Here is an 83,870-nt window from a genome sequence, read left to right on the forward strand (position 1 = left end):
GTGACGCCTGGAACATTATTTAACCGCGTTTGCAATCGTTCTGATACCGATACCGTCATTTGGCGTCACCTCCGTTATTTCTGTTTTGGCTTTGCTTTCGGTTTTTCCGGTGCTGGTTTTTCTTCTGACTGAACAAACGGCTTTGCTTTTTCTAGCGCCTCGATTACCTTTTCATCATTCGTAACAAGCACGCCCTCTCCGTTAAATAATGCATACACTCCATCGCGATTGTATTCATAGTTAGGAATAGCTTTAAATTTCGCTGTTTTCATTAGGCACTGCCTCCTTCTAAGACCGCGATTTTAGCCGCTAACGATTCCAGGACAGCTTGCACATTTGCGCCGGTTACACCGCTAATTGCTGTAGTAGATACTTGGCCTGCGTTGTGTGCGTGATTTCCGGCTGCTGCAGTACTTGCCGTTGAACCAATCGCTAAGCTAGACGTTCCTGCGCCGATTGCTGTTCTTGCGGCTGCCGCGTCTTGTGCAGAAAGCACGCCTCGACCTACTGTGGACGCGTCACTAATTTGAGACGCCGTATGGGTATGCGTACTTGGTGGAAACGTGCTCGGTTTACCGGTAACATCGCCCCAAGCTACAGCAGTGCTTCCGTCGCCAGTATTCTCTTGTAAGTCTTTTATGATATCGCCCAACTTAACGTCATTAGCGACGGGCATAGACAAATTTAGTCGTTCTTTTTCCGTTTCATTAATCGGCATATTTTCGGTTCCTCCTTAAGAAGGGCGCCCGAATGGACGCCGTTAATTATGCAATAGTTTTAGAGATATTAGATAATACTGCAACGGATTCTTTAGCGTTCTTGATTTCGAAGCCAAGCTCACCGCGGATAACACGAGCAAAGTAGTCAGCGCCCGGGTTTGTTGCATCCTGGTCGTAGAAAGATTGAAGGTAACGGGCTTTGATGTTGTTTACATCTAGTAATAGCGCGCGATCCTTCGGCATATTTTGGTCAACTACAACGCTGGAAACTGTACCGCCAGGAAGATCACTCATGAATGACATGATTTGATGTCCTACAGTACCTTCTCCGCGAGTTGTACGGATTGTGTCGCTAGCAAGCTTCGTAATCTGACGAGCTACGTTTGGAGCACACACGATTGTGTCAACGCGACCGCCGCGTTTGAATGTTTCTTCGATAGCATCATTCAGTTTTTTCGCGCCAATTTCTTCGCCACCCATATCGAACTTCGCAGAACTCTGTTCTTGTGCGAATGCAAATAATCCGCCAGTTGTACGTGGGTTACTTTCGCCAGCACCTGGGTACTTACGTCCATAGATTAAAGTGGTGTTAACTTCGCGAATCATTTCTTGTAGACGAAGGTTAACTTGGTAATCCAATTCGTTAGACACACCGTAAGTGTTTACTTGTTGTTGAGAACGTGATACTTTCGCAAAGCGAGAGAAGATTTGCGAATAGTTATGAGATACAATTCGATCATTAATCTCGTTATGACGGAAGGCTTCTTCACCTTCTGGACGCGGGCGTGAAATAACTTTCAATTCAGCATCCGCAGTGATTGCTTCCGGCTCAGTAGCGTCATAACCACGTTGAACAGTAATTGAATCACCGTTTACCGCAGTAACCTTTAATACTTCAAGACCATTTTGTACAAGAGCATTAACAGTAAACTTACGCCCTTCTCCATCTTTCAAAACGATAGCCGTTGCGTCAGCCGCTGCTGCCGATTTTACATCGCCTGTATCGCTATTTAGGTAATCGTTCTGCCATTCGAACTTAGTTTGCGTTAACGCTTCTCCTGTGCCGATTAATCCGAAAAGAACCGGAGCCTTAGTTAAAATTAAATCTACATTCGCTTGCATTTGGCGAACTTGTTGTTGGAAATCATAAGTAGTTGCTACGTTCATTTTTCATATCCCCTTTTTGTTTGGTTTTGTAATAAAAAAAAGCCGCCGGCTGGCGACTGGATTACTTCCTTTGTCTTAATGCAATAAGCTCGTTATAGATACGTGTAACTGTTCCCATGAATCGGCTATCCTTAAGCGCTTTTTCTTGAGCATCCGCAAGTTCTTTTTCTTTTGCGGAAATCTCATTTACACTAGGATTCTTCGCCGGATTTGAACCGCCCACTGCATCTGCGCCAAGTGACTGCTTAAACATCCAAGGCTTCGCTTCTTTTAGCGTATTAACAGCTTCATCGACGCCTTTTACGTTGCCTTCGTCGTCTATTTCAATGGACGACTTATCAAGTAATGTAAGCACGTCATTCAAATCATTCGCATTCAGCGATCGTGCTATCGATTTGATTTCCGTATTAACGATCCGTTGATTAGCAGATTCTTGAGCTTTCTTTGCTTGCTCCGCAGCTTCTTCGGCTTTCTTGGACGCTTCTTCTTTCTCTGCCTTCAAACGTTCTGCTTCGGACATTGCCGCCTTTTTACGTTCCTCTTCCGCCTGCTCGTATTCCTCAAGCTTTTTTAACTTGTCGGCCGTCTCTAATTGCTTCTTCTTTTCACGGGCGACTCTATCAGCGAGAATTTTATCGAGTTCGGCTTGCGTAAAAGTTTTCTCGGACTGTTCCTCGGTTTTCTTTTCCGGCTCCGCAGCCGTTGATTGTCCGTCTCCACCTTCGCCACCTAAATCTGCGGAAAACAACTGTAAATTTATCGGTAAAAATAATCGTTTAAACATTGTATACCTCCAACCGGTTTAGAGCCGTCGCTCATAAAGTTGCGAATATGAACAACCGTTTAGTTTATAGCGTCTTAACGTTCGGACAGTGCGTTCATTATTCGCTTGGTTCTTGATACGGGTCTTGTGATTGGCGTTTTAAATTACGCTCTTGCAAGATTTCCATAAACTTCTGCTCCGGATTGTCTTTCCCACTCCGTGCGATTGCGCCCTTTATCGATTCCATTTCCGATGCAATTTCTTCGGATAATTGTTCAACTAACGCTTTTTGGTCTTGCGGCGTAGGTAGTCCGAATACAATCCTGCTGCTGTAGTAGCCGTCAACTTTGGACAGCCACTCCTTATCGTATTTAAAACGAGGATCATCTTGGCGCGCTTTCATATAGCGCAAAATGTACTCATTAAGCGTTTGTAGTCGCGACTGCCAAATAATCCAATTTCGCTGCGTCTTCGATATGATTGCGCTGAACATCATTTGTACCGCCATGTCGTTAATACCGCCAGTGTTCATGTCCGCAGTGTTTACGAGTGGTACCTCGACTTTTTCGTGAAGTCGTTTTTGCAGCCTGTCAAGATATGCTTCGATTGTTTCTTTAAACTTAAATCCGCTTTCTAACTTCGCTGCCTTCGGTTCCCCTAGTTCCTTGTCGCCGTCACCCAAATCCCAAAGACCGCCCGGCGCAACTTGATAAGGATTTTTAGGGTCTGCGTCAACGTTTGATAGCAGCGTAATAGCAAACATTTCGAACCTTAGTGCGTCGGAGTAGTCGGACATCTTTCGGTCAATCTCATCCGCAATCTCAATCGTCTTTTCTAATTCGCTATAGCCTTCTGTTTGTCCGCTCAATTTCTCTGTCGGTACATGGACAACGGGTATGAAATCCAGCCCCATTGACTGCCGCACTACACGTTCCGTCTGTTTAGTTACGAATCCGTCGTATACTGCTTCTTCAATTTCGCAATCATATACGCCAGTATCTTCGCGCCATACGAGATAATAAGAAAGCTTCCAAAGCTTCGTCTGCTCTTCGTCTAGCCACGCCGTAAAATGAACTTCATCTAACTGGTCGACATCCCATTCGTTGTATACTGCGATAACCTCCGTTGAAGGGTGCCAAAGTATTTTTATTTCACCGCGTCGATTGTCGTAATGTAAACGGGCATATACGCCGCTCCTTGTAATCGCACGGTCTTTAGCAGCCGCCAATAATTTCTCATGCATCCGATTGTCTTCCCAAACCCACGTTAGCAAACGTTCTTTTGCTTTAGCTCGACTGTTTTCCGCTTCCTGTTCGCTGCTCGGCGAATAGTTAGGCTTGAGCATTAAAGCCGGATCATCGAGTACATCAGGAGGCACCGTCACTTTCGGCTCTTTTTCGAATTGCCATGCCGCAATTGTATCGACCATTTTTCGCGGGTAATTAATAGTTAATAGAGTCGGGTCATAATCGATTTTGTCCGGCTTAATGTAATCAGACCATACGTTTAAATCGCCTTCATAGCGTCTGTACAGCCTCATTTCATCAAGAATACGATGCCACTCCGATTGTCCTAATGCCTCACGCATCGGTATGATAAACTCAATCGGATTCATTAAGTTTCGGTCAACTTGCATTCGACCACCTCCTTAGTATCTGTAATTTCCGGCGTTGCCGCCTTTTCTTCGCGTCGACTTAACGACTGTCGATACCGCCATTTGCAGCGAGTCAGGACCGTCATCATTTGCGCCTTGACCGTATCGTTCGAACTGCTCAAGCAATAGCGTATGCTTTTTATTAAAGCGAATCGTGCCGTTTTCAATGTCCGGTTTCATTGCTTCAATCCGCAGCTCCTTTTTCGTCCGGTTCTTTATTTTCTTTAATCGAGTGGTTGCCGGATAACCTTCCGCATCTAACCTTTTCGTTAGCTGATCCGCGATGAACTCCTGCGCAACGTTCGCATCAGCAGCGATAACATCCGGTTGCCAAAGTTTAACCTTATCGACAATTACTTCGAAATAATCATCTATTGGTAAACGTTGCACAAATGAATCTATAACGTAGATGGTGCCGTTCTCTTTATGTCTTGCAACAACGTGTAGTGCCGAATAATCTCCGCGCTCTCTTCCGAAAGCAAAGTCGAGTCCCATCGATATGAGAAATTCGTCCGATAGGAAGTTATATAGCTTTCCACCTTCGTTCCAATAAGTAAAAGTATCCGGATTAAAAATCATCGATTCTTCATCGATTGGATTATTCATGTACTCCGTATTGAATGCTTTGCTGCCATTGTCCCATTTCCACGTCATCAACTTCCATAACGGCTGTACTTCCGGCCATAGCACGCGACTACCAGCCAGCATTTCCGCCTCGTTATCCGCATAAAACGCCAACGCATCAGCAAGCCGATTCGGATTTTCTCGGTCAATATAAATAAGCCGGCACTGTTCCCAAAGGTCAGCCCGACTCGGTTGATCGATTATTGCGCGATATACTTTCGATTGAAAGTCCGAGCGATTGTATAAAACTTGCATTAAAAGTGCGTCAAAATGGACGGTAGTCCCCATGTAGACGAAGGCTGTCCGCTTGCCTTTCGGATCACCTAACGGAATGACGGTCTGCGAAAACCAATCGCGCAATGACTGTCGTTGTTCGGGCGTAGATGCGTTCCCTCCTGGTCGTGCGTCCTCTAAGTCATCAAGGACGATTAAATCCGGACGTGAGCCATTCCAGTTACGTCCACGCAGCGCTTGACCAGTCGAAGCCGCTTCAACTAACGCCACTTGCTTGCGGTAATCACCGTCAGTATAATGCCATGCGATAAATCCTTCGCCGTTATCCTGGATGTTCGACTGATCCTTCGGCGATAGCAAGGGACCGAAATCCTCGCGTAGCTTTCGATTAAACTTAAGCTGATTACGAATCCATTCCATGTTTGCCTTCGATACTTTCGGCGTTTCTGAAATGATTATTACGTATTTACGCAAGCGATAAACAAGCTCATGGACCGGAAAGGCTTTCGATAAGTAAGTCGACTTTGCGTGCGAACGAGGTGCTGCCGCAGCAATCTTCGCGTTGACATGATCAGTTGAAACTACGTTGATGATGCTCGCTATCTCTTGGTGAAAGTCGGGCGCTTCGTCAACGCGAGTTATATCGAAGCCTTCCCAATTGCCGTCGTTATCAGGATTACGCGCATCGCTGAAATATTCGATTGAAAACTCGAGTAAGTTTCCTTCGCAACGGTTAATACGGTTAAGCCGTTCTAGTTCGCTCGATTTATCGAAATAAGTAATCGCTATGTCTTCCGGCATATCAAGAACATCCGGATGATCAGCGTCAAGCTCCGCCAGGAATGATTCGTAAGTATCTATTAATTCCGCACGCTCTTTCCGTGCAATCCATCGATTATTAACCCACGCCAAATTGTCGCCCTCCTTTCGTTTATTTACGTTGACTTTCGTTTTCACAGCGTTTATAATGAATGTAACAAAACAATGAGGTGATTACATTGAGTAACGCGGTGGATGCGATTAAAACAAAACGCGATATTGAGCGCATGAAAAAAGCCCTTCACGGGCGAGATCGTTTGTTGTTCGTTATAGGTGTATCTTTCGGTTTGCGTATAAGCGACTTGCTTACGTTGAAGATTGGCGACTTACGTAATAAAACGCATTTGACCGTCGTTGAGAAAAAGACGACTGGTACACGTAAGCAACGAAAGCCCCGCCGCATTAAACTGAGCCAAACGGTGGTTGCCGAGGTTAAAGCGCTTGGCGGTCATAACGACGATTACTTGTTTCAATCGCGCAAAGGCGTCAATCAGCCAATCAGCCGCGTCCAAGCTTACCGCATACTCAACGATGCTGCCGAACGTGCTGGCATTGACGTGAATATTGGAACGCACAGCTTACGGAAGGCGTTCGGCTGGCAATTGTATAACAAAGGCATCGACGTGACACGTATTATGGAAATCTTCGGCCATTCAACGCCGGCAATGACGCTTAAGTATATCGGAATCACATCGCAAGAAATTGACGATGCATACGAAGCTATCGAGGTTTAAGACCCTCGGCGGCTTTTTATTTTGCGTAAACACAATAAAGCCGGCAACAGGGCGGTTGTCAGTTTCGTTCTGATTACGCTTTATTACGATAAAGCCAAAGTGAAAATTTGATTCGCGTATTTAAAAACCACTAGGGCAGATGTTTTTAGTCTGACCCACCCCCGGCCCTATTTTCCTCGGGTTTATTCTGAATATAATATACATACTTTCGAATATTAAATGTATCGTTTATTACTTTTGTTACGTTAGGCATTCGCAACAAACAGCGTCGCATCAACATTCGTAGCATACTCAGGCATATCATTCGCATACATACGTTTATGCATCGATAAGAATCGCGATATAGCAACGTTTGGCAATCATCCATATCCGCAACCCCTTGCATAGAATCCTGCATAAAGTTAGCGATTAATATCTGCGGAATCAAAGCGAAGAGAGGGTCACGCGCCAGCAGTGCGAGGCTAGTAAATCAACGCCCTAAGTCCGAATTAGTCCGTAACTATTTACGCAATCTATCCGCATTCTTTCTTATTTATATAACCTACGATTTTACTTATCGGACTGCCTTCGCTGCCTCATCGCTTCAATTTGCGCTTTCATAGAATCAATATCCGTTTGACTTCCGTTTTTATTATCGACCTCTACTTTCTCCGTCAACATTCCGTGCATTTGCAATATCGTTCTAAATGCCGCTGCGTTTCCGGTTTCAATAATATTATCGAGCATAGAATCGAACATTTCCGGCAGACGATCCGTTGTCTTGCGCACAACTTCCTTCTTAAGCGCGTCGTTAAATTCGTCTTGCTTCTTCCATTCGAACAGCGTCGACTTTGCGATTCCGACTTCCTTTGCGATTTGCTCGTATGTTAAGCCTCCGCGTTTAGGCACGCTCAAATACTCGATAGCAGCGATTTGCTTCTCGCTCAATTGTTTCGCCATTTCTCATCCTCCCTTCGTTTATTCAACGCAAATAAAGACGCCCTATTGGACGCCCTCCTGTTCCGCTATCCATTCAGTCCGAGTTCTTTAGCTTCCAACATCAGCGCAACCCATTCCGCCTCCACTAGCGTCCTCCTCTCGTTTACAATAAATTACCTACAACGATATATCAACGAAAATAAAGACGAATACGATACGCTTAAGCCTTGATATAAGCTCCATAACGCTCTAAGAACTCAATAACGATTGACCTCTCGTCGGCATTGCGGCTAAACAAGCAATCCTTAGCAAGTGCTTCGGGCAATCCGTACTCCTTCAATGTTTCTACGTACGCCTTCTCTTCCGGTAAGTAATCTAACAAATAGGTTCCTCCTTCCTTAATTCCCGTTAATGGGAGTCGGGCGATAGCTGGTACGGAAATCGTACCGATGGTTATCGCTTTGTTATTCTCTATCGCTAACGCTCTTTCTTTTGCGTCAAATACTTATATTAATAAATCGTGGCGACATATATGAGCGTAAGCGAATATGTGGCGCAATGTTTATAAGGCTTTATTATTAATGCTTTATAAGTAAAGATATATAGAGTACACTTATCGTACTAGGGTGGTACGGAAATCGTACTAGGGTAGTACAGAAATCGTACCACCTACCGCTATAATAGCTCCGCCAACTCTTCCGACTCGTCCACAACGGCTTCTTTACGCTGATACCTCTTCGCCAGCTCAACGCCAAACTTACGATAAAACGCGTCCTCATCATCGATCGGCGGCTTGAATACGTAGCAATTGTTGTCCCAGCCGTTATCATTCGCATGTGTCACGCGCTTTATCAACTCAAGGTGTTCCAGCGCCTTCAATGCGTTGCTGACCGTCCCTTTAGAGCCGATTCCTGTCTCGCGCATGATAGAAGACCAGCTCGGCCAAGCGTAGCCATAGTCGGCATTGTGACGCTGTAATAAATAACGATATACTCGCTCGGCTGTCGGATTGAACTTCGGATGCCTTACATATAGAGTGCATACGGCTGTTGGAATCGCCGCAAATCCTTTTGTCGTATCGAATGGCAATGCTCGCTTCTGTTCGCTCATTTACTATCGCTCTCCTTCGTTCACTAATTGACGCATCTTAGCGCTCTAATAATTCCGCTTTTGCCAACGCTTTACGCGCGTCGTATTCGTCTAAATATCGTTTTAATTCGTCTGTACGTTCGAAAACCCACATCCGATTGCCCGTGCGTTTGTGTAGCGCTGTATATTTATAGCGAAGACCATTCGCCTTGAGGAAGTGCATTAATGTCGTTGAATAGCAGAAAAACTCGATCATTTATCTAACCTCCGTTAAATTATCGTTAGGATTCGCATGACAGTCGTATACATATTCGCGATATTCAGCGAAGGTCATTCCGTTAAGCCCCGCAATGTATTCAACAGCTTTATTGAATAACTCCGGTTTAACTTCGAATCGGTCACCATTGTCCTCGTACCATTCAAATAAATTTCTTGCGTTTTTAGATGAGTTAATGCGCTGCCATATAGGAAGCATATTTGCTTTAGTAGTTCCTCCGTGTCCAACCGCTAATGGGATTATATGGTCGAAATGTAGTGGAACGTCCTTACCAGTAAACGCACATTTACCTTCGAATTTTTGAAGAACTTCCTCTCTGTCATCACCTGTAAAATCATTAACCAAGGCTAATAGACGACTTCTCCTTCTTCTTGAGCATTCGTAGTCTTTTCGAACTAAATAGTCAGGGTTATTGATAAATGATTGTTGGTGGTATAGCTTAATAAGTAGTTCATAATTATCTAAGAGACATAGTTTATTAGCGTTCAACGTTAGTATAGTATTACCCATCCCAACGGTTTTCTCTAGATACCTTTTCGCCAATAACTCGGATAAAATACTGTCTGACGCACTCTTTACTTTTATAGAAAATGAAGGTACAGTAAAATTAGCCAATGCAACTCTTAATAAATCTATAGACTCGGGCGTCAAGTCATCTATCGAACTTAGTAAACTGTCTACGAATATAGGAGACTCTCGCTTTCGTAAAGCTTCTATAAATCCTTCATATCGCGTAATTTTACTTTGACAACGAGGACATTCAAATGTTCCCTCTCGGCTATTAAACGTCTCTCCCTCGTGAGAATTAAACATCATCCATAATATAGGGTATGTTGCGTAGATATCATCGCAAATATTACAATATTCAATCTCTCCATTGATCGCCATAACTAAAACCACTCCCTCTTTAACTAACTAGGACTACCATTTCGGGTGTATTAAACCTTTTCGTAAGTCTGCTCGAATATGTCCGGCTTGCACGGATAAAACTCGCCAGCAACGCCGCGAATAATATAGTCGCCAACTTGCGCTGACATAAGGCCTTCTAGCGTGTCTATCACTAGTTCAGTCGTATCGCTATTGCTATAACGAACGACTAGCACATTGTCAGCAAAATCGGATATTTGCGTTATAGAATCCGCATCATCAGTAAATTGAATCGCCTCTACTTCAACGGGCTTTTTACGATATCTCATTTTACACCACCGTCCTTAAACCACGCGCGAGGCTGTGTCCGATTACTAGTCGTTGTCACGCTTCCGCTACCAGTTCCGTATTTCCTTACGTGTTCGGGGATGTCTCCCGCCGTATTCGGATGAGTCATTATAGGGGCAAACACATAATCACTGCCGTCAATAACGTCGTCAACGTTTTCGTACGGAAATACATGACCGCCTTTGTGACGTCCTTGCATAATCGCTTGGACAACTTTCTCGGCATCCTCGGAACTGATCGGCAAATAGTTCGCCATTACTTCCGCAACTTTCGGTTGCTGCGCCGCTTCTAACTCACGCAACGCCTTCGTTGCTTCACGCGCCTCACGCTGAACGGCTTTAAGTCCCGTTAATGCTTCGGATACGTCCAAAGATAATTTATACGTCAACTCTCCGATATCTTTCGTCTTCTCTGCGACAACTTCGATACCATCTGTGCGAGATTTACCCCAATTTTCTGCCGTCACAACTTCGCGCTTTTCTTCCGCCATGTTCATCGACTCCTTTAAAGTAAAATTGCCGCCCCGAAGGACGGCTATGTAGACCGACGTTGGTCCGCGTGCATTGCGAAGAGGCGTCCGGTCATATACAATTTATGGCGGCTAACCAAACCGCTATTGATTCGCCCCAATTGCTCGGCAAGTCCGCCGGCTCATTTCCACGTCAAACGTGCGAATCTTCCCGTCAATAAAATAAAAAGCCCGCCATAGCTGACGAGCGTGTAACCGTTTTTCTTTCTACATATATAAGGCAGACATTTTGACGAAAAGTAAGCCGTTGCAACGAAAAAAGCCCGCTGATGCGAGCCTATACTTGATTACAATATTTAACTCGACCAACAAATTATTAATTACATTTCTCTTTTTACTTCGATTTCCATACAGTTAGTACACCAAATATTACCCATATAGTCATACTTGTAGCTATTCTTTTTTCCTAAATCTAGTTCTTTTTCACAATGACTACACTCCATATCTAGAACCTCCCTAATCTAAACATTGCTTAAAATGTTTATCAGCATGACTGTCAATCTGTTGTATAGCGTTAAAAATCTTTCATATGCGTAAAACCACGTTTAGTTAGTTCTTCGTATACAGCATGAAGTAAATTTGTTTCATTGTCTAACTCTGCGCGTTGGAACCAAATTTTCAATTCTTTATCTGAAAGACTTGTTACCTTGTCCTCCATTATTTTTACTCGTTCTCTTTGTCTTTTCTCTAAATATTTTTTAAGCATGTAATAATCCCCCTTAATTTACACATCTCATGCATAAAATCCTGACAATCATATATATTTCAGATTGAACTACATTTAAGGATTCCGCTATTCAGTCTCTTTTTGAAATGGACAAAAGCACTCATCTCTATTCAATATAATGCTTAGTGAGTTAATTAGCCATGATTTATTTTCCATTCTTACGCATTATCAACAGTGTCGCTGCGATAACAATAACGGTAACGGTAACGGTAACGGTAACATTTCGTTCACCTCCTTTCTATACTTTAATTATACGATATCGTATAAAGAATGTCAACACTTATTGACGAAAAATATTCGTTATCGTATAATTATTTTAGGAGGTGTTTCCGAATGCTACAAGTCACGCCACGTTTAACGGAAGTTCTAAAAGAAAAAGGCATCACGCAAATGCAACTCGCCGAACTTTCCGGCGTACCACAAGGCTCTATCAGCCGTTTCGACAAGAACGAACGCCATGTCGATTGGCACGTATTCGCCATCACTAGAGCGCTTGAAATTGATGTTGCGGATTTATTTAGGGTATCAGATGCGAAATAACAACCGGCTGTACTTTCGTAAACTCACGATATCTGCGCCTACGTTCGGCGTTTCTGCTTCGGGAGCGGTTCGCCTTCGTATTCTCGTAATCAGTGCGCTTGCGTCGTCCTGCTGACTGCGGTTTCTTGCCGTCATTATTAACGTAGCCAAGCGCCTGCATGCCAACTTCATTCTTTTCGATTTCTTCTTGCTGACGGTCGCTGTTTATTGGATATTCATTACTACGCGACTTCCACGGCGTATCGTCCGATAATTCTTCGTACAAACAAAGCGTCGCCAGCCGATCGAGCGCGCCAGCTTCCGGCATCTTACCTCTAGCAGCGAAATACTCCTCAGTCAGCGCTTCGATTGCTTCAAAGCGCGAAGGACGCGGCAGATTGCCGGCTTTCGTCTGCGCCCATAGTTCGTTAATTTTATCGTTAAATTGCTCGTTGTTCATCCGATATCCTCCGTTTCATTTGTATCGCTTAATAGCCGTCTAACGTCCGTTACAATATCGCCGAACTCTTTTTCGACAAAATTGCGTGCTTTCGGATCATTACGGAGCTCTTCGTCCGTTGGTAGCCAATTAAACTTTCGACCGCATACGTAATTAATCTTATTTAGCGACTCCGGGTCGTTAAACCATACGTGAACCGTGCCTTTCATGAAAATCTTAAAGCGCAGAACGTCGTTTCTAAATTCACCCTTGCCGATCTTTTCAAAATCGTAATTCACTTCGCGAAAAGGTTCGAAGGCCTTTAGTAAGTCGAAAATAAAGCCTTTTATGCGGTAATCAACGCTATTAAAGCTATTATCGCGCGCTCCCATGTCCCAATCTCCGAAGGTAGTGAAAAACGGATAAATTACTTTCTTGCCGATTTTATACGCCTCGTTCGTATTCCATCCGTTGTAATAATGAATGTTTGTCGAAAATTCTCGGCGACTATAAGACGTTACCTTTTCGAACATACTAACGACACTGCTCAATAGCATATCGGAAGAGTTCGCCATGATTGCGTGAAGAAGCATGTATATGTTAGTTGAATTTATTTCTAGTTCCGAAGCCGAACCTAGTTGTCGATTCAGCTTTTCTTGTGCTTCCGTGGTCAGTTTCTTCATAAATTCATCCGTTTGCAGGATGAGCTTCCAATACGTCGACCGAAGCCTTTGCAACTCTTCTTCGTAATCTTTTGACGACGTATCGCTTGGCGTAAATATTTTTCCTCCGTTGATAGTCGAAATGTAGCTTAGGAAATCGGCTTTTCGTTTACTTACTTCGTAATCCTCGCGAACTAAGCGCACAGCCTGCTCATATTCGCTGATTAGCCTTGATATATCGTCAAGTCGTTCCTGGACTTCCTGCTGTTTAACAAACGTACTTAACGCGGTAGTTATATTACCTTCAATGTCGTGTTGTTGAGCGTTCGATACGGCGTCAACTGTACGCTTATATAAGTCCGCACTCGCATCTTCTCGGCGCACCTTTAAGTAAATTAGCGCCACCTCAACGTCTGTTTTCCTTTCTGCGTCGCTAAACGCATTAGTGACAAACTTTATTCGCGCGTTGTGTAGATCAAGCAACCGCGCCAATTCCTTCCTAGTAACGCTGAATTGATTTTTAATAGTTTCTGCGTTGGTAATCGCATATATTTCGCAGTCCTTCGTAATTTGCCTGCTTGCGAGATTAATAGCGTGTAGTAAATGTTTATCGCCGGCACTGAACGGAGGATTCATCACAATCGAGTCGTATTCCCGGAATGTTTCAAACGTAAGGAAGTCCGACCAGACTACGTTATGACCAGCGCCTAATAAAAAACTTGAAAGTTCCGGATCCATTTCGATTGCGTCTACTTTTATCGAACTCATTTTTCGCTTGATATACGAAACGATATTTCCTTTACCAGCGGAAGGTTCAAGCACACGCCCATGTAATGTAAGTCTGCTAATCCCTTTTAGCCCTGAAAACCTCGAAGGTATTTCCTTACTAATACTTAGCGCTAATAATTCCTCGATTAACTCGTCCGGCGTCGGGTAAAAGTCTTGATTAAACATAATTATTCCGCCTCCCTTTCACTAAGCACGTATCCCTCACCGCGCCTGCACCACGATTCATAAACACGAGCTATTTTCGTCATTGCCACGTCAACCAGCCGATTGACCGTTTGCTTACTTACTCCAAGCTCGTTCGCCGCATCAACTTGCGACATGTCTTCGCCGTATACTAGCCGCACTGCCTGACGCTGCCTATCCGTCAAGCCTGCCCGTTCAATCGCCGTCATTAAATCGATAATCAAATCGCTCGCAGCCGTATCGCCAGCAAACCGACGTTGCTTGAGCGCGTGATAGTCAGCGAGCAATCGCCTTACTCCTACCGCGTTGTCCAGTGCGTATCTTGCATCATATTGCTGATGATGGTCCGGCTTGTTCGTTGCGCTTCCCATTAAATCGCCTCGATTTCGTTTAGGGTGTGCGTACCCATCGTATTTTTTCACTTGCATCCCGATTTTCTCGACCGACCCGATTACTCCAACCTTTCGTTGAAACTTTGCTACGTCCTAACTCAAACCAGTTATCCGCTTTATATATCGTTCCCTCATGCCTCATGCCGGTGCTTGAGTATGCGATGATACCTTTTATTTCCGGCATATTTTTTCTGATATATTTTCGTGCCAACCCTAGTGATTTACTTTCACTGTTCTTCGGAGCCTCTTCAACTAAGTACATGCGTGTGAGTTCAAGTAACGCATGCTGATCGAGTTGTCGAGCGTTAGGTCTGCCCCACATCATCGCACCAATTCTTTCGCCTGTATCGTCAAGCACCCATAATCGAAGTCTTGCTCCGGCGGGTGTTGATTTTAAGTAATCCCTATCAGCAACCCATCTATCCAACTCGGTACTTCGCGAAACTTCAATTCTCATCACAATTCCTCCGTTTCCATTAATCTCCTAGTCAAATCAGACCGGCTCGGGCATGCTGCGTCTGCCGAGTTTTGTCGAATGGCTATAAAGCGTTGCTTTTCGTTGGTTTAAAAGCTATAATTGCGTTAAATATTCCAAAGTTTGGAGCGTGATTACATGCCATTCGAGCCGTTACAAATCTCTAGATCCGGCGGAGCAAGTCTGTCGCTCGATAAATTCTACCGTTTGCGTGTCAATTCCGAGGCGATGCGTGAAATGAAGCTTTCTGCGTACCAATACGTCGTCATTAGCGTCGATGTGGAAAATAAACGCATCGGGTTAGCGAAACAAGAACTCGCAAAGGTGCCGAACGCGTCTGCAATTAAATTGGACAAACGCGGCTATGTTGGCGTTGCTGCTGGCAAGCTTGTTGCGCGTAAGCTCGGACTGACTGACGGTGACTTGCCGGTTAAATTCGCTGATATCGGTAACTTCGATGAAGGCGGAACCTACTGGCGCGCTTTCGAAGTAACTAAGTGAGACGAAGCCTATTGCCGTAAGCTTCGTCTTTTTTTCGGTCAAAATAACCGCTTGCCTACTGCGCTATTTCATCCAACATCGCATCAACTTTCGCATGTAATTCGTCAAGTGTTCCGTCATTAACAATCTCGTAGTCTACCGTAAATCCATCGACATGCTGCTCGGTATCGTGCGCCAAGTCTTTTGCGTCAAACTCGTCGCCAGCCATTTCCGCACAGATAAGACGATCGGCTTCCAGTGCTGTTACTCGCACGATGGTAAATCCGTTAGCCTTCGCCCACTCTAGCTCGTTAGGCTGACGTAAGTCCGTAATTACAATGCCGACGTGATCACTGGTTGTCTTGCGAAAGTTAATCGACGCCTCGACCGTTCGCTCTACGTGCCTAATCCAAATATCTTCTCCGTATAGTCGGCGCATATCTTGACCGAACGTCTGATAACCGGCGCGCGGCTTCGGATGCTCTGGTACCCACGGCAATGTTGCGTGATATAAATACTTTAACTTGTCTCCGAAAGCCACTCGGTCAAACATGGCGCGAATATACATGCGATTGGCTACGGCGTCCTTGCCTGAACGGAGCTTGCCGCATAGCGCGATTTTAGTAACGGTGACAGTTCGATTGACTTCAATTTCCGTTTTCATCGGCAGTCACTCCCGCGATAAATTCGACATCGTACATTGTAAAATCATCTCGGCTCGCTTTTATTCTTACGGATGATACACCCTTAAGCTCAACACCGTCCTGATATACGCGCCAATTTGTTAAGCCTTCTTGTTCAAAACGCAAAGTTTTACCGTTTGATTTCTTCTGCGTCCGGTCGCTGAGCGACCTTATTGCTTCCGTATTAATTTCCGTCTGCTGTGCGAATGTCTCAACGTTGCGCTGCGTATCACGTAGTTGCGTTTCTAATTGCGTAACTCTTCGCGCTAGGTTGCCGAGTAGTTCGAGGACTTGCGGACTGGCTTGCGTTGCGTCTACGGTGATAGGTTCGGACGTTGATTCCGCTTCGACTAGCTGTAGTACGCTGTATTCTTTTGTCTTTATAGGGACCTCTCCTGCGTCCGTGGTGCTGTAGTAAACGACATTATTACGGTAATGATGCGTTCCTACTATTTCAAGTACTTCTCCGTCAGACAAATCTAGCACCTTTTCGCCAATCTCCGCCTTACGGTCAACTAGACGGTAGCGCCCTACGGCATGGAGACTTGTATCCGCGTCTACTAACGTATCAATGCGGACGATGTCCGTTGGCTCTAGCGTTTTGTAGTCGATATATACTTCATCCGATATATACCATCCGCCCGCGTCAACGATTCCGTCTTCGACAATTTCCGTAACTTGTGTAATTTCTCCGATTTCAAATGGATGGTTCATCTCATTTGAAATAATGATAACGTAATCCCCCACGTCAGCATTCCGTTCAACCTCGACAAATTCGCGCTCAATTCCACCTAAGCTTTCGTCTGCAATATAATGTTTATTCGTCATTAATTACTCGCCTCGCTTTCGAATTTAATACTAACCGCGTGCTTTAAATTTATCGCGTCAATAGGAGTGCTGAGCCAGCCGATAGGGATTTTTTCCACCGCTCCCGTTGGACCTGTGAAATAATCGTGAAGGTCGCTCACAAGGTCGCCTGTCACCGTAAATTCTTCACCATTGACCATCTTAATTATCGCTTTCATTCATTTCGCCCCTCTTTCGATTATTTTTACGTCAACTTGCTGGCGTCCGAACTGTATTGCATCACCGTGACTTCCGATTAAATAGTCGAGCTTCCTACCGCGAATAGCTCCGCCCGTATCCAGCGAAATGGCTCGCTCGGTTCTGCCGTCAGCAAAGCGTAGCTCGACGATTGACCATAACGGGACGACTGACGGATCGGTTGCAATAACCCTCATGCCGTCATGATGCGTCTTGTTGCGTACATCAATGCCGACGCGCGTGATACCCGAGCAACCTTCGGCACAATCCGCTATATAAGCGCTAGCGTCAAACGGTTGCCATGCCGTTTCGTTCAAGCGTTTAATTTCGGCTGATAGGCGCTCATTCTTGGAGCGTAATTCTTCGTTGGCTTGCGCTGATACTTCCACCTGCTGACGCCATAATTGAGCGTTCGGTGCCCATCTTTTTGCTATCTCTTCTGAAGTAATAGACGGTATTTCATGGGATATAATAGTTTGAGATATTAGTATAGATGCAAAAAAACTGATAACAGTCACACTCCTAAATCTATAAAGTTGTTTAGCCGTAATACTTTATTTCAGCTATTTTTCTTGCCTCTGCTGCTTTTTCTAGCTCGTCGAAGTACCCTAGGTGAATCACTTTCTTATCTACTTGAATATACGCCCGCCATTTATTTCGGGACTTATGTCGCGTAACACCCGTAATTCCACTAGTTGTATTTTCTCTTTGCCGTTTGTTATGGTTTTGAATACCTCTCGTAGCCCACCTAACGTTATCTAAAGTGTAATCACAATTAGGGTTAATTCGATCTAACGTAGTGTTTTCTTCCCCAAACATCTCAACATGTTCTTTATAGGAATCAAATAAGTCCTCTTTAAAATGATCGAAAGAATCCCATCTCTCGCAAACTTTAATGCCCCTACCTCCATAAAGCGAGTATCCGGTATCTTTATTGTTATAGCACCTTGTTTTCATGCCTCCCCATATGTGGTAGAATCTCGTTCCATGCATACCGTGCTTTGTTGCTCTTTCTTTTCTCGTTTCCAAACATAAGCAACCGCAAGACTTTGTGGCCCCACTTCTAACAGCATCACCATTAACCTCTACCTGATTTCCGCAATCACAGATACAAGTAAAATAGGCTCTATTTCTTTTTCCATCATTCTTGTACAGACAGTCAGTTATTTTTAGTCTTCCTAACTTACGTCCTATAAAATCTTTATACAAAGTATCACCCCTCGAAGAATTGTCGCGTCCATGGTTCTGCATTGATAACCGCCTCTTTTAGTTCCTCCGCCAGCTTGGCGATTTCAACTTGTGCGCCGTTTCCTGCTTTCCTTTTCGCGTAAAATTCGAGCAAGGCGCGAAGGTTAGCCGTCATTACGAGATTAGTAGCCGCAGCGTTCGGTAGGACAGCGCGTGCATCTTCGGATGGAACGCCAGCTTTCCGTAAGTCATCGTATACTTGCTGCGATATAGCCATCGCTTGATTGAAAAGGGTTTCCGCACTATATTCGCCATCACTGTCCGACATCTTGCATCGTTTACCTTCAACGCTTTCCGGAACAACGTAATCAAATCCACCCGACTTATCGCCACTGCCGAATCTGACATACCGTTGTGACTGAACGCTAAAGCTAAAGCCGACGCGATGTCGTGTAAGTTGCGCCAGTAGAGCACGGCTTACGCCTTCAATCGCGAAAGTGAACGATAAATGCTCCAGCGTAGAAGTGTGACGGCTGCGGACAATGTGGCGGAACAGACGATCAGCTTCCGAGCCGCCTTCGCCATCCGTCGCTTTGTTGCCGAAATACTTTGCGCCTTCTTTCGCTACAATTTCGCTTGGCTTGCCAGGACTGTAGCACGTGCGAATGGCGGTTAGGGCGACCGCTTGGCCGTCTGATACTTTTTCAGTTACATACTCGTCCATGTCCGGAGTTAAACGGTATATGTGGTCGCAGAAGTCCTCGCTTAATTGCGTATGTGCTATTAATTTAACGTTCATTCCATTTCCTCCTTAATCGGATCACTTTCCGCCAATAACACTCCCTCTTTACTCCAATATTGGGTAACCTCCCGCAGTACTGTATCAACGCCATTACCTCGAATCGATACCGTCTCGATTACTTCGATAATACGAGCGCGTCTAGTTGTTTCCGGCTCAACTGGCTTTCGATTGTTCATTCCGCACTCACCCCGCTACTCCCGAAGCCACCTACGCCTCTTGCTGTCTCGCCCAACGTTTCAACTTCGGTAAATTGCGCTCTTGATACGGGCGCGATTACCGCTTGAGCTATGCGATCACCTTTGCGGATGATATAGCCTCCGCCTTCTTTGATATTATTTGTACCGCAGTAATACCTTCCGTCAATGCCGTATATAACATAGAAATCCTCTATCGTAGGTATATCGAATAAGTCAGCGAAATTTGCGGTATTATCGACAATCACGCCTACTTCTCCGCGGAAATGACTATCGACCGTGCCGAGTTGAACGCGTAGCTTCGTTTTAAGCGTAATCCCTGAGCGCGGACGAATCATCATTTCGTAGCCGTCCGGTAACTCAAACGCCAAGCCCGTCTTGACTAGCGCTGTCTCGCCCGGCTCGATAATGACGTCCTCTATCGCGACTAGGTCGACGCCAGCATCGCCTTCGTGCGCATATTTCGGCATTTCCGCATCCTCGTGCAATTTCTTTATATTAACGTTCATATAAACGCCTCCTTCATGATATAATCTATTTCGGGTGATACAACATGAACTACGATACCAACAAGATTTACGACATTAGCGAATACCCTGACGTCAAAAGTGGTCGCTGCGACAATTGCGACAGTAGCCACTTTAAGTCGAAAATAGGTGACGGGAAATTCCTTCGCGAATGTCGTAAGTGTGGTATGAAGAAGCTGATTTAACGGTCGGCTTCTTTTTTGCGCAGCGTGTAAAGCTCACCTTGATTGCTGACGATCTCATAGCCCGAGTTGTACACTTCGTTAAAGTCCATGATTTTCGCTTTGTATGTTACCTCAGGCCCACTCTTAAAACCGAGGAATATTCCTATCGAAAAGAAGATTAATAACACCGAGGCTGCTGTCGTCATTACGAAGTCAGTTGTTGTTCGACTTTCTCCCGTGATAATTAACGTTGCTCCCCCTACCGTAGTAAACATCATTAGTAAAACAAGTAACGAAAGTATTACCGTAGCTACGATAAATCCTCCCCAATGTGTAGTCGTCGCTAATATTTCCACGCCATCCCTCCTTATCTAATCGGACAAACTCCGCCTTCACATCCGCCCATTCCGTCAAGGTCGCCGTCTTCGCCCGTCTCAAATCGCTGCAATATCGACGGATCAAACTCGGCTAATTTTGCGACCATTTCTTCGTAGCGCTCTTTCGTAATTGCTTCGTATGGCGCTAATCGGTAAGTCCCTCCATCATATGCGAGGAATGATACGCCAACAAAATCGTCCCATCCGTCATATACGATATCCTGCGCTTTGCCCCATTCGTCAGGTCGGACGTGAATCGTATTGCTCGAATTATGCTCGGTATAATGACGCTGGAATCGGAAATACGTATCGAATTGCTCCGGCACATATACGTCATCTTTCGTCTTTGTTGCGCCGCTGGCTATAGGAAACTCGATGACTAGCGTTCTAGCTTGCGCAATGATTTCCGGCTTCGCTAGTTCAGCCTCATCGTTATGACCCGCCGTGCCAACTTCCGCGAATACCGGCCAGCCAATCGATTGCACCGCCTTCGCTAACGGATCGGCAGCGTTAATTCTGATGCGGCGAATATAATATGGCGAATGCGACCAGTGAAGTCCGCTTGATACGCCGCCGGCTACTTGCGAGATTGTGCCTTCCGGCTTAACTGTCGTTACTAGCAACGGACTGCTGACGCGTAGTTCTTTCGCATAGTTGTCGGCTTCTTTGCGTGCGATAATTTTAAGAGTTTGCAATAATGCTTTTTCGTAATCTAGAGGCGCCTGCCAAACATCCGGGATATTAACCATAGCGAGAGCATCTTTTACGCCGGTCAGCGATGTGCCGAGTAGTCTATCCCGCTGCTGGATTGCATTCCAGTGAGGTAGTTCGAGTTCCGCCAATGTCATTCGTAATCCTGCACGTGCCGATAACCTTTGCGCTTCTTTTAGCTTTTCAACATTAAGATTGCCGTCCTCCACAAAACCGGCCATGTTAACCGTCGTTAAATTACATACGCCGTAGCTATCGAGTATAATTTCGACGCATGGATTTAAGCCCTCTGCGTTAGGGCGCCTTCTTCGCGCTTCCTCAAGGTTAACGAAGCCCGGTTCGCCTTCCATCTGCATCATTTCGAATACTAAATCGAGCATTGCTTCGCTTGGCTTTTCCGTAAACGCAATCGAGTTATTCGACATACGGCGATGATGTAACGGACGCGCATTCGGGTCATTTATCGGCAAGCTTTCTAGCATTCTCACAATATCGCGAAGCCCTAGCGCTCTTACCTTTTCGATAATCTTGCGGTGCTGTTGCTCATTCCATACGCCGTTGATGCCGTACTTTGCGAAAATAGATTCGTAATCATCCGCGTCCATAAGGAATATTTCGGCTGTCCTGCGTACGCCTCCGACAACTACGTTATTGCCGATTAGGTTCCCGATGTCGAGAATGTGGACCGGACGGACTTTCGAGTAAATACCGTCGATAGTTTCCAGCACGTCAAGATTCGGGTCAATTTCGTTTTTTAATACGCGCTCAATTCCTTCGAACATTTCCATTAATGGCTCAGGCCCTGACGCAGTGCCTCCGAATGTATTCAAGCGCTCGCCATTCGGACGGACTGAATCGTAATTTATGATGATTTGCGTATAATCATCGCTACCTTTATCTGTCAATATTGCGAAGAAATAACGTAGTGCCTCGACCCAACCTTCCTTGGAATCTCCAACCACTATTTCGAGCGTTGTATCGCTAATTTCGCGAGTCTCTGTATGCTCAATGCGCTCATGCTTAGCGACCGGGTCGTATGACTCGTTATACAACGTAAAGTTCGTTCGTATTGGCGCAAGCTCTGCCGCAAACTCCTTCGTACATTTGAATCCGACGCCGGTACCTACTAGCAACAAATAAAACAAGTCGCCTAGGTCGCTCCAACTCCGGATATTTACGAAGCTACAGTTAAAATTTGCGAGTGGATATTTTTCCGCAACGCCCCCATCAGCTCCGCCCACCCAAAGTGTGCGACCCGACAAGAATTGGCGAAGGTTAAACATGCTATCGAACAACGCTTCGGCTTCTTTGCGAAAAGCATCGTAATCGACCGCATAGCCGATTTTCTCCATATGCTTGACGCCAAGCCCTACGTTATAGTCTGTCGCGCGTCTTACCGTTTCCTTCCACGTTTCACGTCGTCCCTTTTGCGGTAAGAAACGCGAATATGTGCGATAGTAGACGAAGGTGCCTAGCGCGTTCATGTGCGATGGAAAGTCCGGGTATTTATCGATAAAGTCGTCCGTTAATAGCTTCGTAGTCATTCGTCAGCCTCCAAGTCTTTTAATATTTCCTTTATCTCCGCGATACTTTTAACGACCTGTTCGCGTCTATTGTAGTGTTCCGTTAGTTTGTCGCGTTCCTTACGGAGAAAATAGTCGATGTCTTTTAGCTCCGCTTCGTTGTGCTCGAGTAGCTTGCGGTATGCTGGCGCTAGATTAGACATACGGTAATAGCACCCAGCCAATAAATAGATAGATTAATAAAGCAACGCCATACACCGTCGAATGAAATATTATTTTATTTAACGGAAGATCGTCCGCGTCATCAAAAGTTCTTTTAGAACGGAGTACGTTTACTGTAAATATCAGGACAAACGACTGCATAAGTGTTATCGTCGTTACTCCGAAGATTTGCGACGGGTACCAGTTATATAACTTCATAACTACGAACGCTTTAAATAACGATAGTATTATCGTCACTACAATACTTACTAAATACTTCATTATTCTGCCTCCTTATTTTCCGCCACCGAACGCGTCGAGGATTTCTTTAATTGCGTAGTATTCCGGATTAATTAGTGTGAGGATACCGCTATATATACAGAGAGTTCCAAACAGCGCCGTTAATAATAAGAAAGGAACTATTATCATGTGAGCAAATCCGTCAGTTCTATCTATAAGCTCATATACTTTTGCGTAAATATTCGAAGGAACTTCCGCTTTTAGATAGCCGTCGCCAACCGTCTTGTATTTAGGATTTAGGTAAGCTCCAATAACAAGCGTTAGTGTAACAATGAAAAGTATTAACATAAGGACGCCGACTATAGTTTCAGCCACTCCTTCTGTAAATTTCTGCTGCACCATAAGACCGTAAACATGCTCGGCAGCTACGCCAAGATTCGCAGCAATCGCGTCAATGTATTCCGTTGCTTTTGAGAAAATTTCCTCTTTCATCATTCCGCCCCCTTAATAATTCCGTTTTTAATTAGATACGCAAGTCCTATCGCAGCAGCATCGCTAGCATCGTTACTCTTAAACTTGTAATCTTCCGTAAGCCCCAGCAAGCGTCGAACGCCCGCCTCAACTTCGTCCTTTGTTGCCGTACCTTTTCCGCCAACTATTCGCTTGACTTCCGTCGGCGTTATCTCGCCATCGACTGCGTATCCGTATTTGCCTAACGCGCTATCAATCATCGACCAGCTACCGAATACGAGCTGTGTGGCGCGCTTGCTTCCGCCCTTCGTGAAATGTTCGCGAATCGTCAGGTCGAATGGTCCGTGTTCGTGAATCGCCTTAACTGCGAAAGCTTCAACGTAGGCATATCGTTCCGAATCGCTATTGTCCGTGCTAGTTTTTATGGAATCGGCGATGATTAGCGAAGGCGCTCCGCCTTTTACTTCGAGGACGGCTACGCCTGGACTTGCGCTAATGTCGAACGCTAGGATTCTCATTCGTACACCTCTTTGTATGTGTACGCCTCAACGTCTGAACGGCTAATAGCAAATACGCAATCTCCGTCGTAACAGTATACTTCCAAGAAATTAGCTTCGTTGGTATCGTTTAATCCTTCGCGAATTTTCGTAAGTCCGCTTTTGTCCACTTTAGCGAAATGTGAGCCATCGCCCACAAAAAGTTTTATTTCGTACATCATTTCGCCTCCCTTGCATCCTTGATAAACTCGAATGCTTCGTAATATTGTTGCTTCTTCCATGCAGGTAAATTTGATCGCTGTGCTCGTCTAACTTGTGCTTTCAATATCTCGAATTCCTCATCCGTAAAATCTTTGGCGATTACCGTCTTATAGTCGTTATATTTCCATCCGTCAAGGTCAATCGCCGGCGGCGTTTTAGTTCGCCATGCCTTCGTCACTCTTGCGAATTTATCTAGCAAAGAGATACGCGCCTCTCTCGGTATAAATCTTCCGTAAATTTTATTGCGACTAAACTCGTACTCCCAATCCGCGCCGTAAGTCAGATGATATAAAACCAGCGTATAGTCCAAGTCATACATTTCGTTGTACACATGCGTTTGCAATTCGTGATCCCTCTTCGGCTCTGCTTGCTCCTTAAAATCCGTATAACTTTTCTGAAACGATTTAACCTCAAGTCCTACGCGTAATATTTCGCCATCGTCCGTAATGTACTCAAGGATCCCGTCAGGCAATCCGTTTAAGCCGAACTTCTCACCGTTATGTTCAACTTCGTGAATCTTCTTCACGAAATGTTCAAACGCTGGCTCATTACGTTTAGTTCGCTCGAACTTAAACCGCGGCTTCTTGCCGGTCAGTTTTTCGAAATGTCGCTCGGCAAGCATTATCTCGCGCTGAATGTAGCCACCAACTTGCGATCCAAGTCCAGTCCAATCTCGTTGATTACGGTTGGGCGGACGACCTTCTTCGGCTTTCCTTCCGTAAACAGCCTTCGAATAGAGTTGTCGCTCATCTTTACCGGCAGAACTTGGCGCGAATGTAGGTCGAGGTGTTCCGTCCGGTGCCGTTTTCCAATTGAAGTAACCCCATTTCGATTGCTCGCGTAAAACTCTCGCGTATTGTTCATAAAATTCAGCGTCCATCGCGTCATCGTACGGTTGAGGATATCGGTGAAATTCGTCCATATATTCCGCAAAATCTTGCGCTATTTGTTCGGCTAGTTGTTGACTCAATTATTCGTCCTCCCCTTCGTACCAATCATCTTCGCTAACTTTTCCTAGCCATCTTTCAGGATTTAACTCGACGTCACAACGTACAGGAACAATCAATTTAACGGCCTTTTCCATAGTCTCCTTGATAAGAGTCAAATTTTCGCGACTAATATCTTTCGGACAATCGAAAAGTAATTCGTCATGAACCTGTAGTAGAATGTGCGTATCTAGTGACGAGAGCACTGGTTGCAAGTCGACGACTGCTTTTTTTAGAATCGTTCCTGCGCTCTCTTGTATCGGAAAGTTGCCTGCTTGTCTGTCGGCGCGAAAATGATGGTATCTATCTTTCGATTTGTAGTCCGTGTGAAGTCGGCGCTTCCTACCGAAAATGCCGGTCACATATCCTTGCTTGCGGGCTATGCGTTTCTGTTCGTCCATATAGCGCTCTATGCCCGGATATCCTTTGAAGTAATTATCGATGATGATTTGCGCTTCTTTCTTCGTAATTTCAAGCGTGTTCGAAAGCCCGCCGGCACTCATCCCATATACAATTCCGAAGTTAACTACCTTCGCCTGCTTACGCAGCTTCTGTTGCTCGGAGCCATCCGTGTCTTTGGCTGCTTCTATATCCTCGTAAGTGTATTTTCCTGCACTGATCATCGCCGCTGTTGTCGAGTGAATATCACGATTTTCGAAAAACGCTTTAATGAGTTCCTTTTCGTTAGCCATATGCGCCAAAACCCTTAGTTCAATTTGCGAATAGTCGATAGAAACTAAGATACGGTCATTGTCCGTTGCTAAAAATAACTGCCTCACTTCGGGACGTTTTGCCGGTATCTGCTGCGTGTTTGGATCCTTGCAAGTAAATCGGCCAGTCGCTGCTCCCCACGTATTGTGCCAAGGGTGAATCTTACCGTCGCTCTTTACTTCGTGAGGGAGTTTTTGCGTAAATGATTCTCGAAGCTTTCCTAACCCGCGATTCTCAAGTAACAACGGTATTACTGGATGACTGTTTTTAATACGCTTCAATACCTTTGCAGCCGTCGACCCTTTCGCTAAGTCAGGCACCTCCAACTCGACGAACAGCTTCTTCTTTAATTGCGTCGGACTATTCAAGTTGATTTCTGCGCCGAGATATCTGTGTATCTTGCTCATTAATTCCGCCTGCTCAGTAGCAAATTGTGCGTCCAGCTTTGCCGCTGCTTCCGAATCAAATCGAATACCTCGCACGTCGGACTTTATAAACTGTCGGCATACCGGCATTTCTATCTCGTAAAATAGCTGTTTGATTTCTTGCAGGTCAGGACGCTTGTCATACCACTTGGATATCCAATCGAATAATGCAAGCGTTTTTTCCGTATCTCCTGCCGCGTAAGGTAATGCAACTTCAAGTGAAATCGTATTAAACGCTGTTTTCGGAAATAACTCGTCGAAATTGTCGCTCGGCTGCTTTAACCAATCTGTGAGTAAGTTTTTCAACCGGTGATCGCGGTTCTCGTCCATCGACATCGCCATGATTCTCGTATCTGCATATAGTGCGTCCGTTAGATTTAAGCCGTATTTTACTTCGAACCACTTACAGTCGAACGGCGCATTATGCATAACGATTTTTGTAGTCATCAAAGGGACGGCAACTATACCGAGAATATCGTTTATGTCGCACTGATTTAACGCTGTCTTTTCCGTATGATTTAACGGTACATACCAACTTGCTTCTCGAGTTGAGACGGAGAATCCCGCAACGTTGCCGCGCCACGGGTCTAGTGCTCCGCCTTTCTCTCCAAAAGTTTCGCAGTCAAATGCGATGATATCTGCGGCATTTATAGCGTCAGCCATCTGCTGTAATTTATCGATTGAATCGACCAGCGTATAGTGTGAAGGAGTATTCGCCACAAGCTCCTTTAGTTTTGATTCGCGCCGCTCTTCCGCAAGTTGCTTATGCATCCGCAAAGCTTCCGCCTTGCTGAAACGCTTGGCAACTAGCGAAGGATTTCTGCCTAACAAACCCTTCGCCATTGCCGCCTTGACTTCGAACAACTTCGCCTGATCAGCGTCGCTATTCTTCATCGCCAGTATTCGCACCCACGCCTCGTCAATCGTCTCAGTCGCCGCAACTTTCCGCTTTGAGACGGTCTGTACCGCCTTGACCGACTCGCTCGGATCAGCTTGCGCAATGTTCAGCCGTAGTTTTGGCGCCATGAATATCGCCTCCTTTAAATCAATACTTTCCGCACGTTCAGTTTCCGATAGAAATCGAATACGACTGATTCGCCCTCACCGACCGCCCACTCTCGCCAGCATTGCGCGTCACAAAACGTTAGGTCAGCGTGGTCGTCATCGAGGTGAAGCTTGCCGGGCCGGATTGGCGAGGAACATTTCGCACATTTATTCACGGTCAAAACGGCTTTCTACTGGCGTGACTAACACGACTTTATCTAAATCAACCCTTCGAGATTCAAACGAAACTTTACCTGTGATTATTTCATCTGCGGCTAACACGGTAAACTCTGCGGCACCATTTTCGCTATGAACGATATCGCCTTTCTTGAACTCACTAGGCTTGCGTCCAATGCTCGCCCATTTTGCTTCGATTTCAGCTTGCTCAGTTTGACGCTTGGCTTCCGCAACTTCTTCGTCGGTTGCGCGGACTAGTTCTGATGCGTTAAAAAGGGTAGAGCCGCTTTCATCTCCAGGCTTTGTACACTTGAAATCGTAACAGCCACCGGTATTATCATGCAATTTAACTATGTCGCCTGCTCCAGCGTATCCATCATGACTGACATGTGGGGCAACCTTCGCGTAGTCGCCAACCTTTAACGGCTCGCTTTTCGCAACTGGTTCGTAAACTTTGACGTTATCCTGCGTGCGGTCGTACATCTCGTTGTAAAGTCTGTAATGCTTACCGTTGTTTCCGTACGCAGTTACTTTTACGTCATCAAACTCGTCAGCCACCTCATACATTTTACCTTCTTCGAAATACGGGCTTCCTCCGCCTTTAGGAATAATCACGACATCGCCCGGTTGTGCTTTACGGTCAACTAGCGTATACTCTGCGCCATTGTGATTAATGATTTCCGCAGTCTTCTCCTCGCCTTCAAGCGATGCAACTTTCGTTTCTAGTACGGATACGCGTTCGTCTAGGGTTGGCGCGGCCTGTTTGCGGAATAGTTCGTAAGATCCGTCATAATAATTACTATCGTACTCATTTCTATCGTCTGAAATACGAGGATTAATGTCCGACAACGCTTCACAAGTGTAAAACATACCCTCTGTCGAGTGAACCCACGAATCATCCGTAATTAATACTAAGTCACCAACCTCCGCAACTCCATTTACGTCAACCTTCGCGTAAACCTCTCCGCCATACTCAACCTTCGTAATTTCACCGTTTACCATATCGATAGTTTTAACGCCTTCTAATTTCGCCATTTATCGTTTCCTCCTTCGTTTAATAGGAATACTGCCGCAGCCGTCAACGTAAGCGATGCGACAATGTAAAAGCCACGTACCATTAATCCGATTGACACTAGCGCCAGCAATATCGTCAGCCCTGCGAAGAATAGGCGGGCCATCATGCGCTTGTTGCCTCGAATACCCCGCGATCCAATGCGATTGACAATTCGACCCAACGTTGACTAGCGCGCGCTTCCGTTGCCCAATATTCTTGCAGGCCGCGGTTCTCCAAGAGCCATACGCGAGGCATTTCGCCGTTCTCTCCCAAGACGCCAATGATATAATCCGCGTCGGACTGAGAATACGCTTTGCCTTGACCGTTTCTAGCGTAAATCACCAGCTCACCTCGTCGGTCATCGCGTTTACGAATCGTTTTTACCTGGAATGTTTTCCAGTCTCCAGTCAATGGGTCGCGTGCGCTGACATCGAAAGATTCTTCTGTTTCGGATGTGCTAACGGCAGACCACCCGTTGGCGAGTAGCGCTGCCCTAGCGATTAATTCCGAATATTTACCTACTGATTCGGTTGTATATGCCATCTATTCCGCCCCCTTTAAAATGGTAAGTCTTCCTCGTCGCCGATGTTCGCCGTGTCTGCTGCCGATTCGCTTCCGCCAATGCTCAAGCCGATAAGCGTAATGTCAAAGCCTGCCGCGACAAGGTTTTCGATTTGCTGCTTTTCGTCAGCTTCGAATAGAAGTCCGTCGAACAACGTCATATCGAACTCTTTGCCGTCAACCTTTTCAAAATTAGCTCGCTCTGCGTCAGTTAAATCTTCGTCCATATCGATAACTGGCGATAGGCTTACGACGGTCGAAGTACTGCTGCCCGCTTTCGTTAACTCAAACGCCAACTTGCCGAGTTTCTTTTCGTACTTCTTGATGACTGCCGCAACGCCTTGCGCCTGTTTACGGCTCAGGTCGACGATGATCGGCTCGCCTGTCGCAAGGTCAATGAATCCTAGCGCAAATCTTTCCTTCGCACGATACTTACCAGCTTCCGCCTTGTACTCATCAACTTTCGTTTGATTACCCGCATCCTCCGCTTTCTTTTTAAGGTCAGCGTAGTATTTTGACGCGAGGTCCCACGGCGTGAAGTTTGATTCCGCAAAGCCTCTAGCATTCTTGACCGAAGGATTTTTCGCTACGAAAGAATTAACTTTCTTAAAGATTCCGTAACTGTAAAACTTGATGAGGTCAGCCGTCCCTAACGCGCGAACCTTGTAGGTAGTGCCCGACTTAAAACTTGCGAATTCCGCGCTACTGTTGCCACCTCCGTCGTTTGTTGCGTTAAGTGCGTTTAGAGCGTCAGCTCCGGATACAAATTGACTCATTCATTTTCCTCCTTGCTTTCGCAAATATTTTCGAACACCGGATTGATTCCCGCGCCCGCTACAACACCCAGCCTGCCTAGAGCTTCCGTAATTCGAAAGCGACTCGATGCTGTAGCCGACGAAGGTTGCCCGCCTGACAGCTAATGAAAGCCTATCGCCAGTCGACCCAGCCAGCCGAGCCATAACGGTTCCGAACGCAGTCCCTTGTCGGCACAAGTGGCGATATTTCCTTCGCCTATGACTGCGACCGCCTACGCCCGCCGTTAAATACCGAATAGTAACGGAAACTGTACCAGCGCTCGGCGGGTCGTATGACCGTTTTAGCACAGCGACCATCTTACTTAACCGCTACCTCGATATTCACCGGCGGACGCAAGCGCTTGCCGACACATTACTTCGCTTTAGTTGCGTCATACGCCGTTCCATAAAACGCAATATACTTCGCAATCATTTGCTTACGCTTGATATCCGCCAGGCTAACGACTTTCGCGCTCATTCTTCGCCACTCGCTTGCCATACGGCGTTTACAATTCCGATAATTAAGATTCCGCCAACTACCCAAACTAGCTCCGTCATAAATATGCAGCCGCCCCTTCTTTAATCGCGTTAAATGATTTCGTTGCTTCGTCTAACTCGAATTGTATGCGTCCTGCCTTCGTTTCGACTTCCGATATCTTTTCCACCAAGTTAGTTCGAACCTTTGGCGATTTAGCTTTCGCGAAGTTCAGTCGCAGCGTTGCAAGTTCGAGATTAAACTCGGCAAGCTCGATTGACAGCGTTCGTTCCTTGCGTTTAAATTCGCGTTCCGATTTCGCGAACTTGCGCTTAATCAGTTGCGATATTTCATCGATATAAGGAAGCGTTGGCTGCGGTGTGATAGCTTCTTCCGGAAATTTATAAACCGTAATAATATGGTTGTCTTCTACGAAAATACGGGTTCGCGACTTGTGATGATCGTATATTTTTCGGACGCTGCCTTGGTCCTGCGTTTCCCCTTGATAGAAAGCCGTCTGCATTAGCTGGTTTAAGTGATGCGCTGCGTTCTTGCGTGAAATGCCCAAACGTTCATACGCTCGTTCGATTGCGTGCTTTGTGACGATATAATTTCTCATCCGAGACGCACCGCCTTTATGCTCGGCAACAGGTCCGACATTGATTCCGTGGTGTCTGCGTCATAGTTGCGAACACCATCGTGCTTAATTCGTTCAATTTTTCGTTCGAACGAGGTTTTATTTTCCTCCGTTTGGGCATACTCATTAATAAAGTGATTAGAGAACATCTTGACCGACCTCCACTTGCGAAATTTGTCGAACTGGTGTAGAATTACTTTTGTGTAAAGACACTATACGTAAAAGCGTATAATGCCTTATAATGTAAATAACGGAATGAGACGTAATGCCTATTCGCCTCACTCCGCTAATTTTAAAGCGCAACAAGGTAATCGGAGTAATCTCCGTATTTCTTTGAATCGAATTTGCCCGCCAGGCGTTCGAACTTGTGCGAAACTGTCCGTTTATCTATACCGAGTCTTTCTGCTACAAATTTTTGTAGTGATATCGGCCTGCCAGCCGATTTGTTTGACTCGTAGGTAAGTGCGATGCTGACTAATGCCGTAGTCTCGTCGCAGCTATCGGATAAGAAAGAGTCGATCAGCTCTAACTGGTCGGCTTTTTTCTTTGAAAATATTTCATCCTCTAAATTTAATTCGCTGGGAATTAAAGATATTTCATCATCCAATTCACCATCAAGGTAATTCGGGTTGTACGTTTCAAGCTTACGCTTCCGCTTTGATTTCCTATAAATGTCAGTACGCCGACGCTTCCAGAGTAACTTGAAATAACAAGGCTTTCCTGGTCGATTTACAAAATCAATCGAGCCATCATAATTATTAACTGCATTTAGTATAGTAAAATTAAACTCCGATATAACATCATTAACATCTGTCTTTAATTGATCAGCGTGGTATTGAAAGTAAGGTTTGCCGTCCTTACTACCAGCCACTGTTGAATAAATGACTCTATAAATCTCTTCAAATGATGAGTCAGTTCGTTCTTCACGATATTCCATTATTAAGTTTTTTATACTTTTCACGTGTAATTTTCCCCTTTCATTGTTTACAATAGGTGATACGTTCAACTTTTAATATCGAACATAAAAATAAAATAAATATATATATATATATATTTTGCTTTTCGATATACTAATAATAACCAATAATAGTAATTTTTTATGTATTATTTACTATTCTTACAAATGAAAAAATGTTCAATCATCTGAACATGAAGCGAAAAAAAAGAACACTGGGATCATTAGTGTTCTTTCTTACAATTAGTATTTAGTCACCCCCGATTCCACCGCCTCCTGGTGAAGCAACATTTATTGAATCACTTCCCTCGGTTACTGCTGCGGTAGCTTGTCCGGCTAGAAATCCAAATGTTAATGAAGTTACAATTAAAAAGGCTAGTACGATTTTTTTCAATTTTCCATCTCCTTATGCGATATTTATATTGCACATTACAGTCGCAGAGAATATATATCCAGGGAATTTTTCTATCTCTCTTCTCGGTAGTTCAGCGAAAAATCTATCTCCTTTTTCTATAAAACTTGCTAATGATTGAAGTAATAAATGTGGATCTTCTTTGGCTATTCCAAGGTAACATAATGCAAATGGATTTGTGCTGTGTTCTTCACGATCGTAAAAAATCTCATTAACTTTCTCATACTCCCCGATTCTCGCGTAATAATGCATTTTTTCTAGGTTATCGCACGTTTCGTTTTCCGAAGAGGCTTGACCCCACAAAGTATTGACGAAAAAGATATCCAATACCGTAACCTCATTAATTAAGTCATTCCTCTCTTGTTGCTCAAGTAGCTTTTTATATGTCTCGAAGTACCTAAGACTTAATTCTCGGTTTTCGAAAACGTACGATGTTCCTAATAAGTGATACGTGTGTGCGGTGAATTTTGAGCATAAAAATTTTGAATTAATTACATTATTTGCGTAAAAACGAGCTTTTTTTACATCCCCTCTTTGATACAGATATCCTCTTGCGAAAATCTCCGATAGTCTGGCGCTGTAACATTCCTTAATGTAGACGTTTTTTATTTTATCTATTTCTTTTTCTACTTCCTTTGCAATTTTAAACATAAAAGAGTACTCGCCCATCCTGTACAGGATATTTGACTTAAGAAGTAACGAAAAAACTCTTGTAGTGTGGTTTTTTGGCTTATACCTTTCTACCGTTTGAAGGATGGATTCTAAAGGTTTAGATTTTTTTTGGAAACTTAATGCAATACCATAAATCTCCGCCCAATCTTTGTTCTCTCTTGAAACGTTTTTTTGTAAGTCAATCATATTTTGAAGCAGTTGGAAGTTTCTTGTTGTTGAGGCGTATTCCATGAGGTGTCTACAATTTTGTCTATTCTCTGTCCTTACCATTTCCATTGCTACAATTTCAATTAATTCATCTTCCCTTTCGGGGGCTAAGAACCTTATTGCAGATAAATAAAATCTAAAAGACAAATCAGAAGTATCATAATTAAACCATTTAGATATTGATGAGTCATCATAATTTATCGCACCTGCTAATTCTATATTAGTAACATCCTTGTCCGGTCTCTCCATCAATGTTCGGAATAACTTACGTAACATGTTATATCTACTCCTTAATTATATTTTAATTGATTATGGCTGACAAAGAATGTAATATTTAATATGATTATACATATAATGTTCATATATGTGAACATTTATTTTAAAAATAGGAAAAAAGAGGTGAAAAAAGTGATTAGTTACGCTCCCTTGTTTAAGACCTTAGAGGAAAAAGAAATCGTCATAAGTAGTTTGCGTTCTAGAGGTATTCACCCAACAACAATTGCGAAGATTAACAAAAATGATTCTGTTTCATTACTTAAGATAGAAGAAATTTGCATAATACTTAACGTTCCAATCGAAAAAGTAGTTGAAATAAAGTTAGAAAGTGCCGATAAATATAATAAATAATTACATAATGAGGTGAGCCACTACGAAACAAGTCGGAAGGTGCTTACTTCGGGACCGACGCCTTGAGCAAGGACTTACGCAGCAACAACTGTCTGAGCGAACGGGAGTCTATGTAAAAACGATTAGTGACTATGAAAACGGTCGCTTCATTTTAAAAGTACCAACCGCAAAGGCCCTCGCCGATTCTCTCGGTTGCCGTATCGAGGACCTATACGAATGGTTGCCCGAAGATAAGTCGTCACGCAACGGGTAAGCGCGTTACTTACCCAGCGAAGAACTCCGTAGTTTCACGTACAACTCCCGTACACTTTCCGACAATCGAACGCTTTCACGCAACGATTCCTCTCCGTATTTCACCAACGCCTCATTCGCATCCTTAAGGCTTCCGCCGTTACTTTCTCTCGCATCGATATACGCATTTCTCAGCCGTACACGCCCGCGCATTGACTTCTCGATCTCAGCCCGCAACTTTTCGCCAGCCTTGTCGTTATCAGTAGCGATAATTAATTCTTCGACAGCCGACCGTTTGATTTCGTCCGCCTTCCACTCGTTAAAACTTGCACCGCCAGTTGCAATCGCTGAGTAGCCTGCCTGTCGCCAGCTCATCGCGTCAATTTCTGCTTCACATATTACCGTTTGAGCTGTCGCCAATTCCAGCCCGTAAACTAGTTCGCGAATAGGAACCGCGCCCCGTTCGTACCAAAACACTTTACCGCGTGTTTTCCGATACTTAACATTCGCCAGCTCGCCGTTTGGCAGACGCCAGGGTATTACGACTGCCTGACTCTTCGCATCATATAGCACGCCTGCCTGCCGCTGTATTTCTGCGCTAATGCCCCGCGATTCGAGATACGAATAATCCTGCCGATAATCTGCCAACAAGCCGTCTTTCAACGGCTGCCTAACCCACTGAACCTTTAGTCGTATCGGCTTGAGTTTTATATCGGTCGAATCGGTCGTAAATCCATACGACGCAAGCAAATATTCTTCGACTTCCTCATACGTTTCGTGACGCAAGAATGCGAGTAGCTTGACGATGTTACCGCTGGACCATTCGTCGTCGTACGAGCCGCTGTCCGACCATGTGCCCGCTGGATAGTCGCCATAGTCCTCGAGTCGCACGAAGAAGCTCGGCGATTTATCATAGCGAAACGGGCTTGCTGCGATTAGCTTGTCGTTGGACCAGGTCGGTCGCGTCCAGTCGAACTTCTCAAGCTCGCCGCGAATATCGATGTGTAACGATTGTCCGCGAATAATGAAAGTCATGCCGTTCGTCCTCCTTCGTTTTACCTAAAATTATACAATATCGTAGTAATTTTCGTAATAGTCCAAAATTTAACAAATGCGCGCTAGAAATCGAAATGCTTTGCGGCCGCCTCTCCGCTGTCCATTTCGCGAACAATTCCGTAGTTAGGCAAATAAAGCACGCTCACTTTAGTTCCTTCGCCACCGTTACGTCCTTTGCCGATTTCGATAATACCTTCACCGTCCAGCGAATCAATGCCGAAAGTGTTTGTCGCGTCCTCAAGGACTGCTTTCGTTTTCTTTATTTCTGACCGTTTGGGCGCACGCAACTCACGATTTCCGTCCTCGTCTGTCTCATCGCGAACCTCTTCCGCCTGCGTAATAATATGCATGGTCACGCCAGTTTGACCCGCAAGTCTACGCAGCTTTTTCGAAGTATTAGCGACGTCGCCGCCGGCAGTCTTGCTCGTATTTGCTTCATAGTCCATCAAATAAATTGGATCGACGAGCACAACGTCAGCCTTTGTCGCATGTATATCCGCTTCAAGCTGGCTGATACCTCGTTTATAAAAGTCGACGTCATCTGCTGCACGAAGGGTAATGTTGCCCGCCAGGTGTTCCCCTTCCGCCATTTGCATCAGAAATACTTCGAGTCCTGCTTCGAACTCATCCGATAACTTTCCGGTTATCAGTTGCTTATTCTCGAAGCCGACTTCGTAATCAGTCCCGTCAATCATATCAACCGCAATGCCAGCGCGAGCACTAATCGACGAGTATGCGCGTGCCATCCATTCGAATCGCGACATTTCCATCGCCCATACAAGCACGTTCGCACCTTGCGCAGCAGCTTCTACTATCTCTTCCATCGTAAAAATGGATTTACCGCGACCTGACCGCCCGTACCACGTGAACATGTTTCCGCTTAAATAGCCGCCAATCTGTTCGTTAATGCTCGGAAACTTCGAACGCCATATCTTAAATGACTCGCCAGCCTTGCGTTTCCGATATTCATCGAGGAAGGAACTACCGTCAGATTTGACGTCCGTTCCCACCTTAGATAGAACATTTGTTCCTATTATAGCCTGTTCTGTTTTTTCACGCAATAGTTTTAAGACTTCGGCACCGTCGGAATTTTCTTTTATAGTCCGTTCTAACCAGCCGGGTTTATTCTTCTCGCTTTCTTCGCGTGTTCCGTTAATTAGATCGGTCAGCCACGTTAAAGCAGTGTGACCTTTTATTTCCCGTACTAAAAATTCGTAACTGTCTCCGATTTGTGGCGCATACCATCTTGCAAAGTCCGGTATCTTTGCCGCAACAACTTCCGAGCCAGGCGATTGACCGCGATTCTGCTCGGCATAGTCACGGACAAATCGGAAGACTTCTCGCTCGCCGTCAGACGGAAAGTCGCGTTCAGTGATGCCGTAGCGAGTGAGTGCTGCCGGATCGTTGCCGTCGATGACTTTCGATAATAAAAATGTTCCGTATTGCAAAAGCGTTCGCCTCCCTTAATTAACAATTTCTATCTTTTGTTTCTCAAATATCCTGTAGTTCAAGCATCCTGTCCCTTGTCTGTTTTATAAATGTCTTCCATTCTTCACACATAGATCCACCGTTTTCAAATAAATCATTTAAGCAATAACCTGCAAACAGTTGCAATTCAGCATGGGATATTTCGTACTTTTTTAACCGTTCAATTTCTTTTTGCTCTTTTTCAGCTAAATCGATTAAATATGGAACAAATTTTGTGCTGCCAGAGTTCCACTCCTCTTTACACTCAGCTAAGTCATCTTTCCATTCATCTAAATCTTTAATTCTCTCCTCCAAATTAACTCCTCCTACCTTGTATTTATTAATAAATATAATTGTCTGACTTTTCATATTTCGACATTTTTTCTATATTCATTGTGTTAATATCCTAACAAATACATACAAATGGGGGTGAAAAAATGAAAAAATGGATTGCTACAGCATTTTTAACTTCTGCACTTATTTTAGGTATGTCCTCACTTGCACATGCTGATAAAAAAGTTGAAGTAATAAAAGCTGCCCATTATGAGAATAAATAATCGACCTGAATATCCTTTGCCTAACCAGTTTGCTTTTGAGCCTCTATGGCTCTTTTTTTCGCTACAAAATTTACACAATGAGTTTCCTTCAAGGAAAATGTTCTATCATTAAGTTCACTTATTTGCTTTGGTCTTTTCTTCAATCCTGCGTGCTTCAGCTCGTAATTGCATTGCTTTTGTTCGGAGTCTTCCTACCCTATCATACTCACCCTTCAAAGCAGCTTGCTTTGATCGAGACTCCCAAAGACCAGCCCTATCGTGCAGTTTGCTCACTTTTTTGCTCACCGACTTATTCACCTCTTTGCTAGGAAACATTTTGCTTTTCGTGTTTATCAGCCCTCGTTTAATTCAAATGTAATGATTCCCCAAAGTCCGGCATCCTGATACCATTCAAAACTGCTTTGAAATGCTCGTTTATATCCTTGTTTATCAAGCTCGTTCATTCGATCAGCTAATTCAGAAGGTGTAAGACCAGAAACATTTAAAACAATGAACTTTTCCATGTTAGATCCTCCCTAGTAATCGTTATTACTCTTGTGTTTCGCTAACCTTCCGCAACTCCGCGTCAATCTCCGCTATCCTCTCGCCAGCATCCAGCGCATCACTCGCCGCATACCATCTGCGCATGTCCAGCAAGTTATCGATTTGCGCCGCCTGCTCCTTCGCTTTCCTCTTGCGATCAGCCACTTCCTTTGCGCTAATCTCACGCGCAGTCGGCTTCGGTAGCTCTTTCGGCTTGCGTCCGCCATTTCCGAAATCTCCAAACATATAGAACATCGATAATCCCTCCGTTTCAATTAGTTGTGGCGGATTGGCTCGCAGATATTCGTCCGCCTGCCCTGCGTCTGCAACTAGCGTCAAATCAACCTCATCTGCGATAAGGAATTCGCCATTATCGACGGAAGTCACTTCGTAATACAAATCGGCAAACTCGACTTCGGGCGAATAGTAGTAGCTGTCCGTATATGCGTCGATTTGAAAGATGCGCTGACCGTAGCCCGCAACTGTGACTAGGTCGCCGAAATAGAAGTCCGGCTTATTCATTGACTGGCTCCTTGTCGTCGTTATACGTTATTATAAATTCCGTTGTATCGTCGTTTACCGGACAATCCAAGCATTGCAATAAACCTGAATAGTCTCCGTCATATATATAGTAAGTTTCGCTTCCGCACCTAGGGCAGTATTCCCAATAATGAACGTCCTTTGCCTTGAATGTGTAAAAGTATTTTCGTTTCATCTTCGCAACCCCCTTTTCGACTCTCCCACAAACGTCTGCACTCCGCACTGTTCGTTTATCCTATCCGGCAACCTCTCTTCGCCAAACACGTCGACCAAATCGTACGGCTCCGTATCTCCTTCGACCCGTTTTCCCGTATAAAATATCGGCAAATTCGACGTATAGACTGTCGGCATCTGATTCGTCACGCGATGATTGACGACCGCATGAAGGTCCGAGCGAAATCCATCCGTGCTCCCTCGTACGCCTAAATCGTCCAGTACCGCAAATGGCGCATGCTTGGCTCGTTCCATAGCGAGGTAATACCGCTTAGATGCCGCCTCTGCAATGACGTCAGGTACGCGCGCACGATTGAATTGGTTGTAGTCCGTCTGCCATTCGTTGACGTCGAGGAAATATGCCGGACGCTGTGCCGGTTGCAGTCCTCGCTGAATTGATCCGAGATAATGGACGGTCAGCCATTCGTTGAGTATCGCAGCCGCCGTCGTCGTCTTGCCCGTGCCTGGGCTTTCGCTTTTTAAATACAGCGACTTGACGCGCTCACCTTCGTTAAATTGACGCTCAAATGTCGCAATATATGCGTATACATTTTTGTATACATTCGTCTGTGACTCGCGCGCTGGCGAATTAGCAACCGTAACCAGGCGATAATCTGCCGGCACGCCTGCCGCTGCTGCTCGACCGCCTGCGCCCGATTTGCCGTGGATAGCAATAAAATGCGGGCATGTCGATTTACATTCGGCTGAGTTAGCGAGCTTGCATTCGGATGATAATAGGCAGCGACTGGCGTGCGAATTATTAGTCAATATGGCGCACCTCCCACTTTTTCATCTGACGTGCAGGCGACGAGTGCAGCAATGCTTCCAGTCACCATAATAACGATAAAAACTGTCGGGCCATACGTTGGATGTATCATAATAGCCAGTCGGCCTAGCCAATAAAATGCAGCAAACGCCATCACTAGCGCGCAAACGATTCCGTTAAAAAATGCCCACGCTATAAAAAAAGTTCTTACCTTATTCAACCCGCCACTCTCCTTCGCGTTCCACTTTAGTCATGCCAACGTTCTTAAATACCGCCGCATGCCCGCCAATCATCTTCGGCTGCAATTCATCCGCCGTATAGCGTCTGCCTATTACGCTTACGACCGCTGGCGCTCCGTTTGCTATTGCGTTCATTGCTTGCGGTAGATTCATTCGCTATCCCCCTTCATAAAAACTAGCCAATGCGTTTTACTTCTGCGATTACCGAATAACGGTTGCTTTCCAATTGCCTTTAAAACGTCGACTAATTTTACTTGATCTTCGTTCCATTTAAATATCAACGTTCCATTCGGCTTCAAAACGCGCATGCATTCGTCAAATCCTTGCTTAATATCGTTTGGCCATGTTTCTATATTCAACTTTCCGTACTTCTTCGCAAGCCATGATTGATCTCCGGCATTGATTAGATGAGGCGGATCAAAAACAACGAGATAAAAAATTTCGTCATCAAAAGGCATATTACGGAAATCAGCAATCACATCTGGTGCAACAATCAATTTACGTCCATCACTCAACGTATCATCAACTTCACGAATATCCATAAAGACCGCATCATCATTTTGCTTATCAAACCAAAACATTCGGCTACCGCAACATGCGTCTAATACCCTTTGTTCCATCCGTTATTCCTCCCATATGGTATCGTTTTCGTCATACAGTTCGAAAATATACTTCGCGTGACGACGACATTCTACGAAAACATTTGCGGATGCATTAGCGTCATAATCACGATCTTTGATTGTTTCAACCGCTTGTTTTAGTACGTAGTTAGCCTCCGCCTCTAACTCCGCCGCTTTTGCTATCCGATGAAATTCCGGCGTGCATGTCGTTAATCCTTTTACGCTAATCATTCCGCCACCTCTATTCCGTCCCACTTCTCGAATGCTTCCGCAGCTTTCTTTTGACTAGCTCTATGTTTCTGTCGCCCTTTATTATCGTTTTCATATCCGATGACCTCGTTTATCGCCATACGGATGTAGTCGTAATTCCATTCTTTTTCGCCGTAGTTCGAACATCCTGTACCTATTTGGTTAAACCTTTCGCGCCCAAACCACCCTTTAGCTTTCGTGTATAATCTGACTTCTACCTTTCCGTAAGCCATACTAGGCCGTATCGACACCAAATACTCGTTACCTTCTACGGAAACAACCGGATACTTTTCGAGGTACTTAAAGCTCATTCTCCGTCAACTCCTTCGCGGGTGTCGTCGATGACCGTAGTTATATCGGTAAGATTATCGTATCTTATAATTCCGTAATCCCTACCGGTACCTACGTCTAAAAATCCGTATAGATTATTCTGTTGTTTTTCGTTAATTACATAGCGATATTCTCCCTGGCCCTTCCACTGTACAACATCACCAACGCGAACCTCAGTCGGGTGTGGCGCGTTCAAGTATTCCGCAGGCACTTCGAGTCCTAGCGCTCGTCGCAGTGCGATTGCCTTGCCGATATGAGCGTTGAAGCAGTCGGACGGCGCGCATTTGGCGATACCGCGATGCTGTACTTTTTCGGTAAATGCCCCTCGTAATAAAGCGACAACTGTACGTTTTTCTTTATTGACAACAAACTCTTCGCGGCATACTCTATACGCATATTTACCGCCGTTTAACTCCGCCACATCCTTCTTCGCCTGCTCAACGATTGCGTCGCGATACTCTTGCGGAGTGATTGGCGTGAGTTTGGCTCTTGCTTTCGCGACATTCCCTCTCATTCTTGCGACTATTTCTAGACTAGATTTCGTGCCTACTCCCGCTATACACTCAAGCAACTGAAAATCAACGTTATTCTCTAACGGTCCTGCCTCGCACTCAAATCCGCAACTACGTAATTTCTCAACGATTTCTTTTAATGATTTCACTTTGCTCATTCCGATTCCTCCTCCGTTTTATTAAAGCCAATCCGTCAAATCTTCCTCGCTGACGTCCGCCTGCTGCCCTTTCCTTCGTGCCTCTTGCGCCTTTTCTCGTTTACCTTCCGCCAGCACTCTCGGCAATACTCGCGCCTTCTGCCACGTAAACATAAACGCAAAGTTTAAGCCGGGATATTCGCGCGTGGGCTTGTATTCCGCAAAGCATGCGTCGATGAATTGCCGCAGGACTGCCGGACCGTGTTCCGCAAGCATCTGCTTCATGTTGCGTCCTTCCATGCCGTAATTACGAGCGACATAATCGATGCCATAACGTTCGACATGCGCATCCTTCAAATACTGCTGAAATGTAGCGACCAGCCAGTCGTCAATCGGGCGATTGCGCCAGTCCTTCGGTTTAGGCTTCGGTGCTGCCATTTACTAGCGCCTCCTTAACTTCTTGGATAACTCACCCATGACCTCGGTAAGTGTTGCCGATAAATATTCGCGCTCAAGTTTTTCCGAATATACGTCCGCTTTCTTTAATTCTTCGATTAGTTTAGAATGCATTATTTGTAGGCGCTCAACTTCCGCAATCAACTCGAAAACATCCCGCGTCATATCCGGCGTAACTGTATAGCTGTAAAACTCTTCGCCAGTTTTATTAAAGCGTCGGACTGACTCGTCAATCCTGTTCCATTTTCGCTTGATTTCGTCGTGTTTAATTTCGATCATTCGAAATCGCCCCCATTTGCCGAATAGTCTTGACGTAACCCTCGACTTCTTCATCAGTAAGCGTTCCGAAAGCATCTTCTAACGCGTTGATTAAATCTTCGTTTTCTTTGCGTTCGATTTCGTCTGCATACCGATTCTTATTTCGTTCACACTCTTCGAATGATGTTTCGAGTATTTTATTTTCCGCCTGCAACTCCGCAATCGCGTCAAGCAAGGCTGGGATGTCATCGAGTGAATCCGATATAGGTGAGCCAGGCCAATCTTGTTCCTGCGCATAAATAAAGCGTTGCCTGATTTCCGCCAATTGTTCGTTGGTTAATTTCCGCATCTATATTAAACCTCCTCGTCTTCTTTCCCATTTAGCATAAATCCGAAGTCATTATCGCGCAACATTCCGTAAAGCACCTTCGCAGTTCGATTGATTAAATCCTCGTCTTGTTCCGCATAGCCCGCCTCGTAAAATATACCGTGCATTATTTCGTGTATAAATACCTCCTTAAGTCTCGTACCTTCCAACGTTTCCTCTAACTTAATTACCGCGTCCTTATATACAATCTGCCCGATTAAATCGTGTTGCTCCGCTAATTGAGGAACGTGTTTTACCTCGTAAGCTACGCTTCCGATTCGATATTTTCCGACCATGTTACCGTCCTCCTTGTATTTGTATTCGGCGACCATTTGCGCCTCTATTTCGCTGATTCTTCACGGAGTTTTCGGAGTCTATCGCCCGCTGCTTGCCGTTGCTCTTCCGTCATGACTCGCGCCTTCTTCGTCGACACCTGCTTTTCGGACAGGATGCCGCTGACTGCTTTCGGTGTGATTCCGTCTGCCTCCGTTTCTAAGACGTTTAAAGCCGTTAAGTTAGCGAGTTTCCGCATGTGTTTCGGGACGGTAGAGTAAACCTTCCACTCGTTCGTTGAAGCTTCGAAAACTAGCGTAGTTTCTTGTTCTTCGCGACTATACGCCATTATGAACCGCCTCCTACGTTTATGCCGTTTTTAACTGCATCATAATCGTCTGCTGCGAAAATTACCTCGCCCGTCGTAAGAGAGATTACAATATTAGAGTTTTTCCCATGAGGCAATTCCGCTATTTGAACTATACTTTCAACGCGGATTAGTCGCCTACACCCGTTTACCATACTTACTTCGATCATGTTACCGCCTCATTTCCTATATTCTAACGCCGGTGAATGGCGCCGAATGTATTCGTATTACTTCGTGTTAATGCCTTCGATTTGGATGCCGAGGATTGATAGCGTTTTTTCGATTCCTTCTATAACACACTCGGCTCGTGCCGTTCCGTAAGTTCCGTACTTAGTCCGATTTATTTTTTCGTAATACTCGCGCAACTTTTCTTCCGGAGATTGTTCGATAGTGAAACCGTTGACTAGTGCGGACATTATTAACTCCTGACGGGCGTCGTACGGGTCTTCTTGTACCCACTTGCGAATAAGCTTAAGTGATCGCTCATCGTAGTCATTCCACCCAACTGCTGCGCTAACTATTTCACCGCCCGTAAATGATTCGCGAGATTCTTCGATTGCTTCCGCCACGTCGCGCGGCAAGGTTACCTTTTTAGCTTCGTTCATTTGCGTATTCCTCCTTATTATTTATTGCATAGTTCATTTTTGCGAAAAGTTACTTGAGATAATTTCGTCGTGGCGACAATAGTGATTTTCTATTGGCGCAATGTTTAATCTTCTTAAAGATAGTTCTTGTTAAAAACATGGTTCTTCTTAGTGTCAAAGATAGCCATATCGGCGGTTACGGTGTCAGTCTCCGTTGACTTGGTCGCTTTTAAATATCGCCAGGCAGCTAACGGACATAATCGTATATCGCGTATTGTCCCATCTGCCGTGTTCGTCTCGGTCCTTTATCGACCTAATAACCGGCTTCCCTTCCCACCTAAACGCTAGCAGGTCGTTCACATACTTATTTGCCGTCTGCCTACTTACTCCGAGACCCTTTGCGATTTGTGACTGCGTAGGGTAGCACTGGCGCTTTTCGTTCATATGCGATGCTATAACGCAGAGTGTCGTCCAATTCTTCGGACCTAATTTCGCGATTAGCCCCGACCTTACTGCCGCTACGTACATCTTAAGGAATATTTCCTTTTCCTCTTTACCGGACGTCATGTCGTATTCGAATCGCGTTTCTACTGATAAGAGTTTACTTTCGGTCAATTTACCGACCTCCTTTCGTTCTTTACACGGTGAATATACGTTGAAGGTTTATCTCTTCATGTAATAATAGGCGCGAGGTTTTCAATCGGCGCAACCATTTTCGATATTCTTACGCTTTCAATAGGAGATACGTTCGCTTTGGAATATCGAACATAAAATCCGAAAACTTTTTCGCCTTCAATAGTAGATACAATCGCAAGGTCAATTTCGCACATGATTATCGAAAACTTTTTCACTCTCAATTGACTATACCCGCGAACATTTTACTTTCGGACAATTTCGCCCTCATATCAAATGACGCACGCGCTTTAACTTTCGGACAATTTTCCGTCCCTATTTAGTAAGACGCATCCGCTTGCCAATTCGCGCACCATTACCGAAAATAACGGACAGCTTTCGTAAAGTGGACAAAAAAATCGCCAATCCCGAAGGACTGTCGATTGATATTGACATTTCTATTAAAGTTGGCGAAAATAGTTAATGTAAGACACTAAAATTAGCACCGTAAGACACTCGTTGACACTTACGGACACATACAACGGCTAATCACCGATTGACATTACGTTGACATAACGAATAGCCTTCCGTTGAGCCTCCTAAGCTGTAGGTCGTAGGTTCGATTCCTATCTGGGACGCTTAATGTAAACCACCGACAAACCTTGATTTATAAGGATTTGTCGGTGGTTTTTTATTATATATAATTGATAAATGGTACACTCATTTTTGGAGTTTGGGGTCGGTTTGGGGTCGGAATGAGATTTTTCTACTTTTTTCATGCTTAAATTGCATTCCCCACCTGTTTAAGTACATTAATAATTATTTCCTTATTATTCAACAAACGGGGCGGTTTAGTTGAACAAGAAACAAGGGTTTTTTATGTATTTTGTCTAATTGGTATTACTAACATTAAAATGGGGTGGACATTTTATGGAATTTTAAAAAAACAAAACATTAAGCATCGGTTCTTTCATATGCCGATGTTTTCTCTTTCCTAGCTAAAAGTATTTTCTCTGATTAAAATTGAGATAATATGAATACATTCAAAAAATTTCGAGGTGATTTAAGTTGAAACAATGGATAAAGGAAATTGAAATTGATGCTCCGATTGATTACGTATGGAACTTTTTAGAAGGACCATTGGAGAATATGCAAAGGATTATGCCGGAGGTTCTGGAGAACAAACCAGTCAAAGTGACCGAAGAAGTGGTTGGAAGTATATACAGTCAAAAATATAAAGAAGGTAAAAGAATTGAAGAATACGATGTCGAAACGCTAGAATACCTCAATACTCCTGACCAAAAGAACCTTAAAGTTGGTTTCACCTTAGCTAAGATGTTCGAAATTACCGCAAAGTATGAATTAAGTAAAATCAACGATCAGAAAACTCGGTTTACATACACTTGCACAAATCGGCCATTAAGAGCGTTCCTCAAACTATTTTTATTTTTAGCAGGTGATAAAGTCGTCATAAAATTTTGTGAAAAAGTGAAAAAAGAGGCTGAAGCCGATTACCAAAAATCCGCTATGCTGGTAAAATAGCTTCTAAAACGATGTCATTGCAGCCATCCCCTAATTTTGTGGGGCTCGAATTTAAGAGTATTAAAGTGGCAGGCTATTTTAAGACGTTTCTTTGAAGTAGAAAAAACCACCCATTTTTGATAATGAAAACTCAGAAATGGAAAATGGGTTATATTTTCAGATTAATTATACCGTTCGCTTTCAGCGGGGCGAGCGTTAAGCCGCTTCGTTGATACACGCCTGCAGGGTCACGGGCTTTCTCGCTTCTCCCGCAGGAGCCGAATGGACACTTCTCCAGATCAACTGAAGTTTGCCTTTTATCGACACTCTGAAGAGTCTAAAAAGGCTCTTTTCTTATTTTTAGAACTCACCATCTTGTGTTGAAATTTTACAATCCACACATCCTAATATTAAAAGATGGAGTGAAATCTTGATTGCCAATATATTCAGAATCGAAAACGTACTCTTTTTGTGGGGAATTGTATGATGTTTTATCACCAAAACAATCTTTTAATAGATTCTTGCCAGTGACATTATTTACATCTTGTATCCTTCTAATAGAAACCTTATTATTTATTGTTTTTAAATGGTGGAAAATGGTCGTATTAAATATTTAGTATTTGATGCATTGGCTCCACTAAATTCCCTCTTCCAAAAAATAGGTATTTATTAATTAAAGAAGCTTAACTCAACTTCACTTTTTCTTATTTACTCCTCTTTTTTAAACTATGGGTTTCAAAAGTTATTTTAAACAAAGAGATTCCTCTGAACGCCATTAATAGGGTTCTATTATTAATTGAGAATGAACTTAAGCAATCTCCTTAATAAAAAAAATGATGACGATATTGAACTTATTTTATGTTTCCTGGAAAACCAAAATCACTGCCAATACTATTCAAAACCTTACTACCCTCCTTTTTTAATAAATTCCAACTAAGACGATTTTAACGGATGATGGTTTGCTGGGAATGGATTCATTGGTTTGAATGGAGCAAATGATGTAGGTTCAAAGCAACTTACGAATAAAAATGATGATTTTCATTAAAACTAAGAGAAAATAATAAATCAGTCCTAGAGGTGAGAACAAATGATATTTATTTATAATGATTACGGTGGCACTCATACAACAGCTTTAGCTGCAGCGATTCACTTACAAATATTAAACCCCTCTTCTACTCCACTGACAAAAGAAGAGATATTAGGCGTTCCTTTTTTTAATAAGCTTACAAAACAGGATTTCGGAAAGCTTATTTTTCATGGAAAAGATAGCGAAGGTCACTCTGTTTACACCATAGGAAGAAAATCGCAGAAGCTTGTTATTCCATCACTTAAAGAATTTGGTACACTCCTATTTGATCATTTCAATATAGATGAGCGCATTATATTCTCAAATACCTCCCCCACTGTTCCTTTATTTTTATCTATAGGAGGTTTTTTTTCAAGGGGGTTGAAAATAGACAGCATTGGTGTTCCTTTTTTAATAAAGGGAGCACAACAATGTATTTTTACAATTAATGAATTAGTAGAAAACACAAAGAAAATTGCCGACACTTCTACAGAGGAGAAAATCATTGTATTAGAAAATAAGAATTATTCAAGTTAAGAGCTCATTGAATCCGATTTTTTCCTCAATAAATCAATGTAGGCACTTTTAAAAATATAAAAATCCCCTCTTTACTTAACAATTCATTTTTTACACTTTTAAAGGTTGTTTAAATATCATTTACAATCATCTTCATCTTAATTAATACATAAATGTTAATTATATTTAGTGGGGATGGCATGTGTGGCTATCAACGTATTTGGCTCCGCCTGCGCCAAGTACTTTTTTAGTTCATTTTAAGTTGGCAACGTGTGGAAAATAGTGACCTCTTTCTAACACACTTTCTTGTTGTTATAATAAATATCAATATACTTTTGGAGGTTCGTCCATATGAAACCGCGGATTACCGTCATAACTTTGGGTGTGAATAATTTAGAAAAATCCTTACAGTTTTATCGAGATGGTCTAGGACTAGCAACAAAAGGTATAGTTGGTGAAGAATTTGAGCATGGCGCAGTTGCTTTTTTTGACCTGCAAAATAGTTTAAAGCTTGCCATTTGGAATCGCAAAGATATGGCCCATGAAACAAAAGTTACTTTATCTGCATCAAGCCCTACTGAATTTACATTAGGGCACAATGTCGATAGCAAAGCGCAGGTAGATGAAGTGATGGAAGAGGCAAAACAGGCCGGAGCAACTATTACCGATACGGCTTATGACACGTTCTGGGGTGGATACTCTGGTCACTTCCAAGATCCTGATGGTCATTTATGGGAAGTTGTTTGGAATCCAGATTTAGAGAACATTTAATAATAAAGTTTTTGAAAATAACTTTTGGTAAAAAATGCGGACAACTGCTTAAAACAGGCTAGGTAATAAAAGCTAACTAGTAAAACAGATGAATCAGTGGCTATTCATGTCGTAAGGAGCTCTTTTTAGAGATGTCTAGCCTCTGGCAATAAGCCATCCTCTAAATGCAAATATAAGCAACCACATTTAAAAATAATGGGTTGTTCTTTTTTTATTTCTATTCTTTTTCTTTCATTAAAACCAAGCACATTATATAGGGAGCTGAATAAATTATTCTAAATAATAGGTATTTACCTATATAGGTACCTTTGTTCAAGGAGGAAAAAGTGAATGAACAGTAACGATGTCGCATTAATTGAAGAGGCACACAATACGTTCATTGGTAGACTGTTTACTTTAGGTGGTTCAGTATTGTTTTTTATTGGCTCATTAGTTGCTGCCATTGTAGGCTATCAATCATATATGAGACTGTTAGATGAACATCCCAAATAAAGCTATATTACCCTTATGCATGATGATAATTTAGAAATAACCCTTCTCTAATATGATGGGTTATTTTAATCGGACATTTTATTATATGTCCGGAAGCTCTTTCCTCACAGTTCTCTGTTGCTGATAAGGTCACCTAAACTGTTACAAAATAGGGACTTCCAGGTTAAAAAATTCAATCCTTTATCATTATTTTTTATTCTTTTTCTTTTATAAACTACGGCTTTCAAGAATATATCTGCAACGAAGAATACTCGAATAGGTTTGAATGGAATAAATCATTTTTTAATACACATCCTAGGTCTAGGAGGTGAAATCGTAATGGAGAAACATGAGAAATCTCGGGAAATTGGTCAAAAATCAGATGAAATGAATGCGATGGATCAAGGACTTAACTTATTTTCACAAGTAATCAACAATGCGACTGGTATTGACCGAGGAAATGATGGAAAGATTGAAGATGATGAAGAATAAATCTATATAGTCACTTTAAGCACTTTATAATCATCAGATTAAAGTGCTTTTTTTATGAAAAAGATAGATTAGACAAGGTTCTTCTCCTATCAAAGAATCATATCCTGCTTATAAGGAGTGATTCTATGCAATGGCATCATAAATTAACAGGTTTGATCGGCAAACCAATCGGACTTTCTTTTACAAATGGCCAAGGTGCATCGGGTGTATTATGCGGGGTTAATGGCGGAAAATTACTATTAATCGAGTATTTATATCAAGCACAATTCTCATTAAAGCAATATGATTTATATATGATTCAAGATATTCACAGCTTTCCTTCCTGTCACTAGCCACTTAATGTTGTGGGCTTTCAAAAAAAGCTGTTTAATAAAAATAATGCCTATCCTCAGGTTCGTACAATTCTTCATCCACATCGTAATCAATACTCTCATCAAAAAAAATTGCTTGTTCCTCATTCTCTGTTTTAGTAAATAAATTCAGGATAAACGTAAACATATTGAATTCACCTCTTAGAATAATGTTTTTTTGGCGACAGCAGTTTTAAAAGTATAACTTGATGATACTTTGCTTTTTTATAAAAAGTTAAAAACAAACTTGAGGGTACTACAGTATCCAAGAGATAATTGTAATTAAGAAACCAAAAACGGTGCCATCCAATCTTTAATTGTATGATCATCTTCTTCACCCCTTATCTCCTTGATGCTATAAAGATAACAGAAATATGTTAAGTCCATATAAATCCTTTGTGAACAAATGTAAATTTTTATCCAGATTGCTGTGTTGAAACGATCCAATGCTTATTTCTTGTACTAAGATTCTCTTTTCCTCTTATAGCTTTCTTCCCTTTCAGTAAAAATATGATAAAATGAAATGTACTGCTATAAAAGGAGTTATTATTCAATGAATGTAATCGTTTCAACATTAAATGCAAAGTATATCCACACGAATTTAGCCATTCGTTATTTAAAAACTTATGCCGCACCAGAATTTGATATAGAGCTGACAGAATATACAATAAAGGACCCAATCATGAATATCGTCACTGATTTGATTGGGAAAAAGCCTGATATCATAGGGTTCAGTTGTTATATTTGGAATATCGAAGAAACCATTAAAGTCGTAAAAATGATTAAAAAAATTAATCCAGACATCCAAATCATCGTTGGTGGACCTGAAGTAACTTACGATGTATTAGATTGGATGGATTTAGTTCCAGAATTTGACTTTATTTCCATAGGCGAAGGAGAGGAAACCTTCAAACAGCTGCTTACTGAGCTGCATGGTGAAAAACAAATGGAAAACGTTCATGGAATCGCATTTAGGACAGATGGAAATGTAAAAATCAATCCACAGAGGAATAAACTTAGCCTCCGTGACCTCCCCTCTCCCTATCGCTTAGAAGAAGATGTTTCACAATTGTCTAAGCGTGTAACCTATATTGAGACAAGTCGTGGCTGTCCGTTTAGCTGTCAATTTTGTCTTTCTTCCATTGAAGTCGGTGTGCGCTATTTCGATCGTGAGAAAGTAAAGGAAGATATCCGATACTTAATGGCAAACGGTGCTAAAACAATTAAATTTGTTGACCGCACATTTAATATCAGCCGCAGCTATGCGATGGAAATGTTTCAGTTTTTAATTGACGAGCATTTACCTGGCACTGTATTTCAATTTGAAATCACAGCAGATATTATGCGTCCAGAAGTCATTGAGTTTTTAAATGAAACAGCTCCTCCAGGCTTATTCCGTTTTGAAATTGGCGTTCAGTCAACCAATGATGAAACGAATGAGCTGGTCATGAGAAAACAAAACTTCAAAAAGCTTACTCGGACTGTAACGATGGTGAAGGAAGGTGGGAAAATTGACCAGCATCTAGACTTAATCGCCGGCTTGCCAGAAGAGGATTATGAAACGTTTAAAAAGACTTTCAATGATGTTTTTGCGATGAGACCAGAAGAATTGCAGCTTGGCTTTTTGAAGATGCTAAGAGGGACTGGTTTGAGAATCCGTGCTAATCAGCACAAATATGTTTATATGGATCACTCGCCTTACGAAATTCTTGGTAATAATGTATTGTCCTTTGAAGATATTATCAAAATTAAACAAGTCGAGGATGTGCTAGAGAAGTACTGGAATGACCATCGAATGGATACGACTGTCGAGTATCTGGTTACAAATGTATTTCAGACGCCATTTGATTTCTTCCAAGCATTCGGAAGCTATTGGGAAGCAAAAGGATGGTCTAGAATTGGACATCAACTAGAGGATTTGTATAGAAGGTTAATTGAGTTTCTTCAGTCCCAAGACATCTCTGATATTGAGATTATTGAAGGTTTGATGAAGTACGATTATCTATCCAAGCTAAAATATAAACCAAGAAAGCCTTGGTGGGAATCCAGCCTGGAGAAATCAGAAAGATCAATGCTTTATCAACATTATTTGAAAGACCCAGCTGCCCTAAATGAAGAATTTTCTAAACTGAAATTAAACGAAAAAGACATTTACAAGCATACGATATTAGAAAAACTTCCCTTTAATTTGCAGCAATACCTAGCAGACGGATCAATCATTAAAGAAGAAAATATCCTCCTAATTTACTTTGCAAAAGAAGAAGCAACCATATTCGCATCATAGTTTTTTTGTCGAAAGATGTCGGTGACAGGCACCTACATCTTTCGACAAAAAGTTGAAGAAAAATCCAATTATGGGTTTTTCTTTTTATTTGATGTTTTTTCGTTATTCATATTCGTTATTTCATATATTTTTGAAGCATTCATATCTCCGAATTCCATGCCAAATTCTACATTTACATTTGGTTCCACTTTGTTTTCATTCATCTTTTTTTTCATTATGATCTTCCTTTTCTTCCTTGCTTTGAGTTGCGATTGGCACCTTTCATTGGGTTCTCACCATTTGAGAACTCCGCAGTGAACTCGGTATCTTGACGATTGGCACGTGGGGTTTTACTGTACTTCTCTACTGCGTCATTTTGAGCTTTTCTTTTAGCCACCATCATTCCTCCTATTATTAAAATCATTTTTATATTTTGCATTAAGATATTTATTATTCATTCCTAATTTTACTGAAGTTCAATCAACATAAAAAATACTGCCCGGCAAAAAATAAGAACTAAAAGGAGTGATGAAAGATGGATAATAATAAGAAAAGGAATGTTACTAAGGATTCCTTTGGCATTGAGGAAACCCTACCGCATCAAATAGAAGCTCCCAGTTTTAAAGGGACTGGGATAGAACTGCAACCGCCTTTCGTGAATTCATATGGTGTTACCATTGGAGATAGCCACTATAGCTCTGATAACTCTCCTCTAGAGACATGGAATGAAAACACAGACCCCTCCATCATGTCTGGTGACGAATGGGTTCACCCCACCAACGATATTGGCTGGAATACCACCGAAAACAAAGAACTAATCGAAAGCCAAAAAACACCTGAGTACCCCTTCTCCCACCCTAATAAAGACGTCAGCAAAGGGACGGACTAAAATGTCGAAAGATGTCGGTGACAGGCACCGACATCTTTCGACAAAAGTTTAGCCGATGATGATTTTTTCTTTTGGGTAGTGGTAGTTGGTTTTTTGTTCTTTGCCGCCGATGATGAATAGGAAGGATGTGAGTCCTATCCGGCCAATGAACATTAAGATCATGATGATGATTTTGCCTCCGGTGCTTAGGTCTGGGGTGATTCCCATTGACAAACCTGTTGTTCCAAAAGCAGAACATACCTCAAAAATAATCTCAATCAGTTGAAATTGTTTATCTGTAATACTCATTATCATGACTGCACTAAAACACATAATCGTTGCAAGAATAGTAATAACAAGTGATTTTAATATATCTTCATGATGCAGCTCCCTGCGAAAGATTTTAATATCTCGAGTACCACGAGCAAAATGCCAAATAAATAAAATATTTAAAGCAAATGTGGTTGTTCGAATTCCTCCTCCGACGGAGCTTGGGGAAGCGCCAATAAACATTAAAACACTCATGACTAACAGAGTAGGCATTGTAAATTCACTTACATCCATCGTTGCAAGCCCGCCACTTCTCGTTGTTGCCGATTGAAAGAAAGCGTAGAAGAAGCTTTCATGCCATGATTTCCCTTGGAAAAAATGCTGAAATTCAAACAAAATAATAATAAGTGTGCCAAAAATAAGAAGGCCAGCATACGTAATCGTTGTTATCTTCGTAAATAAGGTGAACCGATATGGGTATGCACCTTCCCACTTTCTTCCGAACAGATATTCTTTTACCTCAATCAACACTGGAAATCCAATCGCACCAAGCGTGATAAGAATGATGGTGATGAGCTGGACAAAATAGTCATCCGCAAATGGAACTAGTGAAGCTCCGGTAATATCCATACCGCCATTTGTTGTCGCACTAACAGAGGCAAACAGAGCATGCAAGAACGCCTCTTCCCATGAAGAATAATACTTTAAAAAGTGGAAGCCGAAGATTAACATTCCAATGATCTCTATAAATACGATCATCTTGATTATTTCTTTTACTAATTGAACTAGACCTGATAAAGCATATTGATTGTGGTCGGCCATAATTAAACGGCGACTTCTTAATCCAATTTTCTTCCCTAATAGCATCCAGAAGAAGGTACCTAACGCCATGATGCCAATTCCACCAAATTGTAAAATCAACATAATTACAAAGTATCCAAAGACACTATATGTCTGTGAAATATCGACGACAGACAAACCTGTCACACTAACTGCGCTGACAGCCGTAAAGACTGTATCAACAAATGGAACCTCCACATTCGGTAAATGAACGCCAGGGAGACTTAATAGTAAAACGGAAAATGTAATAGAGATTAGATAATACGCTGTAATCACTTGAGCAGGCGATCGTTTATGAAGCCATTCTTTCCAATCCTTTTGCATTTGACTATTCACCTTCACACTAAAAATTTGCTTAAGCTCTATCTTATAGAATTCACTAAAAATTATAAAGCTTTTTTTACTATTATTTTTAGTGTCCCCATTTAGATGTAAATGGATGTTTCCTATAATAATTTCCACTAATGAAAAAGACCATTCCATTTCATACTACAAATACAGAGATAAAAACATTTACTCTGAATCAAAAACTTTAAGGAGTGATTAATATGGCAAGCAGAAATAAATTATTAGTGCCTGGAGTTGAACAATACTTAGACCAGGTTAAATATGAAATAGCTCAAGAGTTTGGTGTAAATCTTGGATCTGACACAGTCGCACGCTCAAACGGCTCTGTTGGTGGGGAAATTACTAAAAGACTTGTACAACAAGCTCAATCACAATTGTCAGGTAAGCAAAACCAATAATTAATATCCTATGGAAAAAAGTCCGGAGAAATCCGGACTTTTCATTTTACCTATTTTTTCTTTCATCGTGTGATTGCGTTTCCTTTTTATAGCCTGCATCCCTGTTCTTTTGATGATCGTTCTTTTGATGACTGTTCTTTTGATGATCGTTCCTTTCATACTTATTTTTCTCTCTTTTGACTTCTTCATGTTTTGTTTTACTATTGCCACTGTCATACTGTTTTTTTTCTTTTTTTCCATCTTGATGATTCGATTTGCTTTTGTGATTATCATCATGCTGGTCCTTGGTTTTATTTCTATCTATTTTCTCCGAACTCTGTTCTTCTTTTCTCTCCTGTCTCCCTTCTCCATAATTTTGACGTCCTTGTTGATGATACTCGGCTTTTTTTGTTTTTTGCTCGTAGCTCTCATCGACTTGATTAGCAGATTGAGTTGTTATTTGTTCTTGCTTCCTGTTTCTCTCTTTTATTTCACTTTCAGCATCAGGCGTTCTAGTTTCTCGTACTTTTTTGGATTGAATGTCCTCTTTCCACTGTTGATTGTCATGCTTCTGTTTATTTTGCTTTTCTTTAAACTGCCCTACCGTAACACCAATTTCCTTAGCTTTCTGCCTTTCTTCATTCGTCCCATGCATGATACTTACATTTAACTCTTCCTTTTCCATCTCACTTTTAATGAAATTTATCTCTTTTTTCAGACCTGGATTATTACTGTTTGCCTTACCTTCTTTTGCAAGCACTGTTGCAATGAGCACATCTTTTTTATTTACTACATATCCTTGGTTTTTTAACTCTTGAATCATTTCAGTAATGACAGCATCAATATGTTTATTTCTCCAATTGCTCATTTCCTCGATGATCTTTACTCCGTCATTATTGTAAGGCACAACTTCAATCACCCTATATTGTTCGTTCACACCCAACTCGAAACTAGGGTTGATATCGATGGACATATAAGCATAAATCTCATTATTCTTTGTGAAAGGAAGAAAAGAAAATGCAATAATCATCATCATTAATAAAGTAAAAACCATTGCAGGCCTTGTTTTTACAGTCAACCAATTGAAAAACGGCTTCTTCTCTTCGAAGGGAAAGTAATCAATTTCCTGGCCAATTTCATAATTACTATTTTGTTTTTGTCCTCGTAAAAATTCGCCTTCATCTGTCAAGAGGGTTAAAAAACGTTCGTTCATTTCCACAATAATGCCTTTTTTCACGTTTCTCCCCCCCCTTTTAAATAGTCCTTTAAAAAGACATAGTCCCCTGCTATGATAAGCGTGATAGCGATAATATATTTTCTATTTCTTTCAATCGTCTTTCTGCTCACCGAAACAAGCGGAAGAAGCTCCTTGATTGGCAGCCTCCTCGTATCTAGTAAATATTGTTTCAAATGATCATTTTCTGCAATGATTTTTGCAATGAACATTGCATTTTTTCTAGCGTCAGTATGTTTAGGTGAGTGTTCAATCAATTCCTTGAATGATAAGTCAAATTCACCAAGAGTTGTTGTAAGTTGAAGTATCTCTTCTCTTCTCATTATCTGGTCTTGATGATCCTTATACTCTTTTATAGAGAGTTCAGCATCAATCAAGCCACTTGCTTGTTCTTCTTGGAAGTCATCATGATAATCGAGACTAATTCCTTGGTGCTTCGCTTGTTGTCTAATGTAATCAATCACTCTGCGCTTAATAATCACTTCAGAGAAACTAATTAAAGACGTTCCCTTTTCACTACTATACTTTTGGATCGCTTCATTGAATGCAATCAGACCAATACTAAATTCATCGTCTGACTCGTGTATATATCTTCGGCAAACGGATGATACTGTTTTTGCTATAAATGGTTTATATGATTCAATCAGTGTATTTTGAAGATTTTCATCACCTTTTTGAATACATTCAACTTTCTCTTCTAATGACTTTTCCCGTCTTTTGCCTTTAAACAGTAAACCTAGCATTGGTCTCACCCCTCATTTCTCAAGACATTATAACATAAGGGATTCAGTGACCACTCCATACAAGTACTGTTTTACATTCTAGAAAGACCATTCAATACAAGTATACGAAAACAACTAGAAAATTTTGGGGGCAATGGGACAAGATGAATAAAAAATGAATACAAATATATTACAAAGAAAAAGATAAATACCTGAAAGCTGCAGGCAAATCCTTTAATTTCGAAAAAAGATGGGGTGAGATGTTCCAATACTTACCGTTCGCTTTCCGCGGGGCGAGCGCCTGGCCGCTTCGCCGCTACGCTCCTGCAGAGTCACGGGCTTTCTCGCTTCTCCACACGCTGGGAACACCTTATTCCTCCCAAATAGCCCCAAATATATAAAGCTGTTTTTTAAACTTCCATATGCAACGCTAATCCCAACAACCTTACTTCATTTTTCATAAAAATGGACAAGCCAAAAACACCCCCCCTGTGAAAAAAGGGGGGACTCTACTAAATTAAATGAACAGGAGGAATCATTCAGCGCCGATATCTAAAAGCAATTGCTTAGCCTTTCCATTTTTCTACCTTTATCGTTCGACTCATGGACTAGCTTTAATAAATCCTCCAGCACGTAAGCCATTTCTTAATGGAGAAATGGCTTATAATCAAGTCAATAGAGCTCCCTTCTTTTTAACAAACAAAAATCTATAGTAGGAAAATGTGTAAAATGTCGCAACGAACGAATGTATAGCTGTATGTAGTCCAAGGAATCATTATATACCAGAGAGGTGTAACCGATGAATATGTATCGAGGATTAAAAAAACGCATCATCTATTATTTATCCATAATAAAAAAGAAGCAAACAGCCCATTAATTGCCGCTTATTTCTTTCATTTTGTTCAATTGGTCTATTGTTTTTCTAGGAATAAATATGATTTATTCATCCACCTTTTTAATCGTCAGACCTGTCATGCCATAGATAATCGTGATAATTGGACTTAATAGACAGAAAAAGGCAAAAGGAAGGTAATCTAATGTTTGGACACCTAATACGGTTGTCATAAAAACACCACAGATACTCCAGGGAACTAGCGGGTTCACAACTGTTCCCGCATCCTCCAATACTCTGGAAAGATTCTTCGGGTGCAGTCCTGCTTTTTCATATGAATCCTTATATGCATTTCCTGTAAGAAGGATAGAAAGATATTGCTCACCAAGCATAAAGTTAATACCAATAGCAGTTCCGGCTGTAGTCGAAATCAGCGCCCATGTTTTCACTAAGTATTTCTTTATTCCTTCAAGCAGAGCAGTGAGGATGCCTAGCTTCATGAATAACCCACCCATAGCAAGAGCGAGCAATACAAGTGTAATTGAAAAGAACATACTCTCCATCCCGCCCCGGGTTAATAGGGAGTCAACATCCGCAATCCCAGTTTTTGAAACATAGCCTTTAAATAGTATGTCCATCATCTTTTGTAATCCCATATCCTGCTGAACAACAAACGCAATGATTACGGCTGATAATACCCCAGCTGATAAGGTGATAATGGCAGATATCTTCTTGAATGCCATGACCGATAATATTACGAAAGGGATAAGTGTGTACCATTTCACTAAACCTAAATCCATTAAACCGGTTTGCAGTGCTTCAATTTTTGCAAAATCGGTTGTTTCTGCGCCACTTGGTGATAAAAAGATAAATATCAATAATGAAATGATAAATACCGGGATCGTAGTCAAACTCATATTCTTTATATGTTCGAATAAATCTACACCTACCGTCATCGATGCAAGGTTAGTCGTATCTGATAGGGGTGACATTTTATCGCCGAAAAAAGCACCTGAAATAATCGCTCCTGCTGTAATCGCATCTGACAACCCTAAAGCTTGGCTAACTCCCATAAACGCTACGCCTATTGTGGCAGCGGTTGTTAAAGAGCTACCGATACTAATACCAATAACTGAAGCAACAATGAAACAAATCGCGTAAAAATAATTGGCATCTACGATTTCTAACGAATAGAAAATAAATGTAGGGATCGTTCCACTCGCCATCCAGCTGCTAATCAGCATTCCAATAAAGAAGAAGAGAAATACTGCCCCTATCCCTGCCTTTGCCCCACTAATGATCCCTGCTTCCAATTCCTTCAAACTCACTCTTTTGCATAATCCAAAAATAATTAATGCTATCAATGCTAGAACGACAGGTATATGAGGCGGTGCTTCAGCAAAAATAATTGCATAACTAATTCCACCTAGTATAGCCAAAGTTATGATCAATGCTTCAATTGATTTCAATTTAATGACTGCTTCATCTTGATGCATAAAAATTCCTCCTAAAAAATATCAGTCAAATAAAACACAAAAAAGAACCCTCTCGCCACACTAGGGACGAAGGAGCTCCGCGGTACCACCCTAATTGATAAGCAGCAGCTTATCCTCTTATGTTTAAAGATGTCCTGTTAGTGCAGTTGTAATTCAAATAAATGATGCCTGAATTTTCACCAGCCATTCAGTCTCTAGCTTTTGCTGTCATCTATTCTACTTGTCTGCAGACATTTGAGATATTATTTTATTATTTCACTATTCCACTTAAACGCTTTTATGCATTAAAGTATAATGTAAATACTACTATACCTTCTGTTTTTTATTATGTCAAGAAAACATTTTTTAAGGTGAATTGAAATTAATAGGAAGCCAATCTGTTAGAAACCACTTCACTTTTTTGACCTAGTTGAGGCTACATTTTTGTTAGTCACTCACTTATTTTTTGTCACTCCAAATTAATATGTCCAAAAAAGCCAATGCTTCGTAACTTACTGGAAAGTATAAGCAAAAAAACGGCTCACAAGGAGGCCGTTTTTTTCAATCATTTATTGTTGATCCATCGGATTATAAAGCTTTACATCCGGGTTTTTATCATTGAACCATCTTAAAGCGAAATCATTTTCAAACAAGAAGACTTTCTTCTCATAGCGATCATTTACTAACAGGCTCCTGGCACTGGATAAATTCTCATTCACTTCTTCATCCTCGACCCAACGCGCAATTTTAGACCCTAATCTCTCCATGAGCACTTCTGTATTATATTCGTTCTTCATTCGATGCTCAAATACCTCATATTGAAGCTGTCCAACTGCACCTAATAAATAATCATCTGTTTTAACCGTTTTGAATAGCTGAATCGCGCCTTCTTGAACAAGCTGTTGAATCCCTTTATGGAAATGCTTTTGCTTCATCACGTTTTTCGCAGTTACACGAACAAATAATTCCGGTGTAAACTGTGGCAGACGTTCGAATTGGAATTGATTTTTACCGGATGTTAATGTATCACCAATTTGATACGTGCCCGGATCATAAATTCCGATGATATCTCCGCTGACGGCTTCGTTCACTGTACTTCGATCATCAGCCATAAATTGTGTGGACTGGGCAAGCTTAATTTGCTTCCCTACTCTCGGCACATTCACAGACATTCCTCGTTCGAACTTTCCAGAACAAATGCGCAAGAATGCGATACGGTCCCTATGAGCCGGATTCATATTCGCTTGAATTTTAAAGATAAATCCAGAGAATTCTTCTGATAATGGATCAATCTCACCATTCGTAGAATTCCGTGGTTGTGGGGGTGGTGCAAATTGCAAATACGACTCTAGGAATGTTTGAACACCAAAATTCGTTAAAGCACTGCCGAAAAATACAGGTGTCAACTCTCCTTTTGCAATTCTTTCCCTAGAGAATTCATTACCTGCTTCATTTAATAGCATAATCTCATCAAGCGTTTGATCGTATAAACCAGAATCCTTTAGTGTATGGGCTCCATCTATTTCACCATCGTCATTCAAAGTAACAAAGCGCTCATCTTCATCCACTCTGAATTGCTCAATACGATTATTAAAACGATCATAAATACCTAGGAATTCTTTTCCCATCCCAATTGGCCAATTCATCGGATAAGATTCGATTCCCATGACTTCTTCAAGTTCCGCCAGAAGTTCAAGCGGCGCTTTCGCTTGGCGATCGAGCTTGTTCATGAAAGTGAAAATAGGAATGCCTCTCATACGGCAGACTTTAAATAGTTTTAAGGTCTGTTCCTCAATCCCTTTTGCTGCATCAATAATCATTACTGCACTATCGACAGCCGTTAACGTACGGTACGTATCTTCACTGAAATCTTGGTGTCCCGGTGTATCCAAAATATTGACACGGGCATCATTATAATCAAATTGCATGACACTGGATGTAACAGAAATTCCACGCTGTTTTTCAATTTCCATCCAATCACTTGTTGCATACTTGCCTGTTTTCTTTCCTTTAACTGTCCCAGCATCCCGAATAGCACCGCCAAATAATAGCAGTTTTTCCGTTAATGTCGTTTTACCGGCATCCGGATGAGAAATAATTGCAAAAGTACGTCGCGAGAGTACTTCTTCTTTTAAATTTGACATATAAATTCCTCACTCACTTATAGAAACTTTAAAATTTGTATTAGCAACAAATATTCTGTATATCCGTTACAATTGAACAGTTTTTCATCACTCATCATTCAAACTGCGATACCCTCAATTTTATCGTTCTCGTTGAGACTTTGCAATGTTATTTCTAAGATCCCTGTTACTCGCTTAATAAAACATGAAAACTTGAGGGCTGGATATTCGCTTTTATAACATTCATTCTATTAATTAAACCGGTTATGTGCCATTGTGTATCAGTCATTCTTACTTTATTTCACCTTGCACTTGATGGTGCACTTGATTAGGAAAATGACTAATAAAAAATAAAACCCCTACAACATGAATTGTGGGGGCAAACTTAAGTATAAGATTATTTTTCTAAATCCGTTTTTTTCTTACCTTCATTGTCATCAGAGTCATTTGTTAACCCTTTTGTTGAATTCTTGAATTCCTTTAATGTTTCACCCATTGCTCTTCCTATTTCAGGAAGCTTCTTTGGTCCAAAAATAATTAACGCCAGTACAAGAATTAGGATTAGACCAGGTACACCGATATTAGATAGCACATCGCTCACTCCTTCTTTTATGCCATAATCCAGTTGCTATAATTTACGTTTCACCTTACATTATAGTAGAAAAAGGTATAAAGGCAAGTCTTATTAGTATATCTCTATAAATGACGATTATCTCTTCTACCGAATTTAATATATAAAGTTAGATCTTGTGAAAAAAAAAAGACCATTGCCATATAAATGCTTGACATGGTAACTACTTTGCAAATCGATGGTTCCCTATCTCTTTAGTTACTGTTCTTGTTTGCAGCCACGTTTTACTTACTATATGCGGATTAAAAAAGAAGACTGTTTCATCATCCGTTTTCCCATCAAGCGCGATGGCTTCTTTAACAGCTTTCTTCGCTTCTTTATCTGCTGATTTGTTAATGCTGCCATTATCTACTGGCTGAAATTGTTTCTTTTCATAGATAACATCTTTGATTGTATCTGGAAAACGTTCATCACTCACTCTGTTTAATACAACAAGGGCTACTGCTACCTTCCCATCAAAAGGCTCGCCTTTCGCCTCTGCATGTACAAGTCTTGCGAGTAAATCTTCCTCTTTTTCAGTTATCTCACTTTTTGGAACAATTATCTTTTCGCCAGCTTTAATTTGGTCAGATTCCTTGTAGTTCATTTTTTCCAATTCCATTTCTGGTACACCTGATTGCAGTGCAATATCAAAAAGGGTTTCCCCTTTTTGAACCGTATATATCTCAACATCATCCAGCGTTTGTGCATAGATGCGTTTATCTTCTGATTGAACGAAATGGAATGAAAACAATAGGACCCCTGCAAATAGACTTGCAATCGTCTTCATAAATTCTCCTCCATTCTTTTAAATGATTTGGATTCAAAAATAACATTTGAAAGGATGTTTTTTTATTGGAACGAAACAACATGAATAAGATTAACACGAAATTCGCCACCACATCAAACACAATACTTTCCATGGTTTTACAGGAAACAAATTCAAAATCCCCCTATAAACAGTTAATACTAGCAAAATTGCTCACTTCTGCTATAATGATGAAGGAATAAAAAACGCCTGATTTTAGGTGCCTGTCACCGCCAAAATTCGACAAATAATTTAATATTGAAGACATGTGGGGGGACCGGTTTGGCCGGTTGAGAATTCATCCGTTTTAGATGATAACCCTTTGAACCTGATCTGCTTCATGGCAGCGTAGGGAACATATTACATAACATTCATATGTTTGACGATATGCGCCCGGGTTTATTTCTCTGGGCGTTTTTTATTTTTCCAATCCTATTAGAAATAGGAAAAAACATCATACTAGAAATACATACTAAGGAGGATTGTCCACATGAAAAAATGGTTAGCAGCATTATCTGCTATATTCTTGCTGACAGCTTGTGGTGCTAATAATGATGATAATAAGTCATCAAACGGTAAAGGGGAAGACTTTGAAAAAATCACTTTTGTTCTAGATTGGACGCCAAACACGAACCATACGGGTTTATACGTTGCTCGTGAGAAGGGTTATTTTGCAGAGGAAGGGCTTGATGTCGATATCATCATGCCTGGTGATGCTGGTGCAGATCAGCTAATCGCCTCAGGGAAAGCGGACTTCGGCATCAGCTATCAAGAAGGAATTACACAAGCACGTGTACAAGATGTTCCACTTGTTTCGATCGCTGCTGTGATTCAACATAATACATCAGGCTTTGCTTCACCTGCTGAAAAAAACATCACCTCTCCTAAGGACTTTGCTGGAAAAACCTATGGTGGCTGGGGATCACCTGTAGAAGCATCTGTTATTGACTCTCTGATGAAAATAGACAATGCAGATGTCAATGATGTTTCTATCATGAATATTGGTGATACCGACTTTTTCACTGCCGTTCAAAGAGATGTTGACTTTACTTGGATTTATTATGGTTGGACAGGTGTAGAGGCTGAGCTGCGCGGGGAAGACATTAATATGGTCTATTTAACAGATTATACAGAGAAGCTTGATTACTATACGCCTGTTCTTGCAACAAATGAAAAGATGATCGCGGAGCAGCCAGAAGCAGTCCGTGCGTTTGTAAAAGCTGCAGAAAAGGGCTATAAATTTGCGATCAACAATCCTTCTGAAGCAGCAGATATTTTATTGGAAGCTGCACCAGATTTAGATGAAGAGCTTGTGAAAAAAAGTCAGGAATGGCTTGCGCCTCGTTATCAAGATGATGCGGCAAACTGGGGGGAGCAGAAGCTGTCTGTTTGGGAAAACTATGCAGAGTGGATGTTTGAAAATGAATTATTAGATAAGCCGCTAGAAGCAGACAAAGCATTTACAAATGAATTTTTACCTAATGAGGGGGGAAAATGATGGCAAACTCTTTAGTCAGCATACAAATCATTCCTAAAACGAAAAATGGCGAAGATGTTATTCCTTATGTTGATGAGGCGATTAAAGTAATTGAAGAAGCAGGTGTGAACTATGAGGTCCATCCATTAGAAACAACAATGGAAGGAGAGTTGCAGCAGCTTCTTGAGATCATAGCAAAAATGAATAAAAGAATGATTGAAATCGGCAGCAAAAATGTAATCTCTCAAATAAAGATTCTTTATCAGCCAGAGGGTATTACATTAGGGACATTAACGGAGAAATATCGTTAATGAAGAAGCAATTCTTGAAAGGGTGGAGTTCGTTATTTGTACTCCTCCTTTTATTCATTATTTGGGAAGTTGCCGTAAGACTAGCCGATACCCCCAGTTGGCTCCTTCCATCTCCCGCAGCCATTTTTACTGAAGCAATAACTGGATGGTCGAACTTTTCTATTCATTTACTATCAACTGTTCAATTAGCTTTACTTGGTTTCATTCTAGGGTCGGTATTTGGGCTTTTAACAGCAATGGTCCTTCACCTCGTTCCATTCCTAAGAGAAGCAGTCTATCCGCTCCTCATTCTGTCGCAGAATATACCAATTATTGTTCTTGCCCCACTTTTAGTCATCTGGTTTGGATTTGGGTTATTGCCCAAGCTTATTGTCATTACGCTTGTCTGCTTTTTCCCAATTACGATTGCAGCACTTGATGGGTTCAGACAAACACCTCAAGATCTCAAAACTTATATGATGATGGCGGGAGCAAATAGAAAACAGCTTTTTTGGAAGCTCGAACTCCCCTTTTCTCTCCCTTCCTTATTCTCAGGGATTAAAATTTCTGCAACCTACAGTGTGATGGGTGCAGTCATTTCTGAGTGGTTAGGAGCAAAAACAGGGATTGGTGTTTATATGACATTAGCTTCTTCCTCATTTCGCACGGACCGAGTCTTTGTTGCCATTTTTGCAATCATGCTCATTAGCTTGTTATTCTTCGCAATCATCCTGATTGCTGAACGAAAGCTTGTACGCTGGAGATCCATCGAGGGGGAGACAAAATGAAATTACTAACACTCGAAAGTATAGGAAAAAGCTTCGGTGTCAATCAAGTTCTTAATGATTTACAATTTACTATTGATCAAGGGGAATTTGTATCGATTATTGGTCCTTCTGGAAGCGGAAAAAGCACGATATTCAATATGATTGGCGGTCTGTTGACTCCTGATGAAGGAAGCATTGTCTTAAATGGAAAAAGGATAAATGGAAAACGAGGCAGTATTAGCTATATGCCACAGTCTTCATCCCTCCTACCTTGGAGAAGTATTTTAAATAATGTGGTGCTAGGTCAGGAATTACAAGGAGCAGTTGACAAAGATAAAGCGATCGCTATGTTAAAAAAAGCTGGGCTTGAACAATTTGTTCATGCTTATCCTCATGAATTATCTGGCGGAATGAAACAAAGAGCAGCTTTTATCCGGGCGCTATTAAGCCCCCAACCGCTCATCTTACTCGATGAGCCATTTTCAGCACTAGATGAACTGACAAGAGCCGACATGCAAAGATGGCTGTTAGATATCTGGGAACAGCATCAGCCAACCATTCTTTTTGTCACACATAATATAGAAGAAGCTTTGTTTTTATCTGATAAAATATTGATACTTTCTGAAAAGCCTGCAGCAATTAAAAAAAGCTATGATGTCCCCTTTCAAAGACCAAGAAATGAGGATTTATTTCTTGAAGAGACCTTTCTTCAAAGCAAAAAAGAGGTCTATCATTATTTAAAAAATGTTGATTAAACAATATATGCTTACTTCTTCCTATTTTCTAACTTGGAAATAAAAGGTATTATATTAAATAAATTACCTTTTAAAGGGGGAAGAACATTGAGAATAAAAATCTATGGATTCATCACGATATTATTCACCTTATCTGCATTACTTTTCTCAGCTTCAATCGCTGCTGAGGCACAGACACTAGGCTTGGAGAATCTTGCAGAGAATGAAGGTAATACCGTTGAGTACTCTGATGATATAGTCATAGACGCGGAAAAGGTTTGCTGGCATTGTACAAAATATAAAACATCTGGTTATTTTAAGATTTGCGTTGAGGGCTTTTGGAGTCCCATTTGCTATGACTTATGAAGCAAAACTCTCCAATTGTTAAACACTTCAATTACCAATAAAAAGAGGTGAAGCTATCGCTCCACCTTTTTTTATTCAATTCCAGATAATTCTCGTTTAATTACCTCAATATTTTCTTCATGACAGCCTTTAGTAAAACTAGATGGATAATGATGCATCTCGCCTAATCTGTCTATTTCATGTTCATCCTCATTTTTCACTGCCTGTATTAAAGAAGTTAGGTATTCATCTGCCATCTGGATCCTTCTCTTCATCTCACTTTGAGTGTATGCTGGCTTCCCATGCCCAGGAATAAGAAGCTGTATCTTATTAGCTTCAACTATTTCTTTTGATTTTTCCAGGGTTTGTTGGTAGGATACTGCACTGTCATTGATAAATGGCAATTCAAAATCTGATAAGTAATCTCCTGTTACCCAAACTCCTAGTGATTTAATCACGATAAATAAACCATCGCTCGTATGTCCTGGAGCTAAATAAAAGGTCAGTGTAGTTGAATCAAATTGGACTTTTTGACCATCAGTATGTATAACAATATCGAGTTTAGGATATTCAATTGGACATTCTCGATCAATATAATAGTCCTTGTCAAATTCATTTATTAATTGTACTTTTTTCTCCTTGAATGGATGATTTTCCATCCCAATACTTCCGATTACTGTCGCCCCTAAGAACGTTTGGTAACCAATAATATGATCAAAATCACCGTGAGTGAAAATTAATACTAATCTTTTATTCCCTTGTTTTTCATCTACTTCTTTTCTTATTTCATCCATTTCATTAGGAAGCATTGCAGGGTCAATCACGATAATCGCATCATTCGTTTCAATTACAGTTGATAAAACTTTGTATAAAGCACTTTGAAAAACAGCAATATGTTCATCTTGAAATATTTTCATCTCGTTCCCCTATCTGTTTCATTCCTTAAATCCATCTTGCATAGAAGTTAAAAACTTAGTCCTATCATCCTTAATTGCTTTGTAAAACACTTGTTCTGACCTTTTTTTATAGTATACCTCATTCTGTTCAACCCATATCTTCAATTCTATCGTTTGATCATTGTCCAATCGTATCAAGCAATCATAAGCAGGCGGATTTTCAGGTACATATGACACTCTCTTTCCATTATTCACTAAACTTGTGATGACATCAATCCAAGAATGATTGTCAGACGTACGGTGATCAATTTCATAATTATATTCTGTGGGTCTAAAGCTTTTTTCTGATCGAGATGTTGCAAGAATAGTCTCATCAATTGATGCAGATAAAAAAGGGCTAATCGCTTGTGTGTCCTTCCATTCAATATAGGTGAGCCCAATAAATATAGTAATAACAGCAATAAGCGCAGCGGAATGCGCAAGATGGATATACCCTCTTTTTTCTCTAGGTCTACATTGATTGATTTTTTCTTGGATTTTTTGAAAGGATTTATGCTTTTCTTCTATATCTCTATGCAGCATGTTTAGCTCTTTAAGTGACTCATCGATTTGAGAAAACTTCTTCAAAACTTTCTCCCCTTTTTTTCAATTCTTTTTTTAATGCTTTTAGAGCTCGTAAGGTCGTAATTCTTACTTTATTTTCATTCCAATTTAAGATACTTGCTGTTTCCTTTATGGAGAATTCTTTTATTTTTCTTAATACAATCACTTCTCGATAACTTAACCTTAGCTTACGGATTGCTTCATATAAAATAGTTATTTTTTCGTCCTTTATAAGTATCTCAACCGGAGATTGCTGATCTGGGTGAACATGGTTTTGTTCTATAGAAAGAAAGGTGAATTTTGTTTTTTTTCTTAAATAGTCAATAGCTGTATTTCTTGCGATTTTTATAAGCCATGTATATAGTTGCGACTCTTGATTAAATTGATTGATGCATTGAAATGCTTTAATAAATGTTTCTTGTGTTAAATCTTCAGCGGTAGCCCGATCATTAACTAAAAGGAATATATAGCTATAGATTTGATCACTATGCTTGTCATATATTTGGCTAAATTGATGATCACTGGCACTTACCATTACATAAAATCCTCCTTTTCAAATTCAAAGCTTAATAAAATTTAATTTTCTGAATGTTATTGTTAAAAATACCATAGACCTGAAAAAAATCTAGTGAGGTTTGTAACATCTTTGTTAAATATGGTTCTTTTTGACTCATGCTGCTGAAAAGGTAAGACTTCTGAATTATTTTTGATATTAAAAATGTTTTAGTTCTTTTTCAGTGAACCATTAAAGAAAATCATTATTAGGCTTCATTTCTCACTAAAACTCCCTACAAATGATCTGCTTTTACCCCTTCTTTTACAAAACTATGACATTCATCACAACTCCTATGCCCTCAAACTATTGACCTAAAAGAAATATGTCATATTTATTGCCCAATTACTAAATGCTTAATTTTCTAAATATTTTTAATTATCTCATAATACATAAGGCCTGCTAAGAGGGATTTTAGCTATTTTTTCAGTTTTTTTCGCTTTCATTTGCACTAAATCACCATCCGTTCTCTATTACGATTCACTCATTTTGTAAAAACGAACATATTATTCGACATAATCTGACAACTTTACGTTTTTTTATTAGCTAATGTTTAAGTAACGGAAGGGTTTCCCAATTGGCAGGCCCTTATAAGGAGGTGATTATTTTCTAAAAGGAGACGATTTACCAATCAGTAGGATTTAAAGGATTTACACTCAGGGAGGGGAATTTTTTGAAAAGAAGAGGAAAAAGTGGTTTTCGATGGCTTCAAATAATAATGATTGCATTCTTAATTGTCCCGCTTATGTTTCCAAGCTTCAGCCAAGCGGCAGGAAAAAAATCACCACATACTTCAGTGAGCCAATCGTCTGCTGAAATCGCTAAAAACAAAATTAGTAAAACCGTAACAAAGGAATTTGATGCGGAGGATAAAGTAACATTCTTAATTAAATTTAAAGAGCAGGCTGATACAACAGCTGCAGCGAAAAAGGCAACTAAAACTGCTGCTGCTCAAAAACAATCTGCTGCTCAGACTAAATATACAAAAAGATCTGCTGTCCTTTCAGAGTTAAGATCAACTGCAATTGAAACCCAAGGACAGGTAACTGATTTCCTTGAAAAACAAGAAAAATCCGGTAAAGCTAAAGACATTAAGTCATTCTATATTGTAAACGGAATGGCTGTTACCGCTACTAAGGAAGTAATGGAAAAGATCGCTGCTTTTCCAGAAGTAGAAAAAATTCTTCCAAATGAAACTAGGCAGCTACATAAACCTGATAAGGTAGATGAAGCACCTAAAGCTGAAACAAAAGCTGAAACAAATGCGATTGAGTGGAATATTGATCGCGTTGGTGCTCCCGCTGTTTGGGAAATGGGCATTGACGGAGCTGGAACTGTTGTAGCTTCCATCGATACTGGCGTGCAGTGGAATCACCCTGCATTAAAAGAACAGTATCGTGGGTTTGACCCAGCAAATCCAGACGCTCCATCACATGCATATAACTGGTTCGACGCAACAGCTGGTCAATCCGTTCCTTATGATGATCAAGGGCATGGTACACATGTAACTGGTACGATGGTTGGTGTGGAACCAAATGGTGCGAACCAAATCGGTGTAGCGCCAGGGGCTAAATGGATTGCTGTAAAAGCATTCACAGCTGCCGGCGGAAGTGATACCGATTTACTTGAAGCTGGTGAGTGGATTCTTGCTCCTAAAGATGCAAATGGAAATCCAAATCCAGCAATGGCTCCAGATGTAGTCAATAACTCTTGGGGAGGCGGCGCTGGTCTTGATGAATGGTATCGTCCAATGGTTCAAGCATGGCGCGACGCTGAAATCTTCCCTGAATTCTCTGCAGGAAATACTAGAATTGGAAATCCAGGAGGACCTGGTTCAATTGCTAACCCAGCGAACTACCCCGAATCCTTTGCTACTGGAGCAACTGATATCAATAATGGATTAGCAAGCTTTTCATTACAAGGACCTTCACCATATGCTGAAATCAAACCTGACATCGCGGCACCTGGTGTAAATATTAGATCTGCTGTTCCAGGCAGCAACTATGAAGGCGGATGGAATGGAACATCGATGGCAGGACCACATGTGGCAGCAGTTGCAGCACTTCTTCTTCAAGTGAATGCTAATCTATCTGTTGACGATATTGAAGAAATTCTAATGTCCACTGCTACACCATTAACAAACAGCACATTCCCAGAGTCGCCAAACAACGGATTTGGTTCTGGTTTAGTCAACGCATATGATGCTGTTTCTTCTATTGTATCTGGACTTGGCACACTTAAAGGTCAAGTAACAATGGAAGGCGAAGATAATGAAGCACCCACTTTTGAACATTCTGCTCCAGCAGAAACTTATGCTGGCATGGAATTGCCTCTAGAGCTTTCTGCAGCAGATAATATTAGTGTAACGAGTGTCACTCTTGAATATGTTGCAGCGGATGGCAGCACTAAAACAGTTGCAGCAGAAAGAACCTCTGGAAACTATAAAGCTGGCACATTTGCTGTCACCATTCCAGGTGAAGACATTGACGAACCTGCTTTATCATATAAATGGGTTATCAATGACTTCGGCAGCAATGAAGTAGTGTCTGATACCTATGAAGTAGCTGTGTTACCTGGCATTTCAGTTGGGTATTCTACAGATTTCGAATCTACTCCTACTGGCTGGACTTCATTTGGAACGAATAACAGCTGGGATTGGGGCGTTCCAACTACAGGACCAGGAAGTGCATTCTCCGGTGAGAAAGTGTTCGCAACAAACCTGACAGGAGATTATGCAAGCAGTGCAAATATGACACTTGTTATGCCTCCTATCGACTTGCCGGATGGTGCTAGCTATTTACAATTCAAGCAATGGTTTAACCTAGAAAGAAACTATGACTACGGCCATGTTTTTGTATCGACTGATAGGCAAAACTGGACGCAGTTAGTCCGAATCAATGATATTTCAAACGGCTGGATTGATGGCCAAGTTGATCTAAGTGCATACGAAGGTCAAAGAATCTATATTGGCTTTAATGTTACTACAGATGGTTCGGTTGTAAGACCTGGCTGGTACATTGATGATGTGTCACTTACTGACACTCCATTAAGCACAGCGAAAAAAGGCAATGTTGGTTTCGATGCTAAATCTAAAGCTGATGCTGACACTAAAGCAGAAGCGAAAGATAAAAAAGCAGTAAATGTAGATAAAATTCAACCTAAAGTAGATCAAAAAGCGGCAAGCTCTGCGAAAGATCAAAAAGCAGCACCAATGGCTCTTCCAGTCAGTGCGAAAGTAAGTGTATTAGAATCTGGACGATCCGTTAATACAAATCCTGCAGATGGATCTTATCAACTGATGCATGCAGCAGGCGACTTTACAGTACTTGCTGAATCCTATGGATTCAGATCAGCTACGCAATCTGTCAACATTGCGCCGGATGGCGAAGCAACAGCAAACTTTGTGCTCGATGAACTTCCTTCTGGTACCATCACAGGTACAATAACAAATGAAAGAACTGGTGAGCCTGTTGAAAATGCGACGCTTCTACTTGTAGAAGATGCAAAGGTGCAACCGGTAACTACTAATGAGAATGGCGAATACTCACTAACTGCTTACCATGGTGAATATACTTTAAAAGTAATGGCTTCTTCCTATCACAGTCAAGAGTTCACAGTCACACTTGATGGTTCAAATGTTGAACAAAATATTGAATTAAAACCATTTATCGGCTTCCCTGGCGAAATTGGATACGATGATGGAACAGGAGAAAATGCACGTGCATTCTATGATGCCGGCAATGGCTGGGCTGTAAAAATGTCTCTTGATGAAGGTCAAGACTCTGCAATGGTTACAGGCGGTTTATTCCGTTTCTGGGATACCTCATGGCCAACCCCAGGCGGTACTGACTTTAAAGTTGAAGTATATGACGCAAGCGGCACTGATGGAGCACCAGGTAAAAAGCTCGCTGGTCCAATTGATGCAACTGCACTTAGAACTGGCGAATGGACTCAAGTTGATTTAACTGGTGAAGGCATTGTGGTTGATGGAGACTTCTACATGGTTTACATTCAATCAAATCCTAATCCAAATACTCCAGGTCTTGCAACAGATGAAAATGGTCCAAATGCAGGACGCAGCTGGCAATTGGTTGGCGGTGCTTGGTCTCCTACTCCAACTGCTGAAGGCAACTATATGATTCGTTCAATCGTCAACTATGAGTTAACATCACCTGTTATTACATCACCAGCTGACGGCAGCTTTACCAATGAAGAAGTGGTGACTGTTGAAGGTAAATCAGTACCTAATGTTACAGTTAACATCATCAATAATGAAGAAGAAATTGCTTCAACTGAAACAGCTGATGATGGTACATTCTCTGTGGATGTAACACTGTCCGAAGGAGAGAATGTCCTCACTGCAACTGCAGGAACTGAACTTGGAACGACTGACCCATCAGAACCAGTGACAGTCATTCTTGATCAAACATTACCTGAATTAGCAATTACCAAGCCTGCAGATAATACGAAAACAAACAAAGAAACTGTCACTGTTGAAGGAACGGTTTCTGATGAAAATCTTGATACTGTTAAGGTAAATGGCAAAGAGGCAACTGTAACTGACGGTAAATATGCACAACGCATTCTATTGGATGAAGGTGAAAATGTCATTACCGTCACTGCAACTGATCTTGCATCTAATGAAGTAAGCAAGACTGTAAAAATCACTGCTAAGTATACTGCACCTGAAATTGAGAATCTTCTTCCGGGAGAAGATAAAGAGTTAAGTGCTGGGCAAACCGTTAAGATTGAATTTGATAGTGAGCCAGGTCTAAAAGCTACTTTCGCTATTAAATTGCCTTTAACTAACTTAAAATCTCAACCATCTAATGTAAATGATCTGCCAATCATGGAAACAAGTCCAGGTCATTATGTAGGATACTATACGGCTACTTCAAATGTTGTCGCACCTGGTGCTGAAATTGAAGTAAAAGTAAAAGACAGCTTTGGCAATGAAACACGCAAAGCTGCAGCAGGGAAACTATGGATTAACTCTCCAAAGAACTAATCTATTAAAAAAAGAGAGGATGCCTTCATTGGCATCCTCTCTTTTTTTAATTTTAATTATCTAAAACAAGCTGCACCAACAATAATTAACAGAATGAATAATACAACGATTAATGCAAAACCGCCGCCAAATCCACATCCGCCGCCGCCACCACCGTAGCCGTAACCACCGCAACCGCAACCTCCGCCACCGTATCCGCCACCGTATCCGTACATAGTAAGATCTCCTCCTATTTTTATTAATATTTAAATGACTTAATTTATATTAGCAACCGCCGTATCCCCAAGAAGCACCGATGATTACTAATAAAATGAACAATACAACTAGGAGAGCGAAGCCTCCACCATATCCAAATCCTTCTGACATTTTAAATTACCTCCTTTATTTGATTCTCTATATCCTATTCAGCTGACCCTATTTGTGCGATAGACGAATACACATTTTTAGGTCAATCAACCATGGGCTTATCCATCTTTCACCTAAGAATTCCTTATTTCATTTGTTATTCAAGGCTTTAATACTTTCATGACAAGTCATATTTCCCACGAAAAAATGGGCATTTTTATAGCTCTTGGTTCTGAAAAACCCTTTACTTCATCAAGAGACAACTGGATTGTATTCCTTCACTTAAATATTTCTTTTCGTCCATGAAAATGAAAAAAAAGTAACCTTAGCATTCATTTAAATGAACGCTAAGGTTACTTTATAAAAGACGGAAATGATCGTCTTTTTATTACTTCGAAACAAGGTCGAAAATTTCACCTGACTCGAAGCTATCGACAAGTCGATTCAGCCAATCATAATACTGCAATGCGTTGTGAAGCTTTTTAATATCATCACTAGCAGCCGCTTTAATCTCTTCAGTTACCTCTTTGGCTTCTAAAATTCTTTCCATTTCAAAGATTGATTTTTCAATGGCAATGATATTGATTGAAATGCTTGGCCTCCACTTAGTTGTAAATAAATCAACAAACGTTTGATGCCAATCTTCTTCTGCCTGGTATTGATCTTTACGGGAGCCTTTTTTCCAAACCTTCTCCACCATTTTCATCTCTTGTAAGCTTCGTACGGAAGTGCTCATACTGGTCTTACTCATCCCTAACTCTTCCTTCATTTCATCTAAAGTCATTGGATGGTCCTTAAAATAAAGCAACCCATATAATCTTCCAATCGATGGTGTAATCCCATACAAATTCATATTCTGTGAAATGGTTTCAATTACACGCTCACGAGCTCTATCAAGTTTTTCTTGTTCATTCATATCGTTTATCTCACACCCATTAACTTAATTGGATTAAGTTTAGAATCACTACTTTAATATGTAAAAAGATGTGATTCTCATTTCAGCTTACCATGATTTTCAATAAAGTAAAGAACTCAACACAATAGGAATATGGAGGAAACTAGAGGATTTATAAGAATTCACTTCGTTCAGTTCGTACAGTTTTTACTGTACGAACTAAACGGATGAATATGCTTGATTCTCCTCTTTGCTCTTGGACCTCTATAACTCCTACAATTAAGAGGTCGTATTTCACAGGTAAATAGAACGAGGTGAAAAAATGAAGGAAAGAAACATAAAAATCAGCGTGAAGGATGTCACGAAGATTTTTGGTAAGAATGCAAAAAAAGCCGTCCAATTATTAAAGGAAGGCAAAGACAAGAATGAAATACTTAAGAAAACCGGAGCAACAATTGGGGTCAACCAAGCACAATTTGATGTATATGAAGGCGAAATTTTCGTCATTATGGGCTTATCTGGAAGCGGAAAATCGACACTGGTAAGAACATTAAACAGATTGATTAACCCCACTTCAGGAGAAGTTTACATCGATGGCAAAGAGATAACCAAAATGCCAAAGGATCAATTAAGAGAAACCCGCAGAAAAAAAATCAGCATGGTTTTTCAAAAATTTGCCCTTCTCCCCCACCGTACGATTCTAGAAAATACTGAATATGGATTGGAAGTTCAAGGGATTGATAAGGTTAACCGTAAAGAACAAGCTATGGCGTCGTTAAAGCTAGTAGGTTTAGAAGGCTACGAAAACCAGCTCCCAAATCAATTGAGTGGCGGAATGCAGCAGCGTGTCGGTCTTGCGCGGGCACTTGCTAATGATACTGATATTCTATTAATGGATGAAGCATTCAGTGCACTTGATCCCCTTATTCGGAAAGATATGCAGGATGAATTACTTGATCTACAAACTTCAATGTCAAAAACCATTGTATTTATCACCCATGATTTAGATGAAGCATTAAGAATCGGTGATCGTATTGCATTAATGAAAGACGGTTCGATTGTTCAAATTGGAACGCCAGAAGAAATTCTAATGAACCCTTCAAATCAATATGTTGAAAGATTTGTTGAAGATGTAGATCTTTCAAAAGTATTAACAGCCAATCATGTAATGAAAAGAGCTGAGACAGTTCAAGTTGATAAAGGACCTCGAGTCGCTTTACAAATGATGAAGAAATTAGGCATATCCAGTATTTATGTGGTGGATAAGAGAAAAACACTGTTAGGAGCAATAACAGCAGCTGATGCTAAAGAGGCAGCCGAAACAGGAAAGACCTTGAATGAAATACTGGACATGAATATTCAAAAAGTAGGCGGAGAAACACTGCTGACAGATTTATTTGATCAAGTCTCAACGGCTACAATACCTGTCGCAGTAGTAGATGTAACCAACCGGATCCAAGGAATACTTGTAAGAGGTGCGGTAATTGGAGCACTCGCTGGTAATAATGATGCGATTAATGATTTTGAACATAATCCAACTGAATTTACCTCTGAGAAACTTTCTAAGGAGGTGCAGAACTAATGGAAGGACTGTTACCAAAACTTCCAATCGCACAATGGATTGATGTTTTTGTGGATTGGCTCACTGTCACTTTTGCGGTTGTTTTTGATGGTATTACGATCGCATTAGAAGGAATTGTCGAAGGAATGAATTCCTTACTCTCCTTCATCCCATCTTATATTTTTATGATTATATTAGCTCTTATCGCATGGAAAATAGCTAATAAAGGCATCGCCCTATTTACAATAATAGGTTTGTTCTTAATAGATAATATTGGTTATTGGTCTGGCATGCTTCAAACACTTTCGTTGGTGGTTACTGCCGTTATTATTTCTATTTTAATCGGATTACCTTTAGGTATATGGGCTTCTCAGAAAAATGCAGTACGGCAGGTTATTACACCAATGCTTGATTTCATGCAAACAATGCCTGCATTTGTATACTTAATCCCAGCCATTTTCTTCTTTAATATTGGGGTTGTTCCTGGAGTGGTTGCGTCTGTTATTTTTGCAGTACCGCCGACAATCAGGCTAACCATCTTAGGTATCAAACAAGTCCCAGCAGATATCATAGAAGCAACAGAAGCATTTGGTTCAACAACAGGTCAACGCCTCTTCAAGGTACAGCTTCCATTAGCTATGCCGACAATTATGGCTGGTATAAACCAAAGCATCATGCTTGCCTTATCAATGGTCGTGATTGCATCAATGGTAGGTGCACCTGGACTCGGTGCGGATGTTTACCGTGCAGTCACTCAAATCCAAATTGGAAAAGGTTTTGAGGCTGGTCTTGCAATCGTGGTCATGGCCATTATTCTTGACCGGATTACACAACATATAGGTGTTAAAAAACAAAAAAACTAGGGGGAAATGAACATGAAGAAAAAATGGTTATCTTTTTTAATGGTTCCGGCAATTGCTGTAGGATTAGCTGCATGTGGATCTAATGATGAAGTAGACGAAAATGCTACAATCGGAGATCAGGTAGATCATAAAATTATCGGTATTGATCCCGGTGCAGGAATTATGAAAGCAACAAATAACGTGCTTGATGAGTATGAATTAGATGATTGGACGTTGGTTGAAGGATCTGGAGCAGCAATGACTGCTTCTTTGAAAAAAGCATATAACCGGGAAGAGCCAATTATCGTTACAGGATGGAGCCCTCACTGGAAATTTTCTGAGTTTGATTTAAAATACTTAGAAGATCCAAAAGGAACTTTCGGTGATAAAGAGAATATCCATAGCATTGCAAGAAATGGACTTGAAGAAGATCATCCATCTGCACATAAAGTGCTTGAACAGTTTAACTGGCCGGAAAGTGCCATGAATGAAGTGATGGTTAAAATCACTGATGGTGAAGATCCTGAGCAAGCTGCTTCTGAATGGGTAGAGGCGAATCAAGATATGGTCTCTGAATGGACAGATGGTGCCAAAGAAGTTGATGGCGATAAAATCACTCTTGGATATGTCGCTTGGGATACAGAGATTGCCAGCACAAATGTTGTTGCAACAGTCTTAACTGACCTAGGCTATGATGTTACTTTGAGTCAAGTTGAAGCAGGCCCAATGTGGGCTGGAGTGGCTGAAGGAAGCCTTGATGCCCATATCGCTGGCTGGTTACCTTTAACACATGCTGATTACTATGAGAAATTCGAAGGCCAATTTGAGGATCTTGGATCAAATCTTGAAGGGACAAAAATTGGTTTAGTTGTTCCTGAATATATGGATGTTAAATCAATTGAAGACCTAAAAGAATAAGTCATTATTAGAAAACACCTGTCATGAATGGCAGGTGTTTTTTACATAGTAACGTCGTCGATCAAACAAGGAAAAGAAGCCGAATTACTAACGGCTTCTTTTTTACAATACTTATTCCTCTTTTGCTGCAACAGTCTCATTGCTAGTCTGATCCTTCAGTTCATAAGTCAATTGATTGATGCTTTCTTTAATATTTGATTTACCTGAAAAGCTTTCTAAAAGTTCTTTCACATCCAAGCCTGAGGACGCCTTCAATGATTCCTGCATCGTCGCCATCAAATTTGTCGCATAACCAGTTACTTTATTAGCACCGCCATTTTTCCCATCACTACCCGTATCGACTACCGTAATTTTATCAATATTTGATAATGGGCTTGCGACTTCCTTCGCATATTGCGGCAACATTTCTAATACCATATCCATTATGGCTGCTTGACCATACTGTTCGAATGCTTCAGCGATTTTTCGTTTAGCCTCCGCTTCTGCTAACCCTTTCAGTCTAATAACATCCGCTTCAGATTCCCCTTGAGCCCTTTGTGAATCTGCTTTTGCCAAACCATCTGCACGGACGCGTTCAGCATCCGCTCTTGCCTCTGCTTCTATTCGATATTGGTTTGCATCAGCTTCTGCAATTTGCTTACGTTTTTCTGCCTCGGCTGCCTGCTCTACAGAATAACGATCGGCATCTGCTTTCTTCTTAACCTCAGAGTCATATTGACGCTCTCTTCTCAAAATCTCTTTTTCTTCGAGTTCAATTTGCTTTTGTCTTTCTATGATCTTAATCTGCATCTCATGCTCTGTTACTTCCTGCTTGGCACGAGCGGTTTCTAAATCATACGCTTGGTCAGCTCTCGCTTTAGCGATATCTTGATCACGTCTATAATCAGCCATTTTCATTTGATTTTCTTTCTCAGCCTCGGCAATTTCTGTCGCACGCCCTAACTCTGCTCGCTGTGCATCCTTATCTGCCTCGGCGCGCTTAATACGCGTCTCTTTCTCCGCATCTGCTGTAGCGATATCCGCATCTCTTTTAACTTGGGCAATTCTAGGTTTACCTAGTGAATCTAAATATCCATTTTTATCACGCACATCTTTAATCGTAAATGAAACGATAATAAGACCCATTTTTGCAAGATCCTGTGATGCTACACGCTGTACTTCTTGCGAAAACTTATCCCGATTCTTATAGATTTCTTCTACAGTCATAGAACCAAGAATCGACCTTAAATGCCCTTCTAATACTTCCTTCGCTTCATTCTCTCTATCTTCCTTAGATTTCCCTAGAAACTGTTCAGCAGCAGTAGCTATTTCACCAATGGACCCGCCGATTTTAATAATAGCTGTTCCATCTGCCATTACCGGTACGCCTTGCTCTGTGTATACTTCTGGTGTAGAAACTTCAAGCTTGCTGGAAAGTAAACTAAGCGGCTCTGCTTGCTGGAATACTGGAAGTACAAAAGTTCCTCCACCGCGAATGATTTTTATACGGTTTCCTGCTTCATCTGTGTGCACTGTTTTATTGCCTAGATAACTCCCTGTGACAATTAACGCTTCATCCGGACCTGCAGTTCTATATTTTGTTACAAATACCCCTAATAATGCGATAATTAAAAATGCGACAATTCCTATTACAACCCAAATGATCATAATTGTTCCCCCTACCTACAAATTTTCATGTTTCATGACGATTACTGCGCCACTTTTTGTCTCTACAACTAAAACCTTCTGACCTTCCTCAATCTCATTGTTATCTATACTTGCTGCTGTTTTAGATATTCTGCCAGAATAACTTTCTATTAAAACCTCACCAAAACCATCTCTCGGTATTGGAAGAATGACTAAACCCACTCTTCCTCTTAACGAGTCTTCAGTGTAAGCGAGTGATTCTTCCGCAGATGACATAGGAATAAGAACAAACACATTCAAAAGAATATCTAAGAGCAATGCAATTCCAGCCGCAATTAATGCAATAATAAGACTATTAATAGATGTGAGATACTCCAATATAAAACCTGCTGCCGACATAAAAGTAATGAAGGCAAGAATTAAGACAGGATTTAAAAACCCTGCTGCTTCGCCAATTCCTTCAACGATATCCCCAAAAAACAAATATAAAATAATAAGACTGCCAGAAATAATTAAAGCGTATAAGTAAATCGTTTCAATAGGTAATCCAAATAATTCCATATGCATGCATCCCTATTCATAAATAAATTTTTGGCGCAAGCTCTAAACCTTTATATACCTGAACTCATTCAAGCTTCTCAAACTCATCAACTTAACACTCCTTTCAATAATAAGCTTTAGTTTTTTAACTCTATACCTTTATTACGAATGAATATAGAAAATGTTTCATTTTTATTGTTTTTTTCCAATTTCTTTTTGATTTTCATCTGAAGCAAAAGTATTAAGTATTTAACCCATCATTTATGAGGAAATTTTGATTGTATTCTTCTTTTACGACTAAAATCCTTGGGTCTTTAATCCCCAACAAACTTGTTTGCTGAAGTTTCTTTGCTGGTCTATGACCTTTCTATGTATTCTTGGCATCATTTACAATTTCCAGCATAAATTGTTTAGCAGAAAACAGATAATTTGGAGGGAATTAAATCTTTGACCAGAGTCGAGAAATTTCATGCAGCATCTAAAAACCATTTATCTAAACTAGCTATTATCTTGACCTTCTCAATTATTGCAATATTGATCAGCCTCTACTTTTATGCTAAAACTCAAATTGTAATTGAAACACCACAACAAGATCTTGGAGAAAAGGTGGTTGTAGAACTGCCTAGCGGCAAGCGTGTATTCACCTACGAAAACCTTGTTGTCCAAGAAGATGATAAGTTACTTTATAAAGGCGAAAGAAATACGCTTGATTTAACAGGCGGTGTTGTAATCTATAAGGACTGGAAGTAGCAGCATACCATTTGACAACGGAATAAGTATCACATATTATAAGCAAAACATATGAGGAGAAATTCATTTGAAGTTACTAAAGACATTGATGGCTTCGACCACTTCTAAGCTTTCTGCCATTACCAAAACAAAGCAACCGGATAATCATCCCTACCTATTTAAAAAAATAGCTCATCGTGGAGCGGCAGGTTACTGTCCAGAGAATACTTTTGCTGCCTTTGATCAAGCCATTGCAATGGGAGCAGATTATTTAGAGCTCGATATACAGCTGACAAAGGATAAACAGATGGTTGTTATTCATGACCCAACGATTGATCGTACTACGAATGGAAAAGGCAGAGTGAAAGATTATACGTTTGCTGAATTACAGAAATTTGATGCAGGAAGCTGGTTTTCTCAAGAATTTAAAAACGAAAGAGTTCCTTTATTTAAAGACGTACTAGCTAGATACTTACATCGAGTCGGGCTTTTAATCGAATTCAAAAAACCTTCCTCAAACGAAGGAATAGAAAAAAAGCTTGCTGAAGAGCTCATAAAGTTGCCACTAGACCAATTTGATCTTCAACATATCATTGTACAATCTTTTGATCTTGAATCATTAATGCGAATGCATGCTCATCTTCCGCAAATCCCGATAGGTCTATTAATTAATTATCCACTTCATAAACAAGAAATCATTCGTTTTTCCAATCAGGTGCAATATTTAAATCCAAAATGGTCAATGGTCACTCCCAAACTTTTGAAAGCCATTCATGATGAAGGTATGCATTCTTTTATCTGGACTGTTAACACACCAAGAGAATTCAATAAAGTTAAGGGATATCCAATCGATGGTATTGTCACAAATGACCTGGATTTATTCCAACAAGAAAAAGGCTAATGCAATTTTTAAGCATCTAGCCTTTTTCTTTATTTATGTGTTTCATCATTACTTCCTTTTAAATAATTGAGCGTATCTATATCGCAATCAGTGCCAAGCTGAAAATGACTCTTATATCGCTCTGGTCCCTTCCCAGTAATAAAGATCCAATCACCTTCCTCAGCTATTTCCCATAGGGTTTGGATGGCCAAGGTTCGATCCGGAATCACTTGTCCGTTTGGAAATGATCCATGAAAAGCTCTAAGATCCTCTAGCATATCTTCTTTTGACTCCTCATTTAAGTCATCCATCGTTAAAATAAATAGATCACTATATTTAGCAGACACCCGTATCATGTCTTCCCGTTTAGATCGGTCACGTCCACCACGGAACCCAAAAATATGATAAATATTGTTGGCTTTTTGATATTTCGCTGTTTGAAGACAATACTCAAAGGCATCCTTTGTATGTGCGTAATCTACAACAAACCGGGCGCCATGTTCGTTGAAAACTGATTCAAACCGACCAGGCACACCGGAAAACCTTGCAAGAGCAGCACGTATTTGCTCTGGCTTTAAACCAATTCTTAAACTAGTTACAAAAGCCATTGCTGCATTGTTGATATTATGAATGCCTTGGAGTGGTAAAAGAATTTTATAGTTTTTTCCTAAATGTTGAACAGTAAATGAAGTCTGACCATTCATTTGAATGTTTCCAATAAGGTACTCACCATCTGAGCCCACTAAACTCTGCGGAATACTCTCGTCTAACTCCCTAGCTAATAACTTTCCCCATTCATTATCCACATTAATAATGGACTCTCCCTCATCTTTTAACAATTTAAAAATCTTCTTCTTTTCATAATAATAATCATTCATATTGTGATGATAATCCAAATGATCATGGGAAAGATTAGTAAATAAAGCGAAATCCAATCTTATGCCTTCCGTTCTTGATTGATTGAGAGCATGAGAAGATACTTCAATAATGACAAACTCATCATTACTTTCAAACAATAAGCGCTGTAATTGAATCGCATCCGGTGTTGTATTGGATGAAGTGATCGTCTTATTATTTATGATATTAGAAACCGTTCCGATCAATGAGCAGGTCCTTCCTACTGACTGCAGAATATGTCTGATTAAATACGAGGTCGTGGTCTTCCCATTTGTACCAGTAACTCCAATCACCTTATGTTTTCCTGACGGATATTGATAAAAAAAGGCAGCAAGTTGACCGAGTGCCACTCTAGAATCTTTCACCTGAAAATAGGGAATAGGCAGCTCCTTCTCTAAATCCATTTCCCCTACAACTGCAATCACACCGTTCTGAATGGCCTCATCAATAAATTGATGACCATCACTATTTGTACCTTGAATCGCTACAAATAGATAGCCTGCTTGTACATTTCTAGAATCCAATTCTATCCCCATGATCGTTTTGTCTATAAGATTGATCTCGCTCCCCCTCCTATCCTTAAGGATGGCAGGTATATCGATTAATCTCATCTTGTGTTTTCTCCTTTGAATAGAAGCTCGCATCACTGTAGCAGATTTAAAAATAGTTCTATTGAAAGTAGGATAATAATCCTCTACTTTTTTTATTCCCAGAGGCAAAAAAAATATGCCCATAACGGGCAACATGCGAACAGGAATGTTTTTCTATAAATAATATTAATTCAAAACTTTTTTCGAAAATTGCGCTAAATACTTTGCATTCAGCCGACTATGCTGTGAGATTAAATACGCTGATCTTGTTGCCCCATCTTTTCTTAGCGTATTAAGAGCCTCAATCATTCCCTTTTCTGTCTCCAGTCCGACGCCATGACCAAAATATTGATCATTACCCAAATAGACTGCATTCTCTCCTGTCCATATCGGATGTTTAAAATCAGGATTATAAAAATAAACAACATCTCCAGGAATAAAATCTCTGCCTACTCGCGTATCAATTCCTAAATCATGATCATAATTCCAATCCCAGACAAGCAGCCCTTGAAAAAGGGTATTAAACCTACTGACCGCAATAGAATCAAGCACAGCTTTATAAAAAAGAAGAACGATTGCAGTAGAGCATTCAAAAGAATATTCCTTGCTATTTAAAAACACATCACGAATAGCATCCGAAGGCATAATAAAAGGCTTCAATAAATATCCATATTTTGTTTTCGTCCAAATTTCTGGATTAAATTTAGAATGGTCAAACGGTGCAAATTCAGCTTGACTTTCATGTAGCTGTTTTGCAGCCCGTATAAGATTTTCCCTTAAAAGTAATTCAAATAAAAGTTGATGTAAAGTTTCGTATTGATGAATTTCCTTGCTCGAATCTAACGCCATATATATTTCCCTTTGAATCCCGCTCAAACGGTTCACATCTGGCTTAGGTGAAAATTGAACAAAAACCGTCATCATTTCCCCTCCTATTAAGAATGCGAAGGGCCTTGTTCAGCCCCGACAAGCATAAGACGCATAGGAAATGGAGGTTGGGTTTCGCCTCCAATTCCTATGTGGCTTATGACCT

The 83,870-nt window shown here is 41.3% G+C and carries 112 protein-coding genes, 1 pseudogene and 1 riboswitch (1 of these 114 cut by a window edge); of the genes and pseudogenes, 26 read left to right on the forward strand and 87 right to left on the reverse strand.

Going from position 1 to position 83,870, the window contains the following annotated elements; genetic code table 11:
* The 7 genes from J2S17_RS12740 to terL all read right to left on the reverse strand — a co-directional run.
* On the reverse strand, positions 1 to 59 hold the 5' portion of the coding sequence (locus J2S17_RS12740; RefSeq protein ID WP_307475389.1) for a hypothetical protein. It extends 289 nt beyond the left edge of the window; 59 of the gene's 348 nt are visible here — the first part of the coding sequence; the start codon lies at positions 57 to 59; its stop codon lies beyond the left edge, outside the window.
* A 15-nt stretch (positions 60 to 74) separates the two neighbouring features.
* Positions 75 to 272 (reverse strand): hypothetical protein, encoded by a 198-nt coding sequence (locus J2S17_RS12745; protein WP_307475391.1) that lies wholly within the window; start codon positions 270 to 272, stop codon positions 75 to 77.
* Complete coding sequence (locus tag J2S17_RS12750; protein ID WP_307475595.1) at positions 272 to 676, reverse strand: hypothetical protein; 405 nt, start codon at positions 674 to 676, stop codon at positions 272 to 274. The genes J2S17_RS12745 and J2S17_RS12750 overlap by 1 nt, the downstream gene beginning before the upstream one ends.
* An 88-nt stretch (positions 677 to 764) precedes the next feature.
* Positions 765 to 1,886, reverse strand: a complete 1,122-nt coding sequence (locus tag J2S17_RS12755; RefSeq protein ID WP_307475393.1) for an SU10 major capsid protein — start codon at positions 1,884 to 1,886, stop codon at positions 765 to 767.
* Positions 1,887 to 1,947: 61 nt separating this feature from the next.
* Positions 1,948 to 2,670: a phage scaffolding protein gene (locus J2S17_RS12760; RefSeq protein ID WP_307475395.1), complete on the reverse strand. Its 723-nt coding sequence runs from the start codon at positions 2,668 to 2,670 to the stop codon at positions 1,948 to 1,950.
* A 97-nt stretch (positions 2,671 to 2,767) separates the two neighbouring features.
* Positions 2,768 to 4,285: a phage portal protein gene (locus J2S17_RS12765; protein ID WP_307475397.1), complete on the reverse strand. Its 1,518-nt coding sequence runs from the start codon at positions 4,283 to 4,285 to the stop codon at positions 2,768 to 2,770.
* Between the two features lie 12 nt (positions 4,286 to 4,297).
* Positions 4,298 to 6,073, reverse strand: coding sequence for a phage terminase large subunit (terL, locus tag J2S17_RS12770; RefSeq protein WP_307475399.1), 1,776 nt, complete (start codon positions 6,071 to 6,073; stop codon positions 4,298 to 4,300).
* Positions 6,074 to 6,150: 77 nt separating this feature from the next.
* Here terL and J2S17_RS12775 point away from each other — a divergent pair, with 77 nt between their 5' ends.
* Positions 6,151 to 6,714 (forward strand): tyrosine-type recombinase/integrase, encoded by a 564-nt coding sequence (locus J2S17_RS12775; protein WP_370875011.1) that lies wholly within the window; start codon positions 6,151 to 6,153, stop codon positions 6,712 to 6,714.
* Between the two features lie 549 nt (positions 6,715 to 7,263).
* On the opposite strand, the gene J2S17_RS12780 is transcribed toward J2S17_RS12775, so the two are convergent.
* The 9 genes from J2S17_RS12780 to J2S17_RS12820 all read right to left on the reverse strand — a co-directional run bounded on the left by J2S17_RS12780 (position 7,264) and on the right by J2S17_RS12820 (position 11,448).
* Positions 7,264 to 7,653: a phBC6A51 family helix-turn-helix protein gene (locus J2S17_RS12780; protein ID WP_307475403.1), complete on the reverse strand. Its 390-nt coding sequence runs from the start codon at positions 7,651 to 7,653 to the stop codon at positions 7,264 to 7,266.
* 199 nt (positions 7,654 to 7,852) lie between these two features.
* Positions 7,853 to 8,014 (reverse strand): hypothetical protein, encoded by a 162-nt coding sequence (locus J2S17_RS12785; protein ID WP_307475405.1) that lies wholly within the window; start codon positions 8,012 to 8,014, stop codon positions 7,853 to 7,855.
* A gap of 293 nt (positions 8,015 to 8,307) precedes the next feature.
* Positions 8,308 to 8,742 carry a helix-turn-helix domain-containing protein gene (locus tag J2S17_RS12790; protein WP_307475408.1) on the reverse strand — a complete coding sequence of 145 codons (435 nt, stop codon included), beginning with the start codon at positions 8,740 to 8,742 and terminating at the stop codon, positions 8,308 to 8,310.
* Between the two features lie 37 nt (positions 8,743 to 8,779).
* Complete coding sequence (locus J2S17_RS12795; protein WP_307475410.1) at positions 8,780 to 8,977, reverse strand: DUF5659 domain-containing protein; 198 nt, start codon at positions 8,975 to 8,977, stop codon at positions 8,780 to 8,782.
* Entirely contained in the window at positions 8,978 to 9,649 is a 672-nt protein-coding gene (locus tag J2S17_RS12800) for an HNH endonuclease (protein WP_307475412.1), read from the reverse strand. It abuts the gene before it with no gap.
* Between the two features lie 287 nt (positions 9,650 to 9,936).
* Positions 9,937 to 10,194, reverse strand: a complete 258-nt coding sequence (locus J2S17_RS12805; RefSeq protein ID WP_307475414.1) for a hypothetical protein — start codon at positions 10,192 to 10,194, stop codon at positions 9,937 to 9,939.
* Positions 10,191 to 10,703: a hypothetical protein gene (locus tag J2S17_RS12810; RefSeq protein WP_307475416.1), complete on the reverse strand. Its 513-nt coding sequence runs from the start codon at positions 10,701 to 10,703 to the stop codon at positions 10,191 to 10,193. Before J2S17_RS12810 ends, J2S17_RS12805 begins: the two co-directional genes overlap by 4 nt.
* A gap of 359 nt (positions 10,704 to 11,062) precedes the next feature.
* Complete coding sequence (locus J2S17_RS12815; RefSeq protein WP_307475418.1) at positions 11,063 to 11,185, reverse strand: hypothetical protein; 123 nt, start codon at positions 11,183 to 11,185, stop codon at positions 11,063 to 11,065.
* 71 nt (positions 11,186 to 11,256) lie between these two features.
* A complete protein-coding gene (locus J2S17_RS12820; RefSeq protein WP_307475420.1) occupies positions 11,257 to 11,448 on the reverse strand; it encodes a hypothetical protein in 192 nt (63 codons plus the stop codon).
* Between the two features lie 354 nt (positions 11,449 to 11,802).
* Between J2S17_RS12820 and J2S17_RS12825 the strand changes: the two genes are divergently transcribed.
* On the forward strand, positions 11,803 to 12,009 hold the full coding sequence (locus J2S17_RS12825) for a helix-turn-helix domain-containing protein (protein WP_307475422.1): 207 nt from the start codon (positions 11,803 to 11,805) through the stop codon (positions 12,007 to 12,009).
* Here J2S17_RS12825 and J2S17_RS12830 read toward each other — a convergent pair.
* The 4 genes from J2S17_RS12830 to J2S17_RS12845 are packed head-to-tail and all read right to left on the reverse strand — an operon-like array spanning position 11,987 to position 14,910.
* Positions 11,987 to 12,448, reverse strand: a complete 462-nt coding sequence (locus J2S17_RS12830) for a hypothetical protein (protein WP_307475424.1) — start codon at positions 12,446 to 12,448, stop codon at positions 11,987 to 11,989. The genes J2S17_RS12825 and J2S17_RS12830 overlap by 23 nt on opposite strands.
* A complete protein-coding gene (locus tag J2S17_RS12835; RefSeq protein ID WP_307475425.1) occupies positions 12,445 to 14,043 on the reverse strand; it encodes a DUF4942 domain-containing protein in 1,599 nt (532 codons plus the stop codon). Before J2S17_RS12835 ends, J2S17_RS12830 begins: the two co-directional genes overlap by 4 nt.
* A gap of 2 nt (positions 14,044 to 14,045) precedes the next feature.
* The gene (locus J2S17_RS12840) at positions 14,046 to 14,489 is read right to left on the reverse strand and encodes a sigma factor-like helix-turn-helix DNA-binding protein (protein WP_307475427.1); all 444 of its coding nucleotides are present in this window, start codon (positions 14,487 to 14,489) and stop codon (positions 14,046 to 14,048) included.
* Entirely contained in the window at positions 14,452 to 14,910 is a 459-nt protein-coding gene (locus tag J2S17_RS12845; protein WP_307475429.1) for a Mom family adenine methylcarbamoylation protein, read from the reverse strand. Before J2S17_RS12845 ends, J2S17_RS12840 begins: the two co-directional genes overlap by 38 nt.
* A 156-nt stretch (positions 14,911 to 15,066) precedes the next feature.
* On the opposite strand from J2S17_RS12845, the gene J2S17_RS12850 reads away from it, so the two are divergent.
* On the forward strand, positions 15,067 to 15,429 hold the full coding sequence (locus J2S17_RS12850; RefSeq protein ID WP_307475431.1) for a hypothetical protein: 363 nt from the start codon (positions 15,067 to 15,069) through the stop codon (positions 15,427 to 15,429).
* Positions 15,430 to 15,484: 55 nt separating this feature from the next.
* On the opposite strand, the gene J2S17_RS12855 is transcribed toward J2S17_RS12850, so the two are convergent.
* The 8 genes from J2S17_RS12855 to J2S17_RS12890 are packed head-to-tail and all read right to left on the reverse strand — an operon-like array spanning position 15,485 to position 19,828.
* Complete coding sequence (locus tag J2S17_RS12855) at positions 15,485 to 16,072, reverse strand: nucleoside/nucleotide kinase family protein (protein ID WP_307475433.1); 588 nt, start codon at positions 16,070 to 16,072, stop codon at positions 15,485 to 15,487.
* The gene (locus J2S17_RS12860; protein WP_307475434.1) at positions 16,056 to 16,919 is read right to left on the reverse strand and encodes a hypothetical protein; all 864 of its coding nucleotides are present in this window, start codon (positions 16,917 to 16,919) and stop codon (positions 16,056 to 16,058) included. The genes J2S17_RS12855 and J2S17_RS12860 overlap by 17 nt, the downstream gene beginning before the upstream one ends.
* Positions 16,919 to 17,116 carry a hypothetical protein gene (locus J2S17_RS12865; RefSeq protein ID WP_307475435.1) on the reverse strand — a complete coding sequence of 66 codons (198 nt, stop codon included), beginning with the start codon at positions 17,114 to 17,116 and terminating at the stop codon, positions 16,919 to 16,921. Before J2S17_RS12865 ends, J2S17_RS12860 begins: the two co-directional genes overlap by 1 nt.
* Positions 17,117 to 17,653 carry a 3D domain-containing protein gene (locus J2S17_RS12870; protein WP_307475436.1) on the reverse strand — a complete coding sequence of 179 codons (537 nt, stop codon included), beginning with the start codon at positions 17,651 to 17,653 and terminating at the stop codon, positions 17,117 to 17,119.
* Positions 17,654 to 17,675: 22 nt separating this feature from the next.
* Positions 17,676 to 18,344, reverse strand: a complete 669-nt coding sequence (locus J2S17_RS12875; protein WP_307475438.1) for an AP2 domain-containing protein — start codon at positions 18,342 to 18,344, stop codon at positions 17,676 to 17,678.
* A 4-nt stretch (positions 18,345 to 18,348) separates the two neighbouring features.
* The gene (thyX, locus tag J2S17_RS12880; RefSeq protein WP_307475440.1) at positions 18,349 to 19,122 is read right to left on the reverse strand and encodes an FAD-dependent thymidylate synthase; all 774 of its coding nucleotides are present in this window, start codon (positions 19,120 to 19,122) and stop codon (positions 18,349 to 18,351) included.
* On the reverse strand, positions 19,119 to 19,301 hold the full coding sequence (locus tag J2S17_RS12885; protein WP_307475442.1) for a hypothetical protein: 183 nt from the start codon (positions 19,299 to 19,301) through the stop codon (positions 19,119 to 19,121). The genes thyX and J2S17_RS12885 overlap by 4 nt, the downstream gene beginning before the upstream one ends.
* On the reverse strand, positions 19,298 to 19,828 hold the full coding sequence (locus J2S17_RS12890; RefSeq protein ID WP_307475444.1) for a dUTP diphosphatase: 531 nt from the start codon (positions 19,826 to 19,828) through the stop codon (positions 19,298 to 19,300). Before J2S17_RS12890 ends, J2S17_RS12885 begins: the two co-directional genes overlap by 4 nt.
* Before the next feature lie 44 nt (positions 19,829 to 19,872).
* On the opposite strand from J2S17_RS12890, the gene J2S17_RS12895 reads away from it, so the two are divergent.
* Positions 19,873 to 20,031: a DUF8096 family protein gene (locus J2S17_RS12895; protein WP_307475446.1), complete on the forward strand. Its 159-nt coding sequence runs from the start codon at positions 19,873 to 19,875 to the stop codon at positions 20,029 to 20,031.
* Here the strand turns inward: J2S17_RS12895 and J2S17_RS12900 are convergent.
* The 17 genes from J2S17_RS12900 to J2S17_RS12980 form a co-directional block, all read right to left on the reverse strand.
* Positions 20,028 to 20,366, reverse strand: coding sequence for a hypothetical protein (locus tag J2S17_RS12900; RefSeq protein WP_307475447.1), 339 nt, complete (start codon positions 20,364 to 20,366; stop codon positions 20,028 to 20,030). The two genes, J2S17_RS12895 and J2S17_RS12900, sit on opposite strands and share 4 nt — an antisense overlap.
* An 11-nt stretch (positions 20,367 to 20,377) precedes the next feature.
* Positions 20,378 to 22,642, reverse strand: coding sequence for a ribonucleoside-triphosphate reductase, adenosylcobalamin-dependent (nrdJ, locus tag J2S17_RS12905; protein WP_307475449.1), 2,265 nt, complete (start codon positions 22,640 to 22,642; stop codon positions 20,378 to 20,380).
* Between the two features lie 174 nt (positions 22,643 to 22,816).
* Entirely contained in the window at positions 22,817 to 23,104 is a 288-nt protein-coding gene (locus J2S17_RS12910; protein ID WP_307475451.1) for a hypothetical protein, read from the reverse strand.
* Positions 23,105 to 23,116: 12 nt separating this feature from the next.
* Positions 23,117 to 23,554, reverse strand: coding sequence for a hypothetical protein (locus J2S17_RS12915; protein ID WP_307475453.1), 438 nt, complete (start codon positions 23,552 to 23,554; stop codon positions 23,117 to 23,119).
* Entirely contained in the window at positions 23,554 to 24,051 is a 498-nt protein-coding gene (locus tag J2S17_RS12920; protein ID WP_307475454.1) for a crossover junction endodeoxyribonuclease RuvC, read from the reverse strand. Before J2S17_RS12920 ends, J2S17_RS12915 begins: the two co-directional genes overlap by 1 nt.
* Positions 24,048 to 24,248 (reverse strand): hypothetical protein, encoded by a 201-nt coding sequence (locus J2S17_RS12925; protein WP_307475456.1) that lies wholly within the window; start codon positions 24,246 to 24,248, stop codon positions 24,048 to 24,050. Before J2S17_RS12925 ends, J2S17_RS12920 begins: the two co-directional genes overlap by 4 nt.
* A complete protein-coding gene (locus tag J2S17_RS12930) occupies positions 24,248 to 25,261 on the reverse strand; it encodes a hypothetical protein (protein ID WP_307475458.1) in 1,014 nt (337 codons plus the stop codon). Before J2S17_RS12930 ends, J2S17_RS12925 begins: the two co-directional genes overlap by 1 nt.
* Positions 25,262 to 27,439, reverse strand: a complete 2,178-nt coding sequence (locus J2S17_RS12935; RefSeq protein WP_307475460.1) for a DNA polymerase — start codon at positions 27,437 to 27,439, stop codon at positions 25,262 to 25,264. It lies immediately after the preceding gene.
* 186 nt (positions 27,440 to 27,625) lie between these two features.
* Entirely contained in the window at positions 27,626 to 28,669 is a 1,044-nt protein-coding gene (locus tag J2S17_RS12940; protein ID WP_307475462.1) for a hypothetical protein, read from the reverse strand.
* Positions 28,657 to 28,815 carry a hypothetical protein gene (locus tag J2S17_RS12945; RefSeq protein WP_307475464.1) on the reverse strand — a complete coding sequence of 53 codons (159 nt, stop codon included), beginning with the start codon at positions 28,813 to 28,815 and terminating at the stop codon, positions 28,657 to 28,659. Before J2S17_RS12945 ends, J2S17_RS12940 begins: the two co-directional genes overlap by 13 nt.
* Positions 28,812 to 29,231, reverse strand: coding sequence for a hypothetical protein (locus tag J2S17_RS12950; RefSeq protein ID WP_307475466.1), 420 nt, complete (start codon positions 29,229 to 29,231; stop codon positions 28,812 to 28,814). The genes J2S17_RS12945 and J2S17_RS12950 overlap by 4 nt, the downstream gene beginning before the upstream one ends.
* A gap of 14 nt (positions 29,232 to 29,245) precedes the next feature.
* Positions 29,246 to 30,025, reverse strand: coding sequence for a hypothetical protein (locus tag J2S17_RS12955; protein ID WP_307475468.1), 780 nt, complete (start codon positions 30,023 to 30,025; stop codon positions 29,246 to 29,248).
* Entirely contained in the window at positions 30,026 to 30,361 is a 336-nt protein-coding gene (locus J2S17_RS12960; protein ID WP_307475470.1) for a hypothetical protein, read from the reverse strand.
* A gap of 236 nt (positions 30,362 to 30,597) precedes the next feature.
* On the reverse strand, positions 30,598 to 31,137 hold the full coding sequence (locus tag J2S17_RS12965) for a hypothetical protein (protein WP_307475472.1): 540 nt from the start codon (positions 31,135 to 31,137) through the stop codon (positions 30,598 to 30,600).
* Positions 31,138 to 31,447: 310 nt separating this feature from the next.
* Complete coding sequence (locus J2S17_RS12970) at positions 31,448 to 32,116, reverse strand: hypothetical protein (protein ID WP_307475474.1); 669 nt, start codon at positions 32,114 to 32,116, stop codon at positions 31,448 to 31,450.
* Between the two features lie 244 nt (positions 32,117 to 32,360).
* The gene (locus tag J2S17_RS12975) at positions 32,361 to 32,504 is read right to left on the reverse strand and encodes a lysogeny pheromone AimP family peptide (RefSeq protein WP_307475476.1); all 144 of its coding nucleotides are present in this window, start codon (positions 32,502 to 32,504) and stop codon (positions 32,361 to 32,363) included.
* A 12-nt stretch (positions 32,505 to 32,516) separates the two neighbouring features.
* A complete protein-coding gene (locus J2S17_RS12980) occupies positions 32,517 to 33,677 on the reverse strand; it encodes an AimR family lysis-lysogeny pheromone receptor (protein ID WP_307475477.1) in 1,161 nt (386 codons plus the stop codon).
* Positions 33,678 to 33,800: 123 nt separating this feature from the next.
* On the opposite strand from J2S17_RS12980, the gene J2S17_RS12985 reads away from it, so the two are divergent.
* Both J2S17_RS12985 and J2S17_RS28870 read left to right on the forward strand, forming a co-directional pair.
* Positions 33,801 to 34,028: a helix-turn-helix domain-containing protein gene (locus tag J2S17_RS12985; protein ID WP_307475479.1), complete on the forward strand. Its 228-nt coding sequence runs from the start codon at positions 33,801 to 33,803 to the stop codon at positions 34,026 to 34,028.
* A 55-nt stretch (positions 34,029 to 34,083) separates the two neighbouring features.
* Positions 34,084 to 34,281 (forward strand): annotated as a pseudogene (locus J2S17_RS28870) (helix-turn-helix transcriptional regulator); the annotation flags it as partial.
* Between the two features lie 5 nt (positions 34,282 to 34,286).
* Here the strand turns inward: J2S17_RS28870 and J2S17_RS12990 are convergent.
* The 22 genes from J2S17_RS12990 to J2S17_RS13095 all read right to left on the reverse strand — a co-directional run bounded on the left by J2S17_RS12990 (position 34,287) and on the right by J2S17_RS13095 (position 44,339).
* The gene (locus tag J2S17_RS12990) at positions 34,287 to 35,294 is read right to left on the reverse strand and encodes a toprim domain-containing protein (protein ID WP_307475481.1); all 1,008 of its coding nucleotides are present in this window, start codon (positions 35,292 to 35,294) and stop codon (positions 34,287 to 34,289) included.
* An 83-nt stretch (positions 35,295 to 35,377) separates the two neighbouring features.
* Positions 35,378 to 36,763: a DnaB-like helicase C-terminal domain-containing protein gene (locus J2S17_RS12995; RefSeq protein ID WP_307475483.1), complete on the reverse strand. Its 1,386-nt coding sequence runs from the start codon at positions 36,761 to 36,763 to the stop codon at positions 35,378 to 35,380.
* 43 nt (positions 36,764 to 36,806) lie between these two features.
* On the reverse strand, positions 36,807 to 37,097 hold the full coding sequence (locus J2S17_RS13000) for a hypothetical protein (RefSeq protein WP_307475485.1): 291 nt from the start codon (positions 37,095 to 37,097) through the stop codon (positions 36,807 to 36,809).
* Positions 37,098 to 37,453: 356 nt separating this feature from the next.
* Complete coding sequence (locus J2S17_RS13005; protein ID WP_307475487.1) at positions 37,454 to 37,624, reverse strand: hypothetical protein; 171 nt, start codon at positions 37,622 to 37,624, stop codon at positions 37,454 to 37,456.
* A gap of 47 nt (positions 37,625 to 37,671) precedes the next feature.
* On the reverse strand, positions 37,672 to 37,842 hold the full coding sequence (locus J2S17_RS13010) for a hypothetical protein (protein ID WP_307475489.1): 171 nt from the start codon (positions 37,840 to 37,842) through the stop codon (positions 37,672 to 37,674).
* A 25-nt stretch (positions 37,843 to 37,867) separates the two neighbouring features.
* Positions 37,868 to 38,383, reverse strand: coding sequence for a YodN-related protein (locus J2S17_RS13015; protein WP_307475491.1), 516 nt, complete (start codon positions 38,381 to 38,383; stop codon positions 37,868 to 37,870).
* Positions 38,376 to 38,576 carry a hypothetical protein gene (locus tag J2S17_RS13020; protein ID WP_307475493.1) on the reverse strand — a complete coding sequence of 67 codons (201 nt, stop codon included), beginning with the start codon at positions 38,574 to 38,576 and terminating at the stop codon, positions 38,376 to 38,378. The genes J2S17_RS13015 and J2S17_RS13020 overlap by 8 nt, the downstream gene beginning before the upstream one ends.
* Positions 38,573 to 39,382 carry a P-loop NTPase family protein gene (locus tag J2S17_RS13025; RefSeq protein ID WP_307475495.1) on the reverse strand — a complete coding sequence of 270 codons (810 nt, stop codon included), beginning with the start codon at positions 39,380 to 39,382 and terminating at the stop codon, positions 38,573 to 38,575. Before J2S17_RS13025 ends, J2S17_RS13020 begins: the two co-directional genes overlap by 4 nt.
* Complete coding sequence (locus tag J2S17_RS13030) at positions 39,379 to 39,600, reverse strand: hypothetical protein (RefSeq protein ID WP_307475496.1); 222 nt, start codon at positions 39,598 to 39,600, stop codon at positions 39,379 to 39,381. Before J2S17_RS13030 ends, J2S17_RS13025 begins: the two co-directional genes overlap by 4 nt.
* Entirely contained in the window at positions 39,593 to 39,772 is a 180-nt protein-coding gene (locus J2S17_RS13035; protein WP_307475498.1) for a hypothetical protein, read from the reverse strand. The genes J2S17_RS13030 and J2S17_RS13035 overlap by 8 nt, the downstream gene beginning before the upstream one ends.
* The gene (locus tag J2S17_RS13040; RefSeq protein ID WP_307475500.1) at positions 39,769 to 40,239 is read right to left on the reverse strand and encodes an SAM-dependent methyltransferase; all 471 of its coding nucleotides are present in this window, start codon (positions 40,237 to 40,239) and stop codon (positions 39,769 to 39,771) included. Before J2S17_RS13040 ends, J2S17_RS13035 begins: the two co-directional genes overlap by 4 nt.
* Positions 40,240 to 40,242: 3 nt before the next feature.
* The gene (locus J2S17_RS13045; RefSeq protein ID WP_307475502.1) at positions 40,243 to 40,494 is read right to left on the reverse strand and encodes a hypothetical protein; all 252 of its coding nucleotides are present in this window, start codon (positions 40,492 to 40,494) and stop codon (positions 40,243 to 40,245) included.
* Positions 40,467 to 40,721, reverse strand: a complete 255-nt coding sequence (locus J2S17_RS13050; protein ID WP_307475504.1) for a hypothetical protein — start codon at positions 40,719 to 40,721, stop codon at positions 40,467 to 40,469. The genes J2S17_RS13045 and J2S17_RS13050 overlap by 28 nt, the downstream gene beginning before the upstream one ends.
* 74 nt (positions 40,722 to 40,795) lie before the next feature.
* Positions 40,796 to 41,488 (reverse strand): hypothetical protein, encoded by a 693-nt coding sequence (locus J2S17_RS13055; protein ID WP_307475506.1) that lies wholly within the window; start codon positions 41,486 to 41,488, stop codon positions 40,796 to 40,798.
* A 21-nt stretch (positions 41,489 to 41,509) separates the two neighbouring features.
* Entirely contained in the window at positions 41,510 to 41,905 is a 396-nt protein-coding gene (locus J2S17_RS13060) for a hypothetical protein (protein ID WP_307475507.1), read from the reverse strand.
* A gap of 3 nt (positions 41,906 to 41,908) precedes the next feature.
* On the reverse strand, positions 41,909 to 42,202 hold the full coding sequence (locus J2S17_RS13065) for a hypothetical protein (RefSeq protein WP_307475508.1): 294 nt from the start codon (positions 42,200 to 42,202) through the stop codon (positions 41,909 to 41,911).
* The gene (locus J2S17_RS13070) at positions 42,189 to 42,530 is read right to left on the reverse strand and encodes a hypothetical protein (protein ID WP_307475509.1); all 342 of its coding nucleotides are present in this window, start codon (positions 42,528 to 42,530) and stop codon (positions 42,189 to 42,191) included. Before J2S17_RS13070 ends, J2S17_RS13065 begins: the two co-directional genes overlap by 14 nt.
* A 5-nt stretch (positions 42,531 to 42,535) precedes the next feature.
* The gene (locus J2S17_RS13075; RefSeq protein WP_307475510.1) at positions 42,536 to 42,844 is read right to left on the reverse strand and encodes an ImmA/IrrE family metallo-endopeptidase; all 309 of its coding nucleotides are present in this window, start codon (positions 42,842 to 42,844) and stop codon (positions 42,536 to 42,538) included.
* 44 nt (positions 42,845 to 42,888) lie between these two features.
* Entirely contained in the window at positions 42,889 to 43,080 is a 192-nt protein-coding gene (locus tag J2S17_RS13080; protein ID WP_307475511.1) for a hypothetical protein, read from the reverse strand.
* 89 nt (positions 43,081 to 43,169) lie between these two features.
* Positions 43,170 to 43,358 (reverse strand): hypothetical protein, encoded by a 189-nt coding sequence (locus tag J2S17_RS13085; RefSeq protein WP_307475513.1) that lies wholly within the window; start codon positions 43,356 to 43,358, stop codon positions 43,170 to 43,172.
* A 57-nt stretch (positions 43,359 to 43,415) separates the two neighbouring features.
* A complete protein-coding gene (locus J2S17_RS13090) occupies positions 43,416 to 43,793 on the reverse strand; it encodes a DUF1642 domain-containing protein (RefSeq protein WP_307475515.1) in 378 nt (125 codons plus the stop codon).
* Between the two features lie 183 nt (positions 43,794 to 43,976).
* A complete protein-coding gene (locus J2S17_RS13095; protein ID WP_307475597.1) occupies positions 43,977 to 44,339 on the reverse strand; it encodes a helix-turn-helix domain-containing protein in 363 nt (120 codons plus the stop codon).
* Between the two features lie 1,113 nt (positions 44,340 to 45,452).
* Between J2S17_RS13095 and J2S17_RS13100 the strand changes: the two genes are divergently transcribed.
* The 6 genes from J2S17_RS13100 to J2S17_RS13125 all read left to right on the forward strand — a co-directional run bounded on the left by J2S17_RS13100 (position 45,453) and on the right by J2S17_RS13125 (position 49,553).
* Positions 45,453 to 45,926 (forward strand): SRPBCC family protein, encoded by a 474-nt coding sequence (locus tag J2S17_RS13100; RefSeq protein WP_307475517.1) that lies wholly within the window; start codon positions 45,453 to 45,455, stop codon positions 45,924 to 45,926.
* A gap of 1,066 nt (positions 45,927 to 46,992) precedes the next feature.
* Positions 46,993 to 47,508: a DUF3189 family protein gene (locus tag J2S17_RS13105; RefSeq protein WP_307475519.1), complete on the forward strand. Its 516-nt coding sequence runs from the start codon at positions 46,993 to 46,995 to the stop codon at positions 47,506 to 47,508.
* 330 nt (positions 47,509 to 47,838) lie between these two features.
* Positions 47,839 to 48,258: a VOC family protein gene (locus tag J2S17_RS13110; RefSeq protein ID WP_307475521.1), complete on the forward strand. Its 420-nt coding sequence runs from the start codon at positions 47,839 to 47,841 to the stop codon at positions 48,256 to 48,258.
* Between the two features lie 330 nt (positions 48,259 to 48,588).
* Entirely contained in the window at positions 48,589 to 48,750 is a 162-nt protein-coding gene (locus J2S17_RS13115) for a hypothetical protein (protein WP_307475523.1), read from the forward strand.
* 318 nt (positions 48,751 to 49,068) lie between these two features.
* Entirely contained in the window at positions 49,069 to 49,221 is a 153-nt protein-coding gene (locus J2S17_RS13120) for a hypothetical protein (protein ID WP_307475525.1), read from the forward strand.
* A gap of 125 nt (positions 49,222 to 49,346) precedes the next feature.
* Positions 49,347 to 49,553, forward strand: coding sequence for a hypothetical protein (locus J2S17_RS13125; RefSeq protein WP_307475526.1), 207 nt, complete (start codon positions 49,347 to 49,349; stop codon positions 49,551 to 49,553).
* Between the two features lie 34 nt (positions 49,554 to 49,587).
* Here J2S17_RS13125 and J2S17_RS13130 read toward each other — a convergent pair whose 3' ends face one another.
* On the reverse strand, positions 49,588 to 49,719 hold the full coding sequence (locus tag J2S17_RS13130) for a hypothetical protein (RefSeq protein WP_307475528.1): 132 nt from the start codon (positions 49,717 to 49,719) through the stop codon (positions 49,588 to 49,590).
* A 405-nt stretch (positions 49,720 to 50,124) separates the two neighbouring features.
* On the opposite strand from J2S17_RS13130, the gene J2S17_RS13135 reads away from it, so the two are divergent.
* A complete protein-coding gene (locus J2S17_RS13135) occupies positions 50,125 to 51,855 on the forward strand; it encodes a B12-binding domain-containing radical SAM protein (RefSeq protein WP_307475529.1) in 1,731 nt (576 codons plus the stop codon).
* A 68-nt stretch (positions 51,856 to 51,923) separates the two neighbouring features.
* On the opposite strand, the gene ykzE is transcribed toward J2S17_RS13135, so the two are convergent.
* A complete protein-coding gene (gene ykzE / locus J2S17_RS13140) occupies positions 51,924 to 52,070 on the reverse strand; it encodes a protein YkzE (protein WP_307475531.1) in 147 nt (48 codons plus the stop codon).
* Positions 52,070 to 52,231, reverse strand: coding sequence for a protein YkzP (ykzP, locus tag J2S17_RS13145; RefSeq protein WP_307475533.1), 162 nt, complete (start codon positions 52,229 to 52,231; stop codon positions 52,070 to 52,072). Before ykzP ends, ykzE begins: the two co-directional genes overlap by 1 nt.
* 138 nt (positions 52,232 to 52,369) lie before the next feature.
* On the opposite strand from ykzP, the gene J2S17_RS13150 reads away from it, so the two are divergent.
* The gene (locus J2S17_RS13150; RefSeq protein WP_307475535.1) at positions 52,370 to 52,723 is read left to right on the forward strand and encodes a DUF3905 domain-containing protein; all 354 of its coding nucleotides are present in this window, start codon (positions 52,370 to 52,372) and stop codon (positions 52,721 to 52,723) included.
* A gap of 48 nt (positions 52,724 to 52,771) precedes the next feature.
* On the opposite strand, the gene J2S17_RS13155 is transcribed toward J2S17_RS13150, so the two are convergent.
* Positions 52,772 to 54,136: a TrkH family potassium uptake protein gene (locus J2S17_RS13155; protein ID WP_307475537.1), complete on the reverse strand. Its 1,365-nt coding sequence runs from the start codon at positions 54,134 to 54,136 to the stop codon at positions 52,772 to 52,774.
* A gap of 224 nt (positions 54,137 to 54,360) precedes the next feature.
* Here J2S17_RS13155 and J2S17_RS13160 point away from each other — a divergent pair, with 224 nt between their 5' ends.
* Positions 54,361 to 54,558, forward strand: coding sequence for an alpha/beta-type small acid-soluble spore protein (locus tag J2S17_RS13160; RefSeq protein WP_307475539.1), 198 nt, complete (start codon positions 54,361 to 54,363; stop codon positions 54,556 to 54,558).
* Between the two features lie 46 nt (positions 54,559 to 54,604).
* On the opposite strand, the gene J2S17_RS13165 is transcribed toward J2S17_RS13160, so the two are convergent.
* From J2S17_RS13165 to J2S17_RS13190, 6 genes are all read right to left on the reverse strand, one after another.
* Complete coding sequence (locus tag J2S17_RS13165; protein WP_307475541.1) at positions 54,605 to 55,774, reverse strand: anti-sigma factor domain-containing protein; 1,170 nt, start codon at positions 55,772 to 55,774, stop codon at positions 54,605 to 54,607.
* Positions 55,771 to 56,523: an RNA polymerase sigma factor SigI gene (gene sigI / locus J2S17_RS13170; RefSeq protein ID WP_307475543.1), complete on the reverse strand. Its 753-nt coding sequence runs from the start codon at positions 56,521 to 56,523 to the stop codon at positions 55,771 to 55,773. The genes J2S17_RS13165 and sigI overlap by 4 nt, the downstream gene beginning before the upstream one ends.
* Before the next feature lie 909 nt (positions 56,524 to 57,432).
* The gene (gene nhaC, locus J2S17_RS13175) at positions 57,433 to 58,821 is read right to left on the reverse strand and encodes a Na+/H+ antiporter NhaC (RefSeq protein WP_307475545.1); all 1,389 of its coding nucleotides are present in this window, start codon (positions 58,819 to 58,821) and stop codon (positions 57,433 to 57,435) included.
* Positions 58,822 to 59,369: 548 nt separating this feature from the next.
* Positions 59,370 to 60,944: a peptide chain release factor 3 gene (locus J2S17_RS13180; protein ID WP_307475546.1), complete on the reverse strand. Its 1,575-nt coding sequence runs from the start codon at positions 60,942 to 60,944 to the stop codon at positions 59,370 to 59,372.
* 376 nt (positions 60,945 to 61,320) lie between these two features.
* A complete protein-coding gene (locus J2S17_RS13185) occupies positions 61,321 to 61,515 on the reverse strand; it encodes a twin-arginine translocase TatA/TatE family subunit (RefSeq protein WP_307475548.1) in 195 nt (64 codons plus the stop codon).
* A 202-nt stretch (positions 61,516 to 61,717) separates the two neighbouring features.
* Positions 61,718 to 62,323 carry a cell wall hydrolase gene (locus J2S17_RS13190; protein WP_307475550.1) on the reverse strand — a complete coding sequence of 202 codons (606 nt, stop codon included), beginning with the start codon at positions 62,321 to 62,323 and terminating at the stop codon, positions 61,718 to 61,720.
* A 278-nt stretch (positions 62,324 to 62,601) separates the two neighbouring features.
* Positions 62,602 to 62,713: riboswitch (TPP riboswitch) on the forward strand.
* 118 nt (positions 62,714 to 62,831) lie between these two features.
* Between J2S17_RS13190 and J2S17_RS13195 the strand changes: the two genes are divergently transcribed.
* The 5 genes from J2S17_RS13195 to J2S17_RS13215 all read left to right on the forward strand — a co-directional run bounded on the left by J2S17_RS13195 (position 62,832) and on the right by J2S17_RS13215 (position 65,975).
* Positions 62,832 to 63,839: an ABC transporter substrate-binding protein gene (locus J2S17_RS13195; protein WP_307475552.1), complete on the forward strand. Its 1,008-nt coding sequence runs from the start codon at positions 62,832 to 62,834 to the stop codon at positions 63,837 to 63,839.
* Positions 63,839 to 64,129: a thiamine-binding protein gene (locus tag J2S17_RS13200; protein WP_307475554.1), complete on the forward strand. Its 291-nt coding sequence runs from the start codon at positions 63,839 to 63,841 to the stop codon at positions 64,127 to 64,129. The genes J2S17_RS13195 and J2S17_RS13200 overlap by 1 nt, the downstream gene beginning before the upstream one ends.
* Positions 64,129 to 64,896, forward strand: coding sequence for an ABC transporter permease (locus tag J2S17_RS13205; RefSeq protein WP_307475556.1), 768 nt, complete (start codon positions 64,129 to 64,131; stop codon positions 64,894 to 64,896). The genes J2S17_RS13200 and J2S17_RS13205 overlap by 1 nt, the downstream gene beginning before the upstream one ends.
* The gene (locus tag J2S17_RS13210) at positions 64,893 to 65,630 is read left to right on the forward strand and encodes an ABC transporter ATP-binding protein (RefSeq protein WP_307475558.1); all 738 of its coding nucleotides are present in this window, start codon (positions 64,893 to 64,895) and stop codon (positions 65,628 to 65,630) included. Before J2S17_RS13205 ends, J2S17_RS13210 begins: the two co-directional genes overlap by 4 nt.
* A gap of 87 nt (positions 65,631 to 65,717) precedes the next feature.
* Complete coding sequence (locus J2S17_RS13215) at positions 65,718 to 65,975, forward strand: hypothetical protein (protein ID WP_307475560.1); 258 nt, start codon at positions 65,718 to 65,720, stop codon at positions 65,973 to 65,975.
* A 71-nt stretch (positions 65,976 to 66,046) separates the two neighbouring features.
* Here J2S17_RS13215 and J2S17_RS13220 read toward each other — a convergent pair whose 3' ends face one another.
* The 3 genes from J2S17_RS13220 to J2S17_RS13230 are packed head-to-tail and all read right to left on the reverse strand — an operon-like array spanning position 66,047 to position 67,988.
* The gene (locus J2S17_RS13220; protein ID WP_307475562.1) at positions 66,047 to 66,871 is read right to left on the reverse strand and encodes an MBL fold metallo-hydrolase; all 825 of its coding nucleotides are present in this window, start codon (positions 66,869 to 66,871) and stop codon (positions 66,047 to 66,049) included.
* An 18-nt stretch (positions 66,872 to 66,889) separates the two neighbouring features.
* Entirely contained in the window at positions 66,890 to 67,477 is a 588-nt protein-coding gene (locus tag J2S17_RS13225) for a hypothetical protein (protein WP_307475564.1), read from the reverse strand.
* Complete coding sequence (locus J2S17_RS13230) at positions 67,452 to 67,988, reverse strand: RNA polymerase sigma factor (protein WP_307475565.1); 537 nt, start codon at positions 67,986 to 67,988, stop codon at positions 67,452 to 67,454. The genes J2S17_RS13225 and J2S17_RS13230 overlap by 26 nt, the downstream gene beginning before the upstream one ends.
* 691 nt (positions 67,989 to 68,679) lie before the next feature.
* Here J2S17_RS13230 and J2S17_RS13235 point away from each other — a divergent pair.
* Positions 68,680 to 73,014 (forward strand): S8 family peptidase, encoded by a 4,335-nt coding sequence (locus J2S17_RS13235; RefSeq protein WP_307475567.1) that lies wholly within the window; start codon positions 68,680 to 68,682, stop codon positions 73,012 to 73,014.
* Between the two features lie 56 nt (positions 73,015 to 73,070).
* Here J2S17_RS13235 and J2S17_RS13240 read toward each other — a convergent pair whose 3' ends face one another.
* The 3 genes from J2S17_RS13240 to cudC form a co-directional block, all read right to left on the reverse strand.
* A complete protein-coding gene (locus tag J2S17_RS13240) occupies positions 73,071 to 73,229 on the reverse strand; it encodes a YjcZ family sporulation protein (RefSeq protein ID WP_307475569.1) in 159 nt (52 codons plus the stop codon).
* 49 nt (positions 73,230 to 73,278) lie between these two features.
* Positions 73,279 to 73,380 (reverse strand): YjcZ family sporulation protein, encoded by a 102-nt coding sequence (locus tag J2S17_RS13245; RefSeq protein ID WP_307475570.1) that lies wholly within the window; start codon positions 73,378 to 73,380, stop codon positions 73,279 to 73,281.
* 367 nt (positions 73,381 to 73,747) lie between these two features.
* Positions 73,748 to 74,275, reverse strand: a complete 528-nt coding sequence (cudC, locus tag J2S17_RS13250; RefSeq protein ID WP_307475573.1) for a choline uptake/conversion transcriptional regulator CudC — start codon at positions 74,273 to 74,275, stop codon at positions 73,748 to 73,750.
* A 301-nt stretch (positions 74,276 to 74,576) separates the two neighbouring features.
* Between cudC and J2S17_RS13255 the strand changes: the two genes are divergently transcribed.
* From J2S17_RS13255 to J2S17_RS13265, 3 genes are read left to right on the forward strand one after another with little or no spacing between them, the layout of a single operon-like run.
* Positions 74,577 to 75,836 (forward strand): quaternary amine ABC transporter ATP-binding protein, encoded by a 1,260-nt coding sequence (locus J2S17_RS13255; RefSeq protein WP_307475575.1) that lies wholly within the window; start codon positions 74,577 to 74,579, stop codon positions 75,834 to 75,836.
* Positions 75,836 to 76,678, forward strand: a complete 843-nt coding sequence (locus J2S17_RS13260) for an ABC transporter permease (protein ID WP_307475577.1) — start codon at positions 75,836 to 75,838, stop codon at positions 76,676 to 76,678. Before J2S17_RS13255 ends, J2S17_RS13260 begins: the two co-directional genes overlap by 1 nt.
* A gap of 12 nt (positions 76,679 to 76,690) precedes the next feature.
* Positions 76,691 to 77,575: a glycine betaine ABC transporter substrate-binding protein gene (locus tag J2S17_RS13265; protein ID WP_370875013.1), complete on the forward strand. Its 885-nt coding sequence runs from the start codon at positions 76,691 to 76,693 to the stop codon at positions 77,573 to 77,575.
* Positions 77,576 to 77,686: 111 nt separating this feature from the next.
* Here J2S17_RS13265 and floT read toward each other — a convergent pair whose 3' ends face one another.
* Positions 77,687 to 79,222, reverse strand: coding sequence for a flotillin lipid rafts scaffold protein FloT (gene floT, locus J2S17_RS13270; RefSeq protein WP_307475581.1), 1,536 nt, complete (start codon positions 79,220 to 79,222; stop codon positions 77,687 to 77,689).
* Between the two features lie 15 nt (positions 79,223 to 79,237).
* Positions 79,238 to 79,762 carry an NfeD family membrane protein gene (locus J2S17_RS13275; RefSeq protein WP_307475583.1) on the reverse strand — a complete coding sequence of 175 codons (525 nt, stop codon included), beginning with the start codon at positions 79,760 to 79,762 and terminating at the stop codon, positions 79,238 to 79,240.
* 426 nt (positions 79,763 to 80,188) lie between these two features.
* On the opposite strand from J2S17_RS13275, the gene J2S17_RS13280 reads away from it, so the two are divergent.
* A complete protein-coding gene (locus tag J2S17_RS13280; protein WP_307475585.1) occupies positions 80,189 to 80,491 on the forward strand; it encodes a hypothetical protein in 303 nt (100 codons plus the stop codon).
* 67 nt (positions 80,492 to 80,558) lie between these two features.
* Positions 80,559 to 81,371, forward strand: a complete 813-nt coding sequence (locus J2S17_RS13285) for a glycerophosphodiester phosphodiesterase (protein ID WP_307475587.1) — start codon at positions 80,559 to 80,561, stop codon at positions 81,369 to 81,371.
* A gap of 29 nt (positions 81,372 to 81,400) precedes the next feature.
* Here J2S17_RS13285 and J2S17_RS13290 read toward each other — a convergent pair whose 3' ends face one another.
* Both J2S17_RS13290 and tgl read right to left on the reverse strand, forming a co-directional pair.
* Complete coding sequence (locus tag J2S17_RS13290) at positions 81,401 to 82,858, reverse strand: UDP-N-acetylmuramoyl-L-alanyl-D-glutamate--2,6-diaminopimelate ligase (RefSeq protein ID WP_307475589.1); 1,458 nt, start codon at positions 82,856 to 82,858, stop codon at positions 81,401 to 81,403.
* Positions 82,859 to 83,023: 165 nt separating this feature from the next.
* Complete coding sequence (gene tgl / locus J2S17_RS13295) at positions 83,024 to 83,758, reverse strand: spore coat transglutaminase TGL (RefSeq protein WP_307475591.1); 735 nt, start codon at positions 83,756 to 83,758, stop codon at positions 83,024 to 83,026.
* Between the last annotated feature and the right edge of the window lie 112 nt (positions 83,759 to 83,870).

Source organism: Cytobacillus purgationiresistens, assembly GCF_030813235.1.
Classification (GTDB): Bacteria; Bacillota; Bacilli; order Bacillales; family Cytobacillaceae; genus Cytobacillus; species Cytobacillus purgationiresistens.

Coding starts and splice junctions, on each gene's coding strand:
- J2S17_RS12745 (WP_307475391.1), bottom strand. CDS start 272: ATGAAAACAGCGAAATTTAAAGCTATTCCTAACTATGAATACAATCGC.
- J2S17_RS12750 (WP_307475595.1), bottom strand. CDS start 676: ATGCCCGTCGCTAATGACGTTAAGTTGGGCGATATCATAAAAGACTTA.
- J2S17_RS12755 (WP_307475393.1), bottom strand. CDS start 1,886: ATGAACGTAGCAACTACTTATGATTTCCAACAACAAGTTCGCCAAATG.
- J2S17_RS12760 (WP_307475395.1), bottom strand. CDS start 2,670: ATGTTTAAACGATTATTTTTACCGATAAATTTACAGTTGTTTTCCGCA.
- J2S17_RS12765 (WP_307475397.1), bottom strand. CDS start 4,285: ATGCAAGTTGACCGAAACTTAATGAATCCGATTGAGTTTATCATACCG.
- J2S17_RS12780 (WP_307475403.1), bottom strand. CDS start 7,653: ATGGCGAAACAATTGAGCGAGAAGCAAATCGCTGCTATCGAGTATTTG.
- J2S17_RS12790 (WP_307475408.1), bottom strand. CDS start 8,742: ATGAGCGAACAGAAGCGAGCATTGCCATTCGATACGACAAAAGGATTT.
- J2S17_RS12795 (WP_307475410.1), bottom strand. CDS start 8,977: ATGATCGAGTTTTTCTGCTATTCAACGACATTAATGCACTTCCTCAAG.
- J2S17_RS12805 (WP_307475414.1), bottom strand. CDS start 10,194: ATGAGATATCGTAAAAAGCCCGTTGAAGTAGAGGCGATTCAATTTACT.
- J2S17_RS12810 (WP_307475416.1), bottom strand. CDS start 10,703: ATGGCGGAAGAAAAGCGCGAAGTTGTGACGGCAGAAAATTGGGGTAAA.
- J2S17_RS12815 (WP_307475418.1), bottom strand. CDS start 11,185: ATGGAGTGTAGTCATTGTGAAAAAGAACTAGATTTAGGAAAAAAGAAT.
- J2S17_RS12820 (WP_307475420.1), bottom strand. CDS start 11,448: ATGCTTAAAAAATATTTAGAGAAAAGACAAAGAGAACGAGTAAAAATA.
- J2S17_RS12825 (WP_307475422.1), top strand. CDS start 11,803: ATGCTACAAGTCACGCCACGTTTAACGGAAGTTCTAAAAGAAAAAGGC.
- J2S17_RS12830 (WP_307475424.1), bottom strand. CDS start 12,448: ATGAACAACGAGCAATTTAACGATAAAATTAACGAACTATGGGCGCAG.
- J2S17_RS12835 (WP_307475425.1), bottom strand. CDS start 14,043: ATGTTTAATCAAGACTTTTACCCGACGCCGGACGAGTTAATCGAGGAA.
- J2S17_RS12840 (WP_307475427.1), bottom strand. CDS start 14,489: ATGCAAGTGAAAAAATACGATGGGTACGCACACCCTAAACGAAATCGA.
- J2S17_RS12845 (WP_307475429.1), bottom strand. CDS start 14,910: ATGAGAATTGAAGTTTCGCGAAGTACCGAGTTGGATAGATGGGTTGCT.
- J2S17_RS12850 (WP_307475431.1), top strand. CDS start 15,067: ATGCCATTCGAGCCGTTACAAATCTCTAGATCCGGCGGAGCAAGTCTG.
- J2S17_RS12855 (WP_307475433.1), bottom strand. CDS start 16,072: ATGAAAACGGAAATTGAAGTCAATCGAACTGTCACCGTTACTAAAATC.
- J2S17_RS12860 (WP_307475434.1), bottom strand. CDS start 16,919: ATGACGAATAAACATTATATTGCAGACGAAAGCTTAGGTGGAATTGAG.
- J2S17_RS12865 (WP_307475435.1), bottom strand. CDS start 17,116: ATGAAAGCGATAATTAAGATGGTCAATGGTGAAGAATTTACGGTGACA.
- thyX (WP_307475440.1), bottom strand. CDS start 19,122: ATGAACGTTAAATTAATAGCACATACGCAATTAAGCGAGGACTTCTGC.
- J2S17_RS12885 (WP_307475442.1), bottom strand. CDS start 19,301: ATGAACAATCGAAAGCCAGTTGAGCCGGAAACAACTAGACGCGCTCGT.
- J2S17_RS12890 (WP_307475444.1), bottom strand. CDS start 19,828: ATGAACGTTAATATAAAGAAATTGCACGAGGATGCGGAAATGCCGAAA.
- J2S17_RS12895 (WP_307475446.1), top strand. CDS start 19,873: ATGAACTACGATACCAACAAGATTTACGACATTAGCGAATACCCTGAC.
- nrdJ (WP_307475449.1), bottom strand. CDS start 22,642: ATGACTACGAAGCTATTAACGGACGACTTTATCGATAAATACCCGGAC.
- J2S17_RS12910 (WP_307475451.1), bottom strand. CDS start 23,104: ATGAAGTATTTAGTAAGTATTGTAGTGACGATAATACTATCGTTATTT.
- J2S17_RS12915 (WP_307475453.1), bottom strand. CDS start 23,554: ATGAAAGAGGAAATTTTCTCAAAAGCAACGGAATACATTGACGCGATT.
- J2S17_RS12920 (WP_307475454.1), bottom strand. CDS start 24,051: ATGAGAATCCTAGCGTTCGACATTAGCGCAAGTCCAGGCGTAGCCGTC.
- J2S17_RS12925 (WP_307475456.1), bottom strand. CDS start 24,248: ATGTACGAAATAAAACTTTTTGTGGGCGATGGCTCACATTTCGCTAAA.
- J2S17_RS12935 (WP_307475460.1), bottom strand. CDS start 27,439: ATGGCGCCAAAACTACGGCTGAACATTGCGCAAGCTGATCCGAGCGAG.
- J2S17_RS12940 (WP_307475462.1), bottom strand. CDS start 28,669: ATGGCGAAATTAGAAGGCGTTAAAACTATCGATATGGTAAACGGTGAA.
- J2S17_RS12945 (WP_307475464.1), bottom strand. CDS start 28,815: ATGATGGCCCGCCTATTCTTCGCAGGGCTGACGATATTGCTGGCGCTA.
- J2S17_RS12950 (WP_307475466.1), bottom strand. CDS start 29,231: ATGGCATATACAACCGAATCAGTAGGTAAATATTCGGAATTAATCGCT.
- J2S17_RS12955 (WP_307475468.1), bottom strand. CDS start 30,025: ATGAGTCAATTTGTATCCGGAGCTGACGCTCTAAACGCACTTAACGCA.
- J2S17_RS12960 (WP_307475470.1), bottom strand. CDS start 30,361: ATGGTCGCTGTGCTAAAACGGTCATACGACCCGCCGAGCGCTGGTACA.
- J2S17_RS12965 (WP_307475472.1), bottom strand. CDS start 31,137: ATGAGAAATTATATCGTCACAAAGCACGCAATCGAACGAGCGTATGAA.
- J2S17_RS12980 (WP_307475477.1), bottom strand. CDS start 33,677: ATGTTACGTAAGTTATTCCGAACATTGATGGAGAGACCGGACAAGGAT.
- J2S17_RS12990 (WP_307475481.1), bottom strand. CDS start 35,294: ATGACTTTCATTATTCGCGGACAATCGTTACACATCGATATTCGCGGC.
- J2S17_RS13010 (WP_307475489.1), bottom strand. CDS start 37,842: ATGGAAAAGTTCATTGTTTTAAATGTTTCTGGTCTTACACCTTCTGAA.
- J2S17_RS13015 (WP_307475491.1), bottom strand. CDS start 38,383: ATGAATAAGCCGGACTTCTATTTCGGCGACCTAGTCACAGTTGCGGGC.
- J2S17_RS13020 (WP_307475493.1), bottom strand. CDS start 38,576: ATGAAACGAAAATACTTTTACACATTCAAGGCAAAGGACGTTCATTAT.
- J2S17_RS13035 (WP_307475498.1), bottom strand. CDS start 39,772: ATGAATCTACCGCAAGCAATGAACGCAATAGCAAACGGAGCGCCAGCG.
- J2S17_RS13040 (WP_307475500.1), bottom strand. CDS start 40,239: ATGGAACAAAGGGTATTAGACGCATGTTGCGGTAGCCGAATGTTTTGG.
- J2S17_RS13050 (WP_307475504.1), bottom strand. CDS start 40,721: ATGGCTTACGGAAAGGTAGAAGTCAGATTATACACGAAAGCTAAAGGG.
- J2S17_RS13055 (WP_307475506.1), bottom strand. CDS start 41,488: ATGAGCAAAGTGAAATCATTAAAAGAAATCGTTGAGAAATTACGTAGT.
- J2S17_RS13060 (WP_307475507.1), bottom strand. CDS start 41,905: ATGGCAGCACCGAAGCCTAAACCGAAGGACTGGCGCAATCGCCCGATT.
- J2S17_RS13065 (WP_307475508.1), bottom strand. CDS start 42,202: ATGATCGAAATTAAACACGACGAAATCAAGCGAAAATGGAACAGGATT.
- J2S17_RS13070 (WP_307475509.1), bottom strand. CDS start 42,530: ATGCGGAAATTAACCAACGAACAATTGGCGGAAATCAGGCAACGCTTT.
- J2S17_RS13075 (WP_307475510.1), bottom strand. CDS start 42,844: ATGGTCGGAAAATATCGAATCGGAAGCGTAGCTTACGAGGTAAAACAC.
- J2S17_RS13080 (WP_307475511.1), bottom strand. CDS start 43,080: ATGCGGAAACTCGCTAACTTAACGGCTTTAAACGTCTTAGAAACGGAG.
- J2S17_RS13085 (WP_307475513.1), bottom strand. CDS start 43,358: ATGATCGAAGTAAGTATGGTAAACGGGTGTAGGCGACTAATCCGCGTT.
- J2S17_RS13090 (WP_307475515.1), bottom strand. CDS start 43,793: ATGAACGAAGCTAAAAAGGTAACCTTGCCGCGCGACGTGGCGGAAGCA.
- J2S17_RS13095 (WP_307475597.1), bottom strand. CDS start 44,339: ATGACGTCCGGTAAAGAGGAAAAGGAAATATTCCTTAAGATGTACGTA.
- J2S17_RS13105 (WP_307475519.1), top strand. CDS start 46,993: ATGATATTTATTTATAATGATTACGGTGGCACTCATACAACAGCTTTA.
- J2S17_RS13110 (WP_307475521.1), top strand. CDS start 47,839: ATGAAACCGCGGATTACCGTCATAACTTTGGGTGTGAATAATTTAGAA.
- J2S17_RS13115 (WP_307475523.1), top strand. CDS start 48,589: ATGAACAGTAACGATGTCGCATTAATTGAAGAGGCACACAATACGTTC.
- J2S17_RS13120 (WP_307475525.1), top strand. CDS start 49,069: ATGGAGAAACATGAGAAATCTCGGGAAATTGGTCAAAAATCAGATGAA.
- J2S17_RS13125 (WP_307475526.1), top strand. CDS start 49,347: ATGCAATGGCATCATAAATTAACAGGTTTGATCGGCAAACCAATCGGA.
- J2S17_RS13130 (WP_307475528.1), bottom strand. CDS start 49,719: ATGTTTACGTTTATCCTGAATTTATTTACTAAAACAGAGAATGAGGAA.
- J2S17_RS13135 (WP_307475529.1), top strand. CDS start 50,125: ATGAATGTAATCGTTTCAACATTAAATGCAAAGTATATCCACACGAAT.
- ykzE (WP_307475531.1), bottom strand. CDS start 52,070: ATGAAAAAAAAGATGAATGAAAACAAAGTGGAACCAAATGTAAATGTA.
- J2S17_RS13150 (WP_307475535.1), top strand. CDS start 52,370: ATGGATAATAATAAGAAAAGGAATGTTACTAAGGATTCCTTTGGCATT.
- J2S17_RS13155 (WP_307475537.1), bottom strand. CDS start 54,136: ATGCAAAAGGATTGGAAAGAATGGCTTCATAAACGATCGCCTGCTCAA.
- J2S17_RS13160 (WP_307475539.1), top strand. CDS start 54,361: ATGGCAAGCAGAAATAAATTATTAGTGCCTGGAGTTGAACAATACTTA.
- nhaC (WP_307475545.1), bottom strand. CDS start 58,821: ATGCATCAAGATGAAGCAGTCATTAAATTGAAATCAATTGAAGCATTG.
- J2S17_RS13180 (WP_307475546.1), bottom strand. CDS start 60,944: ATGTCAAATTTAAAAGAAGAAGTACTCTCGCGACGTACTTTTGCAATT.
- J2S17_RS13190 (WP_307475550.1), bottom strand. CDS start 62,323: ATGAAGACGATTGCAAGTCTATTTGCAGGGGTCCTATTGTTTTCATTC.
- J2S17_RS13195 (WP_307475552.1), top strand. CDS start 62,832: ATGAAAAAATGGTTAGCAGCATTATCTGCTATATTCTTGCTGACAGCT.
- J2S17_RS13200 (WP_307475554.1), top strand. CDS start 63,839: ATGGCAAACTCTTTAGTCAGCATACAAATCATTCCTAAAACGAAAAAT.
- J2S17_RS13205 (WP_307475556.1), top strand. CDS start 64,129: ATGAAGAAGCAATTCTTGAAAGGGTGGAGTTCGTTATTTGTACTCCTC.
- J2S17_RS13210 (WP_307475558.1), top strand. CDS start 64,893: ATGAAATTACTAACACTCGAAAGTATAGGAAAAAGCTTCGGTGTCAAT.
- J2S17_RS13220 (WP_307475562.1), bottom strand. CDS start 66,871: ATGAAAATATTTCAAGATGAACATATTGCTGTTTTTCAAAGTGCTTTA.
- J2S17_RS13230 (WP_307475565.1), bottom strand. CDS start 67,988: ATGGTAAGTGCCAGTGATCATCAATTTAGCCAAATATATGACAAGCAT.
- J2S17_RS13240 (WP_307475569.1), bottom strand. CDS start 73,229: ATGTACGGATACGGTGGCGGATACGGTGGCGGAGGTTGCGGTTGCGGT.
- J2S17_RS13245 (WP_307475570.1), bottom strand. CDS start 73,380: ATGTCAGAAGGATTTGGATATGGTGGAGGCTTCGCTCTCCTAGTTGTA.
- cudC (WP_307475573.1), bottom strand. CDS start 74,275: ATGAATGAACAAGAAAAACTTGATAGAGCTCGTGAGCGTGTAATTGAA.
- J2S17_RS13255 (WP_307475575.1), top strand. CDS start 74,577: ATGAAGGAAAGAAACATAAAAATCAGCGTGAAGGATGTCACGAAGATT.
- J2S17_RS13260 (WP_307475577.1), top strand. CDS start 75,836: ATGGAAGGACTGTTACCAAAACTTCCAATCGCACAATGGATTGATGTT.
- J2S17_RS13265 (WP_370875013.1), top strand. CDS start 76,691: ATGAAGAAAAAATGGTTATCTTTTTTAATGGTTCCGGCAATTGCTGTA.
- floT (WP_307475581.1), bottom strand. CDS start 79,222: ATGATCATTTGGGTTGTAATAGGAATTGTCGCATTTTTAATTATCGCA.
- J2S17_RS13275 (WP_307475583.1), bottom strand. CDS start 79,762: ATGGAATTATTTGGATTACCTATTGAAACGATTTACTTATACGCTTTA.
- J2S17_RS13290 (WP_307475589.1), bottom strand. CDS start 82,858: ATGAGATTAATCGATATACCTGCCATCCTTAAGGATAGGAGGGGGAGC.
- tgl (WP_307475591.1), bottom strand. CDS start 83,758: ATGACGGTTTTTGTTCAATTTTCACCTAAGCCAGATGTGAACCGTTTG.